General features: G+C 53.7%; 103 protein-coding genes and 1 tRNA gene (1 of these 104 running past the window's edge). 52 read left to right on the forward strand and 52 right to left on the reverse strand.

Annotated elements, in window-relative coordinates; genetic code table 11:
* The 4 genes from TH5_RS05820 to TH5_RS05835 all read left to right on the forward strand — a co-directional run.
* Nucleotides 1-303: acetyl-CoA carboxylase biotin carboxyl carrier protein (locus tag TH5_RS05820; protein ID WP_114121072.1), on the forward strand; the 303-nt coding region annotated here is incomplete at its 5' end.
* Nucleotides 304-320: 17 nt separating this feature from the next.
* A complete protein-coding gene (gene accC, locus TH5_RS05825; protein WP_114121073.1) occupies nucleotides 321-1,664 on the forward strand; it encodes an acetyl-CoA carboxylase biotin carboxylase subunit in 1,344 nt (447 codons plus the stop codon).
* A gap of 313 nt (nucleotides 1,665-1,977) precedes the next feature.
* Nucleotides 1,978-2,625 carry a leucyl/phenylalanyl-tRNA--protein transferase gene (gene aat, locus TH5_RS05830; RefSeq protein WP_062959474.1) on the forward strand — a complete coding sequence of 216 codons (648 nt, stop codon included), beginning with the start codon at nucleotides 1,978-1,980 and terminating at the stop codon, nucleotides 2,623-2,625.
* Nucleotides 2,626-2,678: 53 nt separating this feature from the next.
* Nucleotides 2,679-3,161: a GNAT family N-acetyltransferase gene (locus tag TH5_RS05835; RefSeq protein ID WP_114121204.1), complete on the forward strand. Its 483-nt coding sequence runs from the start codon at nucleotides 2,679-2,681 to the stop codon at nucleotides 3,159-3,161.
* Nucleotides 3,162-3,243: 82 nt separating this feature from the next.
* On the opposite strand, the gene TH5_RS05840 is transcribed toward TH5_RS05835, so the two are convergent.
* Nucleotides 3,244-4,305: a YdcF family protein gene (locus TH5_RS05840; RefSeq protein ID WP_208638409.1), complete on the reverse strand. Its 1,062-nt coding sequence runs from the start codon at nucleotides 4,303-4,305 to the stop codon at nucleotides 3,244-3,246.
* Between the two features lie 223 nt (nucleotides 4,306-4,528).
* Entirely contained in the window at nucleotides 4,529-5,770 is a 1,242-nt protein-coding gene (serA, locus tag TH5_RS05845; RefSeq protein ID WP_114121075.1) for a phosphoglycerate dehydrogenase, read from the reverse strand.
* Between the two features lie 228 nt (nucleotides 5,771-5,998).
* Here serA and TH5_RS05850 point away from each other — a divergent pair, with 228 nt between their 5' ends.
* Nucleotides 5,999-7,147 carry a GNAT family N-acetyltransferase gene (locus TH5_RS05850; RefSeq protein WP_114121076.1) on the forward strand — a complete coding sequence of 383 codons (1,149 nt, stop codon included), beginning with the start codon at nucleotides 5,999-6,001 and terminating at the stop codon, nucleotides 7,145-7,147.
* Nucleotides 7,148-7,226: 79 nt separating this feature from the next.
* Here the strand turns inward: TH5_RS05850 and TH5_RS05855 are convergent, their stop codons facing one another.
* The 7 genes from TH5_RS05855 to TH5_RS05885 all read right to left on the reverse strand — a co-directional run bounded on the left by TH5_RS05855 (nucleotide 7,227) and on the right by TH5_RS05885 (nucleotide 15,897).
* Nucleotides 7,227-8,909 (reverse strand): methyl-accepting chemotaxis protein, encoded by a 1,683-nt coding sequence (locus TH5_RS05855; RefSeq protein ID WP_114121077.1) that lies wholly within the window; start codon nucleotides 8,907-8,909, stop codon nucleotides 7,227-7,229.
* A gap of 12 nt (nucleotides 8,910-8,921) precedes the next feature.
* The gene (locus TH5_RS05860) at nucleotides 8,922-9,539 is read right to left on the reverse strand and encodes a hypothetical protein (RefSeq protein WP_114121078.1); all 618 of its coding nucleotides are present in this window, start codon (nucleotides 9,537-9,539) and stop codon (nucleotides 8,922-8,924) included.
* Between the two features lie 511 nt (nucleotides 9,540-10,050).
* Nucleotides 10,051-10,557, reverse strand: coding sequence for a hypothetical protein (locus tag TH5_RS05865; RefSeq protein WP_244204825.1), 507 nt, complete (start codon nucleotides 10,555-10,557; stop codon nucleotides 10,051-10,053).
* A 150-nt stretch (nucleotides 10,558-10,707) separates the two neighbouring features.
* The gene (clpA, locus tag TH5_RS05870; protein ID WP_114121080.1) at nucleotides 10,708-13,029 is read right to left on the reverse strand and encodes an ATP-dependent Clp protease ATP-binding subunit ClpA; all 2,322 of its coding nucleotides are present in this window, start codon (nucleotides 13,027-13,029) and stop codon (nucleotides 10,708-10,710) included.
* Between the two features lie 3 nt (nucleotides 13,030-13,032).
* Complete coding sequence (clpS, locus tag TH5_RS05875; RefSeq protein ID WP_062952188.1) at nucleotides 13,033-13,359, reverse strand: ATP-dependent Clp protease adapter ClpS; 327 nt, start codon at nucleotides 13,357-13,359, stop codon at nucleotides 13,033-13,035.
* A gap of 264 nt (nucleotides 13,360-13,623) precedes the next feature.
* A complete protein-coding gene (locus TH5_RS05880) occupies nucleotides 13,624-14,985 on the reverse strand; it encodes a phasin family protein (protein WP_167443475.1) in 1,362 nt (453 codons plus the stop codon).
* 303 nt (nucleotides 14,986-15,288) lie between these two features.
* On the reverse strand, nucleotides 15,289-15,897 hold the full coding sequence (locus tag TH5_RS05885; protein ID WP_244204826.1) for a hypothetical protein: 609 nt from the start codon (nucleotides 15,895-15,897) through the stop codon (nucleotides 15,289-15,291).
* Nucleotides 15,898-16,213: 316 nt separating this feature from the next.
* Here TH5_RS05885 and TH5_RS05890 point away from each other — a divergent pair, with 316 nt between their 5' ends.
* On the forward strand, nucleotides 16,214-17,524 hold the full coding sequence (locus TH5_RS05890; protein ID WP_244204827.1) for a D-alanyl-D-alanine carboxypeptidase: 1,311 nt from the start codon (nucleotides 16,214-16,216) through the stop codon (nucleotides 17,522-17,524).
* A gap of 72 nt (nucleotides 17,525-17,596) precedes the next feature.
* On the opposite strand, the gene pgmG is transcribed toward TH5_RS05890, so the two are convergent.
* From pgmG to TH5_RS05920, 6 genes are all read right to left on the reverse strand, one after another.
* Nucleotides 17,597-19,012: a phosphoglucomutase/phosphomannomutase PgmG gene (gene pgmG / locus TH5_RS05895; RefSeq protein ID WP_114121082.1), complete on the reverse strand. Its 1,416-nt coding sequence runs from the start codon at nucleotides 19,010-19,012 to the stop codon at nucleotides 17,597-17,599.
* 8 nt (nucleotides 19,013-19,020) lie between these two features.
* Nucleotides 19,021-20,337, reverse strand: a complete 1,317-nt coding sequence (locus TH5_RS05900; RefSeq protein ID WP_114121083.1) for a UDP-glucose dehydrogenase family protein — start codon at nucleotides 20,335-20,337, stop codon at nucleotides 19,021-19,023.
* 78 nt (nucleotides 20,338-20,415) lie between these two features.
* A complete protein-coding gene (gene galU, locus TH5_RS05905) occupies nucleotides 20,416-21,303 on the reverse strand; it encodes a UTP--glucose-1-phosphate uridylyltransferase GalU (RefSeq protein WP_114121084.1) in 888 nt (295 codons plus the stop codon).
* 114 nt (nucleotides 21,304-21,417) lie between these two features.
* The gene (locus TH5_RS05910) at nucleotides 21,418-22,233 is read right to left on the reverse strand and encodes a J domain-containing protein (protein ID WP_244204828.1); all 816 of its coding nucleotides are present in this window, start codon (nucleotides 22,231-22,233) and stop codon (nucleotides 21,418-21,420) included.
* On the reverse strand, nucleotides 22,233-22,994 hold the full coding sequence (locus tag TH5_RS05915; RefSeq protein ID WP_244204829.1) for a VWA domain-containing protein: 762 nt from the start codon (nucleotides 22,992-22,994) through the stop codon (nucleotides 22,233-22,235). The genes TH5_RS05910 and TH5_RS05915 overlap by 1 nt, the downstream gene beginning before the upstream one ends.
* A gap of 62 nt (nucleotides 22,995-23,056) precedes the next feature.
* Nucleotides 23,057-23,956, reverse strand: a complete 900-nt coding sequence (locus TH5_RS05920; protein WP_114121086.1) for a division plane positioning ATPase MipZ — start codon at nucleotides 23,954-23,956, stop codon at nucleotides 23,057-23,059.
* 211 nt (nucleotides 23,957-24,167) lie between these two features.
* On the opposite strand from TH5_RS05920, the gene TH5_RS05925 reads away from it, so the two are divergent.
* The 4 genes from TH5_RS05925 to TH5_RS05940 all read left to right on the forward strand — a co-directional run bounded on the left by TH5_RS05925 (nucleotide 24,168) and on the right by TH5_RS05940 (nucleotide 28,250).
* Entirely contained in the window at nucleotides 24,168-25,202 is a 1,035-nt protein-coding gene (locus TH5_RS05925) for a hypothetical protein (RefSeq protein WP_244204830.1), read from the forward strand.
* A 21-nt stretch (nucleotides 25,203-25,223) separates the two neighbouring features.
* A complete protein-coding gene (locus TH5_RS05930; RefSeq protein WP_114121088.1) occupies nucleotides 25,224-26,357 on the forward strand; it encodes an NAD(P)/FAD-dependent oxidoreductase in 1,134 nt (377 codons plus the stop codon).
* The gene (locus TH5_RS05935) at nucleotides 26,357-27,532 is read left to right on the forward strand and encodes a hypothetical protein (protein WP_244204831.1); all 1,176 of its coding nucleotides are present in this window, start codon (nucleotides 26,357-26,359) and stop codon (nucleotides 27,530-27,532) included. Before TH5_RS05930 ends, TH5_RS05935 begins: the two co-directional genes overlap by 1 nt.
* Before the next feature lie 124 nt (nucleotides 27,533-27,656).
* Nucleotides 27,657-28,250, forward strand: a complete 594-nt coding sequence (locus tag TH5_RS05940) for a 2-hydroxychromene-2-carboxylate isomerase (RefSeq protein WP_114121089.1) — start codon at nucleotides 27,657-27,659, stop codon at nucleotides 28,248-28,250.
* An 85-nt stretch (nucleotides 28,251-28,335) separates the two neighbouring features.
* Here TH5_RS05940 and TH5_RS05945 read toward each other — a convergent pair whose 3' ends face one another.
* The gene (locus TH5_RS05945) at nucleotides 28,336-28,569 is read right to left on the reverse strand and encodes a hypothetical protein (protein WP_007090314.1); all 234 of its coding nucleotides are present in this window, start codon (nucleotides 28,567-28,569) and stop codon (nucleotides 28,336-28,338) included.
* A gap of 577 nt (nucleotides 28,570-29,146) precedes the next feature.
* Between TH5_RS05945 and TH5_RS05950 the strand changes: the two genes are divergently transcribed.
* Nucleotides 29,147-30,193, forward strand: coding sequence for a Glu/Leu/Phe/Val dehydrogenase dimerization domain-containing protein (locus TH5_RS05950; RefSeq protein ID WP_114121090.1), 1,047 nt, complete (start codon nucleotides 29,147-29,149; stop codon nucleotides 30,191-30,193).
* A gap of 62 nt (nucleotides 30,194-30,255) precedes the next feature.
* Here TH5_RS05950 and TH5_RS05955 read toward each other — a convergent pair whose 3' ends face one another.
* Both TH5_RS05955 and TH5_RS05960 read right to left on the reverse strand, forming a co-directional pair.
* Nucleotides 30,256-31,206: an anti-sigma factor family protein gene (locus TH5_RS05955; RefSeq protein ID WP_114121091.1), complete on the reverse strand. Its 951-nt coding sequence runs from the start codon at nucleotides 31,204-31,206 to the stop codon at nucleotides 30,256-30,258.
* On the reverse strand, nucleotides 31,203-31,721 hold the full coding sequence (locus tag TH5_RS05960) for an RNA polymerase sigma factor (protein WP_114121092.1): 519 nt from the start codon (nucleotides 31,719-31,721) through the stop codon (nucleotides 31,203-31,205). The genes TH5_RS05955 and TH5_RS05960 overlap by 4 nt, the downstream gene beginning before the upstream one ends.
* A gap of 147 nt (nucleotides 31,722-31,868) precedes the next feature.
* Between TH5_RS05960 and TH5_RS05965 the strand changes: the two genes are divergently transcribed.
* Entirely contained in the window at nucleotides 31,869-32,243 is a 375-nt protein-coding gene (locus TH5_RS05965) for a DUF4168 domain-containing protein (protein WP_167443476.1), read from the forward strand.
* A gap of 501 nt (nucleotides 32,244-32,744) precedes the next feature.
* On the opposite strand, the gene TH5_RS05970 is transcribed toward TH5_RS05965, so the two are convergent.
* From TH5_RS05970 to putA, 3 genes are all read right to left on the reverse strand, one after another.
* Complete coding sequence (locus tag TH5_RS05970) at nucleotides 32,745-32,978, reverse strand: (2Fe-2S)-binding protein (RefSeq protein WP_062952065.1); 234 nt, start codon at nucleotides 32,976-32,978, stop codon at nucleotides 32,745-32,747.
* 156 nt (nucleotides 32,979-33,134) lie between these two features.
* The gene (locus TH5_RS05975) at nucleotides 33,135-33,764 is read right to left on the reverse strand and encodes a BON domain-containing protein (protein WP_062959491.1); all 630 of its coding nucleotides are present in this window, start codon (nucleotides 33,762-33,764) and stop codon (nucleotides 33,135-33,137) included.
* Between the two features lie 313 nt (nucleotides 33,765-34,077).
* Nucleotides 34,078-37,887 (reverse strand): bifunctional proline dehydrogenase/L-glutamate gamma-semialdehyde dehydrogenase PutA, encoded by a 3,810-nt coding sequence (gene putA / locus TH5_RS05985; protein ID WP_114121095.1) that lies wholly within the window; start codon nucleotides 37,885-37,887, stop codon nucleotides 34,078-34,080.
* A 186-nt stretch (nucleotides 37,888-38,073) separates the two neighbouring features.
* On the opposite strand from putA, the gene TH5_RS05990 reads away from it, so the two are divergent.
* From TH5_RS05990 to TH5_RS06020, 7 genes are all read left to right on the forward strand, one after another.
* Nucleotides 38,074-38,547: an Lrp/AsnC ligand binding domain-containing protein gene (locus TH5_RS05990; protein WP_007090318.1), complete on the forward strand. Its 474-nt coding sequence runs from the start codon at nucleotides 38,074-38,076 to the stop codon at nucleotides 38,545-38,547.
* 126 nt (nucleotides 38,548-38,673) lie between these two features.
* Nucleotides 38,674-39,282 (forward strand): 2-hydroxychromene-2-carboxylate isomerase, encoded by a 609-nt coding sequence (locus TH5_RS05995; protein WP_114121096.1) that lies wholly within the window; start codon nucleotides 38,674-38,676, stop codon nucleotides 39,280-39,282.
* A gap of 260 nt (nucleotides 39,283-39,542) precedes the next feature.
* Entirely contained in the window at nucleotides 39,543-41,153 is a 1,611-nt protein-coding gene (locus TH5_RS06000; RefSeq protein WP_114121097.1) for a carboxyl transferase domain-containing protein, read from the forward strand.
* A 7-nt stretch (nucleotides 41,154-41,160) separates the two neighbouring features.
* Nucleotides 41,161-41,982: an enoyl-CoA hydratase/isomerase family protein gene (locus TH5_RS06005; protein WP_114121098.1), complete on the forward strand. Its 822-nt coding sequence runs from the start codon at nucleotides 41,161-41,163 to the stop codon at nucleotides 41,980-41,982.
* Nucleotides 41,983-41,984: 2 nt separating this feature from the next.
* Nucleotides 41,985-43,988: an acetyl/propionyl/methylcrotonyl-CoA carboxylase subunit alpha gene (locus TH5_RS06010; protein ID WP_114121099.1), complete on the forward strand. Its 2,004-nt coding sequence runs from the start codon at nucleotides 41,985-41,987 to the stop codon at nucleotides 43,986-43,988.
* 1 nt (nucleotide 43,989) lies between these two features.
* Entirely contained in the window at nucleotides 43,990-44,919 is a 930-nt protein-coding gene (locus tag TH5_RS06015; RefSeq protein WP_114121100.1) for a hydroxymethylglutaryl-CoA lyase, read from the forward strand.
* Nucleotides 44,920-44,978: 59 nt separating this feature from the next.
* Nucleotides 44,979-45,428 (forward strand): GNAT family N-acetyltransferase, encoded by a 450-nt coding sequence (locus tag TH5_RS06020; RefSeq protein WP_244204832.1) that lies wholly within the window; start codon nucleotides 44,979-44,981, stop codon nucleotides 45,426-45,428.
* Here TH5_RS06020 and TH5_RS06025 read toward each other — a convergent pair.
* From TH5_RS06025 to TH5_RS25965, 6 genes are all read right to left on the reverse strand, one after another.
* Complete coding sequence (locus TH5_RS06025; RefSeq protein WP_167443477.1) at nucleotides 45,425-47,095, reverse strand: methyl-accepting chemotaxis protein; 1,671 nt, start codon at nucleotides 47,093-47,095, stop codon at nucleotides 45,425-45,427. The genes TH5_RS06020 and TH5_RS06025 overlap by 4 nt on opposite strands.
* 140 nt (nucleotides 47,096-47,235) lie before the next feature.
* A complete protein-coding gene (locus TH5_RS06030; RefSeq protein ID WP_244204833.1) occupies nucleotides 47,236-48,594 on the reverse strand; it encodes an MATE family efflux transporter in 1,359 nt (452 codons plus the stop codon).
* A gap of 34 nt (nucleotides 48,595-48,628) precedes the next feature.
* Nucleotides 48,629-49,978: a hypothetical protein gene (locus TH5_RS06035; protein ID WP_114121102.1), complete on the reverse strand. Its 1,350-nt coding sequence runs from the start codon at nucleotides 49,976-49,978 to the stop codon at nucleotides 48,629-48,631.
* A gap of 456 nt (nucleotides 49,979-50,434) precedes the next feature.
* Complete coding sequence (locus tag TH5_RS06040; RefSeq protein ID WP_114121103.1) at nucleotides 50,435-50,959, reverse strand: DUF934 domain-containing protein; 525 nt, start codon at nucleotides 50,957-50,959, stop codon at nucleotides 50,435-50,437.
* Nucleotides 50,946-52,601 carry a nitrite/sulfite reductase gene (locus tag TH5_RS06045; RefSeq protein ID WP_114121104.1) on the reverse strand — a complete coding sequence of 552 codons (1,656 nt, stop codon included), beginning with the start codon at nucleotides 52,599-52,601 and terminating at the stop codon, nucleotides 50,946-50,948. Before TH5_RS06045 ends, TH5_RS06040 begins: the two co-directional genes overlap by 14 nt.
* Nucleotides 52,602-52,613: 12 nt before the next feature.
* Nucleotides 52,614-52,907: a DUF2849 domain-containing protein gene (locus TH5_RS25965; RefSeq protein WP_114121105.1), complete on the reverse strand. Its 294-nt coding sequence runs from the start codon at nucleotides 52,905-52,907 to the stop codon at nucleotides 52,614-52,616.
* 218 nt (nucleotides 52,908-53,125) lie between these two features.
* Here TH5_RS25965 and TH5_RS06055 point away from each other — a divergent pair, with 218 nt between their 5' ends.
* Entirely contained in the window at nucleotides 53,126-53,542 is a 417-nt protein-coding gene (locus tag TH5_RS06055) for a DUF1489 family protein (RefSeq protein WP_114121106.1), read from the forward strand.
* A 2-nt stretch (nucleotides 53,543-53,544) separates the two neighbouring features.
* Here TH5_RS06055 and TH5_RS06060 read toward each other — a convergent pair whose 3' ends face one another.
* Nucleotides 53,545-54,507, reverse strand: a complete 963-nt coding sequence (locus TH5_RS06060) for a transcriptional regulator GcvA (RefSeq protein WP_114121107.1) — start codon at nucleotides 54,505-54,507, stop codon at nucleotides 53,545-53,547.
* A gap of 143 nt (nucleotides 54,508-54,650) precedes the next feature.
* On the opposite strand from TH5_RS06060, the gene TH5_RS06065 reads away from it, so the two are divergent.
* From TH5_RS06065 to TH5_RS06075, 3 genes are all read left to right on the forward strand, one after another.
* Nucleotides 54,651-54,899 carry a DUF1127 domain-containing protein gene (locus TH5_RS06065; protein WP_114121108.1) on the forward strand — a complete coding sequence of 83 codons (249 nt, stop codon included), beginning with the start codon at nucleotides 54,651-54,653 and terminating at the stop codon, nucleotides 54,897-54,899.
* A gap of 147 nt (nucleotides 54,900-55,046) precedes the next feature.
* Nucleotides 55,047-56,078 (forward strand): polyphosphate kinase 2, encoded by a 1,032-nt coding sequence (ppk2, locus tag TH5_RS06070; protein WP_385970225.1) that lies wholly within the window; start codon nucleotides 55,047-55,049, stop codon nucleotides 56,076-56,078.
* Nucleotides 56,079-56,176: 98 nt separating this feature from the next.
* Nucleotides 56,177-57,064 (forward strand): NAD(P)-dependent oxidoreductase, encoded by an 888-nt coding sequence (locus TH5_RS06075; protein ID WP_279627752.1) that lies wholly within the window; start codon nucleotides 56,177-56,179, stop codon nucleotides 57,062-57,064.
* 79 nt (nucleotides 57,065-57,143) lie between these two features.
* Here the strand turns inward: TH5_RS06075 and TH5_RS06080 are convergent, their stop codons facing one another.
* Nucleotides 57,144-58,655 (reverse strand): S41 family peptidase, encoded by a 1,512-nt coding sequence (locus TH5_RS06080; RefSeq protein WP_114121110.1) that lies wholly within the window; start codon nucleotides 58,653-58,655, stop codon nucleotides 57,144-57,146.
* A 327-nt stretch (nucleotides 58,656-58,982) separates the two neighbouring features.
* On the opposite strand from TH5_RS06080, the gene TH5_RS06085 reads away from it, so the two are divergent.
* The 7 genes from TH5_RS06085 (at nucleotide 58,983) to rsmA (ending at nucleotide 68,574) form a co-directional block, all read left to right on the forward strand.
* Nucleotides 58,983-60,764 (forward strand): acyl-CoA dehydrogenase family protein, encoded by a 1,782-nt coding sequence (locus TH5_RS06085; protein ID WP_114121111.1) that lies wholly within the window; start codon nucleotides 58,983-58,985, stop codon nucleotides 60,762-60,764.
* 196 nt (nucleotides 60,765-60,960) lie between these two features.
* Nucleotides 60,961-62,079 (forward strand): LPS export ABC transporter permease LptF, encoded by a 1,119-nt coding sequence (lptF, locus tag TH5_RS06090; protein WP_244204834.1) that lies wholly within the window; start codon nucleotides 60,961-60,963, stop codon nucleotides 62,077-62,079.
* A complete protein-coding gene (gene lptG, locus TH5_RS06095) occupies nucleotides 62,076-63,179 on the forward strand; it encodes an LPS export ABC transporter permease LptG (RefSeq protein ID WP_114121112.1) in 1,104 nt (367 codons plus the stop codon). Before lptF ends, lptG begins: the two co-directional genes overlap by 4 nt.
* 4 nt (nucleotides 63,180-63,183) lie before the next feature.
* A complete protein-coding gene (locus tag TH5_RS06100) occupies nucleotides 63,184-65,367 on the forward strand; it encodes an LPS-assembly protein LptD (RefSeq protein WP_244204835.1) in 2,184 nt (727 codons plus the stop codon).
* A gap of 12 nt (nucleotides 65,368-65,379) precedes the next feature.
* Entirely contained in the window at nucleotides 65,380-66,651 is a 1,272-nt protein-coding gene (locus TH5_RS06105) for a peptidylprolyl isomerase (RefSeq protein ID WP_244204836.1), read from the forward strand.
* 20 nt (nucleotides 66,652-66,671) lie between these two features.
* Nucleotides 66,672-67,703 carry a 4-hydroxythreonine-4-phosphate dehydrogenase PdxA gene (gene pdxA / locus TH5_RS06110; protein ID WP_114121114.1) on the forward strand — a complete coding sequence of 344 codons (1,032 nt, stop codon included), beginning with the start codon at nucleotides 66,672-66,674 and terminating at the stop codon, nucleotides 67,701-67,703.
* Nucleotides 67,704-67,707: 4 nt separating this feature from the next.
* Nucleotides 67,708-68,574, forward strand: a complete 867-nt coding sequence (gene rsmA / locus TH5_RS06115; RefSeq protein WP_114121213.1) for a 16S rRNA (adenine(1518)-N(6)/adenine(1519)-N(6))-dimethyltransferase RsmA — start codon at nucleotides 67,708-67,710, stop codon at nucleotides 68,572-68,574.
* 22 nt (nucleotides 68,575-68,596) lie between these two features.
* Here rsmA and gmk read toward each other — a convergent pair whose 3' ends face one another.
* Both gmk and TH5_RS06125 read right to left on the reverse strand, forming a co-directional pair.
* The gene (gene gmk / locus TH5_RS06120) at nucleotides 68,597-69,229 is read right to left on the reverse strand and encodes a guanylate kinase (protein WP_114121214.1); all 633 of its coding nucleotides are present in this window, start codon (nucleotides 69,227-69,229) and stop codon (nucleotides 68,597-68,599) included.
* 10 nt (nucleotides 69,230-69,239) lie between these two features.
* Nucleotides 69,240-70,124, reverse strand: a complete 885-nt coding sequence (locus TH5_RS06125; protein WP_114121115.1) for a YicC/YloC family endoribonuclease — start codon at nucleotides 70,122-70,124, stop codon at nucleotides 69,240-69,242.
* Between the two features lie 190 nt (nucleotides 70,125-70,314).
* On the opposite strand from TH5_RS06125, the gene TH5_RS06130 reads away from it, so the two are divergent.
* On the forward strand, nucleotides 70,315-71,142 hold the full coding sequence (locus TH5_RS06130) for an SDR family NAD(P)-dependent oxidoreductase (RefSeq protein WP_114121116.1): 828 nt from the start codon (nucleotides 70,315-70,317) through the stop codon (nucleotides 71,140-71,142).
* Between the two features lie 22 nt (nucleotides 71,143-71,164).
* Here TH5_RS06130 and mltG read toward each other — a convergent pair whose 3' ends face one another.
* From mltG to fabD, 5 genes are all read right to left on the reverse strand, one after another.
* Nucleotides 71,165-72,139 carry an endolytic transglycosylase MltG gene (mltG, locus tag TH5_RS06135; protein ID WP_114121117.1) on the reverse strand — a complete coding sequence of 325 codons (975 nt, stop codon included), beginning with the start codon at nucleotides 72,137-72,139 and terminating at the stop codon, nucleotides 71,165-71,167.
* Nucleotides 72,140-72,172: 33 nt separating this feature from the next.
* Nucleotides 72,173-73,432, reverse strand: a complete 1,260-nt coding sequence (gene fabF, locus TH5_RS06140; protein WP_114121118.1) for a beta-ketoacyl-ACP synthase II — start codon at nucleotides 73,430-73,432, stop codon at nucleotides 72,173-72,175.
* An 87-nt stretch (nucleotides 73,433-73,519) separates the two neighbouring features.
* On the reverse strand, nucleotides 73,520-73,756 hold the full coding sequence (locus TH5_RS06145; protein WP_007090351.1) for an acyl carrier protein: 237 nt from the start codon (nucleotides 73,754-73,756) through the stop codon (nucleotides 73,520-73,522).
* 169 nt (nucleotides 73,757-73,925) lie between these two features.
* Nucleotides 73,926-74,666 (reverse strand): 3-oxoacyl-[acyl-carrier-protein] reductase, encoded by a 741-nt coding sequence (gene fabG / locus TH5_RS06150; RefSeq protein WP_114121119.1) that lies wholly within the window; start codon nucleotides 74,664-74,666, stop codon nucleotides 73,926-73,928.
* A gap of 38 nt (nucleotides 74,667-74,704) precedes the next feature.
* Nucleotides 74,705-75,646, reverse strand: a complete 942-nt coding sequence (gene fabD / locus TH5_RS06155; protein WP_114121120.1) for an ACP S-malonyltransferase — start codon at nucleotides 75,644-75,646, stop codon at nucleotides 74,705-74,707.
* Between the two features lie 503 nt (nucleotides 75,647-76,149).
* Between fabD and rpsF the strand changes: the two genes are divergently transcribed.
* From rpsF to TH5_RS06215, 12 genes are all read left to right on the forward strand, one after another.
* On the forward strand, nucleotides 76,150-76,527 hold the full coding sequence (rpsF, locus tag TH5_RS06160; protein ID WP_062951945.1) for a 30S ribosomal protein S6: 378 nt from the start codon (nucleotides 76,150-76,152) through the stop codon (nucleotides 76,525-76,527).
* 22 nt (nucleotides 76,528-76,549) lie between these two features.
* Nucleotides 76,550-76,783 carry a 30S ribosomal protein S18 gene (gene rpsR / locus TH5_RS06165; protein ID WP_062951944.1) on the forward strand — a complete coding sequence of 78 codons (234 nt, stop codon included), beginning with the start codon at nucleotides 76,550-76,552 and terminating at the stop codon, nucleotides 76,781-76,783.
* 47 nt (nucleotides 76,784-76,830) lie between these two features.
* Nucleotides 76,831-77,769: a DUF2232 domain-containing protein gene (locus TH5_RS06170; RefSeq protein ID WP_114121121.1), complete on the forward strand. Its 939-nt coding sequence runs from the start codon at nucleotides 76,831-76,833 to the stop codon at nucleotides 77,767-77,769.
* The gene (rplI, locus tag TH5_RS06175; protein ID WP_114121122.1) at nucleotides 77,769-78,362 is read left to right on the forward strand and encodes a 50S ribosomal protein L9; all 594 of its coding nucleotides are present in this window, start codon (nucleotides 77,769-77,771) and stop codon (nucleotides 78,360-78,362) included. Before TH5_RS06170 ends, rplI begins: the two co-directional genes overlap by 1 nt.
* A gap of 187 nt (nucleotides 78,363-78,549) precedes the next feature.
* Entirely contained in the window at nucleotides 78,550-80,088 is a 1,539-nt protein-coding gene (locus TH5_RS06180; RefSeq protein WP_071241145.1) for a replicative DNA helicase, read from the forward strand.
* Between the two features lie 43 nt (nucleotides 80,089-80,131).
* Nucleotides 80,132-81,253 carry an alanine racemase gene (alr, locus tag TH5_RS06185; RefSeq protein ID WP_114121123.1) on the forward strand — a complete coding sequence of 374 codons (1,122 nt, stop codon included), beginning with the start codon at nucleotides 80,132-80,134 and terminating at the stop codon, nucleotides 81,251-81,253.
* A 58-nt stretch (nucleotides 81,254-81,311) separates the two neighbouring features.
* A complete protein-coding gene (locus TH5_RS06190; protein WP_114121124.1) occupies nucleotides 81,312-82,085 on the forward strand; it encodes an MlaE family ABC transporter permease in 774 nt (257 codons plus the stop codon).
* A 9-nt stretch (nucleotides 82,086-82,094) separates the two neighbouring features.
* Nucleotides 82,095-82,871 carry an ABC transporter ATP-binding protein gene (locus tag TH5_RS06195; protein ID WP_114121125.1) on the forward strand — a complete coding sequence of 259 codons (777 nt, stop codon included), beginning with the start codon at nucleotides 82,095-82,097 and terminating at the stop codon, nucleotides 82,869-82,871.
* A gap of 54 nt (nucleotides 82,872-82,925) precedes the next feature.
* Nucleotides 82,926-84,338 (forward strand): DNA repair protein RadA, encoded by a 1,413-nt coding sequence (radA, locus tag TH5_RS06200; RefSeq protein ID WP_114121126.1) that lies wholly within the window; start codon nucleotides 82,926-82,928, stop codon nucleotides 84,336-84,338.
* 62 nt (nucleotides 84,339-84,400) lie between these two features.
* A complete protein-coding gene (locus TH5_RS06205; RefSeq protein WP_114121127.1) occupies nucleotides 84,401-85,087 on the forward strand; it encodes a CvpA family protein in 687 nt (228 codons plus the stop codon).
* A gap of 62 nt (nucleotides 85,088-85,149) precedes the next feature.
* A complete protein-coding gene (gene purF / locus TH5_RS06210; RefSeq protein ID WP_114121128.1) occupies nucleotides 85,150-86,610 on the forward strand; it encodes an amidophosphoribosyltransferase in 1,461 nt (486 codons plus the stop codon).
* Entirely contained in the window at nucleotides 86,607-87,320 is a 714-nt protein-coding gene (locus TH5_RS06215; protein ID WP_114121129.1) for an SDR family NAD(P)-dependent oxidoreductase, read from the forward strand. The genes purF and TH5_RS06215 overlap by 4 nt, the downstream gene beginning before the upstream one ends.
* 53 nt (nucleotides 87,321-87,373) lie before the next feature.
* Here TH5_RS06215 and TH5_RS06220 read toward each other — a convergent pair whose 3' ends face one another.
* Entirely contained in the window at nucleotides 87,374-88,279 is a 906-nt protein-coding gene (locus TH5_RS06220; RefSeq protein ID WP_114121130.1) for a LysR family transcriptional regulator, read from the reverse strand.
* Between the two features lie 103 nt (nucleotides 88,280-88,382).
* Between TH5_RS06220 and TH5_RS06225 the strand changes: the two genes are divergently transcribed.
* On the forward strand, nucleotides 88,383-89,420 hold the full coding sequence (locus TH5_RS06225; RefSeq protein ID WP_114121131.1) for an aldo/keto reductase: 1,038 nt from the start codon (nucleotides 88,383-88,385) through the stop codon (nucleotides 89,418-89,420).
* A 129-nt stretch (nucleotides 89,421-89,549) separates the two neighbouring features.
* Nucleotides 89,550-90,137 carry a TlpA disulfide reductase family protein gene (locus TH5_RS06230; protein WP_114121132.1) on the forward strand — a complete coding sequence of 196 codons (588 nt, stop codon included), beginning with the start codon at nucleotides 89,550-89,552 and terminating at the stop codon, nucleotides 90,135-90,137.
* Nucleotides 90,138-90,182: 45 nt separating this feature from the next.
* Here TH5_RS06230 and der read toward each other — a convergent pair whose 3' ends face one another.
* The 3 genes from der to TH5_RS06245 all read right to left on the reverse strand — a co-directional run bounded on the left by der (nucleotide 90,183) and on the right by TH5_RS06245 (nucleotide 93,827).
* Nucleotides 90,183-91,664, reverse strand: a complete 1,482-nt coding sequence (der, locus tag TH5_RS06235) for a ribosome biogenesis GTPase Der (protein WP_062951930.1) — start codon at nucleotides 91,662-91,664, stop codon at nucleotides 90,183-90,185.
* A gap of 122 nt (nucleotides 91,665-91,786) precedes the next feature.
* Nucleotides 91,787-93,127, reverse strand: a complete 1,341-nt coding sequence (locus tag TH5_RS06240; protein ID WP_114121133.1) for an outer membrane protein assembly factor BamB family protein — start codon at nucleotides 93,125-93,127, stop codon at nucleotides 91,787-91,789.
* 49 nt (nucleotides 93,128-93,176) lie between these two features.
* Complete coding sequence (locus tag TH5_RS06245; protein WP_062951928.1) at nucleotides 93,177-93,827, reverse strand: tetratricopeptide repeat protein; 651 nt, start codon at nucleotides 93,825-93,827, stop codon at nucleotides 93,177-93,179.
* A 446-nt stretch (nucleotides 93,828-94,273) separates the two neighbouring features.
* Here TH5_RS06245 and TH5_RS06250 point away from each other — a divergent pair, with 446 nt between their 5' ends.
* The 3 genes from TH5_RS06250 (at nucleotide 94,274) to TH5_RS06260 (ending at nucleotide 95,982) form a co-directional block, all read left to right on the forward strand.
* Nucleotides 94,274-94,699, forward strand: a complete 426-nt coding sequence (locus tag TH5_RS06250; RefSeq protein ID WP_114121134.1) for a hypothetical protein — start codon at nucleotides 94,274-94,276, stop codon at nucleotides 94,697-94,699.
* A gap of 154 nt (nucleotides 94,700-94,853) precedes the next feature.
* Complete coding sequence (locus tag TH5_RS06255) at nucleotides 94,854-95,207, forward strand: DUF2794 domain-containing protein (protein WP_114121135.1); 354 nt, start codon at nucleotides 94,854-94,856, stop codon at nucleotides 95,205-95,207.
* Nucleotides 95,208-95,325: 118 nt separating this feature from the next.
* Nucleotides 95,326-95,982, forward strand: a complete 657-nt coding sequence (locus TH5_RS06260) for a tetratricopeptide repeat protein (RefSeq protein ID WP_167443478.1) — start codon at nucleotides 95,326-95,328, stop codon at nucleotides 95,980-95,982.
* 64 nt (nucleotides 95,983-96,046) lie between these two features.
* On the opposite strand, the gene TH5_RS06265 is transcribed toward TH5_RS06260, so the two are convergent.
* From TH5_RS06265 to fliN, 5 genes are all read right to left on the reverse strand, one after another.
* On the reverse strand, nucleotides 96,047-97,075 hold the full coding sequence (locus TH5_RS06265; RefSeq protein ID WP_114121137.1) for a ribonucleotide-diphosphate reductase subunit beta: 1,029 nt from the start codon (nucleotides 97,073-97,075) through the stop codon (nucleotides 96,047-96,049).
* Nucleotides 97,076-97,115: 40 nt separating this feature from the next.
* Nucleotides 97,116-98,990: a ribonucleoside-diphosphate reductase subunit alpha gene (locus tag TH5_RS06270; RefSeq protein ID WP_114121215.1), complete on the reverse strand. Its 1,875-nt coding sequence runs from the start codon at nucleotides 98,988-98,990 to the stop codon at nucleotides 97,116-97,118.
* Between the two features lie 72 nt (nucleotides 98,991-99,062).
* Entirely contained in the window at nucleotides 99,063-99,356 is a 294-nt protein-coding gene (locus TH5_RS06275; RefSeq protein WP_114121138.1) for a hypothetical protein, read from the reverse strand.
* Nucleotides 99,357-99,459: 103 nt separating this feature from the next.
* Nucleotides 99,460-101,796 (reverse strand): glucose/quinate/shikimate family membrane-bound PQQ-dependent dehydrogenase, encoded by a 2,337-nt coding sequence (locus TH5_RS06280; RefSeq protein ID WP_114121139.1) that lies wholly within the window; start codon nucleotides 101,794-101,796, stop codon nucleotides 99,460-99,462.
* A 202-nt stretch (nucleotides 101,797-101,998) separates the two neighbouring features.
* Complete coding sequence (fliN, locus tag TH5_RS06285; protein WP_062952044.1) at nucleotides 101,999-102,301, reverse strand: flagellar motor switch protein FliN; 303 nt, start codon at nucleotides 102,299-102,301, stop codon at nucleotides 101,999-102,001.
* Nucleotides 102,302-102,485: 184 nt separating this feature from the next.
* On the opposite strand from fliN, the gene TH5_RS06290 reads away from it, so the two are divergent.
* Entirely contained in the window at nucleotides 102,486-103,589 is a 1,104-nt protein-coding gene (locus TH5_RS06290) for a PLP-dependent cysteine synthase family protein (RefSeq protein WP_114121140.1), read from the forward strand.
* An 81-nt stretch (nucleotides 103,590-103,670) separates the two neighbouring features.
* Here the strand turns inward: TH5_RS06290 and TH5_RS06295 are convergent, their stop codons facing one another.
* Entirely contained in the window at nucleotides 103,671-104,174 is a 504-nt protein-coding gene (locus tag TH5_RS06295) for an Hsp20/alpha crystallin family protein (RefSeq protein WP_114121141.1), read from the reverse strand.
* A gap of 281 nt (nucleotides 104,175-104,455) precedes the next feature.
* Between TH5_RS06295 and TH5_RS06300 the strand changes: the two genes are divergently transcribed.
* Nucleotides 104,456-105,550, forward strand: a complete 1,095-nt coding sequence (locus TH5_RS06300; RefSeq protein ID WP_114121142.1) for an NADH:flavin oxidoreductase/NADH oxidase — start codon at nucleotides 104,456-104,458, stop codon at nucleotides 105,548-105,550.
* Between the two features lie 122 nt (nucleotides 105,551-105,672).
* Here TH5_RS06300 and groL read toward each other — a convergent pair whose 3' ends face one another.
* The 4 genes from groL to glmU all read right to left on the reverse strand — a co-directional run bounded on the left by groL (nucleotide 105,673) and on the right by glmU (nucleotide 111,320).
* On the reverse strand, nucleotides 105,673-107,328 hold the full coding sequence (gene groL / locus TH5_RS06305; RefSeq protein WP_114121143.1) for a chaperonin GroEL: 1,656 nt from the start codon (nucleotides 107,326-107,328) through the stop codon (nucleotides 105,673-105,675).
* A gap of 59 nt (nucleotides 107,329-107,387) precedes the next feature.
* Entirely contained in the window at nucleotides 107,388-107,675 is a 288-nt protein-coding gene (groES, locus tag TH5_RS06310; RefSeq protein WP_007090384.1) for a co-chaperone GroES, read from the reverse strand.
* 413 nt (nucleotides 107,676-108,088) lie between these two features.
* Nucleotides 108,089-109,912 (reverse strand): glutamine--fructose-6-phosphate transaminase (isomerizing), encoded by a 1,824-nt coding sequence (gene glmS / locus TH5_RS06315; protein WP_114121144.1) that lies wholly within the window; start codon nucleotides 109,910-109,912, stop codon nucleotides 108,089-108,091.
* 64 nt (nucleotides 109,913-109,976) lie between these two features.
* Entirely contained in the window at nucleotides 109,977-111,320 is a 1,344-nt protein-coding gene (glmU, locus tag TH5_RS06320; protein ID WP_114121145.1) for a bifunctional UDP-N-acetylglucosamine diphosphorylase/glucosamine-1-phosphate N-acetyltransferase GlmU, read from the reverse strand.
* A 245-nt stretch (nucleotides 111,321-111,565) separates the two neighbouring features.
* On the opposite strand from glmU, the gene TH5_RS06325 reads away from it, so the two are divergent.
* A complete protein-coding gene (locus TH5_RS06325; RefSeq protein ID WP_114121146.1) occupies nucleotides 111,566-112,249 on the forward strand; it encodes an HAD-IA family hydrolase in 684 nt (227 codons plus the stop codon).
* 79 nt (nucleotides 112,250-112,328) lie between these two features.
* A tRNA-Val gene (locus TH5_RS06330) sits at nucleotides 112,329-112,405 on the forward strand.
* Nucleotides 112,406-112,560: 155 nt separating this feature from the next.
* Here the strand turns inward: TH5_RS06330 and araD are convergent.
* Together araD and mmsB are read right to left on the reverse strand one after the other, a co-directional pair.
* Nucleotides 112,561-114,309 carry an L-arabinonate dehydratase gene (araD, locus tag TH5_RS06335; protein ID WP_114121147.1) on the reverse strand — a complete coding sequence of 583 codons (1,749 nt, stop codon included), beginning with the start codon at nucleotides 114,307-114,309 and terminating at the stop codon, nucleotides 112,561-112,563.
* Nucleotides 114,310-114,463: 154 nt separating this feature from the next.
* A protein-coding gene (gene mmsB, locus TH5_RS06340; protein ID WP_114121148.1) for a multiple monosaccharide ABC transporter permease crosses the window boundary here: on the reverse strand, nucleotides 114,464-115,343 show its 3' portion. The gene runs 308 nt beyond the window's last position; the window shows 880 of its 1,188 coding nt (coding positions 309-1,188); its start codon lies beyond the right edge, outside the window; the stop codon is at nucleotides 114,464-114,466.

Genomic DNA, 115,343 nt, shown 5'->3' on the forward strand with positions numbered 1-115,343 from the left:
GCTGCACCGGTTGCCGCTGCTCCTGCTGCGGCCCCTGCTCCGGCGGCTCCTGCCGATGCGGGTTCGCATCCGGGTGCTGTTAAGTCGCCGATGGTTGGTGTCGTCTATTTCGCGCCGGAACCCGGTGCCGCACCGTTCATTTCGGTCGGTTCCAGCGTTTCCGAAGGCCAGACCCTGATGCTGATCGAAGCAATGAAGACCTTCAACCCGATCCGCGCGCCGAAATCTGGCAAAATCAGCCAGATCATCGCAACCGACGGCCATCCGGTCGAGTATGACGAGCCGCTGGTCATTATTGAATAAGCCGGGGTAAACACCGCATGTTCGACAAACTCCTGATTGCCAACCGTGGCGAAATCGCGCTGCGTATTCAGCGCGCCTGCCGCGAAATGGGCATCAAAACTGTCGCGGTGCATTCCACCGCCGATGCCGATGCCATGCATGTCCGCCTGGCAGACGAAGCCGTCTGCATCGGCCCGGCCGCATCGAAAGACAGCTATCTGAATATTCCGGCGATCCTGTCGGCTGCCGAAATCACCGGTGCGGAAGCCATCCATCCGGGTTATGGCTTCCTGTCGGAAAATGCCGACTTTGCCGCCATGGTCGAAGAACACGGCTTTGCCTTTGTCGGTCCGTCGGCGGAACATATTCGCATGATGGGTGACAAGATCACCGCCAAACTGACCGCAGCCAAACTGGGCATTCCGGTTGTTCCGGGGTCGGACGGAGAAATCACCACCGTTGCCGAAGCCCAGAAATGCGCCAAGGAAATCGGCTATCCGGTCCTGATCAAGGCATCGGGTGGTGGCGGCGGTCGCGGCATGAAAGTGGTCGAGCGCGACGAAGACCTTGCCGAAGCATTTTCCATGACCCGCAAGGAAGCATTGCAGAACTTTGGCAATGCCGCAGTTTATATGGAAAAGTACCTTGGCAAGCCGCGCCACATCGAACTTCAGGTTATCGGCGATTCCCATGGAAATGCCGTCCATCTGTTCGAGCGTGACTGTTCGTTGCAGCGTCGCCACCAGAAAGTGCTTGAAGAAGCGCCTTCGCCCACCCTGACACCAGAAGAACGCGAACGCATCGGTTCGACCGTTGCAAACGCGATGCGTGGCATGGGATATCGCAATGCCGGTACGATCGAATTCCTGTATGAAAACGGCGAGTTCTATTTCATTGAAATGAACACCCGCTTGCAGGTCGAACATCCGGTAACCGAAGCCATTTCGGGCGTTGACCTTGTGCGTGAACAGATCCGCGTTGCGGCTGGTCTTGAACTGTCCTTTACGCAGGAAGATCTGGAAATTCACGGCCATGCGATTGAATGCCGCATTAATGCCGAAGATCCGGAAACCTTTGTGCCGTCACCGGGCAAGATCAAGGAATATCATGCACCGGGCGGTTTGGGCGTGCGTGTCGATAGCGGCATCTATGCCGGTTATTCGATCCCGCCCTATTACGACAGCATGATCGCGAAACTGATCGTGCATGGGCGTGACCGCGAAGAATGCATGATGCGCCTGCGTCGTGCCCTGGCTGAATATGCGATTGGCGGGATCAAAACCACCATTCCGCTGCATCAGAAGCTTCTGGCGCAGACTGATATCCAGAAAGGTGATTACGACATTCACTGGCTGGAAAAATTCATGGGCATGAAGAAGTAACTTTCTTTATCCCGGCCAAACAAAGCGGGGCTTCCTTTCGGGAGCCCCGTTTTTGTTTGGGAATTTCCGCCAGTCCAGCACGATGCCCCTAGCGCGAGGTGACGGCAAAGGCGGCTATGGCCCCGGCGAAAATAACCAGCGAAGAAATTTCGAGCATTTTACCGATGCCGGCACGAAGAATTAATCATCCATTTCGATTATCATGACAAAGATAGCTGACGGACGGCAAGCTGCTATCTTGTCAGACCACCGCGCGTTCACATATGTAAACAGACGACTTGCAAACAGGACCGAAACCATTATCACCGCGATCATGTCGAACCAACTGACCCCTGATCTGTTGATCCGTGCCTATTCGGTCGGCCTGTTTCCCATGGCCGAAAGCCATGATGACCCGACCCTTTACTGGATTGACCCGGAATGGCGTGGCGTATTGCCGCTGGACGGCTTCCATGTGCCCAGAAGCCTGCGCAAAGCCGTGCGTAAAGGCACGTTCAAGGTCCATGTGAACAAAGCATTTCCCGATGTCATTCGTGCCTGTGCGGAACCTACCGCCAGCCGGGATGATACCTGGATCAATGACAATATTCTTGATGCCTATTGCGCGCTTCACAAGATGGGCTGTGCGCATTCGATTGAGGCATGGCTTGATGGCAGGTTGGTTGGCGGTCTTTATGGTGTCAGCCTTGGGCAGGCGTTTTTTGGCGAAAGCATGTTTTCGCGGGCAACCAACGCATCGAAGGTGGCACTGGTGCATCTTGTCGCCCTTTTGCGGCAAGGCGGTTACACACTGCTTGATACCCAATTCGTCAATGATCACTTAAAACAGTTCGGGGTGGTCGAAATCCCGCGGGAACGCTATCGTTCCGATCTTGCCCGTGCACTTGCCGGACGGGCAAGCCTGCCGTTTGAAGCCGATCCCGAATTTATCGAACAGGTATTGCAACAAGGTGATCGTTGACGCCATCGCCCCTGCCCCACCCGAAATCCTTCCAGAAAAGACTGATCATCCCGATGCAGATACGCCCCGCCACCGAAAATGACGTCGCGAAAATCCTTGAAATCGTTGCTCCGGTCCTGCGTGCTGGTGAAACCTATGTCATGCCAACCGATATGACCGATGATGAAGTGCTGGCCTATTGGATGGGGTCTGACAAGGAAACCCTTGTTGCCGAAGAAGACGGGCAGATTGTCGGCACCTATTACCTGAAGGCCAATCAGCCCGGCAATGGGGCGCATGTGGCCAATTGCGGCTATATGACTGCCCCGGATGCAGGTGGAAGGGGGATTGCGCGGCGAATGTGCGAGGACTCGCTGATCCGTGCAAAGGATCGCGGCTTTAGGGCCATGCAGTTCAATTTCGTCATCGCCAGCAACAAGGCCGCCGTGCATCTTTGGCCGCAGCTTGGCTTTGAAATTGTCGGTCGACTGCCCGGTGCCTATATGCACCCGGTACATGGTGAAACCGACGCGCTGATCATGTATCGCAAACTTTAATCCTTCTGCTGCGCCCCTAAACGAAAACTGACGCCACATGGGCGTCAGTTCACTGTTTAATCGGCGATTTCGAATTGCCTGACTATTGCTGCAGGCCGGGGAATGCCCAGATGCCTGATACGCGCAGCATATCCCGATAGACGACGAGCTTTTCGCTGTCGCTGACTTTCGATGCTTCTTCGATGCTGTCGAAATCCAGTGCGATCAGCGGATGAACCGGCGCATCAAGACCATACTGATCCAGCGCATCCTGAAGCACGGTTTTGGCACGGCGCATGTGACTGGCACTGGTGACCAGAATGACGTCGTCGGTTGTATGCCGGTTCAGAAGGTTTGCGATATTCAGCATATTACCGACGGTGTCCTTTGATTTGTCCTCGACCATGATGCGGTCACGATCAACTCCCTGATCCACCAGCCAGCGCATCATCATGTCGCCTTCGGTCACACCCGATTGTGGCTGACCGCCGGTAACCATCACCCGGGCGGTCGGATTTGCCTTCGCCGCCTTCAGGCCGATTTCAAGGCGCTGCATCAATGGTTCGCGCATCGTACCATCCTCGGCAAGTGCATAGCCCAGAATGACGATGGTGGATTTTTCGCCCAGTACCGGCACTTCCTGATTTGGGGCCTCAGCCATATTAGCATCCGCCCGCAGGAAACGTTTGCGGTACGCATCCGCACTGTCACGGTCAATGCCAGCCATCGCATCCATATAGTTGCGATACTGATCATCATCACCGCGAATATGGGCCAGTGCCACCAGCCAGGTATAGGCGTCAAAGGCGTGCGGATCGACACGGGTAATTCCGATATAGGTTTCTGCCGCCTCGTCGAGTTTCTTTTGCAGAATCCGGGCTGATGCGATCCCATATCGCAGATCAATCCGTTCCGGTGCCAGTTTCGACGCCTCGGCAAAGGCCTGTTCAACGACATCGTATCGCCCATGCAGGGTAATACCTTTGAACACCTCGGCCTCGGCCTTTTTGATGTCACCGCCCGACCAGTAATAATGCATTCCCGTGTCGACCAGTTCGCGAATACGCGCACCGTCCGTGGCATCGGCTGCCATTGCCGGACCAAAAGCAGCCCCCGCCAACATCAGCGATACGCCAAACCCAACCGCCATTTTCTTTATTGTCATTTTTCCTGTCCTACTGTGAAGTCAACCAAACTCAGCAGGATAATCCAATCATGAATGATACCTTTTGAGTACCACAATGTTCAGGACAGTTGGGAATGATCATAATTCCGTAAAATTGGTATTTATTGGTATTATATTTTCAATACCAGTATCTCTCCCCAGACAATAAAAAAGCGGCGATGCAAATTGCACCGCCGCCTTTGTGACTCGATTTCCGATCCGATCAGAACAGGAAGCGGACCCGAAGCGTACCGTCGATGGCTTCCAGTTCCTTGCGGATGCCAAGACCCGGCTGGATTTCCTCGTCGACCTCGACAACCACGTAACCCACACCGCCTTCGGAACGCAGATACTGACCGCTGATATTCATGCCACGGGTTGCAAACACGTCGTTGATTTTCGACAGAACGCCCGGAACGTTGCGGTGAATATGCATGAAACGGGTATGCTTGCGATCCTTAACCGGCAGCGAAACTTCCGGGAAGTTGACCGCGCCAAGCGTCGATCCGTTATCGGAATAGGTGATCAGCTTGTCAGCAACTTCGACACCGATATTTTCCTGTGCTTCCTGGGTGGAACCGCCGATATGCGGGGTCAGGATAACGTTCGGCATGCCACGAAGAGGGCTTTGGAATTCTTCATCCTTGCCGGCAGGCTCGACCGGGAAAACGTCCAGCGCCGCGCCAGCCAGATGACCGCGTTCAAGGGCCGCAGCCAGATCATCAATAACGATGACATTGCCGCGTGCCGCATTGATCAGGTGCGCGCCCGGCTTCATCTTGGCGATTTCGGCTGCGGTGATCATGTTTTTGGTCTGTTCATTGGCCGGAACATGCAGTGAAACAACATCGGATTTGGCCAGCAATTCATCCATCGAACTGCACGAGGTGGCATTGCCCATGGCAAGCTTGTTGATCACGTCATAATAAATGACGTTCATGCCAAGCGATTCAGCCAGAACCGACAGCTGCGACCCGATATGGCCATAACCGATGATGCCCAGAGTCTTGCCGCGCGCCTCGTAAGAGCCTTTGGCGTTTTTAAGCCAGCCACCGGCATGGGCTGCCTTGTCACGCTGCGGGATACCGCGCATCAGCATGATGATCTGGCCCAGAACCAGTTCGGCGACCGACCGGGTATTGGAATATGGTGCATTGAAGACCGGAATACCGCGCATCGCAGCAGCCTTCAGGTCCACCTGATTGGTGCCAATGCAGAAACAGCCGATCGAGGTCAGCTTGGTTGCGGCATCGATAACGTCTTCGGTCAGTTTGGTGCGGGAACGGATGCCCAGAAAATGCGCTTCGGAGACGACGGATTTCAATTCATCCGCATCAAGAGCAGCAGGGTAGTGGTCGACATTAGAGTAGCCGGCCTCTTTGAACATCTTTACAGCGTTTTCATGGATACCTTCGAGCAGGACGATCTTGATCTTGTCCTTCTCCAACGAAAGCTTGCTGTTCACGGCGCACCATCCTTTTCTTTGCGAGGGCGACACGGGCATTTCCCGAGCCGTAGGGCCGTAACGTTACGCGCCCTTGGACCAATGAAATAGGGCCTAAGGCGGCTTGCGTCAAAGGCTTTCCCTTGCGCAAACACGCAATGCGCCTATCTTCTGAACGCATATACCGGCTATTGCGTATAGAATGCTGGCCCGGACGGCGACCAAGGATTGAATACAGGGGACCCCATCTTGCCTGCCGAGATAAGAACCGTTACCGATATCCATAAAATTGGCCAAACCGACTGGGACAAATGCGCTGGCGCAGACAACCCGTTTGTCAGCTTTGCCTTTCTTTCCGCGATGGAAGATAGCGGATCAGCTAGCGCGGAAACCGGTTGGCAACCGTTTCATCTGGTGGTGACAGATGACGACGATACGATTGCCGGTATTGTGCCGCTGTACGTAAAATCCCACTCGTATGGCGAATATGTTTTCGACTGGAGCTGGGCAGAGGCATATGAGCGCGCGGGCGGACGATATTATCCGAAACTACAGGCAGCCGTGCCGTTTTCCCCCGTGCCCGGCCCGCGTCTTTTGATCCGACCGGATCATCCGGCACCGGAACGCATACGAAAGCTCCTGATCAGCGGGCTTTGCGCCCTGCCAGAACGGCTTGGCATTGCCAGCCTGCATGTGACATTTTGCAGCGGTGATGAAAGCCGGGCGATGGAAGATGCCGGGTTCCTGCCCCGAACCGGCATCCAGTATCACTGGTACAATCGCGGTTACGCCAGCTTTGACGATTTCCTTGGTGCGCTTAATTCGCGCAAACGCAAAAATCTGCGCAAGGAACGCAAGCAGGTGCGCGATGCGGGATACAGTTTTGAAGTTCTATCGGGTGATGACCTTAAAGCCGCCCATTGGGACCGGTTTTATGCCTTTTACCATGACACGTCTGATCGCAAGTGGGGGCAGGCCTATCTGACACGGGAGTTTTTCGAGCTTTTGCATGAAAGATTGCGTGACCGGACCGTTCTGGTCGCGGCCTTTCGCGATGGCAACATGGTTGCCGGGGCGCTTAACCTGATCGGATCAGATACGTTGTATGGGCGCAACTGGGGCACCATCGACCGGACACCTCTTTTGCATTTCGAGACCTGTTATTATCAGGCGATTGATATCGCAATTGAACGCGGTCTTAAAACGGTCGAAGCCGGAGCACAGGGCGAACATAAAATCCAGCGCGGTTATGAGCCTGTCCTGACCCATTCCGTCCATCTGATAGCAGATGCGGGTCTACGCAATGCCGTCGCGCGTTTTCTGGATCAGGAACGCAGCCATATCTCGCAGGACCGCGAATTCATCATGGCCGAGCACAGCCCGTTCAGGCAGGAATGATCCGGCAACACTGCCAAGCAAAAAGAGCGCGATGCAACACCATCGCGCCCTTTCCGGTTCCACCGGGTATCCGGTTATTCTAGACAGCCCTGACGTCGTTCAGGAAGCCGTTCACGTGGGATCTGAGCTCGTCGTTGGCGGCGGCCAGACGGCCGACACAATCAAGCTGACCATGGGAAAGGTCACCGCTTTCTGTTGTTGCCTCGGCCACGTTTTTCACCGCGTTCGAAATGGCAACGTTGCCATTGGCGGCCCCTTCAACACTGCGTGAAATTTCCTCGGTTGCAGCCCCCTGCTCTTCAACGGCACTGGCAACAACCGACATCAGTTCGTCAATTTTATGGATCGTTTCGGCAAAACCGCGAACGGCCTCGGCGGCGGCACCGGTTTCACCCTGCATTTCGGTAATTTTCGCAGTGATCTGTTCGGTTGCCTTGACCGTCTGGGCGGCAAGATTTTTCACCTCTCCGGCCACAACAGCAAAGCCCTTGCCCGCGTCACCGGCACGTGCCGATTCAATCGTCGCATTTAGTGCCAGCATGTTGGTCTGATCTGCGATATCACTGATCAGGCTGACAACTTCCCCGACACTTTGTGCGGCATCGTCAAGTAGCGCAACGCGCTGATTGGTCCGTTCGGTTTCGTCCACCGCAAGCTGGGTGATTTCGGTAACCCGGGCAATCTGCGAGGCGATTTCGGCGATTGACGCCGAAAGCTGTGCCGTTGCCGAAGCAACCGTTTCGATGTTGCTTGACGATTCCTGTGCCTGCTCGGCCACACTTTTCGCATCCTGATTGGCGCGAACCGAATGTGACGACAGCGTTTCCGACGCACTGCGCACTTCATCAAGTGCAACATTCACTGCCGAAAGAACTTCCTGGATCTTGTGATCGAACCCGGCAGTCAGCGTTCCCATGCGTTTGCTGCGTTCGATCTGGCGTTCTGCCTCGATACGTTCCTGTTCGGCCATGCGGGCACGTTCCCGGGCGTTTTCGCGGAACACTTCAAGCGACTTGGCCATCGCACCGACTTCATCAGCACGTTTCATATCAAGGATCTCGATATCGAGGTTGCCCGAAGCCAGACTTCCCATGGCATCCGTCATTTTGCGGATCGGCGTTGCGATCATCCGCGACAGGGTACCACCAAACAATGCCGCCATTGCGATCAGCAGTGCAACGCCGATACCCAACGTTGTCTGGAACAGCATCATGGCCTGTTCAACGCGGTTTTCGACCGCAAGGCTCATCTGGTCAATGTTGTTTGCAAGGTCCAGGGCAATCCTTGACACGCTGTCAGACAATTCGCGTGGCTCGCCGGATGCCTCGATGGCACGGGCGTGGTTGACCGTCAGATAGTGACGCATCAGTTTTGCCTGCTGACTTGCAATTTCTTCCCAGCGGTCGATCGCGCTGTCCATTTCTTCGATCAGACCGGCAATAGTCGGGTTGATCGTCGCGTAGGTTTTCAGAACATCTGTGCGAGTATCGATCTCGGTCAGCGATTTCTCGTAGCTTTCAAGCCCGATCCGGTCACCGGTTGTCAGGAAATAGACCAGTTCCTGGCGCGCCATCAGATAGGCACGGTCGAGATTGCGATAATCGCGTTCGAAATCGGCGAGATAGTCGCGTTGCTCATTGGCGGTCTTGACCTGGAACGTTGCAAACATCCCGGCACCGGCAACCATCAGAATGACCACAATCATCACAGCAAAGCAGGTTGTCAGCTTGGCCGGTATGGAAAGATTTTTAAAGAAGTTCATGGCTCGTATCCCTTACAGCTGCTGACGGCGTGCGAGTTCATTAAGATTGACCTCGATCGTAACAGCGCCGATTGGCGTCCCCTGTGTGTCCGACATCGTCATGTTGAGCTGCGAGCGCCAAGTGTCGGAACTCTCGTCATATTCCGCTTCATCAATGAAGACAGCGTTGGCTCCGTTCGGAAAGGTATTCTTGAACTTGGCCTCGTCGCCCTGCCAAAAGTCGGATGTGATCGAGCTTTGCCCCACATTGAGGCCGGCAGCATCCATGACAAATATTTCGGCGAACAAGCCACCAGACCGCGCCTGAATCTGTGTCAGATAACTTGAAAGAGGATTGGTCAGGATGGCGGCAACAAGCGGCTGGTCCTCGGCTTCGCGTTCAGTCACCCATTGTTTGTCGGCAGCATCGATCTGATCCTGCGTCATACCCTTGCGCAAACGGTTCTGTGACGAGATCGAAAGTTCAACCACAGGATTCGCAAGCCATTCCCGCACATCACGGATGGTGTCATCCGTAATCAACTGATCGGGCGCTCCGGGTAAATCCGACTTGGCATTCGCAGCAGTGATGCCAAATGAAGTACCAATCATCAGCCCCATCACCAGAAACAGGTGTTTTGTCACTTTCATAACGCTTCCTACCCCTCCGTACGTATGGATAAAACTATCCCTTGGTATATATTATACAGAGAAAAAACTGTTCATCAACCACTTTTAAGCGCAAGAGGACATATACAGACACGCATGCACCATCCGATATCCCCATATGGGGATGCCAGTTAAGCCATTGGAGGGGTTGGAGGATAATAAAGGGGTAGAAAAGAAAAAAGCGGCGGGAAAACCGCCGCTGAGTTTGGTTGGGACACGAGCAAACTGCAGAAGATTACGTTGTTCCAGGCGCAAGATGCGCCCCTGCAAAGAACAACTGTCCAACACCACCTATGCATAGGGTGTGCCAGTTTTTGAGAGCGCGTGAAAATCCCTGAATTGTGCCGATTGTCGGGCAAGAAAATATTGAAAAGACAATTACTTCAAAATTTATTCGCATATTGCGACAAATAAAATTGCAAAATGCGAATACAAATCTTTGCATTTTGCGAAATGCAATTCAAAGCTATATCCCCGACCTGATCCGTACCGATTACCGAGCGTTGCGACTTGGCGCTTTTCGTTTTTTGCGCTTGCTGAAATTCAGCAAAGCCGGAGCATTTTCAATAATTTCCTGGAGAATTTCCTTGGCGACCTCGAGGTCATCCTTTGCTGACTCGTCAAGATGACTGACATATCGCGGATGAGAGATCATGCGTTCGGCCTCATAAAGCGTCCGAAGTTCGCTTTGGAACATTTCGCGCGCACCGAGCGGCAGAACCGGCTTGGCACTCATCACAAAGAAAAACTTGAGGCTTGTTTTAATCACAATCCGAAGCATCAGGATTTGAAGCTTGTGGAACTGCTCTTCGAGCTCGTCTTTTTTGGGATGTTTTTCAAGTTTGGCGAGACGGTCCGTAATCACCAGTGAAAGCGCTTTGAAATTATCGACTTCTTCGCGAAACGGTCGGTAACCGGTCACCTCGGTTGTATCGACCGTCTTTTCAATTATGTCCGCCAGCGCGACAAGCTTACGCGCCTGCGACTCAAGCCTCGACAAGAAAGTCTCAACTTCATCCCGGTATTTCCGCTGTGTCACATGGTTCATTATTTTTTATGCGCCATCAAAAGCAATTGCCCGAAACAACTGTTCCGGGCAATTACAATAACCTGCCAAAACTTAATGACAAGGTAATCGATCACAAGGCAATCAGTTTGCCATCTCGGGATCTTTTTCCTTTTTCGATCCGCCACCATTTTCTTCCGGATAGCGGAAGATAACGGCATCGTCTTCGATATCGACGAGAACCGCCCCGCCCTTTTCGAGCTTGCCAAATAGCAACTCTTCGGCCAGCGGCTTTTTGACGTGCTCCTGAATGACACGCCCCAGCGGACGCGCCCCAAATGCGACATCGTAACCTCGCTCGCCAAGCCAGGTACGCGCGGCTTCGGTCAATTCAATCGAGACATTCCGATCCGCAAGCTGGACCTCAAGCTGCAAGATGAACTTGTCGACCACCATCTTGACGACATCGGGCTGCAGGTTGGCAAACGGTATAACCGCATCCAAACGGTTCCGGAATTCCGGAGAGAAGGTCCGCTTGATCGCTTCTTCGTCCTCGCCGGTACGCATCTCGCGTTTGAAACCGATTGGCGGTTTTGCCATATCCGATGCACCCGCGTTGGTGGTCATCACCAGCACAACATTGCGGAAATCAACTGTCTTGCCGTTATTATCCGTCAGCTTGCCATGGTCCATGACCTGCAAAAGGATATTGAACAGGTCCGGATGGGCTTTTTCGATCTCGTCAAGCAGGACAACCGCATGCGGATGCTGATCAACGGAATCGGTCAGAAGCCCGCCCTGATCAAAACCGACATAGCCGGGCGGCGCACCAATCAGGCGTGAAACGCTGTGGCGTTCCATATATTCCGACATGTCGAAGCGGATGAACTCGATCCCCATGACATGCGCCAGCTGTTTGGTAACCTCGGTTTTGCCAACGCCTGTCGGGCCGGAAAACAGATAGCTGCCAATCGGCTTTTCCGGTTCGCGCAGACCGGCACGTGCCAGCTTGATTGCACTGGCGACGGCCTCAATCGCCTTGTCCTGACCAAAGACAACAGTCTTAAGATCACGTTCTAGATTGGCCAATGCCTTGCGATCATCGGTCGATACCGATTTTGGTGGTATGCGGGCGATCTTGGCGACGATTTCCTCGACATCGCGTTTGGAAATCGTGCGTTTGCGCTTGCTTGGTGCCACCAGCATCCGGGATGCCCCGACCTCGTCGATCACATCAATCGCGCTATCGGGACGCTTGCGGTCGTTGATATAGCGTGATGCAAGTTCAACTGCGGACCGAATGGCTTCGTTGGTGTATTTGACGTGGTGATGTTCCTCGTAATAGGGCTTGAGCCCCTTGAGGATTTTGATCGTGTCTTCGGGTGAAGGTTCCTCGACATCGATTTTCTGGAAACGACGCACAAGGGCACGGTCCTTTTCAAAATGGCCGCGGAACTCCTTGTAAGTCGTTGAACCGATGCAGCGAAGCGAACCGCTGGCAAGGGCCGGCTTCAACAGGTTCGAGGCATCCATTGCCCCACCCGAAGTCGCACCTGCGCCGATGACGGTGTGAATTTCATCAATGAACAGAACCGCGCCGTCGAACTCTTCAAGCTCTTTGACGACAGCCTTGAGGCGTTCCTCGAAATCACCACGATAGCGGGTACCTGCCAAAAGGGCGCCCATATCAAGGGCAAAGATCGTGGCATCGGCCAGAACTTCGGGGACATCGCCATCAACAATCCGGCGCGCCAGACCTTCGGCGATGGCAGTTTTGCCAACCCCGGGATCACCGACATAAAGCGGATTGTTTTTGGTGCGGCGGCACAGGACCTGAATGGTGCGCTCGATCTCGCTCTGGCGACCGATCAACGGATCGATCTTGCCCTTCTGCGCCTTGACATTGAGGTTCACGCAATAAGCTTTAAGGGCCTCACCTTCACCGGCCGCGGCCCCTTCCTCAGTATCGGCAGCAGCCCCGGGCGCAACTTCTTCCTCGGCGCCGCGCGGAATGCGGCGTTCATTCAGTTCCGGCGCCTTCGCAATACCATGCGAAATGTAGTTGACCGCATCCAGACGGGTCATGTCCTGCAATTGTAGATAATAGACCGCGTGGGATTCACGTTCCGAAAACAGCGCGACCAGCACATTCGCCCCGGTGACCTCTTCGCGTCCGGAGGATTGAACATGAATGGCGGCGCGCTGTATCACGCGCTGGAACCCGGCCGTTGGCTTGGGATCGACCAGACGCGCACTGATCAGCCCGGAAAGTTCGCTATCGGCGAATTCCAGCAAATCCGAACGCAGACGATCAACATCGACCCGACAGGCCTTCAGCACCGACAACGCATCCTGATCTTCGGTCAGTGACAACAGAAGATGTTCCAGCGTTGCATATTCATGACGCCGTTCAGACGCATAAGCCAGCGCACGATGTAAGCTTTCTTCAAGGTTACGTGAGAGCATGTTTCACTCCTTCTCTAACGTGCACTGCAGCGGGTGCTGGTTTTGCCGCGCCAGATCCATGACCTGGTTGACCTTGGTTTCCGCAATTTCATAGGTAAAGACACCACATACCCCGACCCCCTTGCGGTGAACCTGAAGCATAATCGCGGTCGCCTCTTCCCGGCCTTTTTCAAAGAACCGTTCAAGCACATGGACAACGAATTCCATGGGGGTGTAGTCGTCATTCAGCAACAGCACCTTGTACATGGACGGCTTCTTCGTCTTTGGCCGTGTCTTCGTTACGATCCCCGTGTTCGGGAGACCACCACCGTCATTGTCCTGTTCACTCATAATCTGCTTACCGGAACCCTTTTGTTCTGCATTGTCTCCATGATAGGTCATTGAACATCTGTTTCAAAGTCCGCAGCGACAAAACGCTTATTAACCTCATCCCAAATTCATGTAGGCCGAGATTGACGCGGTGCAAGATCATCAGCAAAACTTCATCGGTTTTGCCGTAAATATCAGTGCAAAAACAAAAAAACGGACATGATCCGCCGACCATGTCCGTTCCGGTACGTTAATGCAGCAAACCTTGCCCTGCGTCAGGTGCGCTTATTTAAGCGGCACTCCTGCGGCTTTGCTCATTGCGGCAAACCCGTCGGAAAAGGCTGAAAACATCATTTTCTGAATTTTCTCGCCCTCCGACATGCCGGATTCGACATAGCGTTTAAAGATACGCTCGTTCAGTTCCTGCAGTTCAGAGAGGCTTTCAACCTTTGCAAGCGCTTCGAGGTCAGCCTGCGAAGCATCCATTTCGCGTTGCGCCCAAGAAACCAGTTCAGCCCCGAATGAACCGCTTTTTTCCATCAGGTCGGTCGACATCTGCCAAACGCCATCGAGACTTTTCTGCTGCGTTTCGATCAGTTCTTCGTATCTGGCCATCATATGCGTACCGGCATCGGAAAACACATCTGCCTGTTCGGTGAACTTTTCGGCCATCTGGGCGATAACATCATTGGCAGCGGTCATGCTGCCTTCGAAAGCATCCTGGGTCGCGGCCACCATGGCATCGACTTCGGGTGCCTTCCAGAGCTCCGCGAACGGCTCAAGCGTCATCATGCCAAATGCTGTCACATCAGGGGCATCGACCTTGGCAGCGGCAGTTGCCGGCTTTGCCGTGACCTTGACCTCGGCAGTGGCTTTCTCGGTTGGGTTATCCTTCGGCGCGGCCTTCGCCACCGTAGCCGATTTAACAGTGGCAGCCGGTTTCTGTTCCTCTGTCACGATCGTAGCCTTCTTTACAGGTTGAGCCGTTTGGGCAGCGGCAGCAGGCGCCTTATTGCCAGAAACGGACGATTTGGATGTGCCTGCTGTTTTTGAAGTCGAAACAGCGGGCTTTTTCGACGTGGCAATGACCTTGGGGCGGCTGGCAGGCTTGGGACTTGTCGAAACTTCTCCCTTGGCCTTTGCCGACGTGGCCCCGGTGGATGTGCGCCCCTTTGACGGGGAACTTTTGGCGTCAATGTCGGTCACGGCTGCCTTTGTCTGCGAATCGTTTGCCGGTTCAGGTTTTGCTTGCGGTTTCGCCTCAGCCTTGTTTTCTGTCTCAGCGGGTTTTACCGCCTCCTCGGCCTTCGCCGGGACCGCGGTATTCTGTGATACGGCAGAGGATGCTTTCTTTGTCTCCGGCTTCACATCATCGGGTTTTGATGTCTTGGCAACAGCCTTTGGCGGTTCTTCCATGGGGGTCTGACGCAAGGCTTCTGCTTCCAGCGCACTAGAAGTTGTGACCACACGCTTTGGCCGCGCCGCCGGGCTTTCGGTAATTTCGACTGCCGCAGCCTTTGCCGGGGCTGCAGCCGACTTTTTGCTGACACCGGAAGGCGTTTTCTGTGCTGTCTTTGCACGAGGTGAGGTTTTGGTTCGGGTTGTTTTAGCTGAACCGGGCGCAGTTTTTTTGCGAGGAGTCACCATATGTCGACCTCCTAGGACTGGGCTTGGCATTCAAATTAATGCTGCATCGCAACATAACCCTAGATGGAATAACCACACCCCGTCAAGGTGGCTTTGGTGACATTTTTATTTGAAGGATTACGTTAATCTGGGCCGATGAACCTGACGATCTGTAATCACGAAAATCGATTTTCAAAAACCGGATTTCGTTCAATTGCTTAGATGGAAAGTTACGCTAATCCTTATATTCAGCAGTCATGAAAACAAAAAATGGCACGTGATATTACGTGCCATTTTTGTTGGTGTTCTTTGCCCTGAAAATTCTTATCGCAGCTGATTTCCGCGAACCGTGCGATAGAAATAGCGAGACTCGGCCTGCTTGTCATTCTTGCTGTAAAACGGATCAGGCTGCTTTGGCGTACCGAATGCTGGCGGCTGGGGCAATGGTTTTTCCAACCCCGAAAGATTTTCCAGTACATTCGGGAAAGTTAAAGCGCGCAAATCGTCCTTGGCAGACGTCCAGGCTGCCAGCGTGATGCTTTGTGACGAACATCCGATCGCAACCCAGTAATAGTCGTCGGAATGCAGGCGCAATCCGTCACGGCTTTGATATCCGAAACCGTCGGACTGAAGCGCGTCGGTTAGGGCAAGATATTGCCCGCGCGACAGGTTTTCCCGCGATTCTGTACCACCGAAAGCACCAAGAGGTGCTGTTACCTCGACATTCACCTCGCTGACATCAAGCGGACCAAATATCCGTGACACCATTTCAAACTGCTCTGCGCCGTTCTTGGGAATAAGATCGTAGCTGCGCGTTTCCTTATAATAATCAGCATTGTAGACAAGGCGAATCCGTCCTTCTGCGTCCCCGGCAGAACAGGCGGTTCGAATGTCATCCGCATTGATAAACGAGAACCAGGTTCCTTTGCGCACCAGGGGATTTTCGATATCGCTTGTACCGGTAAAACTGCATGCTGAAAGAGCAATCAGTCCGGCTGCAGAAAGGGCACTTCCTCTTAAAATTGATGATTTTGTTCTTATCTTACTGACAACAGACATTATTTTTTTACGCATTCGATCCTCGATTTTTAACCTTTTGCCGGATATAAATTGAGACTGACGAAAAAATGAGACCGCAACAAGGCGGCAAATCAGTTTATCGGGACACGTGTTAAGCATTTTTTTAATGCCGCGATGAGATACTGATCATATTTCGTCTTGGGGATCACCGTAAAACCGAGCCCGTCAAATGCGTTTTAAGACCCGTCTTGGGCCAAAAGCGATGGCCACCGTTAGAAATGATGAAAGTCAATCGATGTGGCAATTGCAAGGTCGCAGGATTTATTGTGCCCTGTCCGTGATGATGCTGATCATTGCTGCTGTTGTGTTTACAACGTCGGCTGCGATGGCGCGTACCTATACCGCGATGGTTATCGATGCCGAAACCGGCGATGTTCTGCATGAGTATCGCGCCGATCATAAAGTTTATCCGGCGTCACTGACCAAGATCATGACGCTTTACATGCTGTTTGATGCACTTGATTCCGGCAAGGTATCGCTTTCGACCCGCATGGAAGTTTCCAAACGTGCATGGGGCCAGGCGCCTTCGAAACTTGGTCTTCAGCCCGGTGAAAAAATTTCGGTCGAAGATGCCATTCTGGCGCTCGTGACGAAATCGGCAAATGACATTGCCGTTGTCGTCGCCGAACATCTTGGCGGGACCGAGATAAAGTTTGCCCAGATGATGACAGCCAAGGCGCGTCAGATCGGCATGAAAAACACCACCTTCCGCAATGCATCGGGTCTTCCGAACCGCGGCCAGTTGACCACGGCGCGCGATATGATCCGCCTTGCCGTGTCGCTGCGGAAGGATTACGGCAACTATTACCATTATTTTAGTACCCAGAAGTTCAGCTATGGCAAGCGTACTTATGGCAACCATAACAACCTTCTGGCGTCCTATTACGGAACCGACGGGATCAAGACCGGCTATATCAATGCGTCGGGCTTTAACCTTGTAGCCTCGGTCAATCGCAATGGCCGCCGGTTGATTGGTGTTGTCTTTGGTGGACGGACGGCCCGGTCGCGCGATGACCAGATGAAGAAGCTTCTTGATCAGGCGTATCTTGACCTCAAGAAAGATGGCGAGATTATCGCGCCGCGTCCTCGCATCAGCCCCGATGGCAAAATTCTTCCGGCTGATACACAGCTTTTGATGGCCAAACAGAACAATGCGAACGAGGTCGAACAGCCCGGCCGCATCGACACTGAAACCGTTGTTGCCCGCCTTTCGCCTGAAACTGGTGGTTGGGGCATTCAGGTTGGTGCATTTAGCGATCAGCGACGCGCACAGGAAGCCGTCCTTGCCGCGGCACGCACAGCACCGGATGTTCTGCGCCTGACCCGTGCGGCGGTTGAACAGCAAAGCAACGGATCGGGTGTTGTCTACCGCGCCCGTCTGCTTGGATTTGGTGGTGAACAGGAGGCGCGCAGCGCCTGTGCCGCCCTTCGCAAGGAAAAGGTCGCCTGTATCCCGGTTAATGCCGGTGACGCGGGATAATATTCCGGACATACAAATCAAAAAGCCCGCTGAAGCAATTCAGCGGGCTTTTTTGTTATCCGGCAAAGCAGCCTAGTGGCCACCACCCGGCGCAAAGAAATCATTCGAGGTCAGACCGCTTTTTTGAAGCTGTGCGGTGACTTGCGTTTTCAAACGATTAAGACCGTTTTCATCGGCGGCTTCGCAACGGGCAACGATTGCTGGCTGGGTGTTGGAAGCACGCAGTAGCCACCAACCGTCATCCGTGCTGACACGCACACCATCGATCCCACTGACTTCGGCACCAGCATCAGACAAGCGACCACGCACTTCCTCGATCAGGGCAAACTTGCGGTCATCCGGGCAGTCGATACGGGTTTCCGGGGTATTAACCGCAACAGGCATCGCATCGCGCCAGTCATCAAGGCTTTTGCCGCTTTGAACCAGAATGCGATACAGTCGCACAGCGGCATACATCGCATCATCATAGCCATAGTAGCGTTCGGCAAAGAAAATATGGCCACTCATCTCGCCGGCGATCGGTGCCTTTGACTCAACCATTTTGGTTTTGATCAGCGAATGGCCGGTCTTCCACATGATGGCATTGCCGCCAAGACGGGTGACCTCGTCAAACAGTGTCTGGCTGGCTTTGACGTCGGCAATGATCGATGCGCCCGGCAGACGCCCGAGAACATCGGCGGCATAAATCTGCAGCAGCTGATCGCCCCACAAAACACGGCCCTGCCCGTCAACAACACCGATACGGTCACCGTCACCATCAAAGGCAACGCCCCAGTCCGCATTGAGTGACGCCACTTTGGCCTTCAGATCGACCAGGTTGGCTTCAACCGTCGGGTCCGGATGGTGATTGGGGAATGTGCCATCGATCTCGTCAAACAGCAGATGGTGGTTGCCCGGAAGCTTTGCGGTCAGTTTGCGAACCACATCGCCCGCGGCACCATTGCCACAGTCCCAGACAATTGTCATCGGCTTGGCAACATCGCAATCCAGTTCGGCCAGCAAACGTTCGACATAACGATCTTCGATGTCGATGTCACTAATTGCGCCATTTCCGGTTTCGAAATCGCCCGACGCGGCAATCCGGCCCAGTTCCCGAATGGCTTCGCCAAAAACCGATTTCCCGGCATTGAGCATCTTGAAGCCATTGTAATTTGACGGGTTATGCGAACCAGTCACCATGATGCCAGCATCGGTTTTCTGATCGTAAACCGTGAAATACAGCATCGGGGTTGGTCCACGACCGATCCGGACAACATCACAACCGGTCGAAACGATCCCTTCGACAAGCGCACTTGCCAGTTCGGGCGAACTCAGCCGTCCGTCCCGGCCAACGGCAACCCGTTTTCCGCCAGACTGGCGCACTTTCGTACCAAATGCCTTGCCAAGAGCAAGCGCATCGGCCGCATGCAGGGTTTTGCCCACGATACCGCGCACATCATATTCGCGCAGCACGGAAGGATCAAAATTGTGTCCGGCAGAGATGGTCATAGTCTAACTTAGCCTCCGATTGATGCCCGCCCGATGCAGGAATAGCTGAAACCATGTTCTGCCATTTCAGCGGGGTCATATACATTTCGCAAATCCACCACGATCGGGTGTTTCAAGGTTGATTTGATGCGATCCAGATCCATGCCGCGGAACTCGTTCCACTCGGTCAGGACCACCATCGCGTCGGCACCTTCAAGTGCTTCAAAGGCGCTTTCGCAGTAAACGATGTCTTCAAGAAGCTTTTGGGATTCTTCCATGGCTTCCGGGTCGAATGCCCGGACCGTTGCACCGGCAGCAATCAGGGCAGGAACAATATCAAGGCTTGGCGCGTCGCGCATATCATCGGTGTTTGGCTTAAATGCCAGACCAAGGATGCCGATGGTTTTGCCCGAAACCGAGCCACCACAGGCCGAAATGATGCGGTCGGCCATGGCTTTTTTGCGTCTTGCATTCACATCGACCACAGTTTCAATAATACGCAACGGGCTATTATGTTCCTGCGCGGTGCGAACCAATGCCAGGGTATCTTTCGGGAAGCATGAGCCGCCGTACCCTGGCCCCGGATGCAGGAATTTCTTTCCGATACGACCATCAAGCCCGATACCGCGCGCAACATCATGAACGTCGGCACCAACCTTTTCACAAAGATCCGCGATTTCGTTGATGAAGGTGATCTTGGCGGCGAGGAAGGTATTGGCTGCGTATTTGATCATTTCCGACGTTTCACGCGTGGTGAAAACAATCGGCGTTTCGATCAGATAAAGCGGACGATACAAGTCACGCATGACGTCACGCGCACGTTCATCACTTGTCCCGATGACCACGCGGTCGGGCCGCATGAAATCACCAATTGCCGATCCTTCACGCAGGAATTCAGGGTTCGAAACCACCGCAAATTCCGCATCCGGACGCCGTTGACGAATAATGCGTTCGACTTCACGACCTGTGCCCACAGGCACTGTTGACTTCGTCACGATTACGGTGAAGCCTTCGATGGCGTCGGCAATTTCCTCGGCGGCAGCATAAACGTACCTGAGATCGGCGTGACCATCACCTCGACGGGTCGGTGTTCCCACCGCAATAAAGATCGCCTCAGCACCTTTCACCCCTTCCTTAAGGTCGGTGGTGAATTTCAGGCGCCCGGCTTTCACGTTGTTCTCGACAAGGACATCCAGCCCCGGTTCGTAAATCGGCATGATACCGTCTTCGAGACGGGCAATCTTGTTTTCGTCCTTGTCCACACAAATGACTTCTGTGCCGAACTCCGAGAAACAGGCACCGGAAACGAGCCCCACATATCCGGTACCGATCATTGCTACGCGCATGAATTTTTACCCTGGTAGTGATAATCGCAGGCAGGAGTCTGTCCCGGCTCCTGCCTGCATACCTGAAATTGATATCTGTTATTCTGCAGCTTCGCCTTCGGCGAACTCGTGAATGAGGTTGCGAACGTCATCGCGCATGTCTTCGCGTGCAAGCGCAAAGGACATGGTCGCCTTGAGGAAGCCGATCTTGTTACCGCAGTCAAAACGACGGCCTTCGAAGCGATAGCCATAGAACGGTACTTTGCCGATCATGGCGGCCAGTGCGTCGGTCAACTGGATTTCGTTACCAGCCCCGCGCGGAATATTTTCAAGGGTGTCAAAGATGCCTGGATCAAGAATATAGCGGCCAATAGCCGAGAGGGTTGACGGTGCGTCTTCGGGCTTTGGTTTTTCGACCATGCCACATGCGCTGACCAGACGACCGTTGGTGCCTTCGACTTCAAGCACGCCGTAACGCTGGGTTTCCTCGCGCGGGACGTCCATGACGGCAACCATGTTGCCACCGGTGCGGCCATAGCTTTCGACCATTTGCTTCATGCACGGAACTTTTGACTGGATAAGGTCATCTGCCAGCAAAACGACGAACGGTTCGTCACCGACAAGAGATTTTGCACACAGAACAGCATGACCAAGCCCCAGCGGATTGCCCTGACGAGTATAGGTCACACGACCGTTTTCCGGAATCATCGCAAGCGAGGTTTCCAGCGCATCATGTTTTCCGCGCTCCATTAGGATTGCTTCAAGTTCGGCAGAACGGTCAAAATGGTCTTCGATGGCGGTTTTACCGCGACCGGTTACGAAAATGAATTCTTCGATTCCTGCCGCGATCGCCTCTTCAACGGCATACTGAATCAGCGGCTTGTCCACCACCGGCAACATTTCCTTGGGCATTGCCTTGGTTGCTGGCAAAAAACGGGTTCCCATACCCGCCACGGGGAATACAGCCTTCTTGATTCGTTTCGACATGCCTTTTTTCCTCTGTTTTGACCGCGTCATATCCGCCTCATCCGCATTCGGCCAATCTTATGCTTCTGCCACATTTCAAGAACGCGGATCAAGCGAACGCGCTGTTTATTCAGTTCAATCTTTACAAAGCTGTAACAGGAGGCTTCGGGCTGCATTGATTTTGGATGCAAGATAATCTGATCCGCCATGGTCCGGGTGGACCGCCTTGATCAAGACCTGATAAGCCCGATTGATATCCTCGCGGGTTGCTTCTTCCGAAACACCCAGGATTTTTCGGGCCTCGCCCGCATTCATTTCTCCGCTACGAAATCCACTGCCAGCTTGCTCGCTATCGTTTCCGGTCCTGCCGTTTCCATTATCATTTGCACCCCCGGACGCCTGCCAATTCTGCCATCCCGAACAATCCGGTCGGCGTTCCAGATAGGTTTCCAGAACTGTCTGGCTTTGATCCTGTGCGCCGCAACAATCGCTATAAAGCGTCTGCAGCTCGTCAAGCCCGAGTGTATCTAGATCACGCCCGGCCATTGTGCCCTGCACTACCGTGCCGCCCAACTGGCCGCTGTCATGATCAAGATACATATGCAGATAATCCGTTTTTATTTCAGATACCCGGCCCGAACCGGCAGATGAATGTCCTGATCGACCTCCGCTACCGCCCCGTGACCGGGCAAAACCGAACATCCTGCGCAATAATGGCCACATTAAGCCGATTTTGAGGATTCTAACGAGGAAGGGTATGGCAGCAACAAGGGCGGCAACCATGGCGGCGAGCTTTCCGGTCAGAAGCAACCATGCTGCCAGCCCGCCCAGCAGCAGCACAACGCCCCATAATCCGATCTTTCTGACATCCTTTGGCTCGGCTGACGATAACCATCTGATGATAAATCCGGCAGCAACGAAAAGCCCTATCCCCAACAAAAACCACTGCATTATCGGGGCTTCCGTAACTGAGATCCCAGCAGTTTGACATCCTGCGATGATGTTTTATTGCCGTATTCCTCAAGGGCGTTAATGCCGCCAACCGCATAACTCGCAACTGCACCAAGCAGTTCGCGCAATCGATCCGCCGCACGGGCATCAAAACGGGCAAACGCACCACCGGTGATCCGGGCAATCTCGCGGAAGGCTGTTTCGGCCGTCGGGTCATATCCTTCCTGAAACATGAATGCCTTGATGCCTTTCAACGCCAGTTGTCCGGCCAGACCGGCAAGATTATCAATATCTTCCTCAAGGCAATCCCCGACATAAATCAAGGCATTAATCTTTTTATCGCGCGCCTGTCCTTCAACATGTCCAAGTACACGGGCAAGCTGGGTATGCCCGGCACGACAGGTGACTTTTGTCATGGAGTCACGCAACCTTGCCGCATCCCGATACCAGGCACTGGCCTTGCATTCCGAAATACCACGGAAGAAAACAAGCTGGATGTCCAGCGTGCTGCCGATGCCTGCGACGGCATCGAACATTTCAGCCTGCAGAACCGCCGCACTGTCCCAGCTTGGCTGACGGCTGGCCGTTGCGTCCATTGCAAAGATCAACCGTCCCTGTGCCGGGCCGGAAGCCGGGGCAACAGTCGCCAATGTACGGGCCTGCCTCACAAAGGCGCTTACGTCTGTATGACTTGACGCATCAGACGTAATACGGCTTTGCTGCTTGGCTTGTGTTTTGGGCGTCGCTTTGTTTTCAGGCACAGGCACCAACCAGTTTTCAGGGCACTCAAGGGTACGATCGTCCTGATATAGGGGCGCTTATATCAGATCGGCAACTCTTCGCCGTCCGCTGGTGTGAAGCCGATTATTTCCAGCAGGGCACGGACTTCCTGCCTCGCTGCCATATGCGACATGCTAAGCGGGATGCCAACCCCCTTCTCCCGAAGGTCCAGTAGCGTCAGACCTTTCAGGAACAACTCCCTGTAGATCACACGCTCGCCAAACCCCGGCGCAACACGGAAGCGTATGCGAGCGGCCAGCTTATCGACGATTTCAGCGATATCACGTTTGTTTCGTGCATCCAGATGCGACAAACGGTTGCGCATGACGATCCAGTCAATCGTGCCACCATCTACCGCGGCACGGCGTTTACGAGCGTCCCAGACCATTTCGGCATAGATACTAGGCCCCTTGATATCAAGGGTATCCGGATCAATACGCGCAAGCATGTCGAGATCAATATAGCTGTCGTTAATCGGGGTCACCAACGTATCGGCACAAGAATGCGCGAGGCGCGACAGGTAATTGTCACTGCCGGGGCAATCCATGACTACGAAATTGCAGCTCATGACAAGTTCGCCCAGAGCCCCGGTAAAGCGATCACGCTCGTCAAGCTTGGCGGCATTTCCGTCTTCAAGTTCGCTACGGTAAATCGGACGATGATCCGGAACGGGCAGTTTCAGTTTTTTCTGCGCATTAAATGAAATACGGTTTTCAACATACCGGGTCAGCGTTCCCTGACGGGCATCGATATCAAGCGATCCAACGGAAAACCCCATCTTCATCAATGATACAATCAAATGCATCGCTGTTGTGGATTTGCCGGACCCGCCTTTTTCATTACCGATCACAATCACATGGGCGCGCTTCGCGCCTGGCTGTTTGGCGGTAGCGGTTTGTTGGCCTGCGCTTTCCCCGGTTGCGCCGGTCTCTTGCACCGTCATTGCAGTTTGCTCCGTTATTCAGGCAATTTTCTGTCCCCAGGGTCAAAAAACCCTCACCCCAATGACCGTCTTTGCCCGTAAAAATCAAGAACAAAGAATTTCATCGACAGCAAGTTGTCTACTGGACCCTAGCCAATCTATCACCGTACAGGTAAAGATAGGAGTAGGGAAAAGTGATTTCCCCAGCAATAACATGAAGGAAGGACGCAAAGTGACCAATCGGGGGGCCCTGTTGGGCGGCGTGGTGGCCGGCACTTTGATGATGATGGGTATGGCACCTGCAAATGCGCAGGATACCGGCGGATTCGAACAAATCCCTGCCGATCAAAGTCCGCTTTCATTTAAGTCGGATATGCCGGTCACCACCGTCTTTCTGAGACAATATCGTGAAAACAGTACCGTATTCGTTGGTCGCTGGCTGTCCCCGGCGGCAGAAGGCAGCCTGAAAGGTGCTGCTGGCGATCTGTTTCTCGAAAGCGTTTTTTCGACATCTGCCCCGGGTTTTGCATTCAATAATGAAATGCCGTCCGAGCAGCTTTTGGAAATGTTCGACGGGTTACGTGGTCGCAGCTCTGCCAACGGTGACAATTTCACACAGGATACCCGATACGGCCCAATTGCAATGACGCCGTTTATTCGCGAAGGATCACAGTGTGTATCGTTTGTTGGGCAATGGAATCCCGATACGCCGACAACACGCGGCAGTCGCCTGCTTGGATATTATTGTGACCCATTGTCGCGCCAGACCATGACAGACTTTACACCACCGCCCCAGAAACTTGATGCGGTAGACGCCCAGCTTTATGGCGCCAATTTCTTTGTCCGGTTTGATATACAGCTTCCAGAGGGGGGTGCGCGCCCTCCCGTGCAGGCTGTCCCAGAAATTGTGGAAACCCCATCTGCAACGCCTCTTCCCGACAGCAATGCCGCAAATACCCCGCCCGAAGGTCTGCCGATCAGCAGCAACTGGCAAGGGTCGCGCGGTCAGGGGATGCTTAAATTTGATCAGCCTTCGGGCGAAGGCACGATGATTATTGACAGCGACCTTCGCCATTGTGAAGGCATCTGGCGTCATGATGGCGGGGCCTATCAAAGCGGCACGTTGCCATTTGGCAGCTGGTATGTGTTCTGCGATGACGGGGCATCCGCGCGTGGCCATTATACCAGCGAAGATCCAGGTAGCGTTACCGGCGAAGGTCAGGACAATCAGGGCCAGGCCGTTTATTTCCGTCAACTCAACTCATAAGTCCCGGACAGTTTTTCCAATATGACCACCGATATTCAAACCGTCATCATCGGCGCTGGCATTGTTGGCCTTGCCTGTGCGCGTGACTTGGCCAAAACCGGCCGGGAAGTTCTGATTATTGAACGCCACGATGCAATCGGCACGGAAACCAGTGCCCGGAACAGTGAAGTTATTCATGCCGGTATCTACTATCCGAAAGACAGCCTGAAGGCGAAGTTCTGCGTTGCAGGGCGAGATATGCTGTATCAATACTGTGCAGAAAACGGCATTGATCACAAACGCACCGGCAAACTGATTGTCGCCACCCATGAGGATCAGATACCTGCCCTTCGCGACATTGAACAACGTGCCATGGAAAATGGTGTCACCGATCTTGTCTGGCTTGATCGCGATGAAGCCGTCGCACGCGAACCCGCGCTGCATTGTGTTGCCGCCCTCGAAAGTCCGTCGACGGGTATTGTGGACTCACATCAACTGATGGTGACGCTTCTGGGCGAAGCAGAGGCAAACGGTGCGACCCTGGCTCTGAATACCGACGTAACGGCAGTGAAGATCGAGAATGATATTTTCACCATTGAAACACGTGATCGCGACGGACAAGAAATGAGCCTGACATGTGCAGAACTTCTGATCGCGGGCGGCCTGCACAGCCAGACACTGGCGCATAATTTTACCGGCCTGCCAGCGCCAAGCATTCCGCCACAACATTATGCACGCGGATGCTATTTTACCCTGTCAGGAAAGGCACCGTTTTCCACCCTGATTTATCCTGCGCCGGAACAAGCCGGGCTTGGCATCCATCTGACCCTTGATCTGGGCGGACAGGCGCGTTTCGGCCCGGACGTGACCTGGGTCGAAGAACCGAACTATGACGTTCCGGAAGAAAAGCGCGCAGGATTTGCTGCTGCTATCCGTAAATATTATCCCGCGCTTGACGAAACTGCCCTGCAAACGGGGTATGCTGGTGTACGACCCAAAATTCAGGCACCTGGTGAAGCTGCACGCGATTTTCTGATTTCTGATCGCGATAAACACGGTATTGATGGCTTGGTAATACTCTATGGCATTGAATCACCGGGATTGACGGCATGCCTTGCAATAGCAGACCATGTCGAGGACATCCTGTCACGGCAGCAGGTAAAGGCAAGGTCATAATGGCAGAAGCAGGCTGGCGAAAAATGTGGCATCAGATCAGGGATGATCATTCCCAAGAGCCCAAAAGATTACTGTTCGGCTCTCGGTGGAAATTCGTCCTTGCGACCTGCAGCGTCCTGTTTTCCAGTGCAATGCCGATTGCAAACAACGCAAGTGCCCAGCAGCTTGAACCATTTGTTCCTGCCCCGAACAGTCTAAGCGCACCGGGTAACCGGAATGAGGCAACCGGAACCGAAAAGCCGGATGTTCAGTTCGCCGATGAAATGCGCAACCTCGTCATCCAGCTCAGCCGATGGGCAAAATCCTATCGCAGTGACTTTTCAATCATTGCGTTAAACGGGCTGGAGCTGACGGAATATCTCGAAACCACATTGTTTGCATCGCGTGGTACTGCCGAACCCGCACGCAACTATTTGCGTGCGCTTGACGGTATCATGATCGAAGCACCATTTTATGGGTACGATACATATGGCGAACCCACCGATAGCGAGGAGACCAAATATATCCTAGGCTATCTGGAACGTCTGAAGACGGCAGGGCTTGAATATTTTGCCCTAGACTATACCGATAAAAGCGATGCACAGCAGGCGGCACGCCAAAAACTAAGCGGTCTGGATGCCCTTTATTACGCAGCCCCACCGCCTGACAAGCAGCTTTCAACATTGGCAAAGGTGCCGCGCACGCCGATCGGTGCCAATCCGCATGTCATTGACAATATTCGTGATGCGAAGAATTACGGAATTGTTCTGGACAGTTCGCCCTATGGCACCAAAGAGGCCTTTATCAATGCGCTGATTGACACCAATTACGATGTCTTGATCATTGACCCGTTCCATCGCGGTACGATCCCACTGACTTACGAGGACATGAAACGGCTTCGTTATAAGAAAGTCGGCACGCCACGCACCATTCTGGCCTATCTGAATATCGGAACGGCAGAAACTTATCGCTATTACTGGCAGAACAATTGGCGTGCAGGCAGCCCCGACTTTATTGGCGAAGGCAACCTTGATGCGCGTTGGGGCCAGGAACACCATGTCTATTACTGGTCTCAGGCATGGCAGAATATTCTGTTTGGCAGCGAGAACAGTTATCTCGGTGGCATCATGAAACTTGGATTTGACGGAGTTGTCCTGGGTGGATTGGGTGAATACAGCTGGTGGCTGGATTATTAATCCGCAGCTTCATCACAAATCCGGGATGTGCCGTCTGATCATTTGACGGTGACAGAGCAGATCGGGCACTCTTGCTTCATGGTAAAACAACGAGCTGCTGACACGCAGCCCCCGGAGGCTTTGAATGTCTACGCCGATTATCCATTATTTCTTTGTTCAGTCGCCCTGGTCGTTTTTCGGTTTTCGTCGCGTCGTCGAGATCGCGCGCAAACATGACACGCCGATTATTCACAAACCCTGCCGGGCCGCCGATGTCTGGCAGCATGGTGGTGGCGTCCCATTGGCACAACGCCCAAAACCGCGCCAGGAATATCGAATGGTCGAAATGAAGCGCTGGGCGGATTTCCTGAATATTCCGATTAACTTGCAGCCCGCGTCGTTCCCGGTGGATGAAACATTGGCGGCCCGAACCATCATCGCGATTCAGGATGAAGGCAAGGATCCGACCGGACTGATTGAGACGCTGATGGGAGATATATGGCTTAGAGATCGCAACATTGCCGAGCCACAGGTCGTTCGAGAAGCCCTGACCCGCAACGGCTTGTCTGGTGAATATCTTGAACATGCCGATTACCCATCAGTTGCCAAAATCTACGACGCCAATTGCGAAGCGGCAAAAGCCGACAACATCTTTGGCGTTCCGACATACTTTGCCAATGGCGAGATGTTCTGGGGGCAGGACCGGCTTGATTTCCTTGAACGGGCGCTTGCGAAATAACACACTGGCTTATCGTATAAACAACAGGGGCGGGTAAAACCCGCCCCTGTTGTTTGGCCAACGGCCCGAGATCCTGTTCTGCCGGTTAGTCACGGCGTTTGACGTGATCGACAACAAAACCGTCGCATGACGGATAGGTGTTTTCGATCATGGCAAGTGCCTTGTATTCGTCCTTGGCAGCAACTTCGTGGGTTTGCACATCCGCCCAGCGATCGTCAAAAACCTCGTGGGATCGATTTTCTTTGACGCATTCACGAACGGCCTGGTTGTGCAATTCAACCTGATAAACGGTCTGGCGTGGGTCTGTAAAAGCAGACATGTCCGCCCGGTCTCCTTACTTTTGCCTGCGACGTCCGCCCAGACGTCGCTGTGTCCTGAACCGAGAATTTCATAAAAATGAAACGCCCAACCACCAGTGTGGAACAAGTGGCTTAACGAGCCGTAAATCGTCCGGCTGGATTCCATATTTAATTGAATTGGTCCGGAATGAAGTGTGCCGGTTTTGCATGGCTGGGTCCGAAATGGCGTAATTCTGCGGTGCAGCACAAATTTTTGCGGCGATGCGACTTTGCAGATTTCGCGGCACCTATTATCAGGAATGTAGGTTTTTCGGGCGTCCTCTCACATGGATAAAAAGACCTGCGACGCGGAGCAGTCAATACATGAAATGCCCATCCCCCCTTAACTCCGCATTTCAGTACGCGAAAGATTATTTCAAAGCCTCACCCCCACGATCACAAAATTCCATCTTTTGTCGCTCGTTTTATGGAAACGGTCTTTTTTAACTCAAACGCGATTTTGAAATTGATCAAATGGCCCCAGCGTCAAACATAAAGGAATAACCAAGGGGCCCACCCTTGCAGAATAACGAGCTTGCGCCAGGAGGCGACACCAGGATGAACGTTTTTTCCGATCCCGCATTTGACGGCCATGAACAGGTTGTTTTCGCCAGCGATCCGGTCACCGGCCTGAAGACCATTATTGCTGTGCACAATACCAATCTTGGTCCTTCATTAGGTGGCTGCAGGATGTGGCCCTATGCATCCGAACAGGAAGCCATTCACGATGTGCTGCGCCTGTCGCGTGGCATGACCTACAAGTCTGCTCTGGCGAACCTGCCCCTTGGTGGTGGAAAATCGGTCATTATCGGTGATCCGCGCAGCCAAAAGACACCGGAAATGTTCCGCGCCATGGGCCGTGCCGTAGAACAGGTGGGTGGACGATACATCGTTGCCGAAGATGTCGGTACCAACCCGGCAGACATGGAACAGATTGCGAGCCAGACAAAACATGTCGGTGGTATCAATGACGGCAAAGACCCGGCGCGAACCGGCGATCCGTCCCCTTTTACCGCCTATGGTGTGTTCATCGGCCTGAAGGAAGCAGTCCGGTTCAAAAACGGCCATGAAGACCTTGCCGGACTGCGCGTTGCGGTTCAGGGGCTTGGCAATGTGGGATATCACCTTTGCCTAATGCTGCATGCAGCGGGTGCGCGTCTGGTCGTTTCAGACCTGAATACAGACAGCGTTAACAGGGCCGTTGACGAATTCGGTGCCACCCCCATTTCGGTTGACGAAATCCTTTATGTCGATGCGGATATTCTCGCCCCTTGCGCACTGGGTGGCATCGTGAATGACCGAAGCATTGATAAAATTCGCGCCCGCATCATCGCCGGGGCGGCCAACAACCAGCTCGAAGCGGACCGTCATGGCGAAATGCTGCGCGAGGCAGGTATCCTTTACGCACCAGATTACGTGATCAATGCCGGTGGCGTCGTCGAGGTTTATTATTGCCGCGAAGGCAGGCCTGTTTCAGAAACAAACAGACATATCGAAGATATTGGTGCGACAGTGCGCGAAATCTTTGAACGGGCAAGCCGTCAAAATCTTTCGACCGGCTTTGTCGCGGATAGATTGGCCGAAGAACGGTTCGGGAAACGGTAATATCTTTGCCTGCCCGCCTGTGGCATCAGGTGGGCAGGTTATCCTGCGATTGCCCCGCCATATCAGTTATGACGAAATACAGGTGTTTCGAATACATCACCTGATAGCGCTGGATCAGTTACTGTTTCGCTTTGCACGACTTCAGGTTCGGACGTCATGGACGCTTCGATATCTGGCTGCTTTGCCGGGTTGGAAAATTCGATCGACCGTGTCGCTTCCCGAATAAAGTTTGCCAACTCATATGCCTGATTAGGATCGACACCGGAAGCCAGACCAAATGTTATGGGCCCGTCAGCCCAGGTCGCGATGGAAAACCCGTCTCGCTCGTCCACCCGGACATCATACACTCCTGTATTCCAGCGTGGCTGAAGCAACAACACAAGCTTGTCACCCATCTCATTTACGTAGTCCATCTGGACAGCGTTGCCGTTATCTGTGTGGATTTCCCGATTTTCACGCAGGTGATAGCCTTGCGCTGACAGATCCGGAACACGCATTTGCAATGCGATATGGCCAGACATTGACGACATCGTGTTTGACCAACCCGAACCAGATGACTCAACATAGGGTGATTGCGGTTGCGGTGACGATATATCAGAAGATCCTGATAACGCCGCGCCTTTGCGATAACTGTCAATCGCGCTATCGGCAATCATATTACGTTGATGCAATTGATCAGGTGGCATCATCCGACCAAGATACCAGCCACTTGTTGCCGCGAACAAAATACTGGCGGCAACTCCGCCCTTCATCAATACACGTGCATAGCGATCAGACTGAGCGCCTGCCAAAACATTGCGCAATCTTTCTGGCACCGGTTCATCCAGCACGGGATCGTAAAGGCGATGAATCTCGTCGTCCTGACGCATGAAGGCGATCACACGATCCGCCTGTTGGGGGTGGCCTTTCAGATATTCTTCAACCTCGGCACGGCGCGCCGGATCGCCATCAAGTGTCCCGTCCGCATAGGCAAGAAGGTCTATTTCATTTACCGGCTCATGTGGCTTGATCATTTCACCCTCCTGAGCTTCACGTTTGTTTTCCCGGAATAAAGGCTGCGCAAACTGTCGCGCCCCCGGGATAGTCTGGATCGCACCGTGCCAACCGATATATCGAGAACCTCAGCCGCCTCGTCATAGGTGATGCCTTCAAGAGCGACCAAAAGGATGACGGCTTTCTGATTGGGAGGAAGTTTCTCCAGGGCCTGTCCGATATCCATGCAGACCATTCGTTTTTCCTGACGCGCAGGTACCGAGAGTTCCGGCACCGCGTCATCCATCGGGATTTCGGCCGTCTTTTTGCGGTACTGATTTACGAACACATTATAGAGTATTTTAAACAGCCAGCTGCGAACGGAACCCGTTCGGCGCCAAAGACGGTGTTTGCGAATTGCCCGTTCCAGACAGTCCTGCACAAGATCATCCGCACGATCCCGGTCAGAGACCAGAGACCGCGCAAACCTGCGCAAATGTGGTATTTCACGCGAAATACGCCATTTGATATCGGTTGCGTCGTTTGCTTTTGTCATGACGCCTCAACAACAGCCTGATGCCGCATTAAGTTCCGCAAAAATGCATTTTTTATGGAACCTTTTGCTTTCGGCCGATGTCTGTCAGGTGAAGGTCGGCATCAAGCCCGGCATCGACATGCAAGAACCGGCAAAGAGGTATTTCCCATGAAGTGCAAAGTACTGGTCCCTGTCGCATTCGCCCTTTGGGCTGCCAGTCCCCTGATCACAAGTACCTCAGAAGCTCAGGCACAGGGCACCCAACCTGAACAGGCCGCACCGGCAGTCAGTTACAGTGACAGCCAACTGCAAGGTTATGCCGCGGTGGCGGTTGAGGTCCGCGACCTAAATGACAAATGGCAAAAGCGTGCCCAAGAAAGCACCGACCCCGCAAAGGTTCAAAAAATCCGCCAGCAAGCCAGTGCCGAAATGGTTCAAGCCATTCGGGATGAAGGATTGTCGATCAAGGAATATAACGAAATCACCCAGGCAGCCCTTCAGAACCCGGAACTAAGCGAACGCATCAACAGCTTTGTCGAATAGCTTCGGAGCCTCCCTCAGAGTTTCCTCCCTGAACCGAAGCTCTTGACCCTCTCCCTCTCGGGCGAGGGTTCTTTTTTGCGCGCTTTGCTCAAAGAAAAAGAAAAGCCGAAACAAGGTTCGGCTTTTCAGGTATCCGGCGCGACATCGGGGCAAAGGAAGGACATGCAATGTTGCGCCGGTGCGTGAGATCAGACGGATCAGTCTGCTCGCAACCCGAAGAACTTTGCATTGGCCATCACATGCAGATGTCCAAAGGGGCAGTATAAACAGTCGGTGCAAGCGCAGATCATGACCGCTTGACGACTATTTGAACAAGTTGGCCTGCATCCTGATCACGCCACTAAAACAACAAGCCAACCGAAGTAACATTCGGGTGAGGGCAGTGAGCGCTACTTCGTAAAAAACAACATCACGGCACCGCGAATAGTTCCATCACCGCAAAACAAAAAAAGCCCCCGTTTACGGAGGCTTTTATCAGACTGATGAAATTGCTGTGCCTGCCTATTCGGCAGCAATCGGTGCGGCATTTGCGGTGACAGCGGCTGCATCATCGCAATCGCAATTGCCGCAGGTTTTTGCCTGAAGCAATTCTGCACGCATATGGCAGGCGCATTTCCCGCATTGCGGGGCACAACCATGAAAACGGAATACATCTGCGGGACGGGTGGCACCACCTTCTTCGGCGGCACGGCGTACGTCACGTTCTTTTATCGCGTTACAAATGCAAACATACATCAGCGTAATTGCAATCAGTTATTAATTACGGCACCTCACCTGTAATCTACATGCGAATAGTTTTCAAACACTTTTGCAACAGAGCTTGAAAAAAAATCCCGCACAAACCGGCCGATTTGTGCGGGATTTTGAAAAAGTCATTTAATCACAAGGTGATCAGACCGTCGCGATGTGACTCACTACGCGTTTGACACCCTTGATGCGGCGAACGATCGACAACACCTTGTCGAGCTCCTCACTGCTTTGGGCATCCCCCATGATGTAGACGATGCTGTTTACAGACTGCCAGCGGTAGTTCACCGAACTCACCCCTTTTTCAGCCAATAACAAGGCCTTGATCTGACTTTCGATCCACACGTCTGAGCCGGTCTGGGTCGCCGAATCCGCGGGAACGGCATTTTTGCCATATTCGTCTTCGGCCTTGTGATATGCCTCGATGGTTGCAGCATCGGCGACTTCAAGATGGTCATAGACAGTCTTGATGCGGCTGTCCTGTTTGACCAACGACATCACGTCATAATACTTGCCTTTGGAATCGACCATGCCAGTGACCATCACCTGCTGCTTCCAGATATCGACATTCACATCGATAAGATAGGTATGGTCAACCTTGGAGAATTCGCCAAGGATGCCGGACTTGATCTGGGTATCAAGCCACTGGTCATTCCCCGTCCGGTCTTCCAGCGGCATCTGTAGCGGTCCACAGGCGGCAAGTGGCGTCGCCAGCAAGGCACATACCGAAACAGCCTTCATCGCGTTGCGCCAGCCTCGGGAAATCGTGATCATCTTTGTGCTCCTTCTCATGCCGGTGGATCGGCATATTCCAATTCTTCTGAACCACTAATACAGCAGATCGCAATAAAGCTTTAACGCCCTGAACTGCCAGTGGTTCCGGCACATCTTGTCGCAGGCGATTATGACAAAAAAAAGCCCGCGCCCGATTATATCGACCTGTTTCACCGCAGAAGTAAGTCGCGCCCCAACCAGAAAAGAAAAAGACCGGGGTTATTAACCCCGGTCGCAAGTGGCGGATATGGCTATCCGCTGGCTCATCATCCGGCTTGCCGGACGCCTGATAATCCGGTTTCCATAAACCGGATCAATTTTCTTCCATAGACATCAGCGATGCGTTCCCGCCCGCAGCCGTCGTATTGATTGTGACGGTTTTCTCGGTCGCAAAACGATGCAGGAAAGCCTCATCAGGCAGCGCCCCGTCATCGTCTGCCCCGCTATCGGAAATCAGCGACAGGATCGCACCGTCACGCTTCGCCAGAAGCTGTTTGAAGGCAGTAACGCGATCAAGCGGTGCGACACAGGAAACACCAGCCACATCGCCGTCATACATCACGGCAATACCGACCTTGGACGCCACGACACGGATCAGCCCTGCCGGCAGTCCGGTATCGGTCGCTAGGCTTGCAAATTCAACCAGCCATTTTTGATCCCCGGCAACGATCACCGCATTGCCTGCAGCAAGTGCCGCAGCGATGTGGCGGATGATACGTGCTGCTTCGGCATCCTTTTCTGCCTGAACCAGATAAACACCACGGCCGAGCATATAAAGGTCGTTGGTTTCACCGGTCGGCCCAGGCATCCGGGTCGGAGCCACAAAGCCGTTTTCCGAAATCGCGGCAAAGTTTGCGATCAGTTCAGCATTTGCCGAAAGATCACTTTTCGACGACCCAGCCAATTTGGCGGCAAGATTTTCCAGAACACGGACGCGTTCATTGCCGTCTGTCGCCTGCCATTTGACCTGTGCGGCCTGCAGGGTACGATATTCATCATCCGTCAGCGACGCCTTGATCACGATTGGCGAACGATCATCGGCAATCGCGGCACTGCCTGCTGCCTTTTTTCCGGCCTCGGTCGCGGGTTTGGCAAAACGTTCGACATAGTGCGGGCCGCCTGCTTTCGGGCCGGTGCCAGATTTGCCCTGCCCACCGAATGGCTGCACACCGACAACGGCCCCAATCATGTTCCGGTTCACATAGCAGTTGCCGACACGCAGCTTTTGCGAAATCTGGCGCACTGTGCTGTCGATACGCGAATGGATGCCCATCGTCAGACCATAGCCCGACGCATTGATCTGATCGAGAACCTTGTCCAGATCACGTGCCTTGTAACGCACCACATGGACAACCGGCCCAAATACTTCGCGTTCCAGAACATCCAGCGACGGAATTTCGAAGCAATGCGGCGCAAAGAACGTCCCGTTTTCGCATTCCGGCAGGATATCACAGGCATGAAGCAGCTTTGCTTCCTTGGTCATGCGTTCTGCATGGGCGACAAGGGTTTTGCGCGATTTTTCGTCAATCACCGGTCCGACATCGATATCAAGGAATTTCGGATCACCAACACGCAGTTCCTTCATCGCGCCGACGAGCATGTGGCACAGCTTGTCTGCGATATCTTCCTGAACGAACAGAACACGCAGGGCGGAGCAACGCTGCCCGGCGGACTGGAAGCCGGAAATGATCGCATCCTGCACCACCTGTTCGGGCAATGCGGTTGAATCGACAATCATAGCGTTCTGACCGCCAGTTTCGGCAATCAGTGGCAACGGAACACCCGGACGTTTTGCCAGCGCCTGATTGATGACCTGTGCCGTTTCTGTCGAACCGGTAAAGGCAACCCCACCAATGCGCGGATCGTTGATCAGGATATTGCCGATCACCCGACCCGGCCCCGGCAGCAGGGTGAAAGCGGCCCCTGGTATTCCGGCAGCAAGGATAAGTTCGGCCGCCTTGGCCGCAACAAGCGACGTCTGTTCGGCCGGTTTGGCGATAACGGCGTTACCCGCGGCAAGTGCAGCACTGACCTGCCCCAGGAAAATCGCAAGCGGGAAATTCCAAGGGCTGATGCAGACAAAAATGCCACGGCCTTCGAGAAGACTGCCCTCGCGGAAGCTTTCTTCTGCACGGTTCGCGTAATAACGGCAGAAATCGACAGCTTCGCGTACTTCGGCAACACCATCGGAGTACAGTTTGCCTGCTTCGCGTTGGCAAAGGGCAATGAACTCGTCCATGTTTTCTTCAAGAAGATCACCAAGGCGACGCAGGCACGCTGCGCGCTCAGTTGCAGCAGTCTTGTTCCAGATTTCATAGCCTTTGGCGGCGACAACAATCGCAGCCTCGACATCGGCTTCGCCGGCCTGAACCAGTTCGCCGACTTTCTCGTTCCGGTTTGACGGGTTTAGAACATCAATCGCCTCGCCCGAAACAGGCTGGCCATCAATCAGCGGCGCAGCATGCCAGATTTTCCCCTGTATCGATGCCAGCTTTTCGGCCAACGGCAGAAGCTTGGTCGTATCGGTCAGATCAATGCCCTTGGAATTGACGCGACCAGCACCATAAAGATCAATCGGTGCCGGAATTTTCGGATGGGCCTTGCGTGGCAGGGCCGCCATCTTTTCCACCGGATCGGCGATCATTTCCTCGATCGGGAGTTGTTCGTCCTGAATACGGTTCACAAAGCTGGTATTGGCACCGTTTTCAAGCAGTCGGCGGACGAGATAGGCCAGCAAATCCTCGTGGGTGCCAACAGGGGCATAAACACGGCACGGCACGTTTTCACCATTTTTATCGACAATCTGTTCATACAGGGCTTCGCCCATGCCATGAAGACGCTGGAATTCAAATGTCCGGTCATTGCCGGCCATTTCCAGAACCGATGCCACGGTGTGGGCGTTGTGGCTGGCGAACTGGCAATAGAATGCATCACGGCGCGACAACATGAAACGTGCACACGCCAGATAGGAAACATCGGTTGCGGCCTTGCGGGTGAAGACCGGATAACCTTCGAACCCGTTTTCCTGACTGTTCTTGACCTCGGTATCCCAATAGGCCCCTTTGACAAGGCGCACCATCATTTTGCGCCCGACCTTTACCGACAGGTCGGCAAGCCATTCCAGTACGTGATAAGCCCGTTTCTGATAGGCTTGCACCGCAAGACCGTATCCCTCCCAACCATCAAGATCAGGATCGGCAAAGACTGCCCCGATCACATCAAGCGACAGGTCCAGACGGTTGGCTTCTTCGGCGTCAACGGTGAAACCGATGTCATATTTCTTGGCCAGCAACGCAAGCTGTTTGAGGCGCGGCACAAGTTCATTCATGACGCGATCATAATTGGCGAAATCGTAACGCGGATGGATCGCCGAGAGTTTTACGGAAATGCCGGGGCTGTTGATCGGGCCGCGGTTATTCGCGACCTTGCCGATATCGTTGATCGCATCGACATAGGATTTGAAATAGCGATCCGCGTCTTCCATGGTGCGCGCGGCCTCGCCCAGCATGTCATAGGAATAGCGATAGCCTTTTTCCTCGTTCGCCTTCGCACGTTCGGCGGCCTCGGCAATCGTGCGGCCCATGACGAACTGACGCCCCATGATGCGCATGGCATGGTTGAATGCCTTACGGATAACCGGCTCGCCCGAACGTGCGATCATGCGTTTAAGCAACGCGCCCGGATCGGCCTTTTCCGCCTTGCCGAACTTGATCACCTTCCCCGTTAGCATCAGTCCCCAGGTCGATGCATTGACAAAGAAGCTGTCGGAATGACCAAGGTGGCTTTGCCAGTTTGCATCAAACAGCTTGTCCTGAATCAGCTTGTCGGCGGTAACCGCATCGGGAACGCGCAAAAGTGCCTCGGCAAGGCACATCAATATGACGCCTTCCTTGCTGGATAACTCATACTCATGAAGCAGAGCATCGATGCCGCTTTTGCCGTTATCGGCTTTGCGAACCCGCGCTACAAGCTGATAAGCCCGATCCTGAACGCGCGCCGATTGCTCGGGCGCCAGTCGAGCAGCGTCAATCATGCGTTCGACAACAGCTTCTTCGTCAGTACGATATGTTTCGCGGATTTTTGCGCGGATTTCGTTGGCTTGGGGCATATCGATGCGGAACATGGCGATGGCTTCTCCCTGCAAATGCAATTCTCCGATTCCACATTGGGAACGCAGAGTTTTCTCCTCATATGGCCACAGACAATATATAGGCACTCAAAAAATGTGCTGCCATTTTCCTAAAAAATACGATATATCATCCACTGAAAAACTTTTAGTGCAGTCATAATCACTGGTTATTAGATTAAAATGCAGAAGAATCATAAAAGCTTGGACAAGATTGACAAACAGATCCTGCGCGAACTTCAAAACGACGGACGCATGTCGAACGTTGAACTGTCACGTCGCGTCAATCTTAGCCCGACACCGTGCCTCGAACGTGTTCGCCGCCTTGAACAACACGGCTTCATCACCGGTTATATGGCACTACTTGACCCCCGCAAACTCAATCAGTCGCTGGTGGTTTTTGTCGAAATAACGCTGGATCGGACGACCCCGGACGTATTTGACGTGTTTGCCACAGCGATCCGCAAACTGCCGGAAATCGAAGAATGTCACATGGTCGCAGGCGGCTTTGATTACCTGATGAAACTTCGGGTTGCCGATATGTATGCCTATCGCGAATTCCTTGAACGCCTGTCCTCTGTTCAGGGTGTCAGCCAGACTCATACATATGTCGTGATGGAAGAAGTAAAAGTACGCCCCGGCATCACGATCCCGTAAATTCGATCAATTTTGTTGCAATACAATTGCTTAGTAGCGCACTATCACCAAGCCATCTTTCCGATGGCTTTGCCGGTATCGCCACATGGCACTCTGTTTTGCGTCATTATTTACGGGCCCCACAGCATGTCGGAAGTCACTTTCTATTTCGATTTCTCGTCACCTTACGGTTATCTCGCGGCTGAACGCATCGATGCCTTTGAGGCCCGAACCGGTGTTACGGTCAACTGGTACCCGTTCATGATAGGTGCAGCCTTCAAACAGACCGGACAAAGTCCGTTATTGTCACAACCCATCCGCGGTGACTATTTCAGGCACGACATGGAACGCTGCGCAAAGATGCAGAATACGCCGTTCCGTATTCCTGAAAAATTCCCCTATTCAGCGCTGGTGCCGACACGGGCCTATTACTGGATTGCATCCACCAAACCGGCCCTTGCCATCAAGTTCGCCAAGGATGTCTATCGCGGATATTTTGCCGACGGGCTTGATATGTCCGATCCTGAAGTTGTCTTCGCCACGGCCACCCGGCACTCCATAGATGCCGGACAAATCCGGGCCGCGGTTGAGGACCCGAAATGGAAACAGCATACCCGCGATATTACCGACGATGCCATCGCGCGCGGCGCTTTCGGATCACCGTTCTTTTTCTATGAAGAAGAAGCCTTTTTCGGTAATGACCGGCTTGAACATCTTGAACGCTGGATCAAACTGCGCAAGCAAATCGACGACTGATCCGATAAAAAACCAACCCATCGAAGAGACATAACCAATTTAAATATATACGAATTTTACGAACCCTTCTCTCACTCGAGATATAATTTCAAGAGCCCAACATACTGTTCATTTTTGATATACGTAAATTCGGTACTGGATTACCTATTTAATCTTGACGTTTACGTAAACTTCCACCATAACAGCAGTCATAAGCGCCATTCACCACGGGGCCGTTTCCTCGCATAAACAGCCCCGGTAACAAACGGTGTCGATTGACGATGACGGTTCTGAAATCTGCGATAAATCCTCGCTCGGAAGATTTCCGTAACAATGCCCAACAGATGGAACAACTTGTTGCCGATCTTCGTGATCAGATCACGCAGATCAAACTTGGCGGTGGCGAGCGCGCGCGTGATCGCCACACTGGCCGCGGAAAACTTTTGCCCCGTGAACGTATCCGTCAGTTGCTGGATATCGGGTCCCCGTTCCTTGAGCTTTCCCAGCTTGCCGCATATGGAATGTACGACGATGAAGACGTTCCTGCTGCGGGTATCATCACCGGGATCGGTCGGGTCTCGGGTGTTGAATGCGTGATCGTTGCCAATGATGCGACGGTCAAAGGTGGCTCCTATTATCCGATGACGGTCAAAAAGCATCTGCGCGCGCAGGAAATCGCACTCGAAAACAATCTACCCTGCATTTATCTGGTCGATAGTGGCGGCGCGAACCTGCCGCGCCAGGATGAAGTTTTCCCGGATCGCGACCATTTCGGCCGCATCTTTTTCAATCAGGCAACCATGTCATCAAAAGGCATTCCGCAAATCGCGGTTGTCATGGGTTCCTGTACGGCGGGCGGTGCCTATGTCCCCGCCATGTCGGATGAAAGCATTATCGTTCGAAAACAGGGCACGATCTTTTTGGGTGGCCCGCCACTGGTGAAGGCCGCAACCGGCGAAGTCGTTTCAGCCGAAGACCTTGGCGGTGCAGATGTTCATTGTAAAACATCTGGTGTGACCGACCATTATGCGCAGGACGATGCACACGCCTTGTCGATTGCACGCAATATCGTCAAGAACCTGAACTGGACCAAAAATCCAGGCCTGACCCTGAGCGCGCCGCGCGAACCGGCCTACGACCCGCGCGAGATTTATGGTGTCATTCCAAGCGATTCCAAGAAGCCCTATGACGTGCGCGAAGTCATTGCCCGTATTGTTGACGGATCAGACTTCGATGAGTTCAAGGCCCAGTACGGCACAACACTGGTTACCGGCTTTGCCCGCATTTTCGGCTATCCGGTGGGGATCATTGCCAATAACGGCATCCTGTTTTCCGAAAGCGCGCTTAAAGGCGCACATTTCATTGAACTGTGTTGCCAGCGCGGTATTCCACTCGTGTTCTTGCAGAACATCACCGGCTTCATGATCGGCCGCAAATATGAAAGCGGTGGCATTGCCAAGGATGGCGCAAAACTCGTAACCGCCGTTGCGACCGCCAAGGTTCCCAAATTTACCGTTCTGATCGGTGGCTCATTTGGTGCTGGTAACTATGGCATGTGTGGCCGTGCTTATAGCCCGCGCTTCCTTTGGATGTGGCCAAATGCTCGCATTTCAGTCATGGGTGGGGAACAGGCGGCAAACGTTTTGACCCAAATCCGCGCAGATGCGCAGGAAAAACGCGGCGAAACGTGGCCCATAGCAGAACAGGAAGCGTTCAAGGGCCCGATCCGCGACCAGTATGAAGAACAGGGTCATCCCTATTACGCGTCTGCGCGACTTTGGGATGACGGGGTCATTGATCCGGCGGACACCCGCATGGTTCTTGGGCTTGGCCTTTCGGCGGCACTCAACAAACCGGTCGAGGAAACACGCTTTGGCGTGTTCCGGATGTGAGGCTGGCATGAGCAATGTAAACACCGATAACACCACCCCATCCACCGATGCCGTGATTTGCCAGATCAGCATGTCGGGCGTTGCCCGCATCACGCTGAACCGCCCGGAAATCCACAACGCGTTTGACGATATCCTGATCGGCGATCTGACAGCCAAGCTAGATGCGCTGGATGCCGATCCGGCGGTGCGCGTGGTGATCCTGACCGGGGCAGGCAAAAGCTTTTCGGCTGGTGCCGACCTCAACTGGATGAAACGCATGGCCGGATACAGCCATGCGGAAAACCTTGCTGATTCACGTGCGCTGGCGCGCTTGATGAAGACGCTTAATTTCTGCAGCAAACCGACCATCGGGCTTATCAATGGGGCGGCCTTTGGCGGCGGGGTTGGATTGGCTGCGTGCTGTGACATCGTGATTGCATCTGATCGAGCCAGTTTCTGCCTGTCAGAGGTCCAGCTCGGCCTGATTCCGGCGGTTATTTCGCCCTATGTGGTCGAGGCCATCGGCGTATCGCAGGCCCGTCGCTATTTTCTGACGGCGGAACGCTTTGATGCCGCTACCGCCCACGCCATTGGATTGGTCCATGAAATTGTTTCAGGCGACGATCTGACCGCACGGGGTGACGCCATGGCAAAGCTGCTGCTGGCAAATGGCCCGGGTGCCATGGATGCAGCAAAATCGCTGATTTATGCGGTTGCCAACAAACCGATTGACGATGATGTCATTCACGATACCGCACGACGCATTGCCGATCAGCGCGCAAGTGCCGAGGGCCGTGAAGGTGTCAATGCATTTCTTGAAAAACGCCCCGCGAAGTGGAGTGAGAATTAATCATGCCGCGCAAAATACTGATCGCCAACCGTGGTGAAATTGCCTGCCGCGTGATTGAAACCGCACGCCGTATGGGCATCCAGACCGTCGCGGTTTATTCCGACGCGGATGCCAATGCCCTGCATGTCCGACGGGCCGACGAGGCCTATCACATCGGTGGCCCCGCCCCGAAAGACAGCTATTTGCGGATTGATCGTTTGCTTGAAGTCATTGTGCAATCGGGTGCCGATGCGGTTCATCCAGGTTATGGCTTCCTGTCGGAAAATGCCGGTTTTGCCGATGCGCTGGAAAAAGCCGGCTGTGTCTTTGTCGGCCCACCGGCAAGCGCAATCCGTGCGATGGGGTCGAAATCCGAAGCCAAGAAAATCATGGGCAAGGCGGGTGTACCGCTGGTCCCCGGTTATCACGGAGAAGATCAGGACCCGAATCTTCTGGCAGCAGAAGCCGACAAGATCGGTTATCCGGTTCTGATCAAGGCATCGGCGGGAGGTGGTGGCAAAGGTATGCGTGCGGTTGAAAAGGCAGCCGATTTCAAGGATGCCCTTGTCAGTTGCAAACGCGAAGCTGCCAGCAGTTTTGGAGATGATCATTGCCTGATTGAAAAGCTGATCGTCAAACCGCGCCATGTTGAAATTCAGGTCTTTGCCGACAGTCATGGCAATGCGGTTTACCTGTTTGAGCGCGACTGTTCCCTGCAACGTCGCCATCAGAAGGTGATTGAAGAAGCCCCTGCCCCGAATATGCCAGAAGACCTTCGCGCCGAGATGGGCAAGGCCGCCGTCGATGCCGCCAAGGCGATTGGCTATCAGGGGGCTGGCACGGTAGAATTCCTGCTTGATGCGTCGGGAGCGTTCTATTTCATGGAAATGAACACGCGCCTTCAAGTCGAACACCCGGTGACAGAGATGATCACCGGTGAGGACCTTGTTGAATGGCAGTTGCGTGTCGCTGATGGTGAAAAGCTGCCCAAGACACAGGACGAACTGACCATTAACGGCCATGCCTTCGAAGTCCGCCTCTATGCCGAAGATCCGCATAATGATTTCCTGCCTGCAACCGGCAAACTCGTGCATATGCGTATGCCCGCCGCCAATGATCATGTGCGGATCGATACCGGCGTTTACGAAGGCGGCGAGGTTTCCATTCATTATGACCCGATGATCGCAAAGCTGATCACCTGGGATACGGATCGCACATCGGCACTGCGCCGGATGGCAACCGCACTTAACGATGTACAGATTGTCGGCGTGACAACCAACACCGGATTCCTTAGCAATATTGTGCGTCACCCGGCCTTTGAACGCGGCGAAGTCGAAACCGGTTTCATCAGCCAGTATCTTGATGATCTGATCCCTGCCCCGGCGGTGCCTGATAATGGCGCATTGGCCTTTGCCACCCTTGATATTCTGATGCGTCGCGATGCCGAGGCCCAAAGCCATGCAGCGCAAAGCAGCGACCCCTATTCCCCGTGGCACAGCACATCGGGATGGCGGATGAATGATGACAACCACCATAACCTGATCCTGCGCCATGACGGTGCAGAATTGAAAATCAGGGTGCATTACCGCACGCACGGTTATGTCATCGATATGCCTGACGGCAATTCGGTTACGGCCCATGCCGAATTCGGCGGTGATGGGACCATTCATGCAACACTTGATCAGGTGCGCAAACGCGCGAGTGTCCTTCGCGACGGCAATCGACTGACGATCTTCCGCAATGGACGTTCTGACCGGTTGGAAATTTTTGATCCGGTTGCAGCCGCCGGTGGCCATGAAGGTACCGGTGGGGGGTTAACCGCGCCAATGCCCGGTAAAATCATTGCCGTGCTTGCCGAACCGGGGCAATCTGTTGCCGCAGGCGACAAGCTTGTGGTGATGGAAGCAATGAAAATGGAACACACTATTTCAGCACCGGTTTCGGGCTCGGTCCGCGAGATATTCTTTGCTGTTGGGGATCAGGTTGATGATGGCGCCGAATTGATCGCCATCGAGGAGGCCGAATAGAATGCCGCGCCTTTCGAGTTTGCCTGCACGGGTCAAAATCGTTGAAGTCGGTCCGCGTGACGGGCTGCAGAACGAAAAGGCGATGGTCGCGACCGACACCAAGGTGGAACTGATCCACCGCCTTTGCGATGCAGGTCTTTCGGTTATCGAAGCCACCGCTTTTGTCAGCCCGAAATGGGTGCCACAAATGGCCGATGCATCCGACGTCATGGCCTGCATTTCGCGCAAACCGGGCGTCACCTATCCGGTTCTTGCTCCCAATTTGAAAGGGCTTGAATCCGCCATTGAGGCCGGCGCAACCGAAGTTGCGGTTTTTGGAGCTGCATCGGAAAGCTTTTCGCAGAAGAACATCAATTGCTCGATAGCAGAAAGCCTTGACCGGTTCCGCCCAGTAGTCGCCGCAGCACGTGACGCCAACATCGCTGTGCGCGGATATGTTTCCTGTGTGCTCGGCTGCCCGTACGAGGGCGAGATTGCCCCGCAAAAGGTCGCCGATGTCGCAAAGGCCCTGTTTGACATGGGTGCTTACGAAATCAGCCTTGGCGATACGATCGGTACTGGCACGCCAGGCAAGGCACAGGCGATGATTGATGCCACTGCCAAACATGTCGACATCGAAAAGCTCGCAGCCCATTTTCACGATACCTATGGTCAGGCATTGGCAAATCTTCTGGCCGTTCTGCAGATGGGGGTTGCTACGATTGACAGCTCCGTCGCGGGGCTTGGTGGCTGCCCATATGCCAAGGGGGCAAGCGGCAATGTCGCCACCGAAGATGTGGTCTACATGCTGAATGGTCTTGGCATCGAAACCGGTATCGATCTTGAAAAGCTTGCCGAAACGGGCAGCTGGATCGCCGGGAAAATCGGTCGTCAGTCCGGATCAAAGGCTAATCTGGCGCTTGCCGCCAAACGCGACACCGTCGGGGCCTGATCGCCATGGCCGCTGCCGAGACATATCGTTTCCGGCGTGCCGTCCCTAATGATTTACCCATGATACGGCGCTGGTTGCGTGTACCGGAAGTGGCACGCTGGTGGGGAGATCCCGCCGAGCAGATTGAACTGATCGCCGAAGACATCGAACTGCCGGAAATGGCAACCCTGATCGTATCCTATCGCAATCGCCCCTTTGCCTTTGCCCAGCATTATGACGCGCATCAATGGCCCCAACCCCATTTGTCCCATTTGCCCAACGGCACGCGCTGCATTGATGCATTCATTGGCGTCCCCGACATGATGGGGTGCGGTCATGGGAAGATGTTCCTGCGATTGTTGGCACAAATGCTGATTGACCGCGGCGCGCCAACGGTTGCAATCGATCCTGACCCCGAAAATGTGCGAGCCCGCAAAAGTTATGAGGCGGCCGGTTTCAGCGGTGATACCGAATATGAAACCGGCGATGGCCCCTGTATTTTGATGCAATTCAAAGCAGAGACAGACTAGGCTGCCTTGACCGCACTCAGGAACGCTTCAACCTTTAGCCGCAGGGTTTCAGCCTGTTCGGACAGTTCACCCGACGCATTCAAAACTTGTTCAGCAGCAGCTCCCGTTGAGGATGCCGCTTCATTAACACCGTGAATGTTTTCCGTTACCTCGCTTGTTCCGGCGGATGCCTGCTGAACATTTCGAGTGATCTCCTCGGTCGCAGCCCCCTGCTGTTCCACAGCACTTGCAATCGTTGCTGCAATCTCGCTGATTTCGGCAATCGTGCTGCCGATGGAATCAATCGCAACCACTGCACCTTCTGTTTCTGTCTGAATTCCGGTGATCTGCGCGGTAATTTGCTCAGTTGCCTTTGACGTTGCATTGGCAAGATTCTTGACCTCGGCTGCGACAACAGCAAAACCTTTGCCTGCTTCGCCTGCCCGCGCGGCTTCAATAGTTGCATTCAACGCCAGAAGGTTGGTTTGCGCCGCAATGTCGCTGATCAATCCAACCACATCACCGATCTTCTGGGCAGCTTCGGCAAGCCCGCGTACCTGCGCGTTGGTATTCTCCGCCTCGGACACGGCCTTGCTTGCCACTTGTGCAGACTGATTGACCTGGTGACTGATTTCGGAAATCGAGGCGCTGAGCTCCTCGGACGCGCTGGCAACAGTTTGAACGTTGTTTGATGCCTGCTCGGCTGCAGCCGACACCACCGTCGCCTGTCGGCTGGTTTCCTCAGCGGTTGTCGTCATTGATGTTGCTGTCGCCTGCATTTCTGTCGCGGCTGAAGAAACGCTATTCAGTACAGCAGAAACATCGGCATCAAAATCGTTGGTCAGTTTCTCGATTATTTTCGCGCGAGCTTCCCGCTGTTTCTGAGCTTCTGCTTCCTGCCCTGCAAGCTGTTCTGCTCTGATCATGTTTTCTTTAAAGACCAGAACTGCTTTTGCCATATCACCAATCTCGTCACGGTGATCCTGACCGGGAATTGCTATTGTTTTATCGCCACCCGCCAACTTGTTCATTGCGTCCGTGATGGCACGCACAGGCCTTGAAATGCCTGCACCAATGAGCCACGCGGCAAGCATCCCGATCAAGACAGCAGTTGCCGCTAGAACTTCGGCAGTAATAACAGCATCCTCTAGAGCCTTGGCAGCATTAGGACCGAGCTGATCCTGTTCCGCCTTGATCTCGAGCTTGAGCTTTTCCAGATTTTGGGCAATGACAGGCCCGATACGGTCAAGCGATCCAGACACAAGAGCATCGCGCCCGGCATCTGCTGCGTCCATGGCCGCGACTTTGTTAAATGTCTCAAGGTATTCTTTTAAAGCAGCATCTGCTGAAACCGCAACTTCGCGGCGGGCAGGTTCGGCAATCATGGCTGCAAGTTCGTTATTCAAATCAATTGCCGACTGCAACCGGCTCGATACCGTGTCTTTTGATGTTTGCTTTCCGCTAAGCAGAAAATCTTTCACCGCGACACGCGCTTCCAGCAAATTGGCCTGAACCCGTCCGGCTTGATTGGATTGCAGTGCCGTCGCCCGATAACGCGTAAAATCATCATCTGCACCGCTTAAGGACGCTACGGCCAACACCGACATCAATACAAGTAAAACGAGAACAACACCAAATCCACCAAAAACCTTCGGTGCAATTTTAAATCGTTTTAGAATATTTGTCATTTTCCATACCCCATAATGCTTCGCCACCCTTCGCGTTATATGGGATACAGAAAAATGATTTCATTGTGAGCAATGTGACCTTATTCACATTGAGGAAATCCGGATATCTCACCAGAAACCCTCTTTAAATTTCACTTACCTTAAGTTGATCTGGAAAGATTATACGCTTCAGCCGACCACCTCCCACACGCGAGACGATAACTGACAACAGCTGTGATTGTGCCGAACAAGACAATGCCCGCGGCCTGACCGGCCAGAACCCCGGGGGCTCCCATATAGTAGCTGCCCAACCAGACCAGCGGAATTACACCTAGCAATTCCTTGGCAAGATCAAAAATCATTGCAAGATTTGGCCGCCCGGTAACGTTAAAGAAGGTATGCGATGAAAATTGCAGGCCGAGGAACACATAAAAGGGTGCAGTAAAGCTGCAAAAGATCGATAGATACGCTGCTGTTTGATCAGTTGCGCTGAAAAGCGCTGCAATCTGGCCCTGAAACAGAAACAGGGCAGTGCAGACAATCGCCGCGTAAACCACTACCAGTCCCCAGACATTGTGCCAGATGCTGCGTACGCGTTCGGCCTTTGCTGCGGCAAAATTCTGGCCAATGATCGGGCCGATTGCCTGGGGCAATGCCATGTAACCGACAAATACGAACGGCCCGATACGTTCAATGATCGCCATAGCCGCCACCGCATCGGGCCCAAACTTTGCCATACTGGACATGATGAAGGCGCTGGCGATTGGCGGGCCGATCTTTGCCAATCCGACCGGTACGGTTACACGGGCAATATCGCGGATGTCCTTGCGAAACAGCGTCGCATCAAACCGGCCAAGCATGTGATGAACATTTCGAACACCATAAAAGGCCACCGCCATGATCGCGATCCGCGACATCACTGTTGCCCAAGCTGCCCCTTCAACACCCCAATCGAAACCAAAAATGAAAATCGGATCAAGGATCGCATTGACTGCCGCCCCGATCATTTTCGACCACATGGCACGTTGCTTCGCCCCGATCGCACGCAACAACGCCCCTGATGACATACTCAGCACCAGAACCGGCAAACACAGGATCACGATCTGCACATACGTGACCCCAACGTCACGCGCCTTGCCGACCGCCCCGAACATATCAAGCATCCAAGGTGCCGACAGCCACAAAACAACTGTCATCACCCCCGATAGTACAAGACCGAATACCAGAATATGCGTGGCATAAATTTTCGCCCGTTCCCGATCACCAAGCCCCTCGGTACGGGAAACAAGAGCTGTCATTGCGGTCGAGATACCCAACGAAACCGCAAGGGTAAAAAAGATAATCGGCCAGGCAAAGCCAAGACCGGCGATGATTTCCACATCGCCCAAGAGGCTTAGGAAAAACAGATCAAGCGCATCAACCAGCACCATCGCCACAAGCGCAAGCATGCTGGTATGCGCCATTGAAAATATGTGACGCAGGATTGAACCTGACACAAAATACTGTGACTGCATGGCCATTGGATTTCACACAGGAAAGAACGGAACGGCAAGATCAACCATCGTTATTTGGTCGCAGAATGAATTCGAATTCGCGTTCTTCGGTTGTTGCACAATCATCCCCGGAAAGCAGCGGCATCCGCGAAAGTCCCTCCCGGTTGATTGGCGATGCAGATATCCAGGTGGCATCCGAGCCGATTTTCCATTTGGCAGCGATGACACTGGGGTTTTCGGCATCAAACTCGTCCAGCTTGCGCCAGATACGAGATTGCAGAACCGGCGCATAGGGGAATTTCTGCTGGGTCCAGAAACGCTTCGAAGGTTGAAAGTATCCGACTTCATCCAGGAACGAGACACCGAAATAATAACACGACTCCAGCGAGTTATAGAAATGACTGTCCGGAACAAAGCTACCATCCCGTCTGAGCGAATGACCAACACACCAGTCCAGCATTTCGGCAATCTGTTCACGCGCCAAAGCACGTTCTGCCGACTGCATATGCGGCCACCCATAGCGAAATATTTTCGCAACATCATAGTTGTTATGATTGTTGAATTCACGGCGGCTAAGCCATCCTTGCGGATATTCCAACTGCCGGCTTTCAAGCGTGGTGCGGATGATATCGGACCAATGCCCGACCCGCCCCTTGCGATATGAAACGATATGGAATGTGTAGCTAAGATCATCGTAACGATGCGTCTTGCCATCTGATACATACCACGGCCCCCAGTAACCGGTTTCGGGGTTCTGGATTTCGTCAAGGAATTCACGGAATGCATCGACATAACTTTGATCAAGATCGATGCCACGCACATGTTCCTGCGCATAGCGCCGCAAGGACGGTTTGAAGCAAAGCTGGGCCAGACAGCAAATCACACTACCGAATTCATCACGCTGATTTCGACCGGTCGCTGCGATATCGGAAACCAGTAGCTTTTCCAGATAACTGCGCATCGCTGATGCGGTTGCGATCGGTTCAAGAAAATGCAGCGGATAGCGCGGTGCCCGGCCTTCACTGGCCAATTCATGCAATCGCACGATGGTCGCATCAAATTTGTGGTGGAATTCGTTATATTGCCAGCCCCACGAACCATCGACCGCAGACTGACTTGCGACATAGCTTTGATCGACTTCATCAAAGCTGTTTTCAAGTCTGTCGACAAGTTGGTCAAGTTCCGGCCAGTATGCCGTGTATCGTGCGAGCCATTTGGCATAGATATACAATTGCTGGGACGCCAACATTGTACGGCTGTATTCGGAAAATTTACGCAGCGCGAGCGATAAAGCCCCCAGATAATCGATATATTTGAGCGCCTTGTCCTGATAGCCGTGATCGTAACGCGTAAAATCCCGCGTAATCACACAACTGTCGCCAATTCCTGTCAGGCTTTGCTCAATCGACATTGGTTGCCTTTTCCTGCTGGACCCAGAAATGCGAACCTGCTTCCTTGCATCGGAACGTTACCGATGCCAACTGTCAGGCAATGCGCGAATTCCCTACTCCGCTTGGCAGGATTGCATCCTGCTGTTGGGATTGACGTTTTCAGGCTCTCCTTTTTAGCCCAAAGTGACAACCCATTGTTTTATAATGGTTGCCACATAAAGCTATTTAAACAGCTAATAAGTGTATAGCTTGAAACCGATCACAACACCACCCTAAAGGTGAATTCTGGGCGGATTCTCATATACAAAAGAATAATCCGCTCTCCACTAATATCCGTGCCCTGCCCAAGAATTAAAACCAGAGCACAGAAATCCCTGACAGAAAATACCGGCATTATAAGGGCAAAAGAAAAGGCGCCCGAAACGGGCGCCTCGAAGGCTGAGCTATTCAAAGCTCGGTCTGGCAAAAAATATAAATCAGGACGCGGACTTAAGAGCCGCCCGACGCCGTTCACGAAGCGATGCGGCCGTGGCGCGCCCGTCCCCTGTCGGCTGGTAGTAAACTGTCATTTCCTTCAACGCGGCGCGGACTTTTGTCAGCGAAACATCATCATCATTTTTCAATTCGTAAGCATCGAAACCGCAACGATGCATATACAGAATCTGATCACGCAACACGTCACCGATTGCACGCAGTTCGCCCTTGAAACCCAGGCGTTCGCGCAAAATACGGGCATAGGAATATCCACGCCCGTCCGTGTAAGCCGGAAAATTGACCGTGATGATCGAAAGGCGATCAAGATCATTAGCCAGATCTTCCGGGACGTCGCCCGGATTGAGCTGCACACCGAGACCGCCATTACGCCCGATCAGCGTTTCGCGTTCTTCCTTGAACCGTGCAAGTGGCACAATGATGTTTTCTTCACCCGACGGTAGGTCGGCTTCGGCATCAAGCGTGACCCATTCCTGATCAATCACGCTGTCATTCTTAACGATCGCCATAAAGCACCTCCTTGAACGGGTCCATGCCGACACGGCGATAGGTATCAATAAAGCGTTCGCCGGTTTCGCGAATGCCAAGATATTTGGTCACCAGGCTTTCAATGGCGTCGACGACTTCGGCTTCGGAGAAACCGGCACCGGCGATTTTACCGATTTCGGCATTCTCGCTCGCATCGCCGCCAAGGGTAATCTGATAGAATTCCTTACCACGTTTATCGAGGCCCAGAATACCGATATGACCGACATGGTGATGCCCGCAGGCATTGATGCAACCGGAAATCTTGATCTTGAGTTCGCCGATATCATGCTGGCGGTCCAGATCGGAAAAACGTTCCGAAATGCGCTGCGACAGCGGGATCGAACGCGCCGTTGCCAGTGCGCAGTAATCCAATCCGGGGCACGAAATGATGTCGGTAACATAGCCAAGGTTTGCCGTCGCCAGATTTGCATTCTTCAGCTCTGCCCAAAGCGAGAACAGATCAGCCTTTTTCACGTGCGGCAAAACCAGGTTCTGTTCATGCGTCACACGAACATCACCAAAGCTGTATTGTTCGGACAGATCGGCAACGAGTTCCATCTGGGTGTCGGTTGCATCACCTGGGATACCACCAATCGGTTTTAGCGATACGTTGGCAATCGCATAGCCCGGCTGCTTGTGTGCGATCACGTTCGAACGCACCCAGTTGGAAAATTCCCGGTTTTCGGCCTTGCGGCGTTCAAATTCGGCATCATCGTCGGAAAGGGTTTCAAATGCGGGCGGTGCGAACTGTTCGATATAGTGCACGATTTCGGCATCATCGACGCGCAGCGACCCGTCCTTGATCTGCGCCCATTCTTCCTCGACCAGACGCTGCATTTCCTCGACCCCGATTTCATGGACGAGGATTTTGATGCGTGCCTTGTACTTATTGTCACGACGGCCAAAGCGGTTGTAAACCCGCAGGATCGCCTCAAGATACGAGAACAGATCGTTCTTGCCGATAAAGTCACGCACGGTCTTGCCAACGAACGGCGTGCGGCCAAGTCCACCACCGACGATGACTTCAAACCCAACCTCGCCCGCATCGTTCTGATGCATCCGAAGCCCGATATCATGCACCTTGACCGCAGCACGGTCGTTTGGCGATCCGGTCACCGCGATCTTGAACTTGCGCGGCAGATAGGTGAATTCCGGATGGAAGGTCGACCATTGACGGATCAGTTCGCAATAGGGGCGCGGATCTTCGATCTCGTCGGCGGCGGCACCGGCATACTGATCGGTGGTCGTGTTGCGAATACAGTTGCCTGATGTCTGAATGGCGTGCATTTCAACCTTGGCCAAGTCAAGCAGCGCATCGGGGATTTCGGCAAGCTTGGGCCAGTTATACTGAATATTCTGGCGGGTCGTGAAATGGCCATAACCCTTGTCATAGCGGCGCGCGATATAGCCAAGCTGGCGCAACTGATCAGCGCGCAACGTGCCATAGGGAACGGCGACGCGCAGCATGTAGGCGTGAAGCTGAAGATATACACCGTTCATCAGACGCAGCGGGCGGAACTGGTCTTCGGTAATGTCGCCAGACAGGCGGCGCTTGACCTGCTCTCGAAATTGCTCGGTACGTTCCAGCACCAGTTGGCGGTCGAAATCATCATAGCGATACATGGTGTATCCTCCTTACTCGGCCTGATAGCCGAGATCCTGCCGCACGCTAGGACCCTTGGTGCGCAGTACTTCACGGTATTTCGTCGGAATCAGTCCGCCGTCCTGTTGCTCGACCTCGATCAGATACGGGCCGACGATGACAGTATCGAGCTCGGGCACACTGGCCTCCGCCAGCAAGGCGTCACCCGCCTCTTTTCCATCGGCAATACGCGACTGGTCTATGTTTTCGCTCCAACCACCATCTGCGGTCAGGAAAACGACCAACCCGTCATCAAGACGGTTTGCCGTGACAACTTGCAGGGACATTCGGTTCTCTCAGCCTGTAAATCTCTCTGGGTGATGTCCTGTCTATGGACATTTTCTGCATCAGAATTTGGATGATTATACACTATTGGTCAAGTTTTTTTGTGAAATACATATAATTACAATTTTTATTTGTAATTATTAATCACCCCTTGACCAAACCACGCATGACTCCTAGGTCAAATAACATCCTATATCGCCCGAAAGAATACGAACAAACCATGCCCCTTCACCTGATCAAACTCAGCGTCGGTACAGAAAGCCCTGAAACCCTGCGTCAATGGCAGGCCTATTTTGGCGGGCTTCACGGCCGGATTTACCACACCACACGAATGACTCCGAAACGCAAGGCGGAGATTCTTGATGGCGGTTCGATCTATTGGGTGATCAAAGGGGCAATTCGTGCCCGCCAGCGCGTTGTCGATCTGGAAGAATTCATTGACGAGGAAGGCATCAAACATTGCCGCATCGTCCTTGATCCCGAACTGGTCGAAACCCGCACATGGCCCCACCGCGCATTTCAGGGTTGGCGATACCTTACCGAAGACAAATCTCCGCCGGATGAAAAGCAGGCCGGTGGCGCAGAAACGCTTCCCGAAGACATGGCAGACGAATTGCGCGAACTTGGCCTGATCTGAATTCAGGCATCAGGATTGGACGTAATGATTGTCAACGCCGGCTGACTTTCCTCGATATCCGTAAGCGTTGCGGCAACTTCATCCTTTAACCAGCGAATAAAGGCCTGCACACGCGGCCGGTTCAGGTTTTCCTCGGGACAGGTCAGATAATACGCATAGCTTGACGCGACGGTTTGCGGAAACGGCCGGACAAGCAAACCGGCCTTCAGGTCCTGCGCAGCCAGACTGGTGCGTGCCATACCAACACCATGCCCCATCAGGGCCGCCTGAATAACCATGTCGCCGGAATTGAAGCGTAGCCCGCGACGCAGATCAATACCCTTGACGCCAACCCCTTCCAACCAGAACTGCCAATCCGCAGCACGGGGCTGTTCAATATGTGAAGTCGCATCATGCAACAGTTGGTGCCCTGCTATGTCGGCCGGTTTATTCAAAGGAGGACTTGATGCCAGATAATCCGGACTGCAAACCGGGAAAACCTCGTCACGCATCAACAGTTCGGTATAGAGATTGGGATAGCGCCCTCGCCCAAAGCGTACCGCCAGATCAATGCCTTCGTTACGGAAATCAACCAGACGGTCATCAGCGTGAATGCGTACATCGATATCAGGATGTGCCTCACGAAAATGCCCCAGACGCGGCACCAGCCATTTAACGGCAAAGGATTGCAATACGCTGACCGTGACGACCCCGGCCTCCTCCACCGCCCGGAGACTTTCGATTTCCCCGGCAATGCGTGAAAAGCCTTCATACGTTGCCCGCGCCAGACGGTCACCTTCGTCAGTCAATTGCAATCGCCGCGGCAACCGAAAGAATAGCCGAAAACCCAAATATTCCTCGAGCTGGCGGATCTGCTGGCTAATAGCCCCCTGGGTCACAAAAAGTTCCTCGGCTGCACGGGTAAAATTAAGATGCCGGGCAGCCGCATCAAACGCACGCAGGGACTGTAACGGGGGTAAACGCATTTTTTGCCTCAAGCCAACCAATCATTAGGTCAACTAATACTTAACCCCAGAAATACTCGTTTGTCACGCAAGACGTTTGGCGTGAATATGGGCCTTAACCACAAAAACATCTCATTAGAGGAACTTAATTCAGGAGAACGAACATGGCACATTCAGTCTGCCAGACGCCTTCTGGCCAGCACACGACACGTCACAACCATATCAGCGGCTTTCAGCAATTTTTCGGAAACCTGCAGCAGGGACTAAACACGGCACTGAACATTATTGCCGCCACCATGGCCAAAAGGTCGCAACGACGTGCCCTTATGCGGCTTAGTGACAGCCAGCTTGCCGATATGGGCCTGTCTCGCACCGATGCCGAAGCCGAATATCGGAAATCCTATCCGATCTGATCAGACGAGACCGCCGACTGCGCCATGATCGAAAACCCGATCCGCCCCCACGGGTTTGACATACCTCCTTGCGCCCCCTTTCGATCATGGCGCATTTATGCCACTGTAATTTCCCATCAAGGTTGCAGAGGCATCAGCAGAATGGCCGTGAAAAAGCAAGGCACCCCAACAAAGAAGACAGGAAGCAGCGACAATACGATCCGCAATGCAGTGAAACATACTGCACGCAGCCGCAAGGCCTCAAAACAACATCCCGATCTTTCCAGTCTTGATAGCGAAGCCCGCGACCGTTTTTTGCTGGATGCCGAAAACATGACGATGGATCGCCTTGATGACCTTCCTTCAAGAAAACACAGTGCTTCTGAAAGAACACCTTCCGGCGACGATCTTCCTCCGGATGTTGAACTTGACCCCAATTCACATGCCAAAAAGATGCATGGCAAACAGTATCTTGAGCTGATTGCGCCCCTGCATATCGAACTTCTCAAACTACAAAACTGGATCAAATCCGAAAATATCAAATCCCTGATCATTTTCGAAGGCCGCGATGCTGCGGGCAAAGGCGGCACGATCAAACGCTTTACCGAACATCTTAATCCGCGCGGTGCACGTGTCGTCGCACTGGGCAAACCGAACGACCGGGAAGTGACCCAATGGTATTTCCAGCGTTATGTCGAACATCTGCCGTCCGGCGGGGAAATCGTCCTGTTTGACCGTTCCTGGTATAACAGGGCGATGGTTGAGCGGGTCATGGGCTTCTGCAACATGTTCGAAGTCAGCGAGTTCCTGCAATCGGTTCCAGCCTTTGAACGGATGCTGATCCGTTCCGAAATCCATATGACCAAATTCTATTTCTCGGTCAGCAAAAAAGAACAGGCGCGCCGGTTTGATCAGCGCAAGCAAGACCCGCTTAAACAGTGGAAACTAAGCCCTGTGGATCTGGCATCCCAGAATCTTTGGGATGCTTATACCGAAGCCAAGACAGAAATGTTCTTCCATACCTCGACTGCAGATAGCCCGTGGATCATTGTCAAATCCGATGACAAGAAACGTGCGCGCGTCAATGCCATCCGGTACTACCTTTCCCAGTTCGAATATCCGGGAAAACGATCAGAACTTCTGACCTATGATCGCCGGATCATTCACACCGTAAGCGAGGAACTGGCACTCGACGACTGAGATGTGACAGGTATGTATTCCGGATCGTGGAAACATTGTATCCGTGACATTCCCCTGCATTGACATTCAGGTAGCGGCCTCCTTTACTGGCAAGACCAATTCACGGGAGGCACGAAATGGCAAAATGTGCATTTATCGGGCTGGGTGTCATGGGATATCCCATGGCCGGCCACCTGCAAAAGGCAGGTCACGACGTTACCGTTTTCAACCGCACCGCCGCAAAGGCAGACAAATGGGCGGGTGAATATGGCGGAAAATATGCCCCTACCCCGGCCGAAGCCGCCAAGGGGGCAGAGTTTGTTTTCATCTGCGTTGGCAATGACGACGATCTGCGCAGTGTTGTTATGGGCGATACCGGGGCACTTGCCGGTACGGAAAAGGGCGTTGTTGTCATCGACAATACGACCGCCTCGGCCGATGTTGCGCGCGAACTTTATACTGCGGCCAAAGCGGCCGGTGTTTCCTTTATCGACGCCCCGGTTTCCGGTGGACAGGCAGGGGCCGAAAACGGCGTTCTGACCGTCATGTGCGGCGGTGATCAGGCGGCGTTTGATCGCGCGGCGCCGGTAATTGATGCCTTTGCCCGCTCCTGCCAATTGATGGGCGAAAGTGGTTCTGGCCAGTTGACCAAGATGGTGAACCAGATTTGCATTGCCGGTCTGGTTCAGGGACTTTCCGAAGGTGTCAATTTCGGTAACAAGGCCGGACTTGATATGGCAAAGGTCCTTGATGTGATTTCCAAAGGAGCCGCTGGTAGCTGGCAAATGGAAAACCGCGGCAAGACCATGGTCGAAAACAAGTTTGATTTCGGGTTTGCGGTTGACTGGATGCGCAAGGACCTTGGCATCTGCCTTGAGGAATCCAAGCGTAATGGTGCCCGCCTTCCGGTGACCGCACTTGTTGACCAGTTCTATGCCCAGGTACAGGAACGCGGCGGCAATCGCTGGGATACCTCCAGCCTGATTGATCTTCTGGCACGCGGATAACCTGTTATCCGGTTCTGAGAAACAAAAACGCGGCCAGTTGCTCTGGCCGCGTTTTTGTTTTCAATAATTAGGTAAAACCTTACAGACCGGCCCGCAGAAGCGGTTCCACCTGATCACGGTAAACGGCAAGCTGACCATCGCTGAAATAGCCAACAGCACATTCCAGAACCGTGTCGCGCTGCAATTCCCTGGCTTCACCATCGCCTTCGGTATCCACCGAATTGTCATTGGTTGCCGATTTACCAATGCGGGTAACTTCGATGTCGCGCTCGCAACTTGCCGCATCCATTGACGCCAGAACCTTGCGCGGGTCACGACGGCGTGGCGGTAACGCGTGCTCCAGATCGACTTCGCGCTCGAACTCCTCGGCATCCTGAAGTTTGACCTCGATATCCGGAATGACGCCGTTGCCCTGAACGATATGGTTTTCCGGCGTTGTATAATACCCGGTCGTGATTTTAAGCCCGCCGCCGGATGTTAACGGCATGATGCGCTGCATTGATCCTTTGCCAAACGACTGTTCACCAATGATAACGCCCCGCCCGTTTTCACGAAGTGCCGCCGCCATCAGTTCTGCACCAGATGCCGAACCGCGATCAAGCAGGATCGCCATAGGTACGCCATCAAAATAATCGCTGCTGTCAGCCTCATAACTGCGCAGCTTGCGTTCACCGCGCCCTTCGGTCGCGACAATCAGACCGTCACTCAGAAACTGATCGGCAATGTCGGCCGCACTGTCAAGCAACCCGCCCGGGTTCCGGCGCAAATCAACAATGATCCCGCGCGGTGATCCAATCTGGTCTTCCAGCATTTCAAGATATTCACGTGTCTGGTCAAGTGTGCTGGCATCAAAACGTGACACCCGGATGTAGGCCAAATCATTATCAATGATTGATGCCGTCACAGACGGAACCTCGATCCGGGCGCGCTTGACGGTAACATCAAAATTTTCCTGCTTGCGCTGGATGGTCAGTGTCACGGGATCACCAATCCGCCCTCGCATCAGGCGCACGGCCTCTGCTATCGGCTCCCCCTTCATATCATGACCATCGATATGAGTAATCCGGTCATTGGGCTGCAACCCGGCCCGTGCAGCAGGCGTATCATCAATTGGCGATACAATGCGGATCAGTTTGTCTTCGTCCTGAGAGATAACGATCCCGACACCGGCAAAACTTCCTTCGGTGCTTTCCTGTAAACGGCGGAACATCTCGTCTGTCATATAAGCACTATGCGGATCAAGGTCGTGCAGACTTTCATCGAGCGCCGCCCCGACGATACCGGATGGCGTGTTATCTTCTGCTTCGAGTTCCGGCAAACTTGCAATCGCCCGCTCGACAAAGGCAGGGCGATCAATGTTTTCGACATAAGTGTCAGAAAGAACCTGCACGGCTTCGACAAACAGCTTATCTGCACGGTCATACTGATCACTGGTTGCGTTATCTGCGACATAATCGCGATAGGCATCCAGAAATAGCTGTTCGTCATCGCTTGGCCAAACCGGACCGGCACATGCAACCAGCCTTGTCCCGGCAAATGAAATCACCACTGCAAGTAATATTGGCAATATTCCTTTGCGCAGCACGGCCATACTCCTGTCTTTTCTCATTCTTTTATATCGTGTCCCGATTACCGGTAGGGCAGTTTAGCCTGCTAAACCCTGAATGGCGACCCCACAACCACGTCCCGATCCGATTTATATCGGAACCAGTATGTATTATTGCCAGTACTGCGGCGCAACACTTGCAGATTGACAGTGATGATACACGACGAATGTCTGAGAAGAATCTGTCACTTTCAGACGGAAACAGACTCGATCTTGCGCGCGCATCTGATTATGCTGAGCAGCAAGAACAACGCCCCGCAATGAGGGCGATACCGAGCGGGCGCCTCACAATTCAGGGAGACGTCTTTTTCCATGAGCGATTACACGCCACCAATCCATGATCTGCGGTTTCTGATCCATAACGTGATCGGCTTGCAGACTATTTCCGACATTCCAGCCTTTCATGAAACCAGCCCGGATCTTGTCGATGCGATCCTTGAGGAAGCAGGTAAACTGGCAGCAGGTGTGCTGGCACCGTTAAACCGCGTTGGGGATAAGGAAGGTTCCGTTCTTCAGGACGATGGCAGTGTCCGCACCCCGACTGGCTGGAAAGACGCCTATGGAAAATTCTGCGACGGTGGATGGCAAGGCATCAGCGCCTCTGAAGCTGATGGAGGTATGGGCCTTCCCCTGCTTGTCGGAGCCGCGGTTGGCGAGCTTTGGCATTCGGCAAATATGGCATTTGCTCTTTGCCCGATGCTGACGGGAGGGGCGATCGAGCTTCTGACAGCGCATGGATCGGACGAACAGCGCGCGCTTTACCTTTCGCGCATGATCAGTGGCGAATGGACCGGCACCATGAACCTGACAGAACCACAGGCGGGTTCGGATCTTTCAAAAGTTCGAAGCATGGCGATCCCAGCCGGTGACGGCAGCTATCGGGTAACAGGCCAAAAGATTTTCATCACCTATGGCGATCACGAGATGACAGACAATATTGTCCATCTTGTTCTTGCCCGAACACCTGACGCGCCAGAAGGTGTCAAAGGCATATCGTTGTTCATTGTGCCCAAATTCCATGTCAGCGCCGATGGCACAATTGGCGAACGCAACGATGTAAAATGCGTATCACTGGAGCATAAGCTTGGCATTCATGGCAGCCCGACTGCGGTGCTTTCATTCGGGGATCAGGGCGGTGCCATCGGATATCTGGTCGGAAAAGAAGGCCAGGGCCTCGCCTGCATGTTTACCATGATGAACAATGCTCGCCTTTCGGTTGGCCAGCAGGGTGTTGCGATCTCTGAACGTGCCTATCAGCAAGCAGTGTCTTACGCACGTGATCGCAAACAGGGGAAGTCCCCGACCACGGGGCAGGATGATGCCATTATTCATCACGGTGATATTCAACGCATGCTGATCCGAATGCGGTCAACAACCGAGGCCGCACGCGCGCTATCGCTTTATGCTGCCGTTCAGCTTGATATCGCTCATCATCATGAAGACCCGGATGCTCGCGTGGCAGCACAGGCACGCGCCGACCTTCTGATCCCGATGGTCAAGGGCTGGTCGACGGATTTGGGGGTCGAAAACACTTCTCTTGGAATTCAGGTTCATGGCGGAATGGGCTTTATTGAGGAAACCGGCGCAGCCCAACATCTGCGCGATGCACGCATTGCACCTATTTACGAAGGCACCAATGGCATACAAGCACTTGACCTGATTGGCAGAAAGCTTTTGCGCGATAACGGAGCCGCCATGAAGGCACTTCTCAAAGAAATGCGCACCACCATCATCGAAACGACCAATTCCCAAACCAATGACATGTCCAAGCCCGCGGAAATGCTTCGCGAAGCCATTGATCAGCTTGAGGAAACCACGTCTCAGATAATTGAAAGATGTGCATCTTCCCCGGCCCTCTCGCAGGCCGTCGCTTCCCCTTATCTCCGGCAAGCGTCGATCTGTGTCGCTGGTTGGTTAATGTACCTTTCCTGGCAACAATTGCTTGACGGTAATGTTGAACCGGGCTTCGCCATGGCGAAACATTCAAGTTGCGATTTCTTTTTTGGACAGGTCCTGCCGGAAGCCGACTTTATGGCACGCCAGATTGCCAATACGCATAACGAGTTGCTGCATGAAACAGCGCCATTATTCTGACACAGCTTTAACGTTGTAGTCTGCAGATACCTTCCGGATATTACTTTTCGGAAGGTATCTGTTTTCGCCTTTAACGACAATCGGTTGCCACCTGCTCCACCGCGACCACCCTGCCACGTGACGTTACAGTGTATTTGCCGGGCTTCGCCCCTAATTTCCTGTTTCGGTTTCTGAACGCTTCTCTATAATCCGGCCAATGAATCGTTTAACCCGATATATGCTGAAACAGCAGTTTATTATGATGGTGTTTGTGACACTTGGTTTGCTTTGTGTCATATGGCTGTCACAGAGCCTGCGTTTCATTGAAATGATTGTAAACCGGGGCCTTTCCGTCTCGGTATTTTTACAGCTGACATCGCTGCTGCTTCCCAGCTTTCTGGCAATTGTTCTGCCAATATCACTCTTTTTTGTTGTTGTTTTCACATACAACAAGCTGATTCAGGATCGAGAGCTTATCGTAATGCGATCTGCTGGCCTCAGTCAGTGGGCTCTGGCCAAACCAACGCTCATCCTTGCATGCCTGACTGCGGCGTTCGGTTATTTTCTCACGCTATTTTATCTGCCTTACAGCTATCAGCAGTTCAAAGAACTCCAATACTCAATCCGGAATGACTTCTCTTCGGTGCTTTTGCAGGAAGGCAGCTTTACCGATCTGGACGGTTTGACTGTTTACATTCGGGAAGTCGGGCAGGACAACGAGTTGCTTGGAATTCTGGTTCACGATTCCAGAAATCCCGCTGCGCAAGCGACGATGATGGCAAAAAATGGGGCTCTTGTACGCACCGAAAACGGCCCCAGGATCGTGTTACTTGATGGAAACCGGCAGGAAGTCAATACAAAGGACGGCACGATGTCGATCCTCTATTTTGACCGTTACGCCGTTGATATTGCGCATAGCACAGAGGACCCTGCCCTTCGTTATCGTGAAGCACGTGAACGCAGTGTCTCCAATCTGTTAACCGCAATGCCCCCGGATGTATTGCCCAACGATGTTGGTGCATTTCGTGCGGAAGGCCATGATCGCCTGATCTCACCACTATATTCTATCGGCTTCGCCAGCATTGCTTTGGCAGTTCTGGTTTCCAGCAGTTTCTCCCGCAGGGGACAAACAGGCCGCCTGTTACTAGCAATCGCGACCATGATCGTTTTTCAAGCGGTTGGCATTGCAATGAAAAACCTTGCGGCAAAAAACCCTGACCTAGTGCCTCTTATGTATTTGAATGCCCTTATTCCAATCGCGGGGGGTCTCTACTGGACATTCAGGGGACCACAAATACAGGCAAAAGCAGCAAACCGTGACGAGGTTACGGTATGAGAATCTCTCCGATCCTGACCTGGTATTTTGGCAAACATGTCCTGATCTCTATTTTGGGGATTCTCGCCCTTCTCATCGGGTTAATACTGATTGGTGATACCATTGAGCTACTAAGACGCGCAGGTGGCAAACCTGACGCGACGGTGAGCATTGTGTTTCAAATGGCTACCAGCAGAATCCCGTTCATGACAGAAAAGGTCCTGCCGTTTGCGGTCCTCTTCGGATCAATGTTTTCGTTCTGGAAGCTGACGGGCAATCAGGAACTTGTTGTGACACGCGCGGCAGGTGTTTCCGCATGGCAGTTTTTGCTACCGCCTATCATGTGCGCTATTTTGCTAGGCTCCATTCAGGTCATGGCCCTCAATCCACTATCCTCAATATTGCTGCAACGCTACGAAACACTTGAAGCACGTTACCTTCAGGGTAACAGCAGTATCATGAACCTGTCTTCGAGCGGGTTGTGGTTACGCCAAGGCACACAGGATGGCCAAGCCGTAATCTACGCACGTGAAGTGCGAGGTCAGGCAACAGATCGGGTAGATTTGCGCAATGTCACCATCTTCCGGTTCGAGAATGCGGATGATTTCACGACCCGAATTGATGCCCAACGTGCCGTGCTTGAGCCAGGCACATGGCATTTTTATGATGCCTGGACCTTTCACCCAGGGCAGATCAGTGAATTTTCATCGGAGCTGATGTTGCCCACCAATCTGACAGTGCGAAAGATTCAGGACAGCTTTGCATCTCCAGAAACGATGTCTTTCTGGAACTTAAAGCCGTTCATCAACCTTCTGGAACGTGCTGGTTTTAATGCAACCCGACATCGCATACATTTTCACAGCTTGCTGTCGCGCCCGTTGCTGCTTTGCGCAATGGTTCTGATTGCTGCCGCATTCTGTCTTAAATTTTCTCGACGCCGCCGTGCATCTCTTGTTATCGGTGGTGGTGTCGCAACCGGTTTCATTCTTTACTTCTGTACCGATGTCATTTCAGCACTTGGCGTTTCAGGTGGAATCCCGCCTGTTCTGTCTGCATGGGCACCAGCAGGTATATCGTTGCTATTGGGAGTTTCAACCTTGCTGCATCTGGAGGATGGCTAGCTGAATGGCGTGTACAGGGGGAATGATAAAAAGACTGGCAACGGGGACGTTACTTGGCTGCGCATTCGCGCTGGCCGGGACGTATTCCATTGCCGCCAAAGCCCAGCAATCAGATGAAGTAACAACCGGAAACGAAGAACAATCCAAGATTCTGTTCAGCGCCGATGAGGTTGACTATAATCGAGAATTGCAAACTGTAACCGCACGCGGAAATGTTGAAATTTCCCGGGACGGCCGGATTTTGCTGGCCGATACAGTCAGCTATGACAGATCACAGGATGTGCTTACGGCGTCTGGCAATGTCAGCATAACCGAGCCAACCGGCGAAGTTACATTTGCAAGCTATGTTGAACTCACGGGTGACTTCAAGGAAGGCATAGTTGAAGACATCTATGTTCTGCTTGATGAAAACACGCGCATTGCCGGAACCGGTGCGCGGCGCAGCGGCGGAAATTTCACTGAAATTGCCAAAGCCGTTTATTCTCCGTGCAAGGTTTGCGAAGACGATCCTGAAACGCCTCCTCTTTGGCGGATCAAAGCAGCACGCGTTCTTCATGACGCCAACGCCAAAACGGTCGAATACAAAGATGCCCGACTGGAATTTGCGGGAGTTCCGATTCTTTATTCGCCGTACTTCCAGCATCCTGATCCAACCGTAAAGCGCCAGTCAGGCCTTTTAGCGCCCTCCTTCGGTAGTACAAGCTATGTCGGCTCGTTCTTCGAGTTGCCCTATTACTGGGCAATTGATCCAAGCAAAGATTTGACGCTCCGTCCGATTTACACCACTGACGAAGGTCCCGTCCTTGCAAGTGAATATCGGCAACGCTTTGATAGTGGTGAAATGGATGTCGTCAGTAGCGTCACCAGCGACAATAATGATGACTGGCAGGGCCATATTGATGCCCAGGGGCGCTTTGACATAGACGAGACATGGCGCTGGGGCTTTGATGCAGAACAGGCCTCTGAAAAAACCTATATGAACAGATATGGTTTCGGCTCGCCATCCGTACTGACATCAAACTTGTTCACCGAAGGCTTCAGAGGCTCGAGCTATAGCCGTGTCGACGGCTATTACTTCCAAGGGTTAAAAGCCGAAGATGATAGGGATACAACTCCCATTATTTTGCCTCATGCACAGTTTCATGGTCAAACGGCTCCCGCAAAATATGGCAGTTATACAACTCTTGACTTAGACGCTCTCTCGCTAACACGAGAAGAGGGAACAGATTCCCACCGTCTCTCGGCCAAAGCTGGCTGGGCGCTGCCGTATATAGGAACACTGGGAGACGTAACAAAACTATCGATGTCCATCCGCACAGACAATTACATGGTTTCTGACGTGTCCCGGGATGGACAGCAAAATTATGACGGATATGCGGGCCGTATTCTTCCTTTGGCGGCTGTCGACTGGAACATGCCGTTTGTAAACAACCAAGGCAGCTATCACCATATAATCAAGCCGATGATTATGGCCGCATGGTCCCCCAATGGGGGCAATCCGGATGAGATTCCAAACGAAGATTCCCAGTCGTTTGAATTTGATGACATCAATATTTTCTCGCATGACAGGTATAGTGGCCTTGACCGCGCCGAAGACGGCTTCAGGACCAGTTATGGCCTTGAATGGGGCGTTTACGGGGAAGAAGGTGGTTATACCAGTGCAATGTTCGGGCAAAGCTATCGCGCCAATAAAGGTGACACCTTCGCAGAAGGAACCGGCCTTGAGGATCATCTATCAGACTATGTCGGTCGGGTAACTGTTGCCCCCAACGAATATGTCGATTTAACCTACCGTTACCGCCTCGATAACGAGGATTTCTCGACACGTCGGAACCAGGTATCAGCAGGTTTAGGTGAGAAGAAAACTTTGCGCCTTAATCTTGACTATGTTCATTTTTCCGAGGACGCCGGTACGGATGAATTCGGGCAGCGTGAAGAGGTTTACTTCCGTGCTGAACGCCAGTTCAGTGAATTCTGGTCGGGAATGGCTTACAGTCGTTATGATCTTGATCAGAACGATCCTCTTGAATACGGTTTCGGCTTTGTTTACGAAGACGAATGCTTCGTGTTTGACGGTCGGGTTAGAAGGACGTTCTACGAAGATCAGGATCTTGGTCAGTCGGATGAGATTCTTTTCCGACTGGTATTCAAAACACTTGGCGAATTTGCGTCAGCAGCCGGATTATAAGGCAGTACAGCTTTGCATATCACCAGACTCTCCCATCTCGTCGCAGCAATTGCTGTTGTGCTTTTCTCCGTTGTTTCAATTTCGACAGCGCGAGCTCAAAGCACCATAGGCGTTGCAGCTGTCGTCAACGATGCTCCGATTTCGGTGGTGGACCTGGTCGAACGTATCAAGCTTGTAGCCGCCTCTTCAAACATCCCGATGAGCCCGCAACGCAGTCAGGAAATGGCACCGCAAATCTTGCAGCAGCTAATTAACGAGAAGCTACAACTGCAGGAAGCAGAACGTCGTGGTTTTGAAGTAACCGACGCGGACATTGATCGGGCCAAAAACCTGATCGAACAAAATTCGGGATTGCCACCCGGCGGACTGGACCAGTTTCTGGCTCAGAATGGTATCGCAACGGAAACCATCCGAAATCAAATCCGTCCACAAATTGCATGGCAGAAACTTCTGGGTTCAATGCGCCGCGAAATCCAGATTTCCGATACCGAGATTGATGACAATCTTGAACGTATTCGTAGCAACCAGGGAAAACCACGCAACAATGTTCAGGAAATTTTCCTGCCTGTTGACAATCCCCAGGATGAGACAAAAGTTTATCAGAACGCCCGCGAAGTGATCCGGGCTTTGGAACAGGGAGCCAACTTTGGCGGCCTTGCGCGGCAGTTTTCGGCCAGTTCCAGTGCGGCAAACGGTGGTAACCTTGGCTGGCTTTATTCCGGCGAAATGGCCGGAGAATTGCAGCAAGCCGTCAATCAGATGCAGCCCGGTGATGTGAGCGATCCAATCAGAACCATTCGCGGATATTACATCCTGAAATTGCTTGATCGTCGCCGGGGTGATGCCAATGCCCTGACAGATGTTCGACTTGATCTTTACCAGTTGTTTGTCCCGATTGCGGCCAACACCCCGCAGGATGAAGTAAATACCAAACTCGGTATCCTGCAAAATGCAAAAGAGAACGCCGATAGCTGTCAGTCACTGGCTAATGTTGCAGTTGATCTCGGATCGGAAATGAGTGGTAAAACCGAAGGCATTTCTCCAAATGACCTCGCCGGTCCGGTAAGAAATGCGGTTGTAAACTTGGACAAAGGCGGTATCTCCAACCTGATCAAGGTAGACGGTGGTGCGCTCCTTGTTATGGTCTGTGACAAATCCGAAGAAAGTACGCTTCCGGACAGGGAAAACATCCGCGAACGCCTTGAAATGGAACGCCTCGAAATCCTTGCGCGCCGCAAACTGCGCGAATTGCGCCGCAATGCGTTTATCGATATCCGGATGTGATCCGGAAAGGACGCAAGCCTATGAGCGATATCAAGCCGATTGCAATGACACTGGGCGAACCGGGCGGAATAGGACCGGAGCTCGCCATAAAGGCATGGCTTGCGCGCGCAGAACATAATCTGCCGCCGTTTTTTATTCTGAGTCCCAAGATAATCATGGATCAAACCACCGAAGCTCTGGGGCTGCAGGTAAAAACCAAGGTGATAGACGAAGTCAGCCAAACAGGTAAGTTCTTTGAGGACGCCCTTCCGGTTTTTGAAATTCCCGGTAACGGTGAGGATATCAAGCCGGGAACGGCATCCAGCAAAACGGCATCTATTGTAATAGACAGCATTATCCATGGTGTTAACCTGACACGATCAGGAACGGCAAGTGCTGTCGTGACCAACCCGATCCAGAAAAGTGTACTTTATCAGGCTGGCTTCAACCATCCCGGCCATACCGAATTTCTGGCAGAGCTTTCAGGCCCGGGTACCATCCCCGTTATGATGTTGGCCAATAGTCAATTGCGCGTCGTACCGATGACAATTCACATCGCCCTGTCCGAGGTTCCAAAACAACTGACCGCTGAGATAATCAAACAATTGGTTCGCATCACGACAGCGTCGTTGCAACGGGATTTAGGATTGAAGAAACCGAGGCTAGCCATTGCCGGCTTAAACCCGCATGCGGGTGAAGACGGATCGATGGGAGATGAAGAAATCAAGGTCATACGCCCTGCAATTATGGAATTGCGGGATGAGGGCTTCGATGTTGTGGGCCCCCTGCCCGCCGATACCATGTTCCATGCCGAAGCACGTGCAAACTACGATGTCGCCCTATGTCCCTATCATGATCAGGCTTTGATTCCGGTCAAAACGCTTGATTTCCATGGTGGTGTGAACGTCACGCTCGGATTGCCCTTCATCAGAACTTCCCCGGATCATGGAACGGCTCTTGATATCGCAGGCAAAGGCATTGCACGACCGGACAGCCTGATCGCTGCCATCAAAATGGCGGCGGACATGGCACGAAAACGAGCAGCCGGCAATGCCGCCTCACAAGGAGCCTGACATCGTGTCAGACCAGAAAAATGAAACCGCCAACCTTGCAAATGACGGCCTCCCGCCCTTGCGCGACGTCATTGCAACACATGGTCTATCGGCACAAAAAAAGTTCGGCCAGAATTTCCTTTTTGATCTCAACCTGACCGGCCGGATCGCACGTGCAGCAGCCCCCCTGGATGACGCAACGGTAATTGAAGTCGGTCCCGGTCCTGGTGGTCTGACGCGTGCATTGCTTTATCATGGCGCAAAGAACTTGACGGTTATCGAACGTGATCCCCGTTGCCAACCGGTTCTTGAACAAATCAGCAATCACTATCCAGGTGCGCTTCATGTAATAGATGGGGATGCGCTTGACGTCGATGTTACGTCACTTGGCCCGGCTCCGCGAAAGATTGTCGCCAACCTTCCCTATAACGTGGGCACTCAACTTTTGTTGGGCTGGCTGATGCAGATTGACCAGTTTGCCAGTCTGACCTTGATGTTCCAGAAAGAGGTTGCAGAACGTGTTGTTGCAGCCCCGAAAAGAAAAGCCTATGGCCGTCTTTCCGTCCTGTGCCAGTACCTGTGTGACTGCCAGATACTGTTCGATGTCCACCGCAGTGCATTTACCCCGCCACCCAAGGTAACCTCTGCCGTCGTTCAACTGCGGCCGAAAACAGATCGGGAGCAAGCTGTAAATCTTGTCAGCCTCGGCAAGATCACACAAGCAGCCTTCGGCCAAAGACGCAAGATGCTGCGCGCCAGCCTGAAAACATTGAATGTTGATGTCGGAATATTATTGGAGCGTGCACAAATCACCGAAACTGTGCGCGCCGAAGAACTAGGTGTTGCCGATTTTGTTCGGCTGACACTCGTTCACGACGAAATGGCGGCCTGAACGGACGGCCATTTTTCCTTCATCAATCCGTGAGGAGCTTTTTAACGAACCTCGGCAATTGGGATTGGCGTTCACGTTTTACGCGCTCTGCACCAATGATGTGTTGAACATCGGCAAGACAGCGATCCAGATCATCGTTGATCAGAACATAGTCAAATTCTTCCCAATGGCTGATTTCGGCGCCGGCCTTTGCCATACGTTTCATGATAACATCGTCGGCATCCTGCCCGCGGTCACGAAGACGTCGTTCAAGCTCGGCCGACGACGGTGGTAGGATAAAGACAGAAACAACATCATCCCCCCCCTTCTCGCGTATCTGCCGTGCGCCCTGCCAATCAATATCAAACAGAACGTCGTGCCCGTCCGAAAGCGCCTGTTCGACCGGACCGCTTGGCGTGCCGTAATAATTGCCAAACACTTCGGCCCATTCCAGCAATTCGTCATCAGCAATCATATGCTTGAAGGCATCAACGGATTTGAAGAAATAATGAATGCCCTCTTCCTCGCCCGGACGTGCCGCACGTGTTGTTGCAGAAACCGAAAGTGAAATCTGGCTATCCTTTTCCAGAAGCTGACGCGTGATTGTGGTTTTCCCTGCCCCGGAGGGTGCACAGAACACCAGCATAACACCACGACGTTTTGCCTGATCCGTCATCGGGGTATCCTTATTCAACATTCTGAACCTGCTCGCGGAGCTGATCGATGATCACCCTCAATTCCATTCCACAATTAGTCAGTTCTATATCGTTCGCCTTGGAACACAATGTATTGGCCTCGCGATTGAACTCCTGACACTGGAAATCAAGCTTGCGGCCAATTGCACCGCCTTTTTTGACCATGTCACGTGCTGCGACGATATGGGCCTTCAGCCGGTCAATCTCCTCCCGGACATCCGCCTTGGTCGCAAGCAGCGCCGCTTCCTGATGAAGCCGTTCGGGGTCGAATTTTCCGGCTTCCATCAACTCGTCGATCTGGCGTTTGAGCTTTGTCTTGATCGCGTCGCTTCGAACCGATGCGCAGCTCTCCGCCCGCAGAACAGTTTCTTCGATACGATCAATATGACCGCGCAACATTTCATCAAGCTTAGCGCCTTCTTCGGCGCGATGGGCTTCCATTTGCTCAAGCGCCTCACCAAAACTTTTGAGGATTGCAGCATCAAGTGTTTCGCGACTGTCGTCGTCTTCCTGCTGTTCAACGGCTTCAAGCACACCGCGCACATTCATCAGATCAGCTATGGTGCCGGCCGAAAGACTGCTGGCACGGTCAAACTCTTCAGCCAGAGCAACCAGTTCAGCAAGCAGATCCCTATTGATACGATAGGCACTGCTTTCTCCGGGACGTACAACATTTAATGTTACGCCCATATTGCCCCGTTTGAACCGCTTGGAGATTGCTTCACGTACCGTTGGCTCCAGACGTTCAAAACCGCCATTAAGGCGAGTACGAACGTCCAGCCCCTTGCCATTGACACTGCGCAACTCCCAGGTCCAGCCAAAGCCTTCTGCACCACCATCCGTGCGGGCAAACCCGGTCATGCTTGATATGGTCATATTCTTGTCCAGTCTGAATTGTCGGTTGCCCGTTTATAACGGTTGTGCCCCGACGCGCCAAGGGATTGTCGTTTGAGGATAGATCATCAAGACAGACAGTTATTGCCCGCATTTCATAATGCTGCCCTAATGCTGTCTCATGTTCCGCCCAAACAATCCGGAACATCGTCCAACAGGATCACGAGCAACCATGTCACTACAATACCACGCCATCCTGATTACCGGTGCCAGCTCGGGCATCGGGGCCGCACTTGCCCGCCATTATGCCCGCACCGGGGTTACCCTTTTCATCAGCGGCCGCGATCAAACACGCTTGAAACTTGTCGAAAATGAATGCCGGGCGGCCGGTGCAAACGTATTTGCCGACGTGCTTGATGTAACCGAGCGCGAAACGATGGCGGAATATGTCACTAAGTGTGATCAGATCACACCGCTTAGCCTGATTGTCGCCAATGCAGGTATTTCCGCCGGAACCGGTAGCGAGGGTGAAGACCCCGATCAGGTCCGCGATATTTTTGCAACCAACGTCGCCGGAGTGCTGAACACGATTGATCCTGCCCTCGTCTTCATGTCCGGACGCGGGCACGGCCAGATTGCCCTGGTTTCGTCGCAGGCATCATGGCGAGGGCTGCCATCCGCACCGGCCTACTGTGCCAGCAAGGCGGCGGTAAGAACCTATGGCGAAGGACTGCGCGGTGCGCTTGCGCCCTTCGGGATCAAGGTCAACGTGATTTGCCCGGGCTTTGTAAAAAGCCGTATCACTGATGCCAACGATTTCCCGATGCCTTTCTTCATGCAGGCCGACAAAGCCGCCATCAAGATTGATAAAGGACTGTCAAAGAACAAGGGAATGATCGCCTTTCCCTGGCAGATGAATATCCTGATTGGTGTTTTGAAGATGATGCCGCAATCCATACTCGATCTTGCTGCTTCGCGTATTCCACGCAAGGCGTCAAAAACCGAAATACGTCAAAGACTGGCGTCGCCAAACAGCCAACAGTCACAACAGCGCCAGTAATCGCCAAAAACGACAAAGCAGCCTATTGCCCGTCACGGATACGACGCCAACGCGCAACATTGCGATTATGTTCATCAAGTGTGCGGGCAAAAGCATGCCCCCCCGTACCGTCGGCGACAAAGTAAACCTCGTCTGTTTCGGCAGGATGCAGAACCGCATATATCGCATCCCGACCCGGATTGGTTATTGGCCCGGGAGGCAAACCGGCCGAAACATAGGTATTGTAAGGGCTGTCGAATTTCAGATCAGCCCTAGTCAATGCACGATCAAGCGGTTCATCCGGGCTGATCGCATAAGCAACCGTCGGATCGGACTGCAAACGCATATTCATTCTGAGCCGGTTGATGAATACACCTGCAACACGCGGGCGTTCGGCAGCAACACCGGTTTCCCGCTCGACGATCGACGCCAGAACAATGGCTTCGCCGATGGTATCAAACGGCAGATTTGGCTCTCGCCCCGGCCATAGTTGCGCCACCAGCGTATCATGCGCTGCCGCCATGCGATCAATAATGCTCTGTTTCGTATCACCAAACGAGAATTGATAGGTTTCGGGTAACAGCATACCGTCGGGCGGGATGTCGGAAATTTCACCTGTCAGACCATCGACAAGATTGATACGAGCAACGATTTCGCCAGACCGCAGTCCTTCGGGGATGGTCACAAACCGTTTGACGGTATCACCGGCGGCAAGAATTTCAGCCGCTTGCTTCGGACTGACCCGTGCGGGGAAATGATATTCACCGGCACGCAACGAACGATCCAGTCCGGCAATACGTACCCCAAGCAGAAATACAAGAGGTTCCTGAATGATGTTTTCACGACGGAATATGTCCGCAATCCCGCGAACACCTGTACCCTGCGGGATGACAATATCACTGCCCTGCACCAGTTTGCTGGGCGATGTATATTGCACATAAACATACACCGCCGCCCCACCAATGGTGAGAGCGGCGGTGATGCATAAAAAGCCAAGAACAAGCAGAAAACGCTTCAAGGGGTTTCCCTCTGTCAGGTTGAATCTGCTGTCTTAAACGCCTTTGAAGACCAGCGAAGCATTGGTACCGCCAAAGCCGAACGAGTTCGACAGTGCGACATTGACTTTGCGTTTTTTTGCTTCGAGCGGAACCAGATCAATCCCGAGGCAGGCTTCGGAAGGATTGCGAAGATTAAGGGTCGGCGGAACAACACCTTCATGGATCGCAAGGATCGAGAACACGGCCTCAATCGCACCTGCGGCACCAAGAAGATGCCCCGTTGCCGATTTGGTCGAGGACATCGAAAGTTTCGATACCGCATCCCCGAACAGACGTTTTACCGCACCCAGTTCGATTTCATCACCCAGCGGAGTCGACGTGCCATGTGCGTTCACATAATCGACGTCTTCCGGGTTGATGCCTGCATTGCGAAGGGCATTGCGCATCGAACGGAAACCGCCATTGCCATCCTCGGCCGGGGCCGTGATGTGATAGGCGTCACCCGACATGCCATATCCGGCAACTTCGGCATAGATTTTCGCACCGCGTGCTTTGGCATGTTCATATTCTTCAAGCACCACGCAGCCGGCACCTTCACCCATGACAAAACCGTCACGGCCCTGATCCCAGGGACGCGATGCTTCGGTCGGGGTGTCGTTATAACCAGTCGACAACGCACGTGCTGCGGCAAAGCCAGCCATACCCAAACGGCAAACAGCGGCTTCGGCACCACCAGCAACCATGACGTCGGCATCACCAAGCATGATCATGCGCGATGCATCGCCAATGGCGTGTGCACCGGTTGAACATGCGGTAACGACGGCATGGTTCGGACCTTTAAGACCATGTTTGATCGAAACCTGGCCAGAAACCAGATTGATCAGGCAGGACGGAATGAAGAATGGGCTGACACGGCGGGTCTTGCCGTTATTCACCAGTTCCGTGGCTTCGGAGATCTTTGGCAGACCACCAATACCCGAACCAATCAGAACACCGGTATTTTCCTGGTCTTCGTCGGTTTCGGGTTTCCATCCGGAATCGGCCAATGCCTGATCGGCAGCGGCAACACCATAGACGATAAAATCGTCCATTTTCTTCATGTCTTTAACCGAGACATGATCTTCCGCGTTGAAAAGTCCGTCACCCACACCACGCGGCACAAGGCCTGCGATCTTGGCCGGGATATCGGACACATCGAAGGTGTCGATGCTTTTGATTCCGGATTGGCTGTCCAGCAATTTCTGCCAGGTGTTCTGTGCACCGCTGGCAAGCGGAGTAACAGCACCAATACCGGTAACAACTACGCGTCTCATCCCGCATTACGCCTTTATTTTATGAATACAGCAAAGACGAAAAGGGCGCCTGAGGATGCCCTCTGGCGCCCATGTCTCACGGCAAGATTAGCCGTTCGCCTTTTCGATGAAGTCGATCGCGTCTTTAACGGTCAGAATTTTTTCTGCTGCGTCATCAGGAATTTCGCAACCGAATTCTTCTTCAAACGCCATGACCAGCTCGACAGTGTCCAGGCTGTCGGCGCCCAGATCGTCGATGAAGCTTGCGTTTTCGGTGACCTTGTCTTCCTCGACACCGAGGTGCTCGACAACGATCTTCTTCACGCGATCTGCGACATCACTCATAGCTCAAATCCTTCAATAGGTTTTCTGTCAGTTGGTTTTGGTTGGTTCTTCGCGCCTTCCCCCTATTGAAGGAACTTGCGAGGACCGGAATCCGACAACCGCAATTGCCGGTTTCGTGATTTTGTATAGCGGCCTCTTTTAAACAGAAAAGCAAGCAACCCGCAACGGGTTAAATCATCGCCATTCCGCCATTCACATGCAAGGTCTGCCCGGTAACATAAGCGGCTTCGTCGCTTGCCAGATACAGAACCGCTGCTGCAATCTCCTTGCTTTCCCCCATGCGCCCCGCCGGAATGTTGGCCAGAAGCTTTTCTTTCTGCCCATCATCAAGCTCGTCGGTCATCGCCGTGGTAATGAACCCCGGTGCAACACAGTTAACAGTAATTCCGCGAGATGCAACTTCTTGTGCAAGCGATTTTGACCAGCCGATCATACCAGCCTTCGCTGCAGAATAGTTGGTTTGCCCCGGATTCCCGGTCACACCAACGATCGAGGTAATATTGATAATGCGGCCATGACGGCGCTTCATCATGCCGCGCAACGAGTTGCGCGCAAGTTTGAATGCCGCAGTCAGGTTGACATCAAGGACCGCCTGCCAGTCTTCGTCTTTCAAACGCATCGCCAGCTGATCACGGGTGATCCCGGCATTATTGACCAGAATATCAAGCTGCCCGCCAAGGGCCTCTTCTGCTTCCTTAATCAAACCGGCGACCGATTCCGGATCAGACAGGTTACCCGGAACGACGACAGCATTTTTGCCGATTTCCGCAGCAACCGCCTGAAGACGTTCAGCACGCGTACCTGAAAGAGCAACCTTTGCACCAGCCGAAGCCAGAAGTTTGGCAATATCACCGCCGATACCACCGGTCGCACCGGTTACGAGTGCGGTTTTGCCTGCAAGATCAAACATCAATCCATCCCTTTGGGTTCGTCTGTTTCGCGCAACACTTAAAGCGTGCGGAGGAAGCTTTCAATATCGACCGGACCGTTAACAGCCGAACCGGTCAGGTCACGGTCAATACGGCGAACCATACCACTCAAAACTTTACCTGCGCCCAGCTCCACCAGATCAGTGATACCCTGCTCTTTCATATAAAGGACAGACTCACGCCAGCGCACGGTTCCGCAAACCTGCTCCACAAGGAGTTTACGAATGGTTTCCGGATCAGCAGTTTTTTCCGCAATCACGTTTGCGACAACCGGTTTACCCGGGGCATTCATCGTTACCGAAGCCAGTGCTTCGGCCATACGATCCGCAGCCGGTTGCATCAGCGGGCAATGGAAGGGTGCCGATACCGGCAGCAAAACGGCACGCTTTGCACCCTTTTCCTTGGCGATCTCGATCGCGCGTTCAACAGCCGCTTTATGACCCGATACAACGACCTGTCCGTCGGCATTGTCATTTGCAGCGGTACAAACATCGCCTTGGGCAGCTTCTTCGGCAACGGCAACAGCGTCGACATAGTTAAGCCCCAGAAGGGCTGCCATCGCGCCAACCCCGACCGGAACGGCTGCCTGCATTGCCTGCCCACGGATTTTAAGAAGGCGGGCCGCATCAGCAATCGCAAAGGTACCGGCAGCAGCAAGGGCGGAATATTCACCCAGCGAATGCCCGGCAACCAGATCGCATTTGTCGGTCAGTTTGAAACCGCCTTCGGCTTCCAGAACGCGTGTAACCGCAAGGCTGACCGCCATTAGGGCTGGCTGCGCATTCTCAGTCAGCGTCAGTTCGTTTTCAGGGCCTTCGAACATCAGGGTGCTGAGTTTCTGCGACAGCGCATCATCAACTTCCTGGAAAACTTCGCGGGCAACCGGAAATGCGTCAGCCAGTTCCTTGCCCATACCTACCGCTTGCGACCCCTGACCGGGGAAAACGAATGCGCGTGTCATTATATATAATTTACCCTTGTCTGCTTTCGTAAGGACCCACTTCTGTCAGGTCCCCTTTTCGAGCTACCCTTGATACTGCCCGCAAGCCCTGTGTCAAGAACAGACGACAATGTCATGCGACTTTCCGTCGCTTTGTTGCCCGCAAAGTAACAGACTTGCCAAACGTCGAAAACAAAACCTTGTTGCGCGGTGCAATGTAACGGCTTTGGCGATTGGCATGTGTCACCCAATATATAATGTCGGTCGCATCCTGCAATCAGTCGCAAAAAGCACCGATTTCCGTCGATTCAGAAAAATGCGTCCATGATAACGGCACCCGTTTTGGTACCGGCGATTTAAGTCAGATTTCACCAGAAGTTCCGGCGGGCATTTACGGTTGCATGCCCTGTGGAAAAGTGTATATTCCGCCGTCTCACGGCTCCTTGCCGGGATTGCCCGGCTATGCCTGCATGGCACGAGGTCATGTAAGGAAGAGATAAGCCACAAGGAGTAATAGGAGTATTATGAGCAAGTACGAGAGCGTGTTTATCGCACGTCAGGACTTCTCGACCGCACAGGTCGAAGCCCTGAATGAAAAACTCACCCAGACCGTCGAAGGTCTCGGTGGCAAAGTTGCCAAAACCGAATATTGGGGTCTGCGTTCCCTGGCATACCGTGTCAAGAAGAACCGCAAAGGCCACTATACCCTCTTCCAGATCGAAGCCGACAACGCAACGATTGCGGAATACGAGCGTCAGATGCGCCTGAACGAAGACGTTCTGCGTCAGATGACTGTCAAGGTTGAAGAGTTCGAAGAAGAACAGTCAGCCATTCTGCGTAATCGCGACGAGCGCGGTGGTCGTGGCGGTAATCGTCGCGGCGGTCCCCGTCAGCACGGCTAACAGATAGCGAGGAGAATATATTATGGCTGGACGTCGTCTGTTTTTCCGTCGCCGCAAAACCTGCCCGTTCTCGGGTGCGGATGCGCCGAAGATTGACTACAAAGATGTCAAACTGCTGCAGCGTTTCGTTTCCGAACGCGGCAAAATCGTTCCGAGCCGTATCACTGCGGTTTCTGCCAAGAAGCAGCGCGAGCTGGCGAAAGCCATCAAACGTGCACGCTTCCTGGCGCTGCTGCCTTACGCAGACCAGATCTGAGGCAGTCGGCAAGAGATCCTTTTGCGGTCTCGGGCCAGGAGTAGCTGATGTCGCGTAATACCCTAATGGCGGTCGGTGCAGGTCTGGGCAGTTCTGTCCTGTTTCTGCTGGTGTTGTCGGGGAACCCGTTGGCGCTGCTGCTCTCCTATTTCGGGCATCTGCCACTTTTCCTTATTGGATTTTGGCAAGGTCCAAAACGCCTGCTGGTTGCGGCAATTGCCGCATGCAGTGCCCTGGCTCTGCTGGGAGGACTGCTGCCTTTCACGGTCTTTATGGTCGTGTTTGCCGGACCGGCGATGTTGTTGACCCGCATGGCGCTGCTCATCCGCAAGGACGAAAACGGGAAACCGGGTTTTGTTCCGACCGGAATACTGGTCAGTGCCATGGCCGTGATGATTGCAATGGTGATGATTATCATCACCGGCAGCGTAACGGCGGAAGGTTTGGACATTCAGGAATTCATTTCGCAGTTCCTGGGCCAGATGTATTCGGAAATGGGCGTCCCCATGACGCCGGAAGTCCAGAATGTCATCGGTATGTTCCAGACATACTTCCCGGCGATTGTAGCGGTAAGCTGGCTTCTTATGCTGTTTGCCAATGCTGCGATCGCACAGGCAATTCTGGTGCGCTCCGGTCGCAATTTGCGTCCGTCGCCCGATCTGGCCTCGATGGCCTTGCCTGGCTGGTCACTGTTTGCGTTTGCCCTGGCCGGGTTTCTTGTCGGCTTTGCCGATGGTTCTCTGGCCTATGTGGCGCGAAACGTCGCGGTGGTGCTGGCAGTGCCGTTCCTGTTGCAGGGATTGGCGCTGGTGCATGGGCAGGCAGCCCGTTGGCCGCAAAAACGTATGATACTGACGGTATTCTATATCGTCGCGGTTCTGTCCACCTGGTCGTTTATCGCGATCACCGGACTTGGAATTTTAGAGCATTTAATCAGGCTGCGGGGGAAACAACCGATGACCCGTAGCAATGAGGAGGATCGGTGATGGAAGTTATTCTGCTCCAGCGGGTAGAAAAACTCGGTCAGATGGGTGACGTAGTCACCGTCAAGCCGGGCCACGCCCGCAACCGTTTGCTGCCGCAGGGCATGGCCCTTCGCGCAAACAAAGCGAACCTTGCTGCTTTCGAAGCAAAGAAAGTACAGCTGGAAGCTGACAACCTGGAACGCCGCAAAGAAGCCGAAGCGGTTGCCGAGAACATGGGTGAACTTGCTGTTACCCTCGTTCGTCAGGCATCTGACGTCGGTCAGCTTTACGGCTCGGTTACCGCGCGTGATATCTCGAACGCGGTTTCCGAAGCAGGTTTCACTGTTGCCCGTACCCAGGTCGTTCTTGATCAGCCGATCAAGACCCTTGGTCTGCATCAGGTCAAAATCAACCTGCACCCGGAAGTTTCCGTTGAAGTGACCGCCAACGTCGCACGTTCCGAAGAAGATGCCGCCGAGCAGCTTCGCAAGGGCGGCGCGGTTCTGGGCACCATCGACGAAATGGAAGCTGAGGAAGCTCTGGAAGCTGCTGAAGAACTCTTCGAAGAAGACGTTCCGGCTGAAGTTGAAGGCGAAGAAGAAACCAACGTTTAATTGTTGCCCTTCGTTCGAAGCCCGTTTGGAAACGGCGTATCCGCAAGGATGCGCCGTTTTCTTATGCTTTTATAATATATTTCAGCTTTTTATCTTGAACGTGACCTCTGCGCTTGCGGAATACCGGCTATGAGTTATACCGATTAGCCCTTTCGGCCCAACAAGATGACTGATACCTTTTTACGTCATGACTGATCCCCAGCTAGATGCCCTGTTCGCACCCCTCGAAGAAAACCACGGTGGTAACACCGAAATGGTGCTCGAACGGACTCCGCCTCATAACTTCGAGGCCGAGGCTGCTTTGCTTGGGGCTATCCTCAATAATAACGCTGCCTACGAGCGCGTTTCAGATATCCTGCGCCCCGAACATTTCGCGGACGCCCGCCACGGTCGTATTTTTGAGGCCTGCGGGAAACTGATCGAACGCGGTCAGCTTGCCAATCCGGTGACCCTGTCAGCTTTCTTTCGTCAGGACGAACATCTGGCCGAAATCGGTGGCGCCCAGTATCTGGCCGAATTATCCAACAACCTTGTCTCGGTTATTAATGCTGGCGATTACGGCAAGCTGGTCTACGACCTGTATCTGCGCCGCGAGCTGATCGAAATCGGTGAAGACACCGTCAACGAGGCCTATCGCTACGAAATTGAAACCGACGCCGCCAATCAGATAGAGAAAGCCGAACAGAAACTTTTCTCTCTGGCGACGGCGGGTGCTGCAGAGTCCGGTTTCGTTGCTTTCGGCCCAGCCCTGACCAAAGCATACGAGAATATCGAACACGCCTATAAGAACGCTGGCAAGGTTGTCGGGGTCACCACGGGCCTGCGCGATATTGACCGCAAGCTTGGCGGTCTGCACGCTTCTGACCTGCTGATCCTTGCTGGACGCCCATCGATGGGTAAAACCGCACTTGCAATGAACGTGGCATTTAATGCCGCCATTGCATCGCATCAGAACCGAAATACCGGTGCCGAGGCGGGTGACGAACTCAAGACTGGTGCTGTCGCGGTTTTCTCGCTCGAGATGGCGGCAGAACAGCTGGCCGGTCGACTTCTGTCCCAGGCAGCCGAGGTTTCGGGCGATAACATGCGCCGGGGTGATTTGAACGAAGACGATTTCCAGCGTCTTGTCGTTGCCACCCAGGAACTCAATACCGTTCCGCTTTATATAGATGATACGCCAGCCCTTCCGGTTTCAACCCTGCGGACACGTTGCCGCCGCCTGAAACGCCAGCACGGCCTTGCAATGATCGTCGTCGATTACCTGCAGCTGCTGGCACCACCGACCAATTTCCGTGGTGACGGCCGCGTGCAGGAAGTTTCCGAAATTACCCGTATGCTCAAGGCAATCGCCAAGGAACTCGAAGTTCCGGTCCTTGCCCTGTCGCAGCTTTCACGTGCCGTCGAACAGCGCGAAGATAAACGTCCGCAGCTTTCCGACTTGCGTGAATCCGGCTCGATCGAGCAGGACGCCGACGTCGTCATGTTCATTTACCGAGAACAATACTATCTGGAACGTGCTGAACCGGCACAAAGACCGGAAGAAGCCACCGACAAGTTCGGCGAACGCTACTCCCAGTGGCAGGATCGTTTGAACCACGTCTACAACACCGCAGAAGTCATTATCGCCAAACAGCGTCACGGCCCGGTGGGCAACGTACGCCTGTTCTTTGACGGGAACTACACCAAGTTTGGCGACCTTGACCATATCGAAGAAGAATATGAATAGGCCTTGGGCCTGAAACCGAAACGGACTCCACGGGGTATTGCGAATGAGCGTTCTTCCCGCCGCCGGCCGTGCTGCTGAGTGTGCCGAACTTCAGATCAATCTGAAGGCGATTGCTGACAACTATCAGATCATCAAGAAACGCTACAAAGGGCGGACTTGTGGCGCGGTTGTCAAAGCAGATGCCTATGGACTTGGCGCGCAAACGATTGTGCCAGTTCTGAAAAAGCAGGGTTGCCGTCTTTTTTTTGTCGCGCAGGCAAACGAAGCCGCCGACCTGTTTCCGCTTCTGCGTGGTGGCGGTCGCATTGCTGTCCTGAACGGTGTTCTGCCCGGCGACGAAGAATTCTTTATCGAGAACGACGTCATTCCGGTTCTCAATGACCTTGGCCAGATCGAACGCTGGTCAAATCTGTGCCGCGAACATGAACGTCCGGCACCGGCCTTCATCCATCTTGATACCGGTATGAACCGACTGGGTCTTGCCCCGCGTGAAATCGGAGAGCTGGTTGATCGTTATTCGTCCCTTTTGTATGGCTTCGAGAAGGCGGGTTACATGACTCATCCTGCCGCCGCCGACGAGGCCGAAAATCCGGTCACGGCCGAGCAATACGAATTGTTCATGAAATGGTATCGCCGCCTACCGCCTGCCCCGCGTGGATTCTGCAATTCTTCGGCGATTTTCCGCAACAATGACTACCATCTTGAATTCTGCCGTCCGGGATTTGCGCTTTGGGGCGGAAACCCGACCCCGGAAGCCACCAACCCGATGCGACCAGTAGTCAAACTGACGGCCAAGGTGCTTCAGATTCGTCAGATCAACGCTGGCGAAGCGGTCGGCTACGGCAATACGTGGCGTGCCCAGCGTGCAAGCCGCATCGCGACGGTTGCCGTTGGCTATGCAGATGGTTGGCTACGTTCACTTTCAAATGCGGGAAAAGTGCGTATCAAGGGCCACGAAGTTCCTTATGTCGGGCGGGTTTCGATGGATGCGATCAGCATCGACATCACCGATCTTCCGGGTAAACCGCTGCAGCCTGGCGACATGATTCCGCTGATTGACGACAAAATGACGGTTGACGACATTGCAAGTGCTGCGGGTACAATCGGTTATGAGGTACTGACTTCTCTTGGACATCGCTACCGGCGGGTCTATACAGAAAGCTGACTTGAATAAATCGGCCAACGCCACTGACTGGCCTGCAACAGGGGAAATAATAATTCCAATGCCGATCTTTGCGCCGGTTGGCCGTATGTTCCTTGCCTTTTTGGCCCTTGTCGGTCGCGTCACGGTCTTTGCCGGGCGCACGGTTGGCCATATGGTAACACCGCCATTCTATTTCCGCCTGATATTCAAACAGATGCGCGAGATCGGTTATTTCTCGTTGCCTGTCGTTGCCATGACGACCCTGTTTGCCGGGATGGTTCTCGCCCTGCAATCCTATTCAGGCTTTTCACGCTTTTCTGCCGAAAGTGCGGTTGCCACGGTTGTCGTCATTTCGATGACCCGCGAACTGGGCCCGGTTTTGGCTGGCCTGATGGTTGCCGGGCGTGTCGGCGCGGCGATTGCCGCCGAAATCGGTACCATGCGCGTCACCGAACAGATCGACGCACTGGTGACGCTTTCGACCAACCCGTTCAAATATCTGGTTGTGCCGCGTGTCGTTGCCGGGCTGGTGACCCTGCCCATGCTTGTTCTGATCGGTGATATCATCGGGGTGCTGGGCGGATATCTTGTCGGGGTCAACAAGCTTGGCTTCAACGAAGGGTCCTATATCCGCAACACATTTCAGTACCTTGAACAGCTTGATGTGATTTCGGGTCTAGTAAAAGCCGCTGTATTCGGGTTCCTGATCACGCTGATGGGCTGTTATCACGGATATCATTCTCGTGGCGGTGCTCAGGGTGTGGGCCAGGCAACGACCAATGCCGTGGTTTCAAGCTCCATCCTGATCCTGATCTCGAACTATATCGTCACCGAACTCTTTTTCACACGCTAAGGGCGGGATATGAGCGACACAGCCAAAATCTCGCTTCGTGATGTGCACAAATCCTTTGGCCCGAAAAAGGTGCTGCAAGGTATCAATCTGGATGTCGGCCCCGGGGAATCCGTTGCCATTATCGGCGGCTCGGGCACCGGTAAATCTGTGACCCTGAAATGCGTTCTGGGTCTGCTTGTTCCCGAACAGGGGTCCATCAAGGTCAATGGGACTGAAATGGTTGGCGCATCGCGTTCAACCCGCGAAGAAATGCTGGCCCATACCGGCATGCTGTTTCAGGGGGCAGCACTGTTTGACTCCCTGCCCGTTTGGGAAAATGTTGCCTTTGGACTGATCGAAGGTCGCGGCATGAAACGCAAACAGGCCCGTGACATTGCGATTGCACGTCTTGCCGATGTAGGCCTCGGCGCAGAAGTCGCCAATATGTCCCCGGCATCCCTCTCTGGGGGCATGCAAAAACGTGTCGGCCTGGCACGTGCCATTGCGACCGAGCCAGAAATCCTGTTTTTCGACGAACCGACCACCGGTATCGATCCGATCATGGGCGATGTGATTAACGACCTGATTGTCAAATGCACCCGCGAACTTGGTGCCTGCGCCATGACCATTACCCATGACATGGCAAGCGCACGCAAAATCGCCGACCGGGTTGCCATGCTGTATCAGGGCAAAATCATCTGGGACGGCCCGGTTTCTGAAATCGACAATGCCGATAACCCCTATTTGCAACAGTTCGTTTCAGGTGATATCGAAGGTCCGCTGGATCTTGATCTGAAGCATCTCTGATTACCGATCAAGCCCCTTGCCCGTTTCGTTCCATCCTTATGCGCGGAGCCACCAGTGGCCAAAACCCAAAGTCGTTTCATTTGCCAGAATTGCGGTGCCGAATACCGGAAATGGACCGGGCGTTGTGATGCATGCGGTGAATGGAATTCGATCGAGGAAGAACGTATCGAAGCCGGACCAAAGGCAACCGGTGGCATCGCGACAGGGTCCAAGGGCAAACAGCTTGATTTCGTCGCCCTAGAAGGTGAGAGCGCAAGCCCGCCCCGTATCATCACCGGCATTGCCGAACTTGATCGTGCGGTTGGCGGCGGTCTGGTACCCGGTTCTGCCCTTCTAGTTGGCGGCGATCCTGGGATTGGAAAATCGACGATCCTGTTGCAGGCGGTTGGCGTCCTGTCGGCCAGACATAAATGCGCCTATATCTCGGGCGAGGAAGCGGTTGATCAGGTGCGCATGCGTGCCGCCCGTCTTGGACTTGAAAAATCAAAGGTCGATTTTGCCGCCGCAACCAGCCTGCGCGATATCATCGCGACACTGGATCAAAGTTCACATGAAGTCGTAGTCATCGATTCCATCCAGACCATGTATGCCGATACGCTCGACAGTGCCCCGGGTACCGTATCGCAGGTCCGCGCCTGTGCACTTGAATTGATCCGCCTTGCCAAGCGCAAGGGATTTGCCGTGATCCTTGTCGGTCACGTCACCAAAGAAGGCCAGATTGCCGGTCCACGCGTTCTGGAACACATGGTCGACACGGTCCTTTATTTCGAAGGCGAACGTGGCCACCAGTTTCGCATCTTGCGTGCGGTTAAGAACCGTTTTGGCGCGACTGATGAAATTGGCGTGTTTGAAATGGGTGATGCGGGTCTTGTAGAAGTCCCGAACCCATCGGCCCTTTTCCTTGCAGACCGCGAAGCGCCCGTATCGGGCACAGCCGTGTTTGCCGGGCTTGAAGGCACCCGCCCGATGCTGGTCGAGATACAGGCACTGGTCGCGCAATCAGCCCTCGCCACACCACGTCGCGCGGTTGTAGGCTGGGATTCGGCCCGCATGAACATGATCCTTGCGGTTCTCGATGCGCGCTGTGGTTTGCCGCTTAGCCAGTTTGACGTTTACCTGAACGTTGCCGGCGGCATGCGCGTGGGCGAACCTGCCGCCGACCTTGCCGTCGCTGCCGCTCTGATATCCGCCGTGGCCGATGCACCGGTTCCCGCCGAAACCGTTATTGTCGGCGAAGTTGGTCTCTCGGGCGAAGTCCGCCCTGTCGGTCAAATCGAATCGCGCCTTAAAGAGGCCGCCAAACTCGGCTTTGTAAATGCCTACAGCCCGCGAACTGGCGGCAACGGTAAAAAGAAGATCACGATCAAGGGCCTTAACCAGCGCGAAATTGGCCATCTTCAGGATTTGGTAAATCTCTTCGGCGACGATGTTCGAGACAATGTGCGTCCGCGTGAAGACATGTATTGATCATTGCCTGGACTTTTTGTGCGCGTACTGCGAACTGACTGACCAACAGGATTTACGAAATCATGGACTTTTCCAGCCTGCCCGATCTTGGTGCACGGGACGTATTCGATCTGGTGATAGTGGGCATTGTCCTGATCTCGGGTCTGTTTGCATTTTTCCGCGGCTTTATCCATGAAACCCTGTCGATGATGGGTTGGGTCGGGGCTGGTGTCTGTGCTCTGTACGGGTACCCGATTGCGCGTCCCTATGTCCGCGATCTGATCCCGTCCGAACTGATTGCTGATCTGGCAACCGGGGTTGGCCTGTTTCTGATCAGCTTCCTGATCTTTTCCTTCATCAGTGGCCGGATTGGGCGCGCTGTTCAGAATTCCGGTCTTGATAGCCTCGATAGCACACTTGGCTTTGTCTTCGGGCTTTTGCGTGGAGGGCTTATCGTCTGTATCGGCTTTCTGGCCCTGTCATGGCTTTTACCGGCAACCTCGCAGCCAGACTGGGTTCGCGATGCCCGCACACGCCCGGTTCTGGAAGAAGGCGCGTTCCTGCTGATGCGCGCAATGCCCGATGAAATCTTTGACACAACGGCCGAAGAAATGGCCCGTGCTCAGCGTGATGCAGAAATCAACGACCAGACATACCGTCAACTTCTGGGTCCCGAGCCAAAAGGTGCTGGACCCAAGCCCCTAAACGGGTATACAAGGCCCTCGCGCGATGATTTGGATCGTCTGATAGAGGCGACCACCAACGAGTGAGGCGACAGGGTTTCGCATGGGTGCGGCATCCTGCGCCACCGGCGAGAGAGCGGAACCCACTCATGCTGACCACCAATCCATTTGACGACGACAAGCTGCGTGAAGAATGCGGTGTTTTCGGTGTTTTCGGGTCGCCCGATGCGGCGGCCCTGACGGCCCTTGGCCTGCATGCTCTTCAGCATCGCGGACAGGAAGCCGCCGGCATCGTTTCCTATGACGGCGAAGATTTCCCTGCACACCGGGCGTCCGGTCAGGTCGGTGATATCTTCGGTTCAGAAGACGTAATCAAAAGCCTGCAGGGCCACCGTGCGATCGGCCATGTGCGCTATTCCACAGCCGGGGGCAAAGGCCTTCGCAACGTGCAGCCGCTATTTGCAGATTTCGAATTCGGCGGCCTGGCAATTGCGCATAACGGTAACCTGACCAACGCGCTTGCCGTGCGTGAACGTCTGGTCAAACGCGGGTCGATCTTTCAGTCGACCTCCGATACCGAAACCTTCATTCACCTGATCGCAACCAGCCTTTACGAAAAGATTGTTGATCGTCTGATCGATGCCATCCGTCAGGTCGAAGGCGCATACAGCCTTGTGGTCATGACCCAGAAGAAATTGATCGGTGTGCGTGATCCCCTGGGTGTCCGTCCGCTGGTTCTGGGCAAGCTGAATGACAGCTATATCTTGTCATCGGAAACGGTTGGCCTTGATATCGTTGGCGCGGAATTCATCCGCGACATCGAACCGGGTGAAATCGTTGAAATCACCGATGATGGCCTCAAGTCGATCAAACCGTTCAAACCGGTGAAATCGCGTTTCTGCATATTCGAACATGTCTATTTCGCCCGCCCCGACAGCATTGTCGAAGGCACAAGCGTTTATGACGTGCGCAAAAATATCGGTCGCGAACTGGCACTTGAATCCGGTGTTGATGCCGATGTGGTCGTGCCGATCCCCGATTCAGGTGTCCCATCCGCCCTTGGCTATGCCGAGGCCAGCGGTGTACCGTTTGAACTGGGCATCATCCGCAACCATTATGTCGGTCGAACCTTTATCGAGCCGACCGATCAGATCCGCCACCTTGGCGTGAAGCTGAAACACAACGCCAACCCCGGCAAGCTCAAGGGCAAACGCGTTATTCTGGTCGACGATTCCATCGTTCGCGGCACCACCTCGACCAAGATTGTCGATCTGGTCCGTCAGGCCGGTGCCGCCGAAGTACATATGCGCATCGCAAGCCCGCCGACCACCAATCCCTGTTTCTATGGTGTTGACACACCGTCGAAGGAAAAACTGATGGCGGCCAATCACGACATCGAAAGCATGGCAAAGATCATTGGTGTCGACAGCCTTGCCTTTGTCACCATTGATGGCCTTTATCGCGCAGCTGGCCTTCCGGGACGCGACAATGATAGTCCGGCCTTCTGCGATGCCTGCTTCACCGGCGATTACCCGATCCGTCTGGTCGATCATCAGGCCGAGAACAAGGACCGTAAACTCAGCCAGCTTGTCGAAAGGCAGTCCGCATGAGTGAGACCAAGCGCCTTGAAGGCCGCGTTGCCCTGATCACAGGGGCCTCGCACGGGATCGGTCGCGCGGTTGCAAAACGTTTTGCCGCCGAAGGTGCCACTGTCATTGCGCTGGGTCGCAATGTCGGTGCGCTTGAAGAACTTGATGACGAAATCCGGGCTGACGGCGGGAAACTTGTACTGCTGCCGATGGACTTGACCATGTATGAAAAGATCGATGCCATGGGTGCATCGATTTATGAACGCTTTGGCAGGCTTGATATCGTCGTTGGCAATGCCGGACTTCTGGGTGAACTTGCCCCGGTCGGTCATATCGATACACAGGTGTTTGAAAACACATATGCGACCAACGTCACGGCGAACTTCCGTCTGATCCGCAGTGTTGATAAACTCCTACATCTTTCCGATGCCGGGCGTGCGATTTTCGTGACCTCGAATGCATCGTCCAAGGGGCGTGCCTTCTGGGGCCTTTATGCTTCGACCAAGGCAGCCCTTGAGAGTCTGGTGCTGTCCTATGCCCAGGAACTCGAAGAAACGCCTGTACGCGTTAATCTGATCAATCCGGGCCGTATCCGCACCAAGATGCGCGCCGAAGCCTATCCGGGTGAAAATCCCGAAACGCTCCCGACTGCTGAAAGCATCACTGACGTGTTTGTCGATCTGGCTGCGGCTGATTGTACACGTCATGCAGAAGTCGTCGACGCCTACTGATACGACAGTGATCGAGATTGCGGAGGCCGGACAGGTTGATTGTCCGGCCTTTTTCAATTCAGGCGGATGTTTTCGGCGCAGAAATCCAGAAACGCCCGAACACGGGCCGGTAAATGCCCGCGCCCGCCAATATAAACGGCGTTAATATCGACACCGCCACCGGGATAAAATTCGTCCAGCAAGGGTTCAAGCCCGCCATTTGCCAGATCGTTTTCGACGTGAAACCGGGCAAGCCGAACGATGCCGCCGCCGGCAACGGCCAATTGACGCGCGCTTTCGGCATCCCCAACATCAAATACGCCGCCCGGCATTACAGAAACCTCCTGCCCGTTTACCCGAAACGGCCAGTCCGGAATAACACGCTGAAAGTTGTACCCGATCAATGTATGACCTTGCAGTGCATCTACGGTCGTTGGTCGCCCGTGTTTTTCAAGGTATGCCGGGGACGCGGCAATCACCATCCGGCATTGGCCAAGCTTGCGCGCAATCAGTCCGGATGACTGTAATGGACCACTTCGGATCGCGACATCAGCGCGTTCCTCATACAGATCCATCACCTTATCGCTGACCGTCACATCCAGCGTGATATCGGGATACTGTTCCCGAAATCGCGGTACCAGTGGCAAAAGGCGGTGCAGGCCGACCGGCACGTTAGCCGTCACGCGCAACCGTCCGCGCGGTGTCATTGCAGTTGCGGCTTCCTGTTCTGCCTCATTCAGATCGGCAATGATATCAAGTGCCCGCCCATAAAAACGCTGCCCTTCGGATGTCAGGTGCAACTTGCGAGTTGATCGATTGAACAATCGCGTTCCCAGCCGGTCTTCCAACCGGCCAACAAGCTTGCTGACGGCGGATGGTGTCATGTTAAAATCGCGCGATGCAGCCGAAAAACCGCCACGTTCAACGACACGCACAAAGACTTCCATCTCGCCGGATCGATTGGTTTCAAGTCGCGCCATAGTGAATTCAACTCACAAATCTTCTTCTTAGAATATCCCTAGTTGAAAATGCGCCCTTTGTCCATATTCCGTCCATGAACCATTTCCAGCGACGGAGAAGACAATGGAATACAGACAATTGGGGAATTCCGGTTTGCGTGTTCCCGCACTTAGCTTTGGCGCCGGGACCTTTGGCGGCCAAGGTCCCCTGTTTGGCGCGTGGGGAACAATTGATGCCCGCGAAGCCAGCCGCATGATCGATATCAGCCTCGAAGCAGGCTTGAATATGTTCGACAGTGCCGACGTCTATTCCGATGGTGCGTCTGAACAGGTTCTGGGCGAAGCCATCAAAGGACGCCGCGACAAAATCATCCTGTCGACGAAGCTTGCCCTGCCTGTTGGCGATGGCCCGAATGACTTTGGCACCTCGCGCCACCGCCTGATCACGGCAACCGATGCCGCCCTGAAGCGGCTGGGAACCGATTATATCGACCTGCTGCAACTTCACGCCTTTGATGCCTTCACCCCGATCGAGGAAGTCTTATCAACACTTGATGACCTTGTACGTGCCGGGAAGCTAAGCTATATCGGCGTATCGAACTTTGCCGGGTGGCAGATCATGAAGTCGCTCGCCGTGTCTGATCGCCTTGGTTACAGCCGCTATGTCGCCCATCAGGTTTACTATTCACTGGTGGGGCGTGATTACGAATGGGATCTGATGCCGCTGGCACAGGATCAGGGACTAGGCGCACTGGTCTGGAGCCCCTTGGGATGGGGCCGGTTAACTGGTAAAATCCGCCGCGGCACACCGATACCGGATGGCAGCCGCCTGCATGAAACCGCACAATTCGGCCCGCCGGTCGAAGAAGATCATCTATATGACATTGTCGATGTGCTTGATGAACTGAGTGCCGAAACCGGCAAAACCGTCCCACAGATTGCCATCAACTGGCTGCTGCAGCGCCCCACCGTGGCGTCGGTGATTATCGGGGCCCGCAATGAACAGCAATTGCGCGACAATCTGGGTGCGGTTGGCTGGTCCCTATCCAGTGATCAAATCACCCGCCTTGATGCCGTCAGCAAAAGGCAGCCGCCCTACCCGCATTACCCATATTACATTCAGGAAGGCTTCGCCCGACTGAACCCACCCCTATTTGCATAAGGGTTATAAATACCTGCCATAGAGCCGATCATCCGATGTTGATCACAACGGATTGATCGGCTCTGACTTGTCTTTGCCAACATCAACGGCTAGTCGGAATATCCGGTTTGATCATGCCATGGATACCCGATGCGATTTCTGCGCTGCCTTCTTATCGTTTCTGCAATATTTGCCGCCACAGCACCTGCCTTCGGGCGGACTGAAGCATCACCGCTGACGCTGATGGGTGAAAGCAGCCAGTTTGTCGAACTTGATCCCCATCGGATCGCGCGCAACACCCCATTTTATGACCGTCGAAATCACCCGACCGATATCAGCACCTATCGCGGCAAGGTGGTTCTCGTCAATTTCTGGGCCAGCTGGTGCCTGCCCTGCATGGCAGAAATGCCCTCGCTTGATCGGTTGGCCAATGATCATTCCAATGATGATCTCGCCATCATTCCGATCTCGATAGACGAAGATGGGTTGCTGGCTGCGATTCCCTTCTACCGCCGACTGATCCTTGAAAACATTGATCTTTTTGTCGACCCGAATGGCGAAACCACCTATAGCGACCGCAACAATCCAAAGAATGCCGAGTTTGCCCTTTATGGCCTGCCGATCACATATGTCCTTGATCGTGATGGCCGTATTCTTGGCTATATATCGGGATTGGTCGATTGGCAGTCAGACGATGCAGCGGATTTCATTGATCGTCTTTTAGAACCTTACAAATAAAAACGGGGGCAAAAGTGCCCCGTTTTATGTTTATGCAATCAAGCCCTAGCGCTTTTTCTTCTTGTTGCCATAGGGGTTGTCACTGCTACGCAGATAAATACGGATCGGAACGCCAGGCATGTCAAAATCTTCGCGAAGCCCATTGATCAGGTAACGCGTATAACTTTCGGGCAGTTCAGCCGCCTTGGAACAGTTGATAAAGAAACTTGGCGGACGCGATTTGGCTTGGGTCATATACCGCAGGCGGATACGACGCCCCGAAATGACCGGCGGCAAATGGCGTTCGGTAATGGCTTCGAGCCAGCGGTTAAGCTGCGATGTCGGAATACGGCGGCTCCAGATATCATAGATGTCAAGAACGGTCGGCATCAGGCTGTCCGTGCCGCGCCCGGTCAGGGCCGAGAATGTCAGGATCGGAATGCCCTTGGCCTGCGCAAAGGACGTATCAAGCTTGTCACGCAGTGCCGACATCACACCGGCCTTGTCTTTGACCGCGTCCCACTTGTTCACAGCAATGATCAGCGCACGGCCTTCTTCAAGGACCATGCGTGCAATCGTCAGGTCCTGCTTATCAAGCGTATTGGTCGCATCAAGCATGATGACAACGACCTGTGCATAACGGATCACACGCAGGGTATCAGTGACTGAAAGTTTCTCAACGCGATCATCAATCTTCTTCTTGCGGCGCATCCCGGCCGTATCGACCAGACGGATCGGACGCCCTTCATAGGACCAGTCAACCGCGATGGAATCACGGGTCAAACCGGCCTGCGGCCCGGTCATGACACGGTTTTCACCCAGAAGCTGGTTCAGAAGGGTCGATTTGCCCACATTCGGACGACCGACAATCGCAAGCTGGATTTTCGAATTATCCTTGCGAACAACTTCTTCCTCGCCCTCATCGTCTTCGTCATATTCGATTTCAAAGGACGGGAATGAACCATCATCCTCGTCCATTTCGTCATCTTCGAAATCGTCATCAATGGCGGCAAGATCGCCTTCCTGCCGTGCCTTGCGCTGCTTGTCGCGATATTCTTCCCAATGAGGGCGCATGATATCGATCAGCAATTCCATGCCAAGCCCATGCTCCGCCGAGATCGGTGCAACATCGCCAAGACCAAGACCATAGGCCTCGTAAAGGCCGGCATCCTGATCCTTGCCCTCGTGCTTGTTGGCAATCACATAGACCGGTTTCTTGCGCTTGCGCAACCAGTCGGCAAAGTGATTGTCAAGCGGGGTCAGGCCCGCACGGGCATCAATCAGGAAAAACGCGATATCACATTCCTCAAAGGCCATTTCGCTTTGCTGGCGCATTTTGCCTTCGATGGAATCGTCAAACGCCTCTTCCAGACCGGCTGTATCGATAATGTCGAATCCCATATGGCCAAGACGCGCCTTGCCATAACGGCGATCACGCGTGACGCCCGGCTGGTCATCGACCAGCGCCAGCTTCTTGCCGACCAGACGGTTAAACAGGGTCGACTTCCCAACATTGGGGCGACCGATAATGGCTACTTTCAGCGACATCTGACTTTCAGACTCATTGTTATAAAACGGCGATGTGCGCCGAGGGGCAGTTTACCCCGTTCCGGCGCACGCGCATATCAGGCAAAAGATCGGATCTTTTGCGAAAAACTGTGTTCGACCTGTCAGCGATACGCGATTAGATCGGCATCCGCAGTCAGGAAGTAAAGACTGTCACCCGCAACAGACGGCGGCAAGGTGATCGGGCCGGAAACTTCATCCTTGCCCATGATCTCGCCGCTATACGGGGAAACGGTCATGATTTCGCCCTGCTCGTTTCCAACGATCAACCGGTCGCCGACCAGAACCGGACCAGTCCATACCATCGGCTCTTCCTGATCTTCGGGATCGACAAAACGCGGCAAAGCGGTCACCCATTTAACCTGTCCGGTGTCCCGACGCAAGGCAATCAGATCATTTGTGTTGGTAAGAACAAAAACATAGTCGCCAGCAACCCATGGTGACTGGATGCCGCCGGCCTCCAGTTCCCAGACGCGGTACCCGGTACGCAGGTCAATCGCAACCGTCAAACCGGCATTACTGGTGGCAATCACCAGATTATTGTCGATCACCGGAAGGCCGCGAATATCCGCAATGGCAGAAACCGCATCGGTACGCCCGGCCGATGCAAGCGCATCGGACCAGATCACCTGACCGTTTTCAACACGCAGCGCATACATTTCCCCGGTGGTGTAGGCAGAAATGACAACTCCCTGATCCACGGCCGGGCTTGCACCACCGATAAAGGACGCACCTTCGGATGCGCCTCGATGGGACCAAAGCGTATCACCGGTCATTGCATTCAACGCGACAGTCTGGTTATCGACCGTCACGACAAAAACGCGCCCGCCACGGACTGTCGGTGCGCCACGCATCGGGGCAGTTACCTGCGCACGCCACATGACGGTCGCACTTGGCGCATCAATCGCGATGACCTCGGCAAAGCCTGTGGTCGCATACAGAATTCCGTTTTCATAAGCAAGACCGCCCCCCAAAAGGGTGCTGTCTTCGTCCTCGTCCTTTGCCAGTTCCAGCGACCAGATACGCTTGCCGGATTTGGCACTAAAGGCACGAACAACGGCATCGGCATCAATGGTAAAGACAACACCGCGCGCAACAATCGCCTGGTTCAGCAGAAGGTTGTCATCCATCGACCCTTCGCCGATACCAACCGACCAATCCTGACGCAGGACATCGTTTTCAAGACCGACATGATGCAATGCATGGCTGGGCAGACCACCATTCTGTGGCCAGTCTTCCATCGGCTCCGGTTCCGGCAGGATCACACGCTGGTCGCTTAGTGCCACATCGGGCTGAACCGTGCTTTCAAGTGACAGCACTGCAAGACGTTCACCGGGAAGCGGCGGATCTTCAGTTTCACCGAACCAGCCTGAACATGCCGAAACGGCAGCCGACATGCCCATGACGCACAAAAGGGATTTAATGTTGCGTGGTCTCAAAACCATATCCTCTGATCCAGTCCCTGTGAACAGGTCGCCGCTCTCGTCACGCCAATCAGGCGTCAACGGCCTTCAGAATTTCACTCGCGCGTGCACGCATGCCCGACGGAGCTTCGCTGTCATCGGCGATTTCAGTCAGCAGCGGCTTGGCTGCTTCGATTTCACCCGCAGCAATATGCAACATCGCAATCATTTCACGCGCAGAGTAGTACCAGGGATTTTCCGGCACAGCGATTGGTTCAAGACGCGCAATCAAGTCTTTTGAATTTGCACCATCGGCATTGTTCATCGCGATCTGAACCACGGCAAGATCACGATAAATCTTTTCGACGTCGCTGTTACCTGCGATTGCCTCAAGCTCGGCAACAGCAGAATCCTTTGCTCCGGCCCGCAGATAGACAGCAGCCTTCTGGAAATGGCCAAGGGCGACAAAACCGGCATTGCCATCCGCGATGATCGCGTCAAGCGCACCAAGTGCCGCATCCTGTTTCTCTTCGCCTGCCTGTGCCAGTTCGATGGCGTTTGCCATGCGCGTACCGTTTTCGATGCGCGAATTTTCCTCGTAGCTTTTCCAGCCTTCACGTCCGGCAACACCCAGCACGATCACGGCAGCCACGCCAACGATGTATTTGCCGTATTTACGCCACAGCGCTTCATTGCGCTCGCGCTTGAGGTCTTCTTCGACTTCCTGGAAAATATCAACCACGAAAACCGCTCCAATCCGATCAAAAGAAAGCGGGCCACCTGCCCGCTTATCAGAATTAATTCCGGCAAGGATTTAACGCGCCAGTACGCGAGGGGTCAAGTCCGCTGGACATCCGGAACCGCCAATATCGCAATTAAATCCCGCAAGTCCGGTTTTCACGCCCCAAAGGGGCCTCAGTCACCCTGCTTTTGGTGATGTAAACACATATCGCGGGAAAGAATTGCCGCCTGCGAGAGATGACCACGCCTGAAAACGAACCATTACCGAAATGAATTTCTGTGCCCAGATAATCGGTAAAACCGGCTGAAATGTGGCCAAACTGCTCCGATATTAAAAGGGGTTATTGGATGATCTAAAACGGCACGTGGATTGCATTTGTAAATTCGGGAAACGGAATTTTAATCGTCACCGGGCAAATAGTGACCGGTCGATGCACGGAGATCAGGATGAAAAGCTTGTACAAGGCGCAAAGCCGTCAAGAGGCGAAACGGATGATCCGCCAGCGCGTTCTGGCTGGATTATTCGCAACGCTGCTTGGCACCGGGGTCTCTGGCTGCGATACCACCGCATCCGACGTTGCGGGCACCAATCTGTTCACAGGCGTTGAATGGTATATCGCCCTTGATGTTGTCAGCATCATTAATACCGATAAAACACTTGTCGATCACGTCGTTTCCCTTTCGACAGGCCGGGATTGCTCAACCATCCGCAAGATTGACGGCAAATCCTATTGCAAAAAGGACCCGGTTCCCGAACCGCCGCTTTATTGCTATCGCACGCTGGCCTCGGTCAGTTGCTATCGCACGCCCGATCCATATAATACCGGCGCCCAAACCGTTGACTGGCCACCGACCAGGTCGCGCAGTCTGTAACCCAGGCAACCATCTGAAATTCCAACGATATTTGTAAAAACATTGCCACAGCAGCCTATTCAAACTTGAGGCTGCGGACAAAGCGCGCTACCGTGTCACAAGGGCGTCACAAATGCCCGAACCCGGCCTTCTGAAATTACGTCCGGAGAAAGACATGGGTACATTGTTCAACCTGGCTCAATACCGCAAAGCCAAAAGCTTTGTGCATTTCGACCGGACTGAACTGATGCAACTCATGAACACCTATTCCAGACAGGTCGCAAGTGGTGCATGGCGTGACTACGCCATCGATCATCTTGATGGCGTGGCCATGTTCTCCATCTTCCGTTCCTCTCACGAAACGGCCATATTCACCGTCATCAAACTTGGGGCGGATCACAAAAATGCCGGGCATTTCGTAGCACTTCATAGCGGTGAAAAGATCAAGCAAAGCTCAGAAATACAAAACGTTCTTGATGCCGTTGAAAAACGTGCCCGCAAAGTCGTCCCGCTGTTCAAATCCCGTTAAAGATCGGTCCCGCCTTTTGCCCCATTCCATTTTTGTATTCCGTGCGCCCGTTTGCGGCATTCGCCCTTTTGTGCGCGCCCTGCTTGCCCTGGCATTCACATGTCACGCGTTCCCGGCCATGGCAGATTACACAAGCGGCTATAAGGCCTATCAGGCCGGCAATTATGAAATGGCCCGCGCGCAATGGCGCATTGCCGCACAGGAAGACGATCCCCGCGCACAATATGCTCTTGGATTGCTTTACTACCGCGGACTTGCAGGACCACAGGATTACCGGCAGGCTGCCGAATGGTTTGCACTGGCCGCGCGCGCCAATCATCCCAATGCGATCTACTATCTCGGCCTGATGTATTTCAATGGCTGGGGACTGCGCTACGACCAGTTTCGCGCAACCGACTTCTTCAAGCGCGCTCTTCGCGCCGCGCCCGGCAATTCAGATGCGGCCTTTTTGATTGGCGAACAATATTTTCACGGACGCGGGGCAGAACAAAACTATGTCGAAGCCGCCCACTATTACAGAATTGCCGCCGAAAACGGCATGCATGCTGCCCAGTTTCTACTGGGCGCCATGACTGAACGCGGCTGGGGTGTTGAACCCGATTATGCCGATGCCTATTACTGGCTGCGCCGTTCGGCACTTGGCCCTCTGACCCTGCCGCCCGGTGTCGAACTTGAAATGGACCCGGCAACCGCAATCGCCAATCTGGAACCAAAGCTGCGTCTGGAAGAAATCAGACGCATCGATAAACGACTTCAGGAACTCTCTGCTCCCTGATCCCCAAAACCAAAAGACCGCCCCAAAGGCGGCCTTTTGCATAATATTCATTTCGTGATCGAGATCAGGAAAATGCCTCATCCCAGGTACCGCGTGTCGCGGCCTTGGAATACTCGGTCGCACGATTTTCAAAGAAGTTGGTGTGCTCAACCGCATTCAGCATCGCATCCATCCACGGCAGCGGGTTCTGTTCGATCCCGTATTGCTCCTCAAGGCCAAGCTGGCTAAGGCGGCGATCTGCGATATAGCGGATATATTTCTTGATATCTTCCGCAGTCAGCCCCTGCACAGCTCCAGCCTCGAACGACAGATCGATAAACGCATCTTCGTGGCTGACGATAGTTTTGCAGGCCTCGATCAGGTCGCTGCGCATTTCGTCATCCCAGATTTCCGGGTTCTCTTTGCAGAATGTCCTAAACAGACGGATGATGCTCTCACAATGCAGGCTTTCGTCGCGCACCGACCATGTAACGATCTGTCCCATGCCCTTCATCTTGTTGAAGCGCGGGAAGTTCATCAGCATCGCGAATGACGCAAACAACTGCAAACCTTCGGTAAAGGCACCAAACACTGCAAGCGTCTTGGCGATGTTACGCTTGCCCTGAGTGGTCAAACGCAAGTGGCCATGCTCGTCAGTATATTCGTCTTCCGGACCAATACCCCAGATTTGCATATAGTCATATTTGTCCTTCATTTCCTTGTACTGGAAGAAGGCCTCATACTCGGCTTCGGGCATACCGATGGTATCAAGAAGATGCGAATAGGCAGCGACATGGATGGTTTCCATGTTGGAAAATGCCGCCAGCATCATCTGGACTTCGGTCGGTTTGAACACGCGTGTGTAATGACGCATGTAGCAGTTATTGACCTCGATATCCGACTGGGTAAAGAAGCGGAAAATCTGCGTCAGCAGGTTTCGCTCGGCATCGGAAATCGTATGGTTCCAATCCTTCACGTCGTCGGCCAACGGCACTTCCTCGGGTAGCCAGTGAATTTGCTGCTGGGTCAGCCATGCCTCATAGGCCCAAGGATAGCGGAACGGTTTGTAAACCGGGTTTTCAGTCAGAAGATCAATTACTTTATCGTCAGACATGTCGTCATTTCTCGCAAAATTTCTGTGTGCTCAAGCCGCCTTACTGGCAGGCGAGACATTCGTCATAATCGGGTTCGCTGGCTGCCTGCACGGCCGCAGCCGCAACCAGTGCCGGGATTTCGAACGAGCTTTCCGGGCTGGGCATATCGTCATCATTCGACTTCGCACGCCCCGGAATATTCGCAACAACCTCGGCCCGCTGGATCGATTTCGATCGGCAGTAATAAAGGCTTTTGACACCCTTTTTCCATGCCTGGAAATGGATCTGATGCAGGTCGCGTTTATGAACATTCGAAGCAAGGAAGATGTTCAACGACTGCGCCTGATCAATCATCGGCGTGCGATCACCGGCCAACTCGATCAGCCAGCGCTGATCCAGCTCGAACGCGGTCTTGAAGATGTCCTTTTCCAGATCGGACAGGAAATCAAGATGCTGAACCGACCCTTCATGCACCGTGATGGATGTCCAGACATCCTCAGTATTACGACCTTTTTCTTCCAGAACCTCGGCAAGATACTTGTTACGCACGTTAAACGAGCCCGAAAGCGTCTTGTGGGTGTAGGAGTTCGCCGCCATCGGCTCGATTCCCGGCGAAGCACCGCCGCAAATGATCGAAATCGATGCGGTCGGCGCAATCGCGGTTTTGTTCGAGAAACGGGCTTTGATGCCGTATTCGGCCGCATCCGGGCACGAACCGCGTTCTTCCGCCAACTTCTCGGACGCAGCATCGGCATGCTTTTTCAAGTGATCAAAAATCTGCTTGTTCCAGACCTTGCTCATCACCCCTTCAAGCGGCACCTTCTGCGCCTGAAGGAAGGAATGGAAGCCCATCACGCCAAGACCAACCGAACGTTCACGCATCGCGGAATATTTCGCACGCGCCATGGTATCGGGCGCATGATCGATAAAGTCCTGAAGCACGTTATCAAGGAAACGCAGAATATCTTCGATGAACTGCGTGTCATCCTTCCAGGTCAGATAATGTTCAAGGTTCAGCGACGACAGGCAGCAAACAGCAGTGCGATCCCCACCCAGATGATCCTTGCCCGTCGGCAGCGTGATTTCAGAACACAGGTTTGATGTCTTTACGCTCAGCCCCGCCAGTTTGTGATGTTCCGGCACCGCACGGTTCACGGTGTCGATGAACAGCATATAGGGCTCGCCTGTTTCAACACGCGACGTCAGCAATCGTATCCACAATGAACGCGCACTGATCTTGCGCACGACATGCCCGTCTTTGGGCGATGTCAGCGCCCACTCCTCGTCGTTTTCGACAGCACGCATGAAGGCATCCGAAATCGCAACGCCCTGATGCAGGTTCGGCGTCTTACGGTTGGGGTCACCACCGGTCGGACGACGCATTTCGGAAAATTCTTCGATCTCGGGGTGGCTGACCGGCATGTAAACCGCAGCTGATCCGCGGCGTAGCGATCCCTGGCTGATCGCCAGTGTCAGGCTGTCCATCACGCGAATGAACGGCACGACACCGGACGTCTTGCCATTCTTGCCGACCTTTTCGCCGATCGAACGCAGATTGCCCCAGTACGACCCGATACCGCCGCCACGTGCCGCAAGCCAGACATTCTCGGTCCAGATATCGACAATACCACCAAGATTGTCGTCCGCCTCGTTCAGGAAGCAGGAAATAGGCAAACCGCGGGTCGTTCCGCCATTCGACAGAATCGGGGTTGCCGGCATGAACCAAAGCTTGGAAATATAATCATAAAGACGCTGCGCATGCGCTTCATTGTCACCATAGTAGCTGGCAACGCGCGCAAACAGATCCTGATAGCTTTCGCCCGGCATCAAATAGCGGTCATTCAAAACCGCCTTGCCAAAGTCAGTCAGTAATGCATCGCGCGAACGATCAACAATAACGCGCGCACCTTTTTCGTGCTGCACCACATCCAGCATCTTCATGCTTGTAGTCCCCTTACCTGAACGGTCGCACGTTGGCGGCGATCCGCTTCCTGTTTGTTATCTTCATCAAACGGCGTTTGCCTGATCCAGCCCCGGTTGACGGTCTGCCAGATCACCAAAATCGCCGTTCCCAATGCCCGTTTGAAAATGGTTATGCCTGCTCAAAGCCGGATTGAAAACACAATATGTAGTGGGAATGGATAAAAAATCGTCAATTGATTGTATCAGTTCCGTTACAATCCCGTATATCCAATGATTCGCGCCATAGGCCTTTTTTGCGCCCGTTGCGGTCAAGCAAAAGATCAGCAAAATTTTTGCGAACTGCTTGATCCCAAAGGTTGAGTTTGGGGTGATCAGCATCCCTCAAATTCACAAAATGCCGGTCGCGATTCCCGATTTGAATTGCCCCGAACAAAAAGCGCCCGGTTTGTCCGGGCGCTTTTTACAGATGTTCAAATCGTGCTTAGGGCAGCTTATAGGCCATCACATAATCGCCAGCCTTGGTCCCGATGGAACCATGCCCACCAGCAACAATCAGCACATATTGCGTGCCGTCATCGGTGGTGTAGGTCATCGGCGTTGACTGCCCGCCAGCGGGCAGCCGCGCTTCCCAAAGCTGTTTGCCCGTGGTGACGTCATAGGCACGGAAGTAGTTATCAACCGCCGCCCCAAGGAACGCCACACCACCCTTGGTGATGATCGGGCCACCAATCCCCGGCACACCAAGCTCGAACGGTAATGGCAGGGGTGTCATGTCCTCGACCGTGCCGTTTTTATGCTTGTAGACAACCTCGCCAGTGCGAAGGTCCGCCCCCGCGACATAGCCCCATGGCGGAGCTTGGCACGGTACGCCAACTGGCGACAGGAACGGCCCCATACTGACAGCATAAGGCGCGCCTTCATTGCGGTTGATCCCCATCTCGCTAGCTTTTTCCGTACCGCGCGGCGGCACTTCGTCGCGCGGAATCAGTTGCGATGTAAAGGCAAGATAGGTCGGCATGCCGAACATGATCTGCTTTTCCGGGTCAATCGCAACGCTGCCCCAGTTAAAGGTTCCGAAATTGCCGGGATAAACCAGCGTCCCCTGCAAGGATGGTGGTGTATAGCGACCTTCATATTTCAGCTGATGGAACTGGATGCGACATGCAAGCTGATCAAACAGCGTAATGCCCCACATATCCTTTTCCGTCAGCGGTTCGGGCATGAAGGTCAGGTCCGAAACTGGCTGTGTCGGTGCGGTGAAATCTTCCGGAATAGCGCCCCCGGGGGCCGGTACCTCTTTCACCGGAATGATCGGCTCACCCGTCCGGCGATCAAGGACATAGATATCCCCCTGCTTGGTCGGCCCGACAAGTGCCGGGACATTTTCACCATCGGATGTGGTGATATCAAGCAACGCAGGCTGAGCCGGAACATCCATATCCCAAAGGTCGTGATGCACCGTCTGGCGCACCCACTGGACCTGTCCCGTTTCAAGACTAAGCGCAACGATGGATGATGAGTAGGTTTCAACCTCCTCACTGCGTCCCATGCCCAATTGGTCGGGTACCTTGTTGCCAAGCGGGACATAGATCATGCCGAGTTCCTCATCGGCACTCGACACCGACCAGCTATTGGGCGAATTGGCGGTATAGGTCTGACCTTCGGGAATCGGTTCGGTTTGCTCCGGATTGCCAGAATCCCAATTCCAGATCAATTCCCCACTATCGACGTCATAGGCGCGAATGACGCCAGACTGCGATTTGGTCGAATAATTGTCATTCACCGCCCCGCCAATAATGATCTTGCCATCGGCAACAACCGGCGGCGAGGTCGAATAATAATATCCGGCCGGGTTATAAGGCATGCCGTCTTCCAGATGCACGGTCCCCTGATCACCAAAGTCCTGGCAAACCTTGCCGTTATTGGCATCAAGGGCAATCAGACGCGCATCCGACGTCGGCAGATACACACGAGATGCACAGGGTGCAGCCGAGGCCATCGCGCTATCCTGATAATAAGTTACTCCCCGGCATGTTTGATGCTGCCGGTCCGTATTGTCGGGAACCTCTGGATCAAACCGCCATTTTTCCCGCCCGGTTTTGGCATCAATCGCCATTGCCCAGCTATGCGGTGTGCAAAGATAAAGCGTGTCTTTGATCTTAAGTGGCGTCACCTGATAGGTGGTTTCAGGCACGTCTTCGGACCGCCTTACATCGCCGGTCTGAAAAACCCAAGCCTGTTCAAGTGTTGCAACATTATCGGTGTTGATCTGATCAAGAGGCGAATAACGTTGCCCGAACGGTGTCCGTCCATATTGATGCCAATCGCCTGCCGGAACATCGCCGCCAAGATCAGGATTGGAAACAACCGGGCTGTCGCTTAACTGGCCCTCGATTGCATGGGGGTTATTCATCATCGAATACACCGCAGCAACAATCGCCAGGACAAGGCTGCCCTCCAGCACGAGCGAACGTGTTGGTTTGACTTCCGGCACTCGCTGCCCGACCAAAAGCGTCTTGCGATAGGCAGGCATGGCAAGCCACAGGCCGATCAAAACAATCAAACCACCGCGCGGTCCCAACTGCCACCAGTCAAACCCGACTTCCCAAACGGCCCAGCCAAGGCTTGCGATCATGAAAAGTGCGTAAAACGGTAAAACGACAGGTCGTTTTGCGAATGAAAGAGCCGCGGCAATCAGAAATGCCAATCCGGCAAGTGCATAATACCAGCTACCATCCAGCAAAATAAGCCAGACGCCCCCGGCACCAAGTGCCAGTCCGATCAAGGCCAGCAACCCGGATGTCAGAATATTGATCATGAGATTGTCCTCGTTGAGCGTAAAAGCGGGACATACCGACACAGCCTTTGACCACAAAATGGCAGGTTAAAGGCAGTATCGGCATTTGTTCCAGAACGCACAGACAGCAACACCGGTTCCAACCAACATCGGGAAAAATAAAAACCACCGGCTGTTAACAATCCGGTGGTTTGCAAAATGGCCGAGTTCTTTGGAAAATCTCTTAGTGATGGGTCTCGATAATGGTGCCGGATTTAACAACTTCGGTGATCGTTACACCAAGGTTTTCATCCACGACAACGAGTTCCCCACGTGCCACCAACCGGTTATTGACGTAAATATCAACTGGCTCCCCCACTTTGCGATCCAGTTCCAGAACCGCACCACGGGTCAGGCGCATCAATTGCGCGACCTGGATCTGGCTTTTGCCGATCACGGTCGATACGCGTACCGGCACATCATACGCCGCCCCGATTTCAGATGCGGCATGACGTTTGGCAAAGGGATCGTCGTCGTTATTGGCCATGGTAACCAGATCACCCGGATAAAATGGAAGAATCGCGAAACTCTATTCTAGAGGTTAGCTTTGAAAAAAGTGTTAGCAAGCTTATTCGCAAAATTTACGGTAGTTTTCTGTATAATAATCGCCTACATGAAGAAACCTTCAACGATCCGCGTCACCAGCGCCAAACAGAAATACAGGACTTTTCATGAGCTACGATCGCCAATGGGTGGCTGATGCCATCAACATTATCGAAGCCGACTTCAACCGGTCTGCAGACACCCATCTGATCCGCCTTGATCTGCCGTCACTTGATGGCATAGGGCTTTACCTCAAGGATGAATCGACCCATCCGTCCGGCAGCCTGAAGCATCGCCTGGCGCGCTCATTGTTCCTGTATGGCCTTTGCAATGGCTGGATATCCAAAGACACCCCGATCATCGAGGCATCAAGTGGCTCCACTGCCGTGTCCGAAGCCTATTTTGCCCGCCTTCTGGGGCTGCGCTTCATTGCCGTGATGCCTAAATCAACGTCGCAGCAGAAAATCGATCAGATCGCCTTTTATGGCGGCGAAAGCCATCTGGTCGATCACAGCGGCCAGATTTATGCCGAATCCCAACACTTGGCGCAGGAACTGGGCGGCCATTACATGGACCAGTTCACCTATGCCGAACGCGCAACCGACTGGCGGGGCAACAACAATATCGCCGAAAGCATCTTTGACCAGCTCAAACGCGAACCCCATCCGGTTCCGCGCTGGATCGTTGTCGGTGCTGGCACGGGCGGGACATCTTCGACCATTGGTCGCTATATCCGTTACGGACAGATCCTTGGTATGGGATGCGAACTTTGCGTCGCCGACCCGGAAAACTCGGTTTTCTATGATGCCTACGAAACCGGTAAATGCGATATCACAGGGGAAAAGGCATCGCGCGTCGAAGGCATCGGCCGCCCCCGGGTCGAGCCCAGTTTCAACCCGACTGTGGTTGATCACATGATCCGGGTGCCTGATGCCGGCAGTTTTGCCGCCCTGCAATATCTGGAAAAACATATGGGCAGACGTTGCGGCGGATCGACCGGTACCAATCTGATTGCCACCCTGTCGCTGATCAGCCAGATGAAAAAAGCCGGCGAAACAGGATCCGTCGTGACCCTGCTTTGCGATGGCGGTGATCGCTATCGCGATACCTATTACAATCCGGACTGGATCGCCAGACAGAGCATCGACCTTTCCCCTTGGCATTCGGCCCTCGAAGCCTTTGATAAAACCGGCGTGTTTGAAATGCCGATGGATTGCTGCACGGCTCACTAAGTATTGCCATGCGGCTGCAAACAAAAAAGACGGGCGGATTTCTCCGCCCGTTCAGGTGCTTCATCAAGGTTGAGGCAAAACTTACCCGGAAATCGCGATCTTGCGCGGCTCCGGCTTCACTTCCGCTACTTTAGGGAGAGTGAGCGTCAGGACACCGTTCTTGAACGATGCCGCAATCTTGTCTGCATCGACGGTATCAGGCAGACGGAATGAACGTTTGAAGCTGCCATAGGTGCGCTCGACGACGCGGGCGCCATCATTGCTTTCGCGGGTTGATTTCTTTTCACCCGTAATCGTCAGGACACCTTCAAGCACCGATACATCAACATCGTCCTGTTCAACACCCGGAAGTTCGGCGGAAAGTTCGATATTATCATCGGTTTCATGGACGTCGATACGCGGGGTCAAAAGCTTCTGCGTCGCTTCATCACGACTTGTACCGGCAGAATTCACAAGCCCGTCGCGACCAAAGATCGAACCGATCATGCGATCAAAATCACGTCCGAAAACACCAAACGGATCACCATATGCCGGACGCGAAGCCAAACGACGAGCAGTACCATTTACAGTCTGAAGACCAGTCATAATTACCCTCCTAAACAGACAGGTAGTTCTTGCGCCGCAGGTCCAGTCATGCTGCAACCCTAGCGCGTACAAGGCCACCATGGCCCTTCAATTCAACAAATAGATCAGGGTGATTTTTCCGCAAGTAGGCACACGCATTTTTTTTGAAAATTTTTTCGCACCTTATTTCGCCCTCATCCATGTCCTTATCTGGCCATCCCTATGGCGCGAACTGCAATTTCCAACTAGCTTCATGTCATTGTCGGCAGGAACCCCTGCCCCCACTGATACAGGACACCTCCATGAGCCACCTTTTTACGCCGCTCTGCCTTGGCAAGCTTGAACTGGAAAACCGCATTGTCATAGCGCCGATGTGCCAATATTCCGCCGATAACGGTAAAGCCACGGCATGGCACGACATGCATCTTGGCAATCTTGCCCAATCCGGTGCCGGCCTTCTGATAATCGAGGCCTCTGCGATTGAACCCAAAGGCCGCATTACCTATGGCGATCTTGGACTATGGGACGATGAAACCGAAGCAGCCCTTGGCAAGACCCTCGCCGCTGTGCGCAGCCATTCCGACATGCCAATTGCCATCCAGCTTGCCCATGCGGGGCGCAAGGCATCCTGCGAAAAGCCTTGGGATGGTGGTGGCGCTATTGCACCGGATCATGAAAATGGCTGGCAAGTTGTTGCCCCGTCCGCTGTTCCGTTCCGTGCAGGCGACCCGGAACCCGAGGCACTCAACACATCACGCATCCGCGAAATCATTCAGGGCTTTGCCGATGCGGCCAAGCGCGCGGATCGACTTGGTCTTGATGCCATCGAAATTCACGGGGCACACGGGTACCTGCTCCATCAATTCCTCTCACCACATTCCAACAAACGCGATGACGACTATGGCGGATCGCTTGAAAATCGTATGCGGATCGTGATCGAGGTTTATGATGCAGTTCGCGCCGCTTTCGATCCGGCCAAACCGGTCGGCATTCGGATTTCGGCTTCCGACTGGGTCGATGGCGGCTGGGATATTGACCAGAGCGTCGAACTGGCCCGTGTCTTGAAAGAACGGGGATGTGATTTCATCCATGTGTCTTCGGGGGGTCTTCACATCGATCAGAAAATCCCGCTTGGCCCGAACTATCAGGTTCCCTTCGCTGATCGCATCAAATCGGAAACCGGCATCACCACCATCGCGGTTGGCCTGATTACCGAAGCAGAACAGGCAGAGGCCATTGTCTTCACCGGTCAGGCCGATGCCATAGCGCTTGCACGTGGCATTCTTTATGACCCGCGCTGGCCGTGGCATGCGGCAGCAAGCCTTGGTGCCGAGGTCAAGGCGGCCAATCAGTATCTGCGCTGTCAGCCACGCACACTTAAAAAGCTGTTCGGTTAATCTGGAAAATCCCCGCAACTTATATGATTGCGGGGATTTTTGTCGCAATCGATACAAAAACGAAAAGGGCCTCGCAAATGCGAGACCCTTTCCGTAGCAAGAAGGTCGGTTGGTGGTAAGGCTTAGAAGCCCATACCGCCCATGCCGCCCATACCACCCATGCCGCCCATGTCAGGCGCGCCACCGGAGGATTTATCTTCCGGCTTTTCAGCGATCATGCATTCGGTGGTGATCAGCAGACCTGCGACCGATGCTGCGTCCTGCAGGGCAGTACGAACAACTTTGGCCGGGTCGATGATGCCGGCTTTGACCAGGTTGGTGTATTCACCTTTCTGGGCGTCGAAGCCGAATTCAACATCGTCCTGCTCAAGCAGCTTGCCAGCGACAACTGCACCGTCAACACCTGCGTTCTGAGCGATCTGACGGACCGGAGCCTGCAGCGCGCGACGAACGATGTCGACACCGATGGTCTGGTCATGGTTTACACCTTCAAGACCGTCAAGAGCGCGGGTCGCGTACAGCAGAGCCGTACCGCCACCAGCAACGATACCTTCTTCAACAGCAGCGCGGGTTGCGTGCAGGGCATCGTCAACGCGGTCTTTGCGTTCTTTCACTTCGATTTCCGAAGCGCCACCGATTTTGATCACGGCAACACCGCCAGCGAGTTTCGCAAGACGTTCCTGCAGTTTCTCGCGGTCGTAATCCGAAGTGGTTTCTTCGATCTGTGCACGGATCTGGCCAACACGGGCTTCGATCTGGGCTTTTTCACCGGCACCATCAACGATGGTGGTTTCTTCTTTGGTGATGGTGATCGATTTCGCGGTACCGAGCATGTCGAGCGTTACGCTCTCAAGCTTGATGCCGAGATCTTCGGAGACAACCTGACCACCGGTAAGGATGGCGATGTCTTCGAGCATTGCTTTGCGACGGTCGCCGAAGCCCGGTGCTTTGACAGCAGCGATTTTCAGACCACCACGCAGCTTGTTGACGACCAGCGTCGCGAGAGCTTCGCCTTCGACGTCTTCAGCAATGATAAGAAGCGGCTTGCCCGACTGAACGGCAGCTTCCAGAAGCGGCAGCAGCGGCTGCAGCGAGGAAACTTTTTTGTCGAACAGAAGAACATACGGGTTGTCGAGTTCGGCAACCATCTTTTCCGGATTGGTTACGAAGTACGGCGACAGGTAACCACGGTCGAACTGCATGCCTTCGACAACGTCGAGTTCGGTGTGCAGGCCCTTGGCTTCCTCAACGGTGATAACACCTTCGTTGCCAACCTTTTCCATGGCTTCAGCGATCATGTCGCCAACTTCACGGTCACCGTTAGCCGAAATGTTACCGACCTGCGCAATCTCGTCCTTGCCCGACACTTTACGTGCACGGCCCTGGATGGCCTCGATTACTTTGGTGGTCGCAAGATCGATGCCGCGTTTCAAGTCCATCGGGTTCATGCCGGCAGCAACGGATTTATTGCCTTCACGAACGATTGCCTGTGCGAGAACGGTTGCAGTGGTGGTGCCGTCACCAGCCAGATCGGCGGTTTTGGAAGCCACTTCACGCAGCATCTGTGCGCCCATGTTCTCGAACTTGTCAGAAAGTTCAATTTCCTTGGCGACCGAAACACCGTCCTTGGTCACGCGCGGCGCGCCAAAGGATTTTTCGATGACAACGTTACGACCTTTCGGGCCGAGCGTCACTTTAACGGCATCAGCAAGGATGTCGACACCGCGCAGCATTTTGGCGCGGGCGTCGGTGGAGAATTTTACTTCTTTAGCAGCCATAATATTCTTTCCTCTCTATGAGACGGATGAACGTGGATTTAAGTCACCAAAAGGCTGACTTATTCCATGATGCCCATAATGTCGGACTCTTTCATGATCAGCAGCTCTTCGCCATCGACCTTGACTTCGGTGCCCGACCATTTGCCGAACAGAACCTTGTCACCAGCCTTGACGTCCAGCGCGACAAGCGAGCCGTCTTCTTTGCGAACACCGGAACCGACAGCGATGATCTCGCCTTCCTGCGGCTTTTCTTTCGCGGTATCCGGGATAATGATGCCACCGGCAGTCTTGGTGTCGGATTCGACACGACGCACCAGCACACGATCATGTAACGGACGGAACTTCATGTTAGACAACTCCGTGTTTAAGTATGGCTCGATTAAGTACAAAACTAACCGGGATGAGCCCGTATTAGCACTCACCCCCGGCGAGTGCTAACAGCATGTATTGAAGCCATCGGAATTTGTCAACAGAAGAGAGCAAAAGGACGCAAAAATGTCATGATTTCAGGGATTTTCTCGCACTTGCGAGAATGAAATCGGCACGCTTCGCCAGCGCGCCGCGCCACGATCATTTCGGTGTGACATCCCTATCACGCGTTCAGTCTCATGACAAAGGGCAATATTGTGACGAAGCTTGGGCACGCCGCGAAAAGCTTTGTACCTTAAGCACCAAAACCTCACAAATTCCTCTGCCCAAAATAAAAAGAGCCGGACAAAGAATGCCCGACCCTGTAGTCTTCCTACATTGGAATCGCTTTCTATTCCACCGTAACCGACTTCGCGAGATTACGTGGCTGGTCGACGTCCGTCCCCTTGTGAACAGCCACATGATAGGCCAGCATCTGAACCGGAATCGTATAAAGGATCGGTGCGACGAAGTCCGCAACCTTTGGCAGTTCGACCGTGGCTGATGCCATATCGCCAAGCTTCGCAAGCCCTTCTGCATCCGAAAGGAAAATCACCCGCCCACCGCGTGCGGCTGCTTCCTGCATGTTCGATGCGGTTTTTTCAAATAGCTCGTCAGACGGTGCAATAACGATGATCGGAACCGACTGATCAATTAGAGCAATCGGGCCATGCTTCATCTCGCCCGCGGCATATCCTTCGGCGTGGATATAGGAAATTTCCTTAAGCTTCAGCGCCCCTTCCATCGCAATCGGATAGCCAAGGCCACGCCCCAGATAAAGTACATCGCGTGCATCTGCGATATTGATCGCAAGCTCGCGGATTTCATCGTCGTGATGAAGAATTTCAGCCGCGTGTTTTGGCACTTCGGTCAGCGCATTGACGATGGCGGCCTCTTCGTCCTTGGCAAGGGTGCCGTTATCGCGCCCAATCGTCACCGCCAGGCAGGCCAGAACGGTTAACTGCGTGGTGAACGCCTTGGTTGAAGCCACCCCGATTTCCGGGCCCGCATAGGTCAACAGCACAACATCACTTTCGCGCGCAATCGTACTTTCCGCCACATTGACGATGGAAACGATTTTCTGCCCCTTGGACTTCGCATAACGAAGGGCCGCCAGGGTATCAAGTGTCTCGCCCGATTGAGAAAGGAAAAGCGCAACGCCCCCTTTTGGAAGCGGCGGGCAGCGATAGCGGAATTCAGACGCGATATCGATATCAACGCCAAGCCCGGCATAACGTTCGATCCAGTGCTTTGCTACCATCCCGGCATAGAAGGACGTACCGCACGCCACGATCGTCAACCGGCTGACATCGTTAAACGAAAACGGCATATCAGGCAGCTTGATCGTGCGCGTCGCCGGATTGATGAAAGCATGGAGCGTATCGCCGATCACCGCAGGCTGTTCGAAAATTTCCTTCTGCATGAAATGGTTATAGTTACCCTTGCCCATCATGGCCCCCGAAACAGCCGACAGCTTGGTTTCGCGGGTAACGTCATTGTCATGCTCGTCACGGACCTGAACACCATCGCGGGTCACTTCAACCCAATCACCCTCCTCAAGGTAAATCAGCTTGTTCGTCAGGTGCGACAGTGCCATCGCGTCCGAACCAAGATACATCTCGCCCTCGCCCAAACCAACCGCAAGCGGTGTGCCTCGGCGCGCACCAAAAATCACGTCATGCTGCCCGGCAATCATGATCACCAGCGCAAAGGCCCCCTCAATCCGATGTAATGTGGCGGCGACTGCGTCACGCGGGGTTTTGCCCTGATCAAGGAAGTCGGAAACCAGATGCACAATCACTTCAGTGTCGGTATCAGTGGCAAAAACCCGGCCCTTGCCGGAAAGCTCAGCCTTGATTTCCTGATAATTTTCGATGATGCCGTTATGCACAACAGCAACCTTGCCATCGGTGTGCGGATGGGCGTTGTTTTCGGTCGGAACCCCATGCGTCGCCCAGCGGGTGTGACCAATGCCGACATCCCCCGCCAGCGGCATTTCCGCAAGACGGTTGGCAAGATTTATCAGCTTGCCTTCTGCCCGGCGGCGATCAATATGACCGTTCACAAGGGTCGCAATCCCGGCACTATCATAGCCCCGATATTCAAGCCGTTTAAGCCCCTCAAGAATACGGTCGCTGACGCTGTCCTTGCCAATAATGCCGATAATGCCGCACATAGTTATTATCTTCCCCGTCGAAATTTTGCCCGTCGCGCACGCAAATGCCGCGCGTTAATTGCCGTTACTTACCCAAAAGGGCCTTCATCTTCTCGCGAAATACCCGCGCCCAGCCCGGTTTATCAAGCCGTTGCGCACGCTCTATCACCAAGGCATCGGCTTCGACCGTTCCGGTAATCGTGCTGCCCGCTCCAATAATGGCACCATCCCCGATGGATACGGGGGCGACCAGTGCCGAATTGGAACCGATAAATGCCCCGGCCCCGATATCGGTATGTTGTTTGCGGTATCCGTCGTAATTGCATGTGATGGTTCCGGCCCCGATATTGGCCTTTGCCCCGACACGGGCATCACCGATATAGCTGAGGTGATTGACTTTCGCCCCGTCTTCAACAACAGCCTTTTTGATCTCGACAAAATTTCCAACCCTGGCACCGGCACCAATTTCCGCGCCCGGTCGCAAACGGGCATAGGGCCCGATATCGGCTTTGTCGCCCACCACACAGCTTTCAAGATGGCTGAAGGCCTTGATCGTTACCTCATCGCCAACCGTAACACCGGGACCGAAAAACACATTCGGCTCGATAACAACATCTCGGCCCAATCTGGTGTCGCTGGCCAGATAGACCGAACCCGGATCAATCAGGGTCGCACCATTCACCATTGCCGCCTCGCGCAGGCGTGACTGCATAATCGCTTCGGCCACAGCAAGCTGGCTTCTGGAATTCACGCCAAGTGTCTCTTCCTCGGCAACCTCGACGGCAACGCAGCTATTGCCGTTTGCACGCGCCACCTCGACTGCATCAGTCAGGTAATATTCGCCCTTGGCATTGGCATTTCCAATTGCTTCAAGGATTTCAATCATGCTTTCCGCCGTAAAGCACATCACACCGGAATTGCAGAAATTGATCGCACGTTGCGTATCGTCACATTCCTTGTCCTCAACAATCGCCAGTAATTCGCCATTTGCCGGATCGGTGACAAGGCGGCCATAGCCACTCGGGTCTTCAGGGCGAAACCCCAAAACCGCAACCGCGTGATCGCCATGCTCGCGCGCCGCTACAAGGCGTAACAGAGTTTCGGCGGTAAAAAGCGGACTGTCGGCATAAAGCACAAGCACATTGCCCGTAAGGCCACGAAGAGCCTCTTTGGCGGCAAGAACCGCATGTGCGGTTCCAAGTCGATCCGTTTGTTCGAATGTCGGATGCGGGGAAACGGCCTCAATCAGCTTGGGCATATCCGGGCCGACGACAACCAGGGTTTTGATTGCGTTCAGATGGGTCGCCGTATCAATCACATGATTGACCATCGGCTTACCTGCAATCTTGTGCATGACCTTGGGGATCTCGCTTTTCATTCGCGTTCCCATACCCGCAGCCAGAACCACCACACTTAATTCACGCGACATTCTTTAACCCTGTTATGCCATGCGTTGCACGGCTTCCCCTTTGTTTCCGATCCGGTCACGATATGCCGATCCGAACCTGTCACAGCCGATTTGAAGCAACTCCTAACCTATAATCCCCAAAGGCAAAAGCCCCGAAAGAATCACGTTTTGTTACTTCGTGTTAGCAGATGTTACCGTTTGTTAATGACACCATTTCGGTTAAGGTCCGATAAATCGATATTCGTTTTCAAAGGCAGCATCGCAAAATGGCAAAATTCATCCTGTTCGATCTTGACGGCACCCTGATTGACGGGGTGGATGATCTGCTGTTTGCGATGAACGAAACCCTCGCTGCCCACGACCTTGCGCCGCTTGCCCGTCCCGAACTCGAAGCCATGCTGGGCGATGGCACCAAAATGCTGACCAAACGGGCGTTTGATGCGCGCGGTGTCACGATTGATGGTCAAAAACTTGATGACTGCGAAGGCGATTTCACCACACGTTATATCGACACCGACTATGCCCATACCCGCCTGTTTGAAAATGCCGAAACAACCCTTCGCGATCTGACATCCGATGGCTGGATCATCGGTCTGGCATCGAACAAACCGACCGCCCCCTGCAAACGCATCCTTGAACGGCTGGGTGTGTCCGATCTGTTTGCCGTGATTGCTGGAGGCGATGCAACAGGCGTTAAAAAGCCCGACGGCGGCCATTTGGAATTCGCCCTTGGTCAAGCCGGATATGATCAGGCACGCGGCGATATCGCGATCATGGTTGGCGATCATGCAAATGATGTGAATGCCGCACGCGATTTTGGCATTCCGGCCATTGCGGTGGCCTTTGAAGTCGATGATAAACTTGCAAAAAATCTGGGCGCGGACGGGGTTGTTACCGCATTTGAAAATCTGCCGGACGCAATCGGAAAAATCGTCAAACAGGCTGCTTGACACCCCCGGATCACCCCCTTATAACCCCGCGCTACCGACGGAAAACAAGCCGCCCAACCGGGCCGCTATTTCCTAATTCGGGCGTATAGCTCAGTTGGTTAGAGCGTTCCCTTCACACGGGAGAGGTCACAAGTTCGAATCTTGTTACGCCCACCATTTTCTCCATAAAACTTAAATCGTCATACCCTTCCCTGAACAGGGAAGCAGGCTGCATTTTCCTTTCTGGGAAATAAAAAAAACCGGTCAGCAGTTTCCTGCTGACCAGCCGGGAGTGCGCAATCAACGCTATCGCGTCTTGCGGGAACTTTGGCCTAGTGGCTGTCTTTCGGAATTTCCTTGCCACGATGACCGACGAGGAAGTCGAAATCAGCCCCCTTGTCCGCGCCAATGACGCTTTTGTAATAGAGCGATGCATAGCCACTCTCGGGCACCGGAACCGTTGATTTCCAGTTATCAAGGCGCTTTTTAAGCTCCTCGTCACTGATATCGAGATGCAGTTTGCGGTTTGGCACATCCAGCTCAATCATGTCGCCATTCTGCACCACCGCCAACGGGCCGCCAGCAGCGGCTTCAGGGGATGTATGCAGAACCACCGTGCCATATGCCGTGCCGCTCATACGGGCATCGGAAATACGCACCATGTCGGTAATGCCCTTGCGTAGCACCTTGGGCGGTAGCCCCATATTGCCGACTTCGGCCATGCCCGGATAGCCTTTCGGCCCGCAGTTTTTCAGAACCATGATGCAGTTTTCATCGATATCAAGGCTTTCGTCATAGATCTTGGCCTTGTAATCGTCGATATCTTCAAACACCACGGCACGACCACGATGGGTGAGCAAGGAAGCTGTTGCCGCCGACGGTTTCAACACCGCACCATTGGGTGCAAGGTTGCCTTTGACAACCGCGATGCCACCGCTTTGGGTCAGGGCCTTTTCGAACGGACGAATGACATCGTCATTCCAGTTCTGAACATCCTTGACCTGATCCCACATGGTGTCGCCCGAAACGGTCAGTGCATCATTATGCAGCTTGCCCGCCTCGCCCAGTGCCTTGATGACCACCGGTAAACCACCGGCATAGAAGAATTCCTCCATCAGGTATTTGCCCGATGGCTGCAGATTCACAATCGTCGGAATATCACGACCCAGACGGTCCCAGTCATCAAGTGTCAGGTCGATGCCAACACGACCGGCAATGGCGAGCAAATGGATCACCGCATTGGTCGAACCGCCAATCGCCCCATTAACCCGGATCGCGTTTTCAAAAGCCTCCTTGGTCATGACGTCGGATGGTTTCAGGTCGTCCTTGACCATCTGCACGATCCGGCGGCCGGTCACATGCGCCATCACGCGGCGACGGCTATCCACGGCCGGAATCGCGGCATTGCCCGAAAGCGCCATACCCAGTGCCTCGGCCATGCTGGCCATGGTGGATGCGGTGCCCATCGTGTTGCACGAACCGGGCGAACGCGACATGGCGATTTCGGCTTCAAGGAAATCCTCGGTACTGATCTTGCCGGCTTTGCGGTCTTCGGAAAGCTGCCAAAGCGACGTGCCCGAACCGATATCCTGACCGCGCCATTTACCGTTCAGCATCGGCCCGCCGGTGACCACAATCGCCGGGATATCAACACTTGCAGCCCCCATCAAAAGGGCTGGGGTGGTTTTATCGCAGCCCACCATCAGAACCACACCGTCAAGCGGCGTTCCGCGCAGCGCTTCTTCGACATCCATCGCGCACAAATTACGGAACATCATGGCGGTCGGGCGCAATGTGCTCTCGCCCGGCGAGAAAACCGGGAATTCAAGCGGCAAACCACCAGCTTCGTAAATACCGTGTTTGACGCGTTCCGCCAGATCGCGCAAATGCGCGTTGCAGGGCGTCAACTGCGACCAGGTATTGCAAATCCCGATCACCGGACGACCGTCAAACAGGTCCGATGGCAAGCCCTGGTTCTTCATCCAGCTGCGGTGATAAATATTGTCCTTGCTGGTTCCGCCGAACCAACCTTCCTGCGAACGCAGGACGCGGGGCCATGCTGCCGGTTTGAACTTCGTCATGCCCGTTCTCCTTTATGAGTTTTTATCGAGACGGGTCCGATCCCATATGGATGTGGCATTCCATATGGGGGACTTTGAACGGCATGGCTTTGCAATTGCCTGAAACCAGACAACTGATCCTGTCAGAACCGTGCCGTTCCTCGTCTGCATGTTGTTACGCTTTGTTCTTGTTATAGACGTCAAAGATCACAGCCGCGAGCAGCACCAGACCCTTGATGACCTGCTGCCAGTCGATACCGACACCAATGATCGACATGCCGTTATTCATGACCCCCATGATCAACGCGCCAACCACCGCACCGATCACCTTGCCAACCCCGCCCGACATTGATGCACCGCCGATAAACACGGCCGCAATCACATCAAGCTCGAATGCAAGGCCGGCTTTCGGGGTCGCCGTATTCAAACGCGCGGCAAACACCAGCCCGGCGAGTGCGGCAAGCATGCCCATATTGGCAAAGGTCAGGAAGGTCAGGCGTTTGGTATTGATGCCCGAAAGCTTGGCGGCCTTTTCATTCCCGCCCAGCGCATAGATACGGCGACCAAGCGTTGTGCTGTTGGTGATGAAGGTGAATATCGCAATCAGAAGCGCCATCACGATCAAAACGTTCGGCAACCCGCGATAGGTCGACAGAAGATAGGTGACATAAAGTATCGCGATACCGGCAATCGCATGTTTGGCGGCAAAGAACGCCATCGGCTCTTCAACTTCGGCGAACTTCGCCTGCTTGGCGCGTGCCCGCAGACCAAGAACCGGCAGGATCACGGCAATCGCAACACCAAGAACCATCGAAAAGACGTTAAACCGGCCTTCAATCAAACCGGCAAAGAAGTCCGGAAGGAAGCCCGAAGACATGGCCTGGAAGCTGTCCGGGAACGGCCCGACAGAAGCCCCACCCAGAAGGGCCAGCGTCAGCCCCTTGAACACCAGCATACCGGCCAGCGTCACGATAAAGGACGGAATACGCCAATAGGCAACCCAGTATCCCTGTGCGGCACCGATCACCGCGCCGACGATCAGACAGGCCGGGATC

Origin of the sequence: Thalassospira xianhensis MCCC 1A02616, from assembly GCF_003326475.1 — a bacterium.
In the GTDB taxonomy this organism is placed as follows: domain Bacteria; phylum Pseudomonadota; class Alphaproteobacteria; order Rhodospirillales; family Thalassospiraceae; genus Thalassospira; species Thalassospira xianhensis.

Bases quoted from the DNA above. Each gene is read 5' to 3' on its own strand.
- lptG (WP_114121112.1), top strand. From the start codon at position 62,076: ATGAGAATCTCTCCGATCCTGACCTGGTATTTTGGCAAACATGTCCTG.
- TH5_RS06045 (WP_114121104.1), bottom strand. From the start codon at position 52,601: ATGTATCGCTATGATGATTTCGACCGCCAACTGGTGCTGGAACGTACC.
- clpS (WP_062952188.1), bottom strand. From the start codon at position 13,359: ATGAGTGAACAGGACAATGACGGTGGTGGTCTCCCGAACACGGGGATC.
- TH5_RS06145 (WP_007090351.1), bottom strand. From the start codon at position 73,756: ATGAGTGATGTCGCAGATCGCGTGAAGAAGATCGTTGTCGAGCACCTC.
- TH5_RS06265 (WP_114121137.1), bottom strand. From the start codon at position 97,075: ATGTCTGACGATAAAGTAATTGATCTTCTGACTGAAAACCCGGTTTAC.
- der (WP_062951930.1), bottom strand. From the start codon at position 91,664: ATGTCGCTGAAAGTAGCCATTATCGGTCGCCCCAATGTTGGGAAGTCG.
- TH5_RS05840 (WP_208638409.1), bottom strand. From the start codon at position 4,305: ATGACAATAAAGAAAATGGCGGTTGGGTTTGGCGTATCGCTGATGTTG.
- TH5_RS05910 (WP_244204828.1), bottom strand. From the start codon at position 22,233: ATGCAGTGGTTTTTGTTGGGGATAGGGCTTTTCGTTGCTGCCGGATTT.
- TH5_RS05960 (WP_114121092.1), bottom strand. From the start codon at position 31,721: ATGACAAAAGCAAACGACGCAACCGATATCAAATGGCGTATTTCGCGT.
- glmU (WP_114121145.1), bottom strand. From the start codon at position 111,320: ATGTCGCGTGAATTAAGTGTGGTGGTTCTGGCTGCGGGTATGGGAACG.
- TH5_RS06225 (WP_114121131.1), top strand. From the start codon at position 88,383: ATGGAATACAGACAATTGGGGAATTCCGGTTTGCGTGTTCCCGCACTT.
- TH5_RS05950 (WP_114121090.1), top strand. From the start codon at position 29,147: ATGAACGTTTTTTCCGATCCCGCATTTGACGGCCATGAACAGGTTGTT.
- TH5_RS05955 (WP_114121091.1), bottom strand. From the start codon at position 31,206: ATGATCAAGCCACATGAGCCGGTAAATGAAATAGACCTTCTTGCCTAT.
- rpsR (WP_062951944.1), top strand. From the start codon at position 76,550: ATGGCTGGACGTCGTCTGTTTTTCCGTCGCCGCAAAACCTGCCCGTTC.
- TH5_RS06060 (WP_114121107.1), bottom strand. From the start codon at position 54,507: ATGCGTTTACCCCCGTTACAGTCCCTGCGTGCGTTTGATGCGGCTGCC.
- fliN (WP_062952044.1), bottom strand. From the start codon at position 102,301: ATGGCCAATAACGACGACGATCCCTTTGCCAAACGTCATGCCGCATCT.
- galU (WP_114121084.1), bottom strand. From the start codon at position 21,303: ATGTCGAAACGAATCAAGAAGGCTGTATTCCCCGTGGCGGGTATGGGA.
- pgmG (WP_114121082.1), bottom strand. From the start codon at position 19,012: ATGACCATCTCTGCCGGACACAATTTTGATCCTTCCGTGCTGCGCGAA.
- TH5_RS06015 (WP_114121100.1), top strand. From the start codon at position 43,990: ATGCCGCGCCTTTCGAGTTTGCCTGCACGGGTCAAAATCGTTGAAGTC.
- TH5_RS06030 (WP_244204833.1), bottom strand. From the start codon at position 48,594: ATGGCCATGCAGTCACAGTATTTTGTGTCAGGTTCAATCCTGCGTCAC.
- TH5_RS05890 (WP_244204827.1), top strand. From the start codon at position 16,214: ATGCGTTTTAAGACCCGTCTTGGGCCAAAAGCGATGGCCACCGTTAGA.
- clpA (WP_114121080.1), bottom strand. From the start codon at position 13,029: ATGCTCTCACGTAACCTTGAAGAAAGCTTACATCGTGCGCTGGCTTAT.
- gmk (WP_114121214.1), bottom strand. From the start codon at position 69,229: ATGACGGATCAGGCAAAACGTCGTGGTGTTATGCTGGTGTTCTGTGCA.
- TH5_RS06260 (WP_167443478.1), top strand. From the start codon at position 95,326: ATGGCAGATTACACAAGCGGCTATAAGGCCTATCAGGCCGGCAATTAT.
- TH5_RS05945 (WP_007090314.1), bottom strand. From the start codon at position 28,569: ATGTCTGCTTTTACAGACCCACGCCAGACCGTTTATCAGGTTGAATTG.
- TH5_RS05935 (WP_244204831.1), top strand. From the start codon at position 26,357: ATGGCAGAAGCAGGCTGGCGAAAAATGTGGCATCAGATCAGGGATGAT.
- araD (WP_114121147.1), bottom strand. From the start codon at position 114,309: ATGACGAAGTTCAAACCGGCAGCATGGCCCCGCGTCCTGCGTTCGCAG.
- TH5_RS06125 (WP_114121115.1), bottom strand. From the start codon at position 70,124: ATGACCATATCAAGCATGACCGGGTTTGCCCGCACGGATGGTGGTGCA.
- TH5_RS05860 (WP_114121078.1), bottom strand. From the start codon at position 9,539: ATGAAAGTGACAAAACACCTGTTTCTGGTGATGGGGCTGATGATTGGT.
- TH5_RS06025 (WP_167443477.1), bottom strand. From the start codon at position 47,095: ATGACAAATATTCTAAAACGATTTAAAATTGCACCGAAGGTTTTTGGT.
- TH5_RS05855 (WP_114121077.1), bottom strand. From the start codon at position 8,909: ATGAACTTCTTTAAAAATCTTTCCATACCGGCCAAGCTGACAACCTGC.
- aat (WP_062959474.1), top strand. From the start codon at position 1,978: ATGTCGAACCAACTGACCCCTGATCTGTTGATCCGTGCCTATTCGGTC.
- pdxA (WP_114121114.1), top strand. From the start codon at position 66,672: ATGAGCGATATCAAGCCGATTGCAATGACACTGGGCGAACCGGGCGGA.
- TH5_RS06325 (WP_114121146.1), top strand. From the start codon at position 111,566: ATGGCAAAATTCATCCTGTTCGATCTTGACGGCACCCTGATTGACGGG.
- TH5_RS05880 (WP_167443475.1), bottom strand. From the start codon at position 14,985: ATGGTGACTCCTCGCAAAAAAACTGCGCCCGGTTCAGCTAAAACAACC.
- TH5_RS06240 (WP_114121133.1), bottom strand. From the start codon at position 93,127: ATGGTTTTGAGACCACGCAACATTAAATCCCTTTTGTGCGTCATGGGC.
- TH5_RS06035 (WP_114121102.1), bottom strand. From the start codon at position 49,978: ATGTCGATTGAGCAAAGCCTGACAGGAATTGGCGACAGTTGTGTGATT.
- TH5_RS06220 (WP_114121130.1), bottom strand. From the start codon at position 88,279: ATGGCGCGACTTGAAACCAATCGATCCGGCGAGATGGAAGTCTTTGTG.
- groL (WP_114121143.1), bottom strand. From the start codon at position 107,328: ATGGCTGCTAAAGAAGTAAAATTCTCCACCGACGCCCGCGCCAAAATG.
- TH5_RS05990 (WP_007090318.1), top strand. From the start codon at position 38,074: ATGCAGAAGAATCATAAAAGCTTGGACAAGATTGACAAACAGATCCTG.
- TH5_RS06100 (WP_244204835.1), top strand. From the start codon at position 63,184: ATGGCGTGTACAGGGGGAATGATAAAAAGACTGGCAACGGGGACGTTA.
- TH5_RS06250 (WP_114121134.1), top strand. From the start codon at position 94,274: ATGAAAAGCTTGTACAAGGCGCAAAGCCGTCAAGAGGCGAAACGGATG.
- TH5_RS06230 (WP_114121132.1), top strand. From the start codon at position 89,550: ATGCGATTTCTGCGCTGCCTTCTTATCGTTTCTGCAATATTTGCCGCC.
- TH5_RS06215 (WP_114121129.1), top strand. From the start codon at position 86,607: ATGAGTGAGACCAAGCGCCTTGAAGGCCGCGTTGCCCTGATCACAGGG.
- TH5_RS05900 (WP_114121083.1), bottom strand. From the start codon at position 20,337: ATGCGCGTAGCAATGATCGGTACCGGATATGTGGGGCTCGTTTCCGGT.
- TH5_RS06130 (WP_114121116.1), top strand. From the start codon at position 70,315: ATGTCACTACAATACCACGCCATCCTGATTACCGGTGCCAGCTCGGGC.
- TH5_RS06000 (WP_114121097.1), top strand. From the start codon at position 39,543: ATGACGGTTCTGAAATCTGCGATAAATCCTCGCTCGGAAGATTTCCGT.
- TH5_RS06295 (WP_114121141.1), bottom strand. From the start codon at position 104,174: ATGACTGGTCTTCAGACTGTAAATGGTACTGCTCGTCGTTTGGCTTCG.
- TH5_RS06065 (WP_114121108.1), top strand. From the start codon at position 54,651: ATGGCACATTCAGTCTGCCAGACGCCTTCTGGCCAGCACACGACACGT.
- TH5_RS05930 (WP_114121088.1), top strand. From the start codon at position 25,224: ATGACCACCGATATTCAAACCGTCATCATCGGCGCTGGCATTGTTGGC.
- TH5_RS06170 (WP_114121121.1), top strand. From the start codon at position 76,831: ATGTCGCGTAATACCCTAATGGCGGTCGGTGCAGGTCTGGGCAGTTCT.
- TH5_RS06010 (WP_114121099.1), top strand. From the start codon at position 41,985: ATGCCGCGCAAAATACTGATCGCCAACCGTGGTGAAATTGCCTGCCGC.
- TH5_RS06005 (WP_114121098.1), top strand. From the start codon at position 41,161: ATGAGCAATGTAAACACCGATAACACCACCCCATCCACCGATGCCGTG.
- TH5_RS05975 (WP_062959491.1), bottom strand. From the start codon at position 33,764: ATGATCACGATTTCCCGAGGCTGGCGCAACGCGATGAAGGCTGTTTCG.
- glmS (WP_114121144.1), bottom strand. From the start codon at position 109,912: ATGTGCGGCATTATCGGCATTATTGGCAAGGACAGCGTCAGCGACCGT.
- TH5_RS06020 (WP_244204832.1), top strand. From the start codon at position 44,979: ATGATACGGCGCTGGTTGCGTGTACCGGAAGTGGCACGCTGGTGGGGA.
- TH5_RS06055 (WP_114121106.1), top strand. From the start codon at position 53,126: ATGCCCCTTCACCTGATCAAACTCAGCGTCGGTACAGAAAGCCCTGAA.
- putA (WP_114121095.1), bottom strand. From the start codon at position 37,887: ATGTTCCGCATCGATATGCCCCAAGCCAACGAAATCCGCGCAAAAATC.
- TH5_RS05970 (WP_062952065.1), bottom strand. From the start codon at position 32,978: ATGTATGTTTGCATTTGTAACGCGATAAAAGAACGTGACGTACGCCGT.
- TH5_RS06270 (WP_114121215.1), bottom strand. From the start codon at position 98,990: ATGCTGGATGTGGTGCAGCACGAAAAAGGTGCGCGCGTTATTGTTGAT.
- fabD (WP_114121120.1), bottom strand. From the start codon at position 75,646: ATGACACGCGCATTCGTTTTCCCCGGTCAGGGGTCGCAAGCGGTAGGT.
- accC (WP_114121073.1), top strand. From the start codon at position 321: ATGTTCGACAAACTCCTGATTGCCAACCGTGGCGAAATCGCGCTGCGT.
- TH5_RS05965 (WP_167443476.1), top strand. From the start codon at position 31,869: ATGAAGTGCAAAGTACTGGTCCCTGTCGCATTCGCCCTTTGGGCTGCC.
- TH5_RS06300 (WP_114121142.1), top strand. From the start codon at position 104,456: ATGAGCCACCTTTTTACGCCGCTCTGCCTTGGCAAGCTTGAACTGGAA.
- purF (WP_114121128.1), top strand. From the start codon at position 85,150: ATGCTGACCACCAATCCATTTGACGACGACAAGCTGCGTGAAGAATGC.
- fabG (WP_114121119.1), bottom strand. From the start codon at position 74,666: ATGTTTGATCTTGCAGGCAAAACCGCACTCGTAACCGGTGCGACCGGT.
- TH5_RS05940 (WP_114121089.1), top strand. From the start codon at position 27,657: ATGTCTACGCCGATTATCCATTATTTCTTTGTTCAGTCGCCCTGGTCG.
- TH5_RS06180 (WP_071241145.1), top strand. From the start codon at position 78,550: ATGACTGATCCCCAGCTAGATGCCCTGTTCGCACCCCTCGAAGAAAAC.
- TH5_RS05995 (WP_114121096.1), top strand. From the start codon at position 38,674: ATGTCGGAAGTCACTTTCTATTTCGATTTCTCGTCACCTTACGGTTAT.
- TH5_RS25965 (WP_114121105.1), bottom strand. From the start codon at position 52,907: ATGTCCCTGCAAGTTGTCACGGCAAACCGTCTTGATGACGGGTTGGTC.
- fabF (WP_114121118.1), bottom strand. From the start codon at position 73,432: ATGAGACGCGTAGTTGTTACCGGTATTGGTGCTGTTACTCCGCTTGCC.
- rpsF (WP_062951945.1), top strand. From the start codon at position 76,150: ATGAGCAAGTACGAGAGCGTGTTTATCGCACGTCAGGACTTCTCGACC.
- lptF (WP_244204834.1), top strand. From the start codon at position 60,961: ATGAATCGTTTAACCCGATATATGCTGAAACAGCAGTTTATTATGATG.
- TH5_RS06195 (WP_114121125.1), top strand. From the start codon at position 82,095: ATGAGCGACACAGCCAAAATCTCGCTTCGTGATGTGCACAAATCCTTT.
- TH5_RS06190 (WP_114121124.1), top strand. From the start codon at position 81,312: ATGCCGATCTTTGCGCCGGTTGGCCGTATGTTCCTTGCCTTTTTGGCC.
- TH5_RS06290 (WP_114121140.1), top strand. From the start codon at position 102,486: ATGAGCTACGATCGCCAATGGGTGGCTGATGCCATCAACATTATCGAA.
- TH5_RS06275 (WP_114121138.1), bottom strand. From the start codon at position 99,356: ATGCTGATCACCCCAAACTCAACCTTTGGGATCAAGCAGTTCGCAAAA.
- TH5_RS06205 (WP_114121127.1), top strand. From the start codon at position 84,401: ATGGACTTTTCCAGCCTGCCCGATCTTGGTGCACGGGACGTATTCGAT.
- groES (WP_007090384.1), bottom strand. From the start codon at position 107,675: ATGAAGTTCCGTCCGTTACATGATCGTGTGCTGGTGCGTCGTGTCGAA.
- alr (WP_114121123.1), top strand. From the start codon at position 80,132: ATGAGCGTTCTTCCCGCCGCCGGCCGTGCTGCTGAGTGTGCCGAACTT.
- TH5_RS06255 (WP_114121135.1), top strand. From the start codon at position 94,854: ATGGGTACATTGTTCAACCTGGCTCAATACCGCAAAGCCAAAAGCTTT.
- TH5_RS05835 (WP_114121204.1), top strand. From the start codon at position 2,679: ATGCAGATACGCCCCGCCACCGAAAATGACGTCGCGAAAATCCTTGAA.
- TH5_RS06040 (WP_114121103.1), bottom strand. From the start codon at position 50,959: ATGGCGATCGTTAAGAATGACAGCGTGATTGATCAGGAATGGGTCACG.
- TH5_RS06280 (WP_114121139.1), bottom strand. From the start codon at position 101,796: ATGATCAATATTCTGACATCCGGGTTGCTGGCCTTGATCGGACTGGCA.
- TH5_RS06080 (WP_114121110.1), bottom strand. From the start codon at position 58,655: ATGGCCGTGCTGCGCAAAGGAATATTGCCAATATTACTTGCAGTGGTG.
- rplI (WP_114121122.1), top strand. From the start codon at position 77,769: ATGGAAGTTATTCTGCTCCAGCGGGTAGAAAAACTCGGTCAGATGGGT.
- TH5_RS05920 (WP_114121086.1), bottom strand. From the start codon at position 23,956: ATGACGGTGCAAGAGACCGGCGCAACCGGGGAAAGCGCAGGCCAACAA.
- TH5_RS06085 (WP_114121111.1), top strand. From the start codon at position 58,983: ATGAGCGATTACACGCCACCAATCCATGATCTGCGGTTTCTGATCCAT.